The organism is Polaribacter sp. IC073, from assembly GCF_007997075.1.
GTDB lineage: Bacteria > Bacteroidota > Bacteroidia > Flavobacteriales > Flavobacteriaceae > Polaribacter.
On sequence record NZ_VORS01000006.1, the window covers coordinates 173015 to 285307 of the forward strand.

General features: G+C 30.5%; 92 protein-coding genes, 4 tRNA genes and 4 pseudogenes. 55 read left to right on the forward strand and 45 right to left on the reverse strand.

Translation table 11 applies throughout. The annotated features are described in order from the left end of the window. Positions 1 to 28 precede the first annotated feature (28 nt). Positions 29 to 1783: an aspartate--tRNA ligase gene (gene aspS, locus ES045_RS10450; RefSeq protein WP_147116212.1), complete on the reverse strand. Its 1755-nt coding sequence runs from the start codon at positions 1781 to 1783 to the stop codon at positions 29 to 31. A gap of 224 nt (positions 1784 to 2007) precedes the next feature. Here aspS and ES045_RS10455 point away from each other — a divergent pair, with 224 nt between their 5' ends. The 5 genes from ES045_RS10455 to ES045_RS10475 all read left to right on the forward strand — a co-directional run bounded on the left by ES045_RS10455 (position 2008) and on the right by ES045_RS10475 (position 5887). Further along, positions 2008 to 2367, forward strand: coding sequence for a cupin domain-containing protein (locus ES045_RS10455; RefSeq protein ID WP_147116214.1), 360 nt, complete (start codon positions 2008 to 2010; stop codon positions 2365 to 2367). Between the two features lie 6 nt (positions 2368 to 2373). Then, on the forward strand, positions 2374 to 3045 hold the full coding sequence (gene rsmI, locus ES045_RS10460; protein WP_147116216.1) for a 16S rRNA (cytidine(1402)-2'-O)-methyltransferase: 672 nt from the start codon (positions 2374 to 2376) through the stop codon (positions 3043 to 3045). A 25-nt stretch (positions 3046 to 3070) separates the two neighbouring features. Continuing rightward, on the forward strand, positions 3071 to 3412 hold the full coding sequence (locus ES045_RS10465) for a HopJ type III effector protein (protein ID WP_147116218.1): 342 nt from the start codon (positions 3071 to 3073) through the stop codon (positions 3410 to 3412). 200 nt (positions 3413 to 3612) lie between these two features. After that, positions 3613 to 4128 carry a uracil-DNA glycosylase family protein gene (locus tag ES045_RS10470; RefSeq protein ID WP_223267233.1) on the forward strand — a complete coding sequence of 172 codons (516 nt, stop codon included), beginning with the start codon at positions 3613 to 3615 and terminating at the stop codon, positions 4126 to 4128. Positions 4129 to 4162: 34 nt separating this feature from the next. After that, on the forward strand, positions 4163 to 5887 hold the full coding sequence (locus ES045_RS10475; protein ID WP_147116221.1) for a M28 family peptidase: 1725 nt from the start codon (positions 4163 to 4165) through the stop codon (positions 5885 to 5887). Positions 5888 to 5943: 56 nt separating this feature from the next. Here the strand turns inward: ES045_RS10475 and ES045_RS10480 are convergent, their stop codons facing one another. Next, positions 5944 to 6540 (reverse strand): carboxymuconolactone decarboxylase family protein, encoded by a 597-nt coding sequence (locus tag ES045_RS10480; RefSeq protein ID WP_147116223.1) that lies wholly within the window; start codon positions 6538 to 6540, stop codon positions 5944 to 5946. Positions 6541 to 6608: 68 nt separating this feature from the next. On the opposite strand from ES045_RS10480, the gene ES045_RS10485 reads away from it, so the two are divergent. From ES045_RS10485 to ES045_RS10495, 3 genes are read left to right on the forward strand one after another with little or no spacing between them, the layout of a single operon-like run. Beyond that, on the forward strand, positions 6609 to 7619 hold the full coding sequence (locus ES045_RS10485; protein WP_147116225.1) for a dipeptide epimerase: 1011 nt from the start codon (positions 6609 to 6611) through the stop codon (positions 7617 to 7619). A gap of 2 nt (positions 7620 to 7621) precedes the next feature. Next, the gene (locus tag ES045_RS10490; RefSeq protein ID WP_147116227.1) at positions 7622 to 8638 is read left to right on the forward strand and encodes an aminotransferase class I/II-fold pyridoxal phosphate-dependent enzyme; all 1017 of its coding nucleotides are present in this window, start codon (positions 7622 to 7624) and stop codon (positions 8636 to 8638) included. Between the two features lie 18 nt (positions 8639 to 8656). Beyond that, complete coding sequence (locus ES045_RS10495; RefSeq protein ID WP_147116229.1) at positions 8657 to 9316, forward strand: peptidoglycan recognition family protein; 660 nt, start codon at positions 8657 to 8659, stop codon at positions 9314 to 9316. 87 nt (positions 9317 to 9403) lie between these two features. Here the strand turns inward: ES045_RS10495 and ES045_RS10500 are convergent, their stop codons facing one another. The 3 genes from ES045_RS10500 to ES045_RS10510 all read right to left on the reverse strand — a co-directional run bounded on the left by ES045_RS10500 (position 9404) and on the right by ES045_RS10510 (position 16336). Then, positions 9404 to 10915, reverse strand: a complete 1512-nt coding sequence (locus ES045_RS10500) for a SusD/RagB family nutrient-binding outer membrane lipoprotein (RefSeq protein WP_147116231.1) — start codon at positions 10913 to 10915, stop codon at positions 9404 to 9406. A gap of 10 nt (positions 10916 to 10925) precedes the next feature. Next, positions 10926 to 13964 (reverse strand): SusC/RagA family TonB-linked outer membrane protein, encoded by a 3039-nt coding sequence (locus ES045_RS10505; RefSeq protein WP_147116233.1) that lies wholly within the window; start codon positions 13962 to 13964, stop codon positions 10926 to 10928. A 188-nt stretch (positions 13965 to 14152) separates the two neighbouring features. Further along, entirely contained in the window at positions 14153 to 16336 is a 2184-nt protein-coding gene (locus tag ES045_RS10510) for a T9SS type B sorting domain-containing protein (protein ID WP_147116235.1), read from the reverse strand. A gap of 71 nt (positions 16337 to 16407) precedes the next feature. Here ES045_RS10510 and ES045_RS10515 point away from each other — a divergent pair, with 71 nt between their 5' ends. Together ES045_RS10515 and recJ are read left to right on the forward strand one after the other, a co-directional pair. Beyond that, entirely contained in the window at positions 16408 to 16833 is a 426-nt protein-coding gene (locus tag ES045_RS10515; protein ID WP_147116237.1) for an OsmC family protein, read from the forward strand. A 20-nt stretch (positions 16834 to 16853) separates the two neighbouring features. Further along, positions 16854 to 18539, forward strand: a complete 1686-nt coding sequence (gene recJ / locus ES045_RS10520) for a single-stranded-DNA-specific exonuclease RecJ (protein ID WP_147116239.1) — start codon at positions 16854 to 16856, stop codon at positions 18537 to 18539. A gap of 1094 nt (positions 18540 to 19633) precedes the next feature. On the opposite strand, the gene ES045_RS10525 is transcribed toward recJ, so the two are convergent. The 7 genes and pseudogenes from ES045_RS10525 to ES045_RS10555 form a co-directional block, all read right to left on the reverse strand. Further along, positions 19634 to 22039: a helix-turn-helix domain-containing protein gene (locus tag ES045_RS10525; RefSeq protein ID WP_147116241.1), complete on the reverse strand. Its 2406-nt coding sequence runs from the start codon at positions 22037 to 22039 to the stop codon at positions 19634 to 19636. Between the two features lie 103 nt (positions 22040 to 22142). Next, the gene (locus ES045_RS10530; RefSeq protein ID WP_147116243.1) at positions 22143 to 23003 is read right to left on the reverse strand and encodes an alpha/beta hydrolase; all 861 of its coding nucleotides are present in this window, start codon (positions 23001 to 23003) and stop codon (positions 22143 to 22145) included. Positions 23004 to 23046: 43 nt separating this feature from the next. Continuing rightward, positions 23047 to 24423, reverse strand: coding sequence for an aldehyde dehydrogenase (locus ES045_RS10535; RefSeq protein ID WP_147116244.1), 1377 nt, complete (start codon positions 24421 to 24423; stop codon positions 23047 to 23049). A 5-nt stretch (positions 24424 to 24428) separates the two neighbouring features. Further along, a pseudogene (locus ES045_RS10540) lies at positions 24429 to 25222 on the reverse strand (SDR family oxidoreductase). Between the two features lie 95 nt (positions 25223 to 25317). After that, positions 25318 to 25896 carry a Crp/Fnr family transcriptional regulator gene (locus tag ES045_RS10545; protein ID WP_147116246.1) on the reverse strand — a complete coding sequence of 193 codons (579 nt, stop codon included), beginning with the start codon at positions 25894 to 25896 and terminating at the stop codon, positions 25318 to 25320. 150 nt (positions 25897 to 26046) lie between these two features. Beyond that, complete coding sequence (odhB, locus tag ES045_RS10550; RefSeq protein ID WP_147116249.1) at positions 26047 to 27258, reverse strand: 2-oxoglutarate dehydrogenase complex dihydrolipoyllysine-residue succinyltransferase; 1212 nt, start codon at positions 27256 to 27258, stop codon at positions 26047 to 26049. A gap of 257 nt (positions 27259 to 27515) precedes the next feature. Beyond that, positions 27516 to 30251, reverse strand: coding sequence for a 2-oxoglutarate dehydrogenase E1 component (locus ES045_RS10555; RefSeq protein WP_147116251.1), 2736 nt, complete (start codon positions 30249 to 30251; stop codon positions 27516 to 27518). 187 nt (positions 30252 to 30438) lie between these two features. Between ES045_RS10555 and ES045_RS10560 the strand changes: the two genes are divergently transcribed. The 3 genes from ES045_RS10560 (at position 30439) to ES045_RS10570 (ending at position 30715) form a co-directional block, all read left to right on the forward strand. Continuing rightward, positions 30439 to 30512, forward strand: a tRNA-Asn gene (locus tag ES045_RS10560). A 21-nt stretch (positions 30513 to 30533) separates the two neighbouring features. After that, positions 30534 to 30605: transfer RNA gene (locus ES045_RS10565), tRNA-Gly, on the forward strand. Between the two features lie 24 nt (positions 30606 to 30629). Continuing rightward, positions 30630 to 30715 (forward strand) — tRNA-Leu (locus ES045_RS10570). 497 nt (positions 30716 to 31212) lie between these two features. On the opposite strand, the gene ES045_RS10575 is transcribed toward ES045_RS10570, so the two are convergent. From ES045_RS10575 to pdxA, 17 genes and pseudogenes are all read right to left on the reverse strand, one after another. Further along, entirely contained in the window at positions 31213 to 31413 is a 201-nt protein-coding gene (locus ES045_RS10575; RefSeq protein WP_147116252.1) for a hypothetical protein, read from the reverse strand. A gap of 118 nt (positions 31414 to 31531) precedes the next feature. Further along, positions 31532 to 32050 carry a hypothetical protein gene (locus tag ES045_RS10580; RefSeq protein ID WP_147116254.1) on the reverse strand — a complete coding sequence of 173 codons (519 nt, stop codon included), beginning with the start codon at positions 32048 to 32050 and terminating at the stop codon, positions 31532 to 31534. 438 nt (positions 32051 to 32488) lie between these two features. Beyond that, a complete protein-coding gene (locus ES045_RS10585) occupies positions 32489 to 35470 on the reverse strand; it encodes a DEAD/DEAH box helicase (protein ID WP_147116256.1) in 2982 nt (993 codons plus the stop codon). A 4-nt stretch (positions 35471 to 35474) separates the two neighbouring features. Beyond that, positions 35475 to 35885, reverse strand: a complete 411-nt coding sequence (locus ES045_RS10590) for a hypothetical protein (RefSeq protein WP_147116258.1) — start codon at positions 35883 to 35885, stop codon at positions 35475 to 35477. Positions 35886 to 35896: 11 nt separating this feature from the next. Beyond that, positions 35897 to 36169, reverse strand: coding sequence for a helix-turn-helix domain-containing protein (locus ES045_RS10595; protein WP_147116260.1), 273 nt, complete (start codon positions 36167 to 36169; stop codon positions 35897 to 35899). Positions 36170 to 36267: 98 nt separating this feature from the next. After that, positions 36268 to 37248: a hypothetical protein gene (locus ES045_RS10600; RefSeq protein WP_147116261.1), complete on the reverse strand. Its 981-nt coding sequence runs from the start codon at positions 37246 to 37248 to the stop codon at positions 36268 to 36270. Between the two features lie 233 nt (positions 37249 to 37481). Beyond that, positions 37482 to 38549 carry a Fic family protein gene (locus ES045_RS10605; protein WP_147116262.1) on the reverse strand — a complete coding sequence of 356 codons (1068 nt, stop codon included), beginning with the start codon at positions 38547 to 38549 and terminating at the stop codon, positions 37482 to 37484. 1 nt (position 38550) lies between these two features. Further along, positions 38551 to 39879, reverse strand: a complete 1329-nt coding sequence (locus ES045_RS10610; RefSeq protein ID WP_147116263.1) for a tyrosine-type recombinase/integrase — start codon at positions 39877 to 39879, stop codon at positions 38551 to 38553. A gap of 615 nt (positions 39880 to 40494) precedes the next feature. Then, positions 40495 to 41199 carry a LytR/AlgR family response regulator transcription factor gene (locus ES045_RS10615; protein WP_147116264.1) on the reverse strand — a complete coding sequence of 235 codons (705 nt, stop codon included), beginning with the start codon at positions 41197 to 41199 and terminating at the stop codon, positions 40495 to 40497. Positions 41200 to 41213: 14 nt separating this feature from the next. Further along, complete coding sequence (locus tag ES045_RS10620; RefSeq protein ID WP_147116265.1) at positions 41214 to 41531, reverse strand: Hpt domain-containing protein; 318 nt, start codon at positions 41529 to 41531, stop codon at positions 41214 to 41216. A 4-nt stretch (positions 41532 to 41535) separates the two neighbouring features. Continuing rightward, positions 41536 to 41980: pseudogene (locus tag ES045_RS10625) on the reverse strand (Lrp/AsnC ligand binding domain-containing protein). A 92-nt stretch (positions 41981 to 42072) separates the two neighbouring features. After that, positions 42073 to 43410 (reverse strand): acetyl-CoA carboxylase biotin carboxylase subunit, encoded by a 1338-nt coding sequence (gene accC / locus ES045_RS10630; protein WP_147116266.1) that lies wholly within the window; start codon positions 43408 to 43410, stop codon positions 42073 to 42075. 82 nt (positions 43411 to 43492) lie between these two features. Next, positions 43493 to 43972, reverse strand: a complete 480-nt coding sequence (gene accB / locus ES045_RS10635) for an acetyl-CoA carboxylase biotin carboxyl carrier protein (protein WP_147116267.1) — start codon at positions 43970 to 43972, stop codon at positions 43493 to 43495. A gap of 25 nt (positions 43973 to 43997) precedes the next feature. Beyond that, positions 43998 to 44993, reverse strand: a complete 996-nt coding sequence (locus tag ES045_RS10640) for a beta-ketoacyl-ACP synthase III (RefSeq protein ID WP_147116268.1) — start codon at positions 44991 to 44993, stop codon at positions 43998 to 44000. A 153-nt stretch (positions 44994 to 45146) separates the two neighbouring features. Then, the gene (rpmF, locus tag ES045_RS10645) at positions 45147 to 45341 is read right to left on the reverse strand and encodes a 50S ribosomal protein L32 (protein ID WP_100946996.1); all 195 of its coding nucleotides are present in this window, start codon (positions 45339 to 45341) and stop codon (positions 45147 to 45149) included. Position 45342: 1 nt separating this feature from the next. Continuing rightward, positions 45343 to 45879: a YceD family protein gene (locus ES045_RS10650; protein WP_147116269.1), complete on the reverse strand. Its 537-nt coding sequence runs from the start codon at positions 45877 to 45879 to the stop codon at positions 45343 to 45345. 81 nt (positions 45880 to 45960) lie between these two features. Further along, positions 45961 to 47001, reverse strand: coding sequence for a 4-hydroxythreonine-4-phosphate dehydrogenase PdxA (pdxA, locus tag ES045_RS10655; protein WP_147116270.1), 1041 nt, complete (start codon positions 46999 to 47001; stop codon positions 45961 to 45963). Positions 47002 to 47058: 57 nt separating this feature from the next. Between pdxA and ES045_RS10660 the strand changes: the two genes are divergently transcribed. Continuing rightward, the gene (locus ES045_RS10660; RefSeq protein WP_147116271.1) at positions 47059 to 47646 is read left to right on the forward strand and encodes a riboflavin synthase; all 588 of its coding nucleotides are present in this window, start codon (positions 47059 to 47061) and stop codon (positions 47644 to 47646) included. Positions 47647 to 47648: 2 nt separating this feature from the next. Here the strand turns inward: ES045_RS10660 and ES045_RS10665 are convergent, their stop codons facing one another. Beyond that, positions 47649 to 47828: a PID-CTERM protein-sorting domain-containing protein gene (locus tag ES045_RS10665; RefSeq protein ID WP_147116272.1), complete on the reverse strand. Its 180-nt coding sequence runs from the start codon at positions 47826 to 47828 to the stop codon at positions 47649 to 47651. A gap of 491 nt (positions 47829 to 48319) precedes the next feature. Here ES045_RS10665 and ES045_RS10670 point away from each other — a divergent pair, with 491 nt between their 5' ends. After that, positions 48320 to 50431 (forward strand): thioredoxin domain-containing protein, encoded by a 2112-nt coding sequence (locus tag ES045_RS10670; protein WP_147116273.1) that lies wholly within the window; start codon positions 48320 to 48322, stop codon positions 50429 to 50431. 56 nt (positions 50432 to 50487) lie between these two features. Here ES045_RS10670 and ES045_RS16660 read toward each other — a convergent pair. After that, positions 50488 to 51236, reverse strand: a pseudogene (locus ES045_RS16660) (IS3 family transposase); the annotation flags it as partial. A 2789-nt stretch (positions 51237 to 54025) separates the two neighbouring features. On the opposite strand from ES045_RS16660, the gene ES045_RS10685 reads away from it, so the two are divergent. The 24 genes from ES045_RS10685 to ES045_RS10800 all read left to right on the forward strand — a co-directional run bounded on the left by ES045_RS10685 (position 54026) and on the right by ES045_RS10800 (position 80511). After that, positions 54026 to 54556: a UpxY family transcription antiterminator gene (locus ES045_RS10685; protein WP_147116275.1), complete on the forward strand. Its 531-nt coding sequence runs from the start codon at positions 54026 to 54028 to the stop codon at positions 54554 to 54556. 256 nt (positions 54557 to 54812) lie between these two features. Then, entirely contained in the window at positions 54813 to 56129 is a 1317-nt protein-coding gene (locus ES045_RS10690; protein WP_147116276.1) for an OmpA family protein, read from the forward strand. Between the two features lie 728 nt (positions 56130 to 56857). Then, positions 56858 to 57751, forward strand: a complete 894-nt coding sequence (rfbA, locus tag ES045_RS10695; RefSeq protein ID WP_147116277.1) for a glucose-1-phosphate thymidylyltransferase RfbA — start codon at positions 56858 to 56860, stop codon at positions 57749 to 57751. Next, positions 57741 to 58313 carry a dTDP-4-dehydrorhamnose 3,5-epimerase gene (gene rfbC, locus ES045_RS10700; RefSeq protein ID WP_147116278.1) on the forward strand — a complete coding sequence of 191 codons (573 nt, stop codon included), beginning with the start codon at positions 57741 to 57743 and terminating at the stop codon, positions 58311 to 58313. The genes rfbA and rfbC overlap by 11 nt, the downstream gene beginning before the upstream one ends. After that, positions 58306 to 59163 carry a dTDP-4-dehydrorhamnose reductase gene (rfbD, locus tag ES045_RS10705; protein WP_147116279.1) on the forward strand — a complete coding sequence of 286 codons (858 nt, stop codon included), beginning with the start codon at positions 58306 to 58308 and terminating at the stop codon, positions 59161 to 59163. The genes rfbC and rfbD overlap by 8 nt, the downstream gene beginning before the upstream one ends. Before the next feature lie 39 nt (positions 59164 to 59202). Continuing rightward, on the forward strand, positions 59203 to 60246 hold the full coding sequence (rfbB, locus tag ES045_RS10710) for a dTDP-glucose 4,6-dehydratase (protein ID WP_147116280.1): 1044 nt from the start codon (positions 59203 to 59205) through the stop codon (positions 60244 to 60246). Between the two features lie 36 nt (positions 60247 to 60282). Further along, positions 60283 to 61728 (forward strand): lipopolysaccharide biosynthesis protein, encoded by a 1446-nt coding sequence (locus tag ES045_RS10715; protein ID WP_147116281.1) that lies wholly within the window; start codon positions 60283 to 60285, stop codon positions 61726 to 61728. A gap of 5 nt (positions 61729 to 61733) precedes the next feature. After that, a complete protein-coding gene (locus tag ES045_RS10720) occupies positions 61734 to 62816 on the forward strand; it encodes a DegT/DnrJ/EryC1/StrS family aminotransferase (RefSeq protein ID WP_147116282.1) in 1083 nt (360 codons plus the stop codon). A gap of 42 nt (positions 62817 to 62858) precedes the next feature. After that, positions 62859 to 64241: a pyridoxal-phosphate dependent enzyme gene (locus tag ES045_RS10725; RefSeq protein ID WP_147116283.1), complete on the forward strand. Its 1383-nt coding sequence runs from the start codon at positions 62859 to 62861 to the stop codon at positions 64239 to 64241. A gap of 10 nt (positions 64242 to 64251) precedes the next feature. Beyond that, complete coding sequence (locus ES045_RS10730; RefSeq protein WP_147116284.1) at positions 64252 to 65256, forward strand: ATP-grasp domain-containing protein; 1005 nt, start codon at positions 64252 to 64254, stop codon at positions 65254 to 65256. Positions 65257 to 65291: 35 nt separating this feature from the next. Next, positions 65292 to 66146 (forward strand): glycosyltransferase, encoded by an 855-nt coding sequence (locus ES045_RS10735; RefSeq protein ID WP_147116285.1) that lies wholly within the window; start codon positions 65292 to 65294, stop codon positions 66144 to 66146. Further along, on the forward strand, positions 66143 to 67024 hold the full coding sequence (locus ES045_RS10740; RefSeq protein WP_147116286.1) for a glycosyltransferase: 882 nt from the start codon (positions 66143 to 66145) through the stop codon (positions 67022 to 67024). The genes ES045_RS10735 and ES045_RS10740 overlap by 4 nt, the downstream gene beginning before the upstream one ends. After that, positions 67021 to 68220 (forward strand): hypothetical protein, encoded by a 1200-nt coding sequence (locus ES045_RS10745; protein ID WP_147116287.1) that lies wholly within the window; start codon positions 67021 to 67023, stop codon positions 68218 to 68220. Before ES045_RS10740 ends, ES045_RS10745 begins: the two co-directional genes overlap by 4 nt. 214 nt (positions 68221 to 68434) lie before the next feature. Then, positions 68435 to 69214 carry a glycosyltransferase family 32 protein gene (locus ES045_RS10750; protein WP_147116288.1) on the forward strand — a complete coding sequence of 260 codons (780 nt, stop codon included), beginning with the start codon at positions 68435 to 68437 and terminating at the stop codon, positions 69212 to 69214. Between the two features lies 1 nt (position 69215). After that, a complete protein-coding gene (locus tag ES045_RS10755) occupies positions 69216 to 70613 on the forward strand; it encodes a hypothetical protein (protein ID WP_147116289.1) in 1398 nt (465 codons plus the stop codon). A 24-nt stretch (positions 70614 to 70637) separates the two neighbouring features. Beyond that, the gene (locus ES045_RS10760) at positions 70638 to 71225 is read left to right on the forward strand and encodes an acyltransferase (protein ID WP_189663082.1); all 588 of its coding nucleotides are present in this window, start codon (positions 70638 to 70640) and stop codon (positions 71223 to 71225) included. A gap of 2 nt (positions 71226 to 71227) precedes the next feature. Then, positions 71228 to 72469, forward strand: coding sequence for a glycosyltransferase family 4 protein (locus tag ES045_RS10765; protein ID WP_147116291.1), 1242 nt, complete (start codon positions 71228 to 71230; stop codon positions 72467 to 72469). Further along, on the forward strand, positions 72470 to 73531 hold the full coding sequence (locus ES045_RS10770) for a hypothetical protein (RefSeq protein WP_147116292.1): 1062 nt from the start codon (positions 72470 to 72472) through the stop codon (positions 73529 to 73531). Next, on the forward strand, positions 73528 to 74616 hold the full coding sequence (locus tag ES045_RS10775; RefSeq protein WP_147116293.1) for a glycosyltransferase family 4 protein: 1089 nt from the start codon (positions 73528 to 73530) through the stop codon (positions 74614 to 74616). Before ES045_RS10770 ends, ES045_RS10775 begins: the two co-directional genes overlap by 4 nt. Further along, a complete protein-coding gene (locus ES045_RS10780) occupies positions 74606 to 75688 on the forward strand; it encodes a DUF1972 domain-containing protein (protein ID WP_147116294.1) in 1083 nt (360 codons plus the stop codon). The genes ES045_RS10775 and ES045_RS10780 overlap by 11 nt, the downstream gene beginning before the upstream one ends. Before the next feature lie 54 nt (positions 75689 to 75742). Continuing rightward, positions 75743 to 76840, forward strand: a complete 1098-nt coding sequence (locus ES045_RS10785) for an MraY family glycosyltransferase (protein ID WP_147116295.1) — start codon at positions 75743 to 75745, stop codon at positions 76838 to 76840. Between the two features lie 52 nt (positions 76841 to 76892). Then, positions 76893 to 77651, forward strand: a complete 759-nt coding sequence (locus tag ES045_RS10790; protein ID WP_147116296.1) for a polysaccharide biosynthesis/export family protein — start codon at positions 76893 to 76895, stop codon at positions 77649 to 77651. A gap of 3 nt (positions 77652 to 77654) precedes the next feature. Continuing rightward, positions 77655 to 80003: a GumC family protein gene (locus tag ES045_RS10795; protein ID WP_147116297.1), complete on the forward strand. Its 2349-nt coding sequence runs from the start codon at positions 77655 to 77657 to the stop codon at positions 80001 to 80003. Between the two features lie 163 nt (positions 80004 to 80166). Further along, positions 80167 to 80511: a DUF3024 domain-containing protein gene (locus ES045_RS10800; RefSeq protein WP_147116298.1), complete on the forward strand. Its 345-nt coding sequence runs from the start codon at positions 80167 to 80169 to the stop codon at positions 80509 to 80511. Between the two features lie 646 nt (positions 80512 to 81157). Here ES045_RS10800 and ES045_RS10810 read toward each other — a convergent pair. Together ES045_RS10810 and ES045_RS16415 are read right to left on the reverse strand one after the other, a co-directional pair. Next, positions 81158 to 82046 (reverse strand): annotated as a pseudogene (locus ES045_RS10810) (IS1595 family transposase). Continuing rightward, on the reverse strand, positions 82043 to 82273 hold the full coding sequence (locus ES045_RS16415; RefSeq protein WP_189663083.1) for a hypothetical protein: 231 nt from the start codon (positions 82271 to 82273) through the stop codon (positions 82043 to 82045). Before ES045_RS16415 ends, ES045_RS10810 begins: the two are co-directional and overlap by 4 nt. 432 nt (positions 82274 to 82705) lie before the next feature. Between ES045_RS16415 and ES045_RS10815 the strand changes: the two genes are divergently transcribed. Beyond that, positions 82706 to 82903 carry a transposase gene (locus ES045_RS10815; RefSeq protein ID WP_147116299.1) on the forward strand — a complete coding sequence of 66 codons (198 nt, stop codon included), beginning with the start codon at positions 82706 to 82708 and terminating at the stop codon, positions 82901 to 82903. A gap of 400 nt (positions 82904 to 83303) precedes the next feature. Here the strand turns inward: ES045_RS10815 and ES045_RS10820 are convergent, their stop codons facing one another. Both ES045_RS10820 and ES045_RS10825 read right to left on the reverse strand, forming a co-directional pair. Continuing rightward, on the reverse strand, positions 83304 to 83738 hold the full coding sequence (locus ES045_RS10820) for a JAB domain-containing protein (protein WP_147116300.1): 435 nt from the start codon (positions 83736 to 83738) through the stop codon (positions 83304 to 83306). A gap of 55 nt (positions 83739 to 83793) precedes the next feature. After that, positions 83794 to 84186, reverse strand: coding sequence for a hypothetical protein (locus tag ES045_RS10825; protein ID WP_147116301.1), 393 nt, complete (start codon positions 84184 to 84186; stop codon positions 83794 to 83796). 290 nt (positions 84187 to 84476) lie between these two features. Between ES045_RS10825 and ES045_RS10830 the strand changes: the two genes are divergently transcribed. From ES045_RS10830 to ES045_RS10840, 3 genes are all read left to right on the forward strand, one after another. After that, entirely contained in the window at positions 84477 to 87602 is a 3126-nt protein-coding gene (locus ES045_RS10830; RefSeq protein WP_147116302.1) for an Eco57I restriction-modification methylase domain-containing protein, read from the forward strand. 113 nt (positions 87603 to 87715) lie between these two features. Further along, the gene (locus ES045_RS10835; protein ID WP_147116303.1) at positions 87716 to 88048 is read left to right on the forward strand and encodes a type II toxin-antitoxin system RelE/ParE family toxin; all 333 of its coding nucleotides are present in this window, start codon (positions 87716 to 87718) and stop codon (positions 88046 to 88048) included. An 18-nt stretch (positions 88049 to 88066) separates the two neighbouring features. Further along, positions 88067 to 89179 carry an ImmA/IrrE family metallo-endopeptidase gene (locus tag ES045_RS10840; RefSeq protein WP_147116304.1) on the forward strand — a complete coding sequence of 371 codons (1113 nt, stop codon included), beginning with the start codon at positions 88067 to 88069 and terminating at the stop codon, positions 89177 to 89179. Between the two features lie 14 nt (positions 89180 to 89193). On the opposite strand, the gene ES045_RS10845 is transcribed toward ES045_RS10840, so the two are convergent. The 8 genes from ES045_RS10845 to ES045_RS10880 form a co-directional block, all read right to left on the reverse strand. Beyond that, a complete protein-coding gene (locus tag ES045_RS10845; protein ID WP_147116305.1) occupies positions 89194 to 90222 on the reverse strand; it encodes a DUF3871 family protein in 1029 nt (342 codons plus the stop codon). Continuing rightward, positions 90203 to 91069, reverse strand: coding sequence for an AAA family ATPase (locus ES045_RS10850; protein WP_147116306.1), 867 nt, complete (start codon positions 91067 to 91069; stop codon positions 90203 to 90205). Before ES045_RS10850 ends, ES045_RS10845 begins: the two co-directional genes overlap by 20 nt. A gap of 114 nt (positions 91070 to 91183) precedes the next feature. Continuing rightward, positions 91184 to 92416, reverse strand: a complete 1233-nt coding sequence (locus tag ES045_RS10855; protein ID WP_147116307.1) for a site-specific integrase — start codon at positions 92414 to 92416, stop codon at positions 91184 to 91186. 81 nt (positions 92417 to 92497) lie between these two features. After that, a complete protein-coding gene (locus ES045_RS10860; RefSeq protein WP_189663084.1) occupies positions 92498 to 93766 on the reverse strand; it encodes a DUF3987 domain-containing protein in 1269 nt (422 codons plus the stop codon). After that, positions 93747 to 94043, reverse strand: coding sequence for a helix-turn-helix domain-containing protein (locus ES045_RS10865; RefSeq protein ID WP_147116309.1), 297 nt, complete (start codon positions 94041 to 94043; stop codon positions 93747 to 93749). The genes ES045_RS10860 and ES045_RS10865 overlap by 20 nt, the downstream gene beginning before the upstream one ends. Before the next feature lie 127 nt (positions 94044 to 94170). Further along, positions 94171 to 95007 (reverse strand): hypothetical protein, encoded by an 837-nt coding sequence (locus ES045_RS10870; protein ID WP_147116310.1) that lies wholly within the window; start codon positions 95005 to 95007, stop codon positions 94171 to 94173. Positions 95008 to 95095: 88 nt separating this feature from the next. Further along, positions 95096 to 95169, reverse strand: a tRNA-Ile gene (locus ES045_RS10875). A gap of 61 nt (positions 95170 to 95230) precedes the next feature. Further along, positions 95231 to 96202, reverse strand: a complete 972-nt coding sequence (locus tag ES045_RS10880; protein WP_147116311.1) for a polyprenyl synthetase family protein — start codon at positions 96200 to 96202, stop codon at positions 95231 to 95233. A gap of 126 nt (positions 96203 to 96328) precedes the next feature. Between ES045_RS10880 and ES045_RS10885 the strand changes: the two genes are divergently transcribed. From ES045_RS10885 to ES045_RS10905, 5 genes are all read left to right on the forward strand, one after another. After that, positions 96329 to 96928: a TetR/AcrR family transcriptional regulator gene (locus tag ES045_RS10885; protein ID WP_147116312.1), complete on the forward strand. Its 600-nt coding sequence runs from the start codon at positions 96329 to 96331 to the stop codon at positions 96926 to 96928. A 7-nt stretch (positions 96929 to 96935) separates the two neighbouring features. After that, positions 96936 to 98267, forward strand: a complete 1332-nt coding sequence (locus ES045_RS10890; protein WP_147116313.1) for a TolC family protein — start codon at positions 96936 to 96938, stop codon at positions 98265 to 98267. A gap of 10 nt (positions 98268 to 98277) precedes the next feature. Beyond that, positions 98278 to 99450, forward strand: a complete 1173-nt coding sequence (locus tag ES045_RS10895; RefSeq protein ID WP_147116314.1) for an efflux RND transporter periplasmic adaptor subunit — start codon at positions 98278 to 98280, stop codon at positions 99448 to 99450. A gap of 8 nt (positions 99451 to 99458) precedes the next feature. After that, positions 99459 to 102992: an efflux RND transporter permease subunit gene (locus tag ES045_RS10900; RefSeq protein WP_147116315.1), complete on the forward strand. Its 3534-nt coding sequence runs from the start codon at positions 99459 to 99461 to the stop codon at positions 102990 to 102992. Between the two features lie 112 nt (positions 102993 to 103104). Continuing rightward, positions 103105 to 103584, forward strand: coding sequence for a regulatory protein RecX (locus tag ES045_RS10905; RefSeq protein ID WP_147116316.1), 480 nt, complete (start codon positions 103105 to 103107; stop codon positions 103582 to 103584). A 181-nt stretch (positions 103585 to 103765) separates the two neighbouring features. Here ES045_RS10905 and ES045_RS10910 read toward each other — a convergent pair whose 3' ends face one another. Further along, positions 103766 to 104362: a hypothetical protein gene (locus ES045_RS10910; RefSeq protein ID WP_147116317.1), complete on the reverse strand. Its 597-nt coding sequence runs from the start codon at positions 104360 to 104362 to the stop codon at positions 103766 to 103768. A 175-nt stretch (positions 104363 to 104537) separates the two neighbouring features. Between ES045_RS10910 and ES045_RS10915 the strand changes: the two genes are divergently transcribed. The 4 genes from ES045_RS10915 to ES045_RS10930 all read left to right on the forward strand — a co-directional run bounded on the left by ES045_RS10915 (position 104538) and on the right by ES045_RS10930 (position 107879). After that, positions 104538 to 105479 (forward strand): NAD-dependent epimerase/dehydratase family protein, encoded by a 942-nt coding sequence (locus tag ES045_RS10915; protein WP_147116318.1) that lies wholly within the window; start codon positions 104538 to 104540, stop codon positions 105477 to 105479. A gap of 62 nt (positions 105480 to 105541) precedes the next feature. Next, positions 105542 to 106153 (forward strand): thioredoxin family protein, encoded by a 612-nt coding sequence (locus ES045_RS10920; RefSeq protein WP_147116319.1) that lies wholly within the window; start codon positions 105542 to 105544, stop codon positions 106151 to 106153. Positions 106154 to 106239: 86 nt separating this feature from the next. Next, positions 106240 to 106725 (forward strand): ABC transporter ATPase, encoded by a 486-nt coding sequence (locus ES045_RS10925; protein ID WP_147116320.1) that lies wholly within the window; start codon positions 106240 to 106242, stop codon positions 106723 to 106725. 5 nt (positions 106726 to 106730) lie between these two features. Beyond that, entirely contained in the window at positions 106731 to 107879 is a 1149-nt protein-coding gene (locus ES045_RS10930; RefSeq protein WP_147116321.1) for a lycopene cyclase family protein, read from the forward strand. Between the two features lie 445 nt (positions 107880 to 108324). Here the strand turns inward: ES045_RS10930 and ES045_RS10935 are convergent, their stop codons facing one another. After that, entirely contained in the window at positions 108325 to 109017 is a 693-nt protein-coding gene (locus ES045_RS10935) for a hypothetical protein (RefSeq protein WP_147116322.1), read from the reverse strand. A gap of 159 nt (positions 109018 to 109176) precedes the next feature. On the opposite strand from ES045_RS10935, the gene ES045_RS10940 reads away from it, so the two are divergent. From ES045_RS10940 to ES045_RS16425, 3 genes are all read left to right on the forward strand, one after another. Then, on the forward strand, positions 109177 to 110847 hold the full coding sequence (locus ES045_RS10940; RefSeq protein WP_147116323.1) for an RluA family pseudouridine synthase: 1671 nt from the start codon (positions 109177 to 109179) through the stop codon (positions 110845 to 110847). 129 nt (positions 110848 to 110976) lie between these two features. After that, positions 110977 to 111567 carry a site-specific integrase gene (locus ES045_RS16420; protein ID WP_223267234.1) on the forward strand — a complete coding sequence of 197 codons (591 nt, stop codon included), beginning with the start codon at positions 110977 to 110979 and terminating at the stop codon, positions 111565 to 111567. 18 nt (positions 111568 to 111585) lie between these two features. Next, a complete protein-coding gene (locus ES045_RS16425) occupies positions 111586 to 112137 on the forward strand; it encodes a tyrosine-type recombinase/integrase (protein WP_223267236.1) in 552 nt (183 codons plus the stop codon). The last annotated feature ends 156 nt before the right edge of the window (positions 112138 to 112293 follow it).

The window sequence follows — 112293 nt, forward strand, 5'->3', positions numbered from 1 at the left end:
GTGAGGTCTATATATTTTAAAATTATTTTTATTCCTGAATGTCTAATTTCAAGCTTAATTCTTTCAACTGCGTATCATCTATAAATGCAGGCGCATCAATCATTACATCTCTACCAGAATTATTTTTCGGGAATGCAATAAAGTCTCTAATTGTTTCTTGTCCGCCTAAAATAGCAACCAATCTATCCAATCCGAAAGCCAATCCACCGTGAGGCGGCGCACCATATTCAAAAGCATCCATTAAAAACCCAAATTGTGCTTTTGCATCAGCATCAGAAAAACCTAAATGACGCAACATTGTAGCTTGCATTTGTTTGTCGTGAATACGAATAGAACCACCACCAATTTCATTACCGTTTAAAACCAAATCATACGCATTTGCTTTTACGGCTCCAGGATCTGAGTCTAACAATTCCATTTGACCAGGTTTAGGAGAAGTAAACGGGTGATGCATTGCATGATAATGCCCTGTTTCTTCATCCAATTCTAATAATGGGAAATCTATTACCCAAAGCGGTGCAAATACTTTAGGATCTCTCAAGCCCAAACGTGTTGCTAATTCCATTCTTAAAGCAGATAATTGTGCTCTAACTTTATTGGTATCTCCAGATAACACACACACTAAATCACCTGGTTTTGCACCCGTAATTTCTGCCCATTTTGCTAAATCTTCTTGATCGTAGAATTTATCTACAGAAGATTTAAAGGTTCCGTCTTCGTTAACTCTAGCATAAATCATCCCTAAAGCACCAACTTGCGGACGTTTTACCCACTTAATAATATTGTCTATTTCTTTTCTTGTATAAGAATTTCCATCAGGTACAGCAAAACCAACCACCAATTCTGCGTTATTAAAAACAGCAAAATCTTTATGTTGTGTAACTGCATTTAACTCGCCAAACTCCATTCCGAAACGAATATCTGGTTTGTCGTTTCCATACAAACGCATGGCATCGTCATATAACATTCTAGGGAATTTCTCCACCTCCACATTATTCACTTCTTTTAGTAAGTGACGCGTTAATCCTTCAAAAATATTTAAAATATCTTCTTGCTCCACAAACGCCATTTCACAGTCTATTTGTGTAAATTCTGGTTGTCTGTCTGCTCGTAAATCTTCATCTCTAAAGCATTTTACAATCTGAAAATATTTATCCATTCCACCAACCATCAACAATTGTTTAAAGGTTTGTGGAGATTGAGGTAAAGCATAAAACTGACCTTCATTCATTCTCGAAGGCACCACAAAATCTCTAGCACCTTCTGGTGTAGATTTTATTAAATATGGTGTTTCAACTTCAATAAATTCTTGGTCAGATAAATATTTACGAACTTCCATCGACACTTTATGACGGAAAATTAAACTGTCTTTTACCGGATTTCTTCTAATGTCTAAATATCGGTATTTCATTCGAATGTCTTCTCCACCATCCGTTTTATCTTCAATTGTAAAAGGTGGCGTTACAGATGCGTTTAAGATTTCTAATTTAGAAACCAACACTTCTACATCTCCTGTAACCATTTTAGAATTCTTCGATTCTCTGTCAATTACAGTTCCAGTTACTTGAATCACAAATTCTCTTCCTAAAGATTTTGCTTTTTCCATCATTTCTTTTGGCGTACGTTCTTCATCAAAAATTAGCTGCGTAATTCCGTATCTATCACGTAAATCTACCCAAACCATAAAACCTTTATCACGGCTTTTTTGTACCCAACCTGCTAAGGTTACTTCTGTATTTACATGCGATGCTCTTAACTCGCCGCAAGAATGACTTCTATACATTTCTTTATTTTTATATTCTTGTCTACCAATTATTCAAAGGTAGAAGTCTCATTAATTGAAGCTGCAAAATTAATCATTTTCTATTGAATATGAGTTTTTTGGGCGTTCATTTCTAAAGAGAAATGTCCCGCTTTTCGCACTCGCTTTTTTTAAACAAAAAAGAGGGCAAACAAATGCTGCAATCGGTAACGCAGAATCCGTCTAAATCTTTGTAAATTTGCGTTATGAGTATCATTAATATTCAAGAGAAATTCAAGTTATTTCAAGATCATTGGTCGCCAAAGAAAGTAGGTGAATTAAATAATCAGCAAATACTGTTAGCAAAACTAAAAGGAGAATTTGTTTTTCATAAACACGATAATGAAGACGAACTTTTTATGGTTGTAAAAGAGACTTTAGATATTGAGTTACGTGACAAAACAGTCACTCTAAAAGAAGGCGAGTTTTACATTGTACCAAAAGGAGTTGAACATAAACCCATTGCAAAAGAAGAAGTTCATGTTGTATTATTCGAACCTTTAAGCATAAAACATACAGGCGATGTTATTGCAGATATTACTGTAGAAACGTACGAAAGCATTTAAGAAATTATGAGTAAATTATATTTAGTACCCACACCAATAGGTAATTTAGAAGACATGACTTTTAGAGCCATTCGTATTCTAAAAGAAGTAGATTTTATTTTAGCAGAAGACACACGCACAAGTGGTAAACTTTTAAAACATTTTGAAATTGCTACACAAATGCACAGTCATCACATGCATAATGAACATCGGTCTATACAAGGAGTTGTAAATAGAATCAAAAACGGAGAAACCTGCGCTTTAATTTCTGATGCGGGAACGCCTGCAATTTCAGATCCTGGTTTTTTACTAACAAGAGCCTGTGTAGAAAATAACATTGAAGTAGATTGTTTACCTGGCGCAACTGCTTTTGTACCTGCATTGGTTAATTCTGGTTTACCAAACGACAAATTTGTTTTTGAAGGCTTTTTACCTGTAAAAAAAGGAAGACAAACCCGTTTTTTATTATTAGCAGAAGAAACAAGAACCATTATTTTTTACGAATCTCCTCATAAATTAATAAAAACGTTAGGGCATTTTGTAGAATATTTTGGAGCAGACAGACAAGTTTCTGTATCTAGAGAATTAACAAAAATGTTTGAAGAAACTATTAGAGGAACCGCTACCGAAGTTTTAGCACATTATACGAATAAGCCTCCAAAAGGAGAAATTGTAGTAATTGTTGAAGGGAAGAAGTGATTATTAAAAAAATATGATATAACTTATGATCATCCAAGAATTCAAAACAAAATTAAAATCAAATCCAACAGAAATTAACTTTGCAGACACCATGCAAGTAATTGAGGACAACTATCATTTTACGCCAACAACTTTTACAAATGGAGAGCTCAAAAATAGCGCCGGAGAAAATACGGGTTCTTGTAAATTATTTGCATTTGCAAAACATCAAAAATTAACAAAAGAAGAAACCTTATTTTGCTTTGGAAAACATTATAAAAATGTTTTAGAAGATGTAAATGGAACTTCGCATCTAAATATTAGAAACTTTATGAAATCTGGTTTCGATAGTTTGTCTTTTGATGGAGAAGCATTAAAATTGAAATAAGGTATACTGTAAAAAGTTCTAGTGTCATTTCGAAATGAGCTTTTTAGCGATTGAGAAATCTCATTATTATTTAGATCTTATTCAAAAGTGAGAGGTTCCTTGTCGTTCCTCTATTAAAATGACAAAAAACTGTATTTTTAGAGAATGCAAAACTTTTATCAGAAATAAAAAAATGTACAATCTACGAACCATATTTAGATTTGGGTGCAAATCCTGTTGTTACTGGGCATAAAAATTCTAAAATTGTAATTATTGGTCAGGCTCCAGGAATAAAAGTGCATACATCTGAAATTCCTTGGGACGATGCAAGCGGAAAACAATTAAGGAAGTGGTTAAATGTTTCTGATGAAGATTTTTACGATGTAGAAAAGTTCGCCATTGTACCGATGGGTTTTTGCTATCCCAGAAAAGGGAAAAGTGGAGATAAACCTCCTAGAAAAAAATGTGCTCCGCAGTGGCACCAACAATTATTTGAGTTAATGCCAAATCTTCAAATGATTCTTTTAATAGGCATGTACGCACAGAATTACTATTTAAAAGACAACGCTAAAAGAACACTTACCGAAACGGTAGACAATTATCCAGCGTATTTACCCAAGTATTTTATATTGCCGCATCCATCACCTAGAAATCGTTTTTGGCTGACTAAAAATCTGTGGTTTAAGAAAAATATAGTTCCTGAGTTGCAAGAAAGAGTTGCTACTATTATCAATTAAATAAACTATTTTTATGACTTCTAAAACCGAAGTCATGTTCAAAAAAACAATTCCTTTCCTATTTGTTTCCTTCTTTTTAATCAATTGTAAAAAAGAAGCCTCTTTAAAACTTTCATCATCAAATTATGCCGATGTAATTAACAAGAAATTTACAGGAGATTTGGCTTTTGAAACTACCGCTTTTGTTGAAAAATATTGGCGAGTTGTTGGTAACACAGGTTTTAATAAAACAATTTTTAAGATTGCAGAGAAATTAGAAAAAGCAGGATATGTTTTAGAGGAAAATGCTACCGAAAAAGACATTCTAACTTACAGAATAGAAAAGCGTCCGCTTAAAAAACCAACTTGGGAATCTGTTGATGCAACTGTAAAAATTGAAGGAGAAAGCCAACCTTTATTACAACACGCAACCAATAGAAACATGATTGCTTTAAATTCTTACAGCACACCAAAAGAAGGAGTTTCCGCAGAAGTGATTTATATAAAAGACCTAAAAAGTATTTCTAAAATTGATGTGAAAGGTAAAATTGTGTTTGCAGAAATGAGTCCGAATCGTATTTTTAAAGCGGCAATTATAGCAGGAAAAGCAGCAGGAATTATCACCTATAACAATCCTGATTATTTACAACCAAAAAAAAACACTACTTCTATTCAATTTCGTTCAATTCCTTTAGATTCAGTTAACAAATCTTGGGCAATTGCGATGTCTTTTGCTGCAAAAGAGCGTTTAAAAACATCTTTAGAAAAAGGAAAAGTGACTTTGAATGTAAAAGTAGAAACAAATATTTATCCTTCTGAAGAATTAACAATAGTTGCAGATATTAAAGGAAGCGAAAAGCCAAAAGAACGTTTGGTTTTTAGTGCACACATTCAAGAACCTGGTGCAAATGACAATGCAACTGGTGTTGGTGTTGCTTTAGAAATGGCTTCGTTAACGGCAAAATTTATCAATAGAAAAGAATTTCAACCGAAAAGAACTTTAACTTTTTTATGGGGAGATGAAATCATCTCAACTAGAAGGTATGTTCAAGAAGATTCTATTAGAGCTAAAAATATAAAATGGGGAATTTCTTTAGACATGGTTGGTGAAAATACCGAAAAAACGGGTGGTGTTTTTCTAATCGAAAAAATGCCGGATCCTAGTGCAATCTGGACGCGCGGAAATGACAAACACACAGAATGGGGTGGTTCTAAAATGCGATTAGACCAAATGAAACCGCATTATCTAAATGATTTTTTAATTGATAAGTTTAGAACACAAGGCAAAAGAGCAAACTGGTTGGTGAGTACAAATCCGTTTGAAGGCGGAAGTGATCATGTTCCTTTTTTAAGAAATAACATCCCTAGTGTTTTATTTTGGCATTTTACAGATCAGTTTTATCACACAGATAATGACAGAATTGATAAAGTTTCTAAAACTACTTTAAAAAATGTGGGAACCACTGCTTTAATTTCTGCATATACACTGTTAAATTCAGATAAAAAAACAGCAAAATCAATTTTAAGTAATTTAGAAAACGCTGCTGTAAATCGCTTAAACGAAGAATTAAAACAAAGTAAAGTTGCGGTTAATAACGGAGATTCTTTAGCGACACAAATTAAAATAATTTCTGCTTGGAAAGATTGGTATCAAAAATCTTTTAAAACAACTTTAGACATGGTTTCAAATGAAGAATACATGAGCAAAGAGATTGAAAATTCTAGAAAACTAATAGATTCTATTTCAACAACAATTATAAAAGAGCTAGAAAATAATTAATAAAAAAACTCATCAAAATGATGTGTTTTTTTATTAGTTTAATTTATCCGCTAATATTAAGAACCATCGTGTTTTCCTACTTCAAAACCATGTTTTCCTAAAAACTGATTTCCACTATCAATAGCATCTTCTTCTAAAGTAGTTCCCATAGAATCATTCCATCGATTTAAATATCCAAAAAGAGAAATTACACCTAACATTTCTACGATCTCACCTTCATCCCAATATTTGTATAATTCTTTTTTAATCCCTGTATCAACAGCATTTGGCACCATTGAAGCCGCCAAAGAAAAATCTAATGCTGCTCTTTCAGCATCTGAAAAAGCAGCGTGCATTTTATACTCCCAAATATTATCTAATTGTTCTTGTTCTGCGCCATAACGTTCTGCAGCTCTAATTGCATGTGCCTGACAATATCTGCAACCAGTTGCATTGCTAGAAACCCAAGCAATCATTCTTTTTAAGGCTGAAGTAACCCTGCCTTCATTTGCCATAACAGCCTTATTTAAGTTTATAAAAGCTTTAGAAATTGCTGGTCTACGTTGCATTGTTAATACAGAATTAGGGCAAAACCCTAAAGTTTCATTAAAGAATTCTGCTAACTCTTTTGTTTCTAAATCGTATGTTGCTGAAAGAGGTGTTACTAATGCCATATTTTATTTTTTTTTATGTCCGTATCGAAATCTAATTTTATAACTTTACGAAAATATAACTTTTAAAAATGGAAATTAAACTACATTCTTATAGCTTAGAATTAAAACATACATTTACTATTTCTAGAGAGTCTCATGATTTTCAACCTTCGTTAATTGTTGAGTTAATTGATGGTGATTTTAGAGGGTTTGGAGAAGCAACGTCTAATCCGTATTACAACATTACTGTAGAAAACTCAAAAGCAATTATTCAAGAGAACGCCTCTTTTATTAAATCTTTATCTACCGAAGAACCTAGTATCTTTTGGAAAAAACTACAACCTCTTTTTAAGAAAAACATGTTTGCTTTATGTGCTTTAGATATGGCATTTAATGACTTACAGGCTCGTAAACAAGGTAAAAAGTTATATGAAGTTTGGGGATTAAATATTGATAAAAATCCAATGACAGATTACACCATTGGCATCGATTCTATTGATAAAATGATTTCTAAAATGAAAGAACTTCCTTGGCCAATTTATAAAATAAAATTAGGCACAAAAGATGATATAAAAATAGTAACAGAATTAAGAAAACATTCTGATGCTATTTTTAGAATTGATGCAAATTGTGGTTGGACCGCAAAGGAAGCAATTGAAAATTCATTCAAATTAAAAGAACTTGGTGTTGAGTTTTTAGAACAGCCTTTAAAAGCCGATGACATAGAAGGTGCTAAAAAATTATACAAAAATTCTGCATTGCCAATTATTGCTGATGAAAGCTGCATTGTAGAAAGTGATGTAGAAAAATGTGCTGGATTATTTCATGGTGTAAATGTTAAACTTACAAAATGCGGTGGTGTAACTCCCGGTAAAAGAATGTTAGAAAAAGCAAAAGAATTAGGTTTAAAAACCATGGTGGGCTGTATGACAGAATCTACTGTTGGTATTTCTGCAATTGCACATTTATTGCCATTATTAGACTATGTAGATATGGATGGAAGCTTGTTATTAAAGACAGACATAGCAACAGGAATTACCATAAATAATGGTGTAATTTCTTATGCTGATGAAAACGGAACTGGCGTAACTTTACTTTAAAGATGCAGTTAGATAAAGCCCCAAATACTGCTGTACTTATAAACAATATTGAACATTTATATTTTAGCGGAACTTCTTATTTAGGAGTTGCAGCATTGCCCGAATTTCATGAAATTATTATTAAAAACATTAAAAATTGGGGAAGTGCCTTTGGTAGTTCTAGAAATGCAAATGTTAAATTAAGCATCTACAACAAAGCCGAAGAATACCTAACCAATTTTTTTAAAACAGAAGATTGCGTAACTGTTTCATCGGGCACTTTTGCTGGCTTATTAACGCTTTCTACGTTAGAAAACATAGTTGCTTCTTTTTTTTACATGCCAAAAACGCATCCTGCAATTCTGCCTAAAAATGCACTTCCTGTTTTTGAAGATAATCGTTTACATAACCTTCTTCTAAATACTGAAAAAGAAACCATTTGTATTGTTGTTGATGCAATTCCTGCTTTAGAAACCAAACCTTTTAATTTTGATTTTTTACAAAAAATTTCATCAGCAAAAAAAGTGATTCTTTTAGTTGATGAATCTCACAGTTTGGGTGTTCTGGGTGAAAATGGAAACGGCATTTCTTCTAAAATTAAAATAAATGAAAATATCGAAGTTATTCGTGTTTCTTCCTTAGGAAAAGCTTTTGGAGTGAATGGTGGTGTGATTGCTGGAAGTAAAAAACTCATCAATTTAATTAAAGAGAATCCACTTTTTATAGGAAGCGCTCCCATGAATCCTGCATTTTTAGCAAGTTTTTTAAACGCACAAGAATTATATAAGAATCAATTTCTAAAATTACAAGAAAATTGCAAATATGTATACAAGCATCTTAAAAATTCAAAGAAAATTACTATTTCAGAAAACTATCCTGTTTTCTATTTGAATGATGATAAAATTGCTGAATTTTTAGTATCAGAAAAAATTATTATTACTAGTTTTTACTATCCAACATCAACCAAAAAAATTAATAGAATTGTATTGAATGCAAATCATACTAAAAAACAGTTGAATTTGTTGATAAATTCAATTTAATCCTTAAAACCTTTTCTTATGAAAACAACAAAATTTCTTGTATTGTCTTTATTAATTACAGTTTTCTCATGTAATAAAAGCGTTGAAATTATAGATAAACCTATAGAATTTGGTGATTTAAGAAAAAAATTAAGCTTGGAGTATATGAACACTCATTATGGAATTACCCAAGATTCTCCAACGATAGAACCAAAAATAATTGTACTACACTGGACTGCTATTCCTACTTTAGACGCCTCATTTAATGCATTTGTAAATACAGAAATCGGAAGTCATAGAACTAAAATCAACACCGCAAGCAACCTAAACGTATCGGCTCAGTTTCTGGTTGATTTAGATGGAACAATTTATAGGTTAATGCCGGAAAACTTTATGGCAAGACACGTTATTGGACTAAACTACAGTGCCATTGGAATAGAAAATGTTGGAGGAACAGATTCGACTCCTTTAACAGCAAAACAAGTAGCCGCTAACATTTGGCTTGTTACTTACTTAAAAAACAAATATAACATCGATTATCTAATCGGTCATTATGAATATACTAATTTCGAAAATCATGAATTATGGTTAGAAAAAGATAGTGGCTATAGAACTAAAAAAACAGATCCTGGAAAAGAGTTTCTTTTAAAAATTAAAAATGCTACGAAACATTTAAACTTTAAAGAAACGCCAAATTAAACAGCAAATCTTATTTTAGTTGGTAAAAACAAAATCCACTAAGAACTAGTTCTTAGTGGATTTTATTCTATAATTAATTAAAAGATTCTATTCAGCTACATTCCACCAAAGAGGCGTTGTTAGTCTAACATTGGCCGTATTGTCTGGCATATTTTCATAATTTCTATCTTCTTCATTATACTCATACATCATTCCTTGAATCCAATCATTTGCACCAGGAAAAATGGTTAAGTTTACATTTACAGGACGTTCTAAACCTGGATATATCGTATTGCTGTAATCCATTCTTCTCATATCAACCCAGGTTTCTGGATCAAAAAGCAGTGTTATATACTTCTGAACCATAATATGTCCTAGTGTTATGCCAGTAGCACCTATTTCAGCATCCATTTTAGCAATATAACTTGCAGTTTCCATAGAACTTACAGAAGCTTTTTCAAAATCTGCTTGAATACCTGTTTTTAAAGCTGCATATGCACCTGGTTTGTCTCCTTTTCTAAATCTTGCCTCAGCTTCAATATATTTAACCTCACTAAAAGTCATCATATATGTTGGTGCTGTAGCGCTTGTATAATGCCCTCCATTTCCTAAAGAATAATTATCACCTCCTGTAGCGTTATCTGGCAAAGGTCCTTCTCCCGTTCTAACTCCTTGATATCCTCCATTTATAGCTTCTGGCACAATTATTTTAAGACGAGGATCTTCATAAGCAGTTGGCAGGTTCAATGAATTTTTTAATAATTCTACAAAAAAGTGTGAGAAATAATCAACTCTTGAGCTTCCATAACCTCCTGCAGCATAAGGTTGACGATCATTTTCTGCATCGCCACCACCGTAACTTCTAAAGGCATTATCTGCGTTAGATTGAAGTGCTTTCGCACATGCTTCTATAACTGCATCAGCATCATAGGCCATATCTCCAGAACTTTTTTTAGATAAATGATTTAAATAACGTGCCTTTAAAGCGTACGCCAATCTTGTCCATTGCTCTTTATTTCCGTTGTAAAAAACATCTCCTCCATTTGCATTTAACTCAATTTCACTTGGTTGTTTTATTTCTACAATTGCTTCATCTAGCAACTTAATAATACCTTGATAAACCGTTTTTTGATCTTCAAACTTAGGTGTTAAATTTAATGAGGATTCTCCATCATAAGTTTCCTTAAAAACAATTGAACCATATTGATCGGTTGTTGTCCCAAAACCATACGCTCTTAAAATTTTACCTACTGCTGTAAAATTTGGTGAATTGTGTTTTTTACCTAGAACTATTAAATCGGCCGTATTTGGCAATGAATACACGTAAGTATTTTGCCATAAAAAGTAGCGTCCTGTAGTAAAAGAACTACTCCATGTTTCTGAGTAATAATTAGCATTATTTTGAGAACCATTTTGTGTGACTCCTAAAATCTCTCTACTACCTCTGTAAATAATACCCGTAAACATGTTTTCAATAGCACCCTTTATACGATATTGCGGCGCTAATGATTCCGTTGTTGGTGCGGTTACAGAACTATTTACATCAAAATAATCTTCCGAACATGATAAAAATCCGATACTAATAGCTAGTATACAAATAGTATATTTTAAATGTTTCATTTTTTATATTTTAAAAAGTTAATTTAATTCCTAGATCGAAGCCTTTTGTATTGGGTGTCCCAAGATTGTCTACACCTACGGAACCAGCTCCAGGAATACCTCCACCGAAGGCATTTATCTCTGGATCTACGCCGCTATAATTTGTAAAAGTGACTAAGTTTCTTCCTGTTAGAGAAAATTCTAATTTAGAAATAGGCAAACGATTTATAGTGTTTTTACCTAATTGATAATTCAAACTTACATAACGCAAACGAGTATAAGAACCATCTTCAACAAAGTTGTCTGATAGTCTAGAATAGTAATCTTGATAATATACTTGGTCTTTAGTAACAGAGATATTATTAATTGAACCATCTGCTTTTACACCAGGAATAATAGTAGTTTCACCTCTATCTGAAGTATTAGCGCCAACACCGTAAAATGCCAATGCTGAAGCAGTAGCGTTATATACTGTATTTCCTTCTACAATGTCTAATAAAAAAGATAAACCAAAGTTTTTATACCTCATAGAACTTGAAACACCCAATGTAAAATCGGGTTGCCTGTCTACATCTGTATAAGTTTCATCTGCTAAAGTTGGGTATCCATTAGCCTCTATAAGAACTTCACCATCATCATTTTTAAGCGCTCTTTTTCCACGAAGTGAAAATAAAGAAGCGTTTAACACACCTGCACCCGCCGCAGAATTTAGAAAAGTCCATGAGTCTGATAAATAAACTTCTTTAAGCTCTCCTGGTAAATCTACCACTGTGGTTTTATTGCTTCCAAAATTAAAGTTCATAGTCCATTGAAAATCTGAAGTAGAAGGCATCAATTTAACAGATAATAATGCTTCTATTCCTTTATTTTCAATTTCACCTCCGTTTAAAGTAGCATAGAAAGTCCCTGCTGTTGGAGGAACACGTATGTCTGATAAGATTTGATTATCTGAGACACTTTTATAATAAGTGGCATTAAAACTTACTCTATTATTTAAAAAATTAGAATCAAAACCTATTTCCCAACTATTTGTAAATTCTGGTTCTAAAGCTGCATTTCCAACATCTACTCCATTGTAAGCATAACCCGTACTACCAAGTCCGTTTATTTGAGTTACTAAATAACTTTCTAACTGACCTATTGGCGCATCCTTACCTACTTGTGCCCATGTACCTCTAAGTTTTAAATAACTTAAACCATTACCTTCTGATTTAATATTGAATAAATCGGTAAGAACAGCAGAACCACCAACAGAAGGATAAAAGAAAGATCTGCTCTTAGACGGCAGTGTTGATGACCAGTCATTTCTACCAGTTACGTTTAAAAATAATGCTTGTTTGTATCCTAGTTTTATTTCACCAAAAACACCTACATTTCTTTTTCTTGAAATACGTTCTGTTATACTTTGATTTTCTTTTGAAATATTGCTTATATTATAAATACCTGGTGCCAAAAAATCTTTACCTGTTAAATAATCTGTTTTAACATTACTGTCTTCAATAGTATTACCTGCTAGTAAATTCAATTCAAAATTACTTGATATTTGAGTATCATAGGTCGCAATAAAGTTTGAGGTATACTTTTTATAAAGCCTTTCGTATTGTGATATATAACCACCACTTCTAGTGTCATTTAATGAACCATTTGCAGTTATTCTGCGGCTATGTTGATCATAAATATCTGCACCAAATTTATAAGACAGATTCAAATTTTTATTGATGGCATAATCCAAACCTAAAGAACCTATAAATCTATTTAACTCGTTCGTATTAGGGCTATTCTCTAAACTCCAGTAAACATTGTCAAATTCCTGTCCTGTATAAAAACCTTTTTGAGCTCCGTCTGCATCTTCATAGTCTTTTGCATTTACTGTAGATGGGTAGTTTAACAAACTCGTAATACTACCACCTGTTGCATTTCCTTGACGCGTGCTATTAATATTTGTTCTAATATAGTTTCCAGAAATTCCTAAAGTAAGCTTCTCTGAAAGTTTAGAGTTTTGTGTAATTCTAAAAGTTGTTTTATCATAAGACGTTGTTGGAATGACTCCTTCATTCGCTAAATTTCCTATTGAAAAATACGTATTGCTTTTTGCAGCACCTCCAGAATAACTTAAAAAATGATTTTGAGTTACTCCTGTAGTGTAAAAATCTTTTATATGATTGTACGTTTTTGTTCCTGAAGGAATTTGTTCCCCCCATGATAAAGGGCTATCATCATTATAAATAACACCTCCACCTACTTGAGGGATTTGTTCTCCTTTTCCGTAATTTCTTTGAATTGATGGAGTTCCAATAATATTATCAACTGAAAGAGAAGAAGATAAAAATACTTTACTTACACCTTCTCTACCTCTTTTAGTTGTTATAATAACAGCACCTTCCGCAGCCTGTATACCGTATAATGCAGCAGCAGCAGGCCCCTTAAGCACCGTTATGCTCTCTATATCTTCTGGATTTAAATCGGATGCTCTGTTTGTACTTGCAACCTCTAAACTAGAATCTGTAGAATTGTCAATTGGCAAACCATCTACAATCATAAGTGGTTGATTGTTTCCTGTAATAGATGTTCCTCCACGAATCATTATAACAGAAGAAGCCCCAGGCGCACCACCAGAACTGGTTATAGTAACACCAGATACTTTACCCTGTAAAGTATTGACTAAGTTGTTTTGATTTCCTTCTAAGAGTTCTTCTGATTTTAATGCTTGTGCAGCATACCCTAAAGATTTCTTTTGCCTTTTTATACCAAAGGAAGTCACAACAACCTCATCTAGTGCATTAGAGTCTTCTTCTAAAACTACATTTAATAAAGACTTACTTATTATAATTTCTTTGGTTTTGTACCCCATATAAGAAAAAAGTAGTACATCTCCCTTAACAGCTTTTATTGTGTAAACTCCATTAAAATCTGTACTTGTTCCTTTAGTTGTCCCCTTGACTAGGACACTTACCCCTAATAACTCTCCTGAACTATCTGACACTTTACCCTTTACAGTTATCTCTTGTGAATAAAAGTTAACTGTTAGTGTGAAGCATAGAATAGTTAAAATAACTAGCTTTTTTTTCATGAAAACGTTTTTTTATTGATTAATAATTATTTTATAAAAGTATGCAAAAAAACATATTTATATCAAAAAAAAAGCGAAAACAACATAAAGTTAATAGTTATACTTTAAAAACGGCAAAAAAAATGCAACATATCGCAGTATATAAAAAGAAACTATGCTACAAAATAAATAAAGTAATCCTAAAAACGTTACTTTCTAAGTAAACTAAAATATCCTATTTTTTCTATTGAAACTCCATTTATATCTGTTAAAATAGTACTGAACCAATAACTATTAGACGGTAGTTCTTTTCCTTGATAAGTTCCGTCCCAACTTCTATTTTCTTCATCAATAGTAAAAAGCAATACTCCGAATCTATTGTAAATAGAGATACTAGAAGTGGTATAAAAATCTTTATGATAACCATTAATTTCCCAAAAATCGTTTACCCCATCTCCATTGGGACTAAAAAATTTAGGATATTCTAAAATAGAAAAACGGTATTCTGCTATTCCGCAACCTCCTTTATCTGCGACAAATAAAGTATGAATTCCTGGTGATAAGTTTTCAAAAAAAACATCAGTGGTGTAGCTTCCAGATTCCTCGTCAATGGAAAATTCATAAATTCCAATGCCTAAATTTAGCGGTACAATTTGTATTGAATTATTACTAGAGTTTTCAGTAATTATTACATTCTCTTTTGTGATTGTTGCTATTTCAGAATTTCTAACGATAATTATTTTCTCATCAGATTCACAACCAGCTTTAGAAACTGCTTTCACTTTATACCTCCCTACTTCATTTACATTTATTTCGGATGTATTGCTAGATAAAGGCAAAGTATCTTTTGTCCAGTTGTACGTATAATTACCTTCAAAATTGATCGTTTTTAGAGTCACTGAGCCAATATCATTACACAAAACATAGGTTTCTTTTTCTAATTCAAAATAAGGAATTGTAGCATCTACAGTTACAGTTACTTTTGTTCTTTTAGCAGAAATACAACCATCAATATTTGCTTCTGCATAATAACTAGTTGTAGAGGTTAAAGGTAGGGTTGTAAAATTTTCTCCAGTATAAAGAGAAGTCATACTTGTTTCAGAAGCATACCAATTTACTTCTCCTGCAGAAGTTCTTGCCATTAAATCTCCAGAACCCGAACAAATTAAATCGTCTTTGATACTTCTAATAACCGGTCTTTTATTTACAGTAACATTTACTGCCGTTCTTTCTAATGCTGAACAACCGTCTACAGAAACTGCAGCATAATATATTTTTGAAGAGGTTAATAATGGTGTTGTATAACTATTTCCCGAAGAAGGCAACTGCATCCCTCCAGTTTCAGCATCAAACCACAAAATAATTCCTTCACTTGGTGTTGCACTAATTGTGGCAATACCAGACTCACAAATTATAGCCTCTGTTGTTGATGAAATTTGTGGAATGTAAATATTTGTAGTAGCTACAATATTTAAAGGCAAGTCTCCTGGCGTACCATACTCTACGATATATCCTTTAGGAAAATATGGACCACGCGCACCACCTCCATTTGGTAAATCATTCCAAGCACCAGATATTCCAATAGAAGGATCAGTAATATGTGCATAATGTTCATTTTGACCAGCATTATTAGGTTCGTTATTATTCCATTTTGCATATTTTCCTGCAGGAGAAGAACCATTTGCTTTCCCGTTCCAAAATATAGTTCCAGCTTCTGGGCCTGTAACCCATTTCCAAACACCTTCTTCCTCTATATCATTTCCTCCAATCCAACCAGAACCAGATGCTTGTTTCCCTGCAAAATCGGCTTCCTCTTGGCTTGTTAATGTTGCCAAATAACCTTGTCTTCCATAATAAAGCGGTCTGTTTTCTGCTGCATTTTTAGCATCTGTCCAAGTAATTCCTTCTTCTGAAACAAACTCATAAAAATGATCTGTTGATGGCAGATAATTGGCATCATCAATAGTTAAAGAAAATGTCTTTTTCTGTGTAACGTTTGTTGCGGTGGTTGTGAAAAAAACATCTTCTACAGCTTCTTTTAATTCTGAATGTGAAATCTCTGTTCTACCTATTGGGGTTAAAATTAGCTTGCCCTCAAGATCATTCCAAACTTGTTTAATAGAAGCTGAGTAACTTAAAGGAAGTGCTAGTTTATCTGAATTAATTTGATATCCAGAAGAAATCTGAATGTAAAAGACTGCGACTCCTGTGTCATCTAAATCTGAAATTGTAAAATCTGTAACAATGTCTATGGGACTTCCAATACAAAAGGCTTGTTCTCCTACTGCTGTAATTTGTGGAGCACTGTCGGTTTGAGCAGAAAAAAAAGAGATAAAAAACAGACTAAAGAAAACAAGAGTCTTATATTTAGTCTTTATAGATAATTTAATCATTTACTTATAAGGGTTTTCTTATTTTTGTATAACAGCACAATTTAATACTTCATTTTTAAAAAATAGAATTTATGGCTAATAATATCGTTACCACAGTTTGGACAGAAAAATCACAATTTGAAACAGATAATCCAAGTGGAAGTAAACTTACAATGTTTGATAAATCTCAAGACAATGGAGATGTTGTTGGTTTTGCTCCTAAAGCTTTAATGCTTTCTTCTTTGGCGGGTTGCTCTGGTTTAGACGTAGTTTCTTTATTGGAAAAAATGCGTGCAGAAGTTGCCGATTTTAAAATTGAAGTTACTGCAGAATTAACAGATGAACATCCTAAATTTTACAATAAAGTAAAAGTAGATTACCATTTTTCTGACAGTGAATTACAACCAGAAAAAATACAAAAAGCAGTGAACTTATCGGTAACAAAATATTGCGGAGTGATGGAAATGTTTCGTCAGTTTGCAGATGTAGAAATAGAAATTCACTTGCATAAAATTTAAAGTACATCAAAAATAATGCTATGAGATGGACTTTAAAACCAGTACCGAATAAAGAAAAAGTAGAAAAATTAGCCGAAGATTTACAAGTAGATATTGCGATCGCTGAAATTCTTTGTCAGAGAAATATTGAAACTTTTGAAGAAGCTAAAAAATTCTTTAGACCAAGTTTAGAGGAAATTCACGATCCTTTTTTAATGAAGGATATGGATCTTGCTATTGAAAGAATTGAAACTGCCATTGCGAACAACGAAAATATTTTAGTTTTTGGCGATTATGATGTAGATGGAACCACTGCAGTTTCTTTAGTTGCTTCATATTTAAAAACGATTCACCCTAATATTGCAACGTATATTCCTGATAGATACGCAGAAGGTTACGGAGTTTCTTATATGGGAATTGACTTTGCACATGACAACGATTTCTCTTTAATTATTGCGCTAGATTGTGGTATAAAAGCAATTGAAAAAGTAGCCTATGCAAAAGAGAAAAATGTAGATTTTATTATTTGCGACCACCATAAACCAGGGAATGAAATTCCGAAAGCTGTTGCTGTTTTAAATGCTAAAAGAGACGATTGTTTTTATCCGTTTGATGAGCTTTGTGGTTGTGGCGTTGGGTTTAAACTAATTCAGGCTTTAGGTGTTTCTAGAGGTCAAACTATAAAAGATTTTGTACCGTATTTAGATTTGGTTGCCACTGCAATTGCTGCGGATATTGTTCCCATGAATGGCGAAAATAGAGTTTTAGCTTATTATGGTTTGCAAGTAATTAATCAAAGTCCTAGAAACGGAATTAAGGCAATCATTCATCAAACTAAAAAGTCTGAATTAACAATTACCGATGTTGTTTTTACGATTGCACCAAGAATAAATGCTGCAGGAAGAATGAAACATGGTAATTATGCAGTTGAACTTTTAACAGAAATGGATTTTGATTCTGCCGTAGAATTTGCTGCAGCGATAGAAATTTTTAATGCTGATAGAAAAGATTTAGATAAGAAAATTACAAATGAAGCTTTAATTCAAATTATAGATAATGAGGAGGAACAAGGCTTCTCTACAGTAGTGTTTCAAGAAGATTGGCACAAAGGAGTTATTGGTATTGTGGCTTCTAGATTAATAGAAAAACACTACAGACCTACGTTAGTCTTTACAAAAAGCGGTGAGAAGCTGGCTGCTTCTGCACGTTCTGTAAAAGGTTTTGATGTCTATAATGCCTTAGAGGCTTGCAGCGAATTCATAGAACAATTTGGCGGACACAAATATGCTGCGGGTTTAACCTTATTACCAGAAAATTATGAGAATTTTAAAAAGAAGTTCGAGGAAGTTGTAGAAAGAACCATCGATAAAGAATTATTGACTCCAGAAATTTCCGTGGATGCAGAAATACATCTATCTGAAATTACTCCTAAGTTCTTTAGAATTATTCAGTTAATGGCGCCTTTTGGTCCTATGAACATGAAACCTACTTTTAAATCTACTTGTGTTAGAGATAATGGATATGGCAAACAAGTTGGCGCAGATAAAACACATTTAAAACTGAATGTCTTTCAAGGTGATAATAAACAAACGTTTAATTCTATTGGTTTTAATTTAGGCGGTAAAATGGACTTGGTTCAAAATGATTTTGATATTGTCTATGCTTTAGATGAGAACGAATGGAACGGTAGAAAAACGATTCAATTATTGTTGAAGGATTTGAAGTAAAACGAATCTATCTTAAATTCATTTTTCAAACGCTCCTCATTCCGACAGAGAGAAGTATGAACGACGAGGAATCTTGTGAACTATATCTATTTAACTTTGAGATTCCTCAATCGACTAAAAAGTCTCATTTCGGAATGACATTTTGAGTTTTAATTATAATTTAGTAGGATGTTTCCTAACGCTCGTCATTCCGACAGAGAGAAGTGTGAACGACGAAGAATCTTATGAGTTATAATCAATTTAACTTTGAGATTCCTCAATCGACTAAAAAGTCTCATTTCGGAATGACAATTTTGAGTTTTAATTATAATTTAGTAGGATGTTTCCTAACGCTCGTCATTCCGACAGAGAGAAGTGTGAACGACGAGGAATCTTGTGAACTATATCTATTTAACTTTGAGATTCCTCAATCGACTAAAAAGTCTCATTTCGGAATGACATTTTGAGTTTTAATTATAATTTAGTAGGATGTTTCCTAACGCTCGTCATTCCGAAAGAGAGAAGTATGACCGACGAGGAATCTTGTGAACTATATCTATTTAACTTTGAGGTTCCTCAATCGTCTAAAAGTCTCATTTCTGAATGACATTTTGAGTTTTAATTATAATTTAGTAGGATGTTTCCTAACGCTCGTCATTCCAACAGAGAAAAGTATGAACGACGAGGAATCTTATGAATTATAATCAATTTAACTTTGAGATTCCTCAATCGACTAAAAAGTCTCATTTCGGAATGACATTTTGAGTTTTAATTATAATTAATAGAAATTAATTCTATTTAGAATATGCTTAAAATTTAGATTATAACTTTCTCAGAAATAAGAAATAACCAGCAAAAAGTCTAGCCCTGATTGAAACGGCATCCTTTTTTACTGTCAGTTCGAGTGAGTTTTGAAGAATAAAAAAAATTATACCGTGAAAAGATTTAGTGAAAGCAGGAAATAGCTTCAAAAATATTTTTTTGAAATAAAAACCTACTTCTAAATTAGAAGTAGGAAAATTGCTATGAAAAAGATATGACAAGAAGTTTCTTATCATGTTCCCTAAGACGTTCATTTTTAATAAAACTTACACTTTACTGTAAAATACTTTGAATTAACTCTCCCTAGACATTAAAACCATTTTCAACTCCATGTACGTAATGCCTGCATCTACTTTTTCTTTAAGAGCTGTTAAGCCCTTTACGTCACCAGCTTCTTCAATTTCATTTCTAATTTTTTTATAGCGTTTTAACGTTATTAATTCTAAAACATCTATATCGCCAGTGGTAATATAATTTGCTAAGTGATTTTCTATAGTACCTATAGTTAAGCTTCTTTCTTTCGCAATATCTTTTATTGAAAGTCCGGTTTTAAACAACTCATAAGTAATCTGCTTGGTTGGTTTTTTGTCTTCCTTTTTTTGTTCGTTTAATTTATTTATTCCGTTTTCATCACAATATTTATTGATCACTTCTAAAATTTCTTCGCCATATTTAGCAACTCGAACTTTACCCATTCCAACAACTTTTAACAACTCTTTTTCTGTTCTTGGAAGAATATCACACATTGCATACAGCGTTTCTTGTGTAAATATTTGAAAAGCAGGTATACTTTCTGCTACCCTAATTCCGTCTCTTAATTCTCTTAATTTTAAAGCTAAAATTGGATCTCGTTTAGAAATTACTTTCTTCTTTTTTGTAGGTTCAGATTTTTGTAAAACGGCTTTTGCTCGTACTTTTAAGTATTCTTGTACTTTAAAACCATCTGACATTTTCTGAAGTGCAAAAAGTTTTTCTAACAACTTTTCTTGCAACGAATCGAACTGTTTAGAAAAGTCCTTTTTTACAGCTTGATTATCCGTAGAAAATGTAACAGCATTTAAAGGTTTTAGAATATTCCCTTTTGTTTGTGTCACAAAATAAGCTAGCGCTTTAATAAATCTTTCTTGAATTGAAGAACTATTTTCTGGGAGAATAGTATCCTCTGAAATCGCATTTAATTGATTTTTAAATCCGTTAGAAACTTTCATTAAAGCCACTACTCCATCATCTTTAATGGTTTGTAAATGATCTATAACATCTCCTTTTATACTTGTTCTATTTTTGTAATAGATATCTATTAATCGAGATATTGGATATAAAAAGGGTTGATAATCGAACAATTCTGAAATCAAATTCAACTGAAAATTTTTCTCAGATTGGTTTAAAATACGTTCGTCTGGGTGATTTTCTTCAACACTTTCATTAAAAACACTTACGGTTCTATCATTTATAATAGCGCTACTTGTAATTGGTGTTTTTAAAACCAAACCTTCTAAAGAGGTACATCTACTTAAGGCAACATACGTTTGCCCGTGTGCAAAAGACGCTTCTGCATCTATAATTGCTTTTTCGAATGTTAAACCCTGACTTTTATGAATGGTAATTGCCCAAGCCAAACGCAAAGGGATTTGAGAAAATGAACCTGTAATATCTTCGTTTATCTCTTTTGTTTCTTCGTTGATAGAATAATTAATATTCTCCCACTTTTCTTTTTCCGTAACAATTTCATCTATTTCATTACCACATTGCACTGTTACAGAATTGCTAGAAATATTGGTAATAACGCCTATTTTTCCGTTGAAATATCTTTTTTCTGGCGAAGAATCGTTTTTAATAAACATTACTTGCGCACCAACTTTTAATTCTAGTTTTTCTGAATTAGGAAACGCATTTTCATTGAACTTCCCAGAAACTTCCGCTTTAAAGAAAGCACTTTTAGCTTTCAGTTTATTTAGTTCAGAATTGTTAATTAAATTCGCTCTATTATTATGTGTCGTTAAGGTTATATAGCCTTCTTCTTTTGTTGGAGAAAAAGAGGGATTGTAATTTTTATTTAAAATTTTAGCAGATTCATCAGATAACGTATTTGTTCTAATTTCATTTAGAATCTTAATAAATTCTTCATTTTTCTGACGGTAAATATGTTTCAATTCTATAGAAACCACATTTGCTTCCTGGTACGCTTTCGAACTAAAAAAGTACACCGTATTGTAATGTTGTTGTAGTAAACTCCATTCATTTGGTCTTACAACTGGTGCTAATTGTTGTAAATCTCCAATCATTAAAATCTGCGCACCACCAAAAACTTTATCACGATTTTTGTAACGACGCATTACCTGGTCTATTCCGTCTAACAAATCTGCACGAACCATAGAAATTTCATCAATAATTACTAAATCTAACGATTTTATAATATCAATTTTCGTTTTCGAGAATTTACGTTGCTGATTTGTATTCGCAATTTGATCAGGTAAAATAGGACCAAAAGGCATTTGAAAAAATGAATGAATCGTTACTCCTTTTGCATTAATTGCTGCAACACCAGTTGGTGCTACAATAACCATTCTTTTTAACGATTCCTTTTTAATTTGATGTAAAAAAGTAGTTTTTCCTGTACCTGCTTTTCCGGTGATAAAAAGATTTCTATCTGTTTTATCTATAAATTGTAGGGCAAGTTCTAATTCAGGATTTTTAGCCATTTTACTTTTTGACGCAAGATAAATAATTAAATTATACTACATAAAAAATCCCGAGTAAAAGCCCGAGATCTTGATAACTAAAAATCTAAAACTCCAGGTAATTCTATTTATGAATGTCTATAAATTCTAGAATTTCTTTGTAATTTTTATTCCATGGCCAAAAGAATTGACGCATCATTGGAATGTGTTTCTTTGATTGAAAATTGATTTTAACGTTTGGTTGGAATTTATTTAACTTTTCTAGAAAACCTTTATTTTGAGAAATAATTGATGGAAATGTTTTAGTTCCCGTAATCATAAAAATTGGTGGTGTTTTTTCTGATACAAAATAAATAGGAGAAGCATCTTTCCAATTTTCTTCTTTACCTGTCCAAGTTACATCATAATTATGATTTTTAGTTGGGGGATATTTCTTTAGATAAGAATACATGTCTAATCCTGCTGCATCATTTAGAATTATACCTTTTACGATATCTCTATCTTCTAAATATTTAGGATTCGTTCCTACCAATGCAATTAAATGTCCGCCTGCAGAATGTCCCATTAAAAATATTTGATCGGGATTTCCGTTGTACTTTTCAATATTTTCATGCGTCCATTTTATAGCTGCTGCAACTTCCTTTGCCATCGTATTGTAATTCCCATTAGGACTTAACGTATAATTAGGAATTATGGTTACCACATCTTTTTTAGCAAAATTTCTACCTAAAAATCCATAAATACCTTTTCTTCCTTCATTCCAGTAACCACCATGAATAAAAATAACAACAGGGTTGTCTTTAGATTTACGTGTCTGATAAACATTTAACTTTGGAAAAGATGCTACCAAAGCTTTTGACTCTTTTAGATACGAAATATCACTTATTTTTTTAGACGCACAACTACATAAGGAAAAGGCGCAAAAAACAACTGTTATGGTTTTAAAAAATTTATTAATATATATTGATGCTATTAATTTATTCATTCCTTTTATTTTGATAGTGTGTTATCGTATGCTTTAAACAGTCTTAAAGAATTTTCTTAATTAATTTGAAGTACTTAAAAGGCACGTATTTTAATGGTAAATCCATCCATGTTGGTGTTGTTACTACAGCTCTTTTGTTACTAAAGACTAAAAAACTTTCTTGTCCGTGATAATTTCCCATGCCGCTATTTCCGACACCACCAAATGGCAAATGGTGATTGCTTATATGCATTAATGTGTCATTCACACAAGCACCGCCAGATGTCGTTTTTGCTAAAACGTCTTTTGCTTTTTTATTTTTTCCAAAATAATAAAAAGCCAAAGGTTTTTCATTCTTATTAATGTAACTAATTGCTTCATTAATATGATTAAAACTCATTACAGGTAAGATAGGTCCGAATATTTCTTCTTGCATTACCAAAAAATTAGGCTGAACATTATCTATAATAGTAGGTGCTACAAACTTTTCTTTCAGATCAATCTCACCACCAGTGTGTATTTTCCCTTCATTTAACAAACCACTCAAGCGTTCTACAGCTTTTTCATTTACAATACGAGGATAAAAACGACTTTCCTTTACAGTATCACCATACATCAGTTTTATATTCTTGGCAATTTTGTCTAATAACTCTTCTTTAATAGACTCATGAGCAAAAAGATAATCTGGGGCAATGCAAGTTTGACCTGCATTAATTAATTTACCCCAAGTAATTCGTTTAGCAGCTATCTCTATATTTGCATCAGCATCAACAATACACGGACTTTTACCACCCAATTCTAAAACGACAGGTGTTAGATTTTCGGCTGCTGCTTTCATTACTACTTTACCTACTTTAGGGCTTCCTGTAAAGAAAATGATATCAAAATTTTGTGCAAATAATATCGTATTGGTTTCTCTTCCTCCTTGAACTACACTAATATAATCTGATTCAAAATTTTCTGAAATCATGTTTTCCATTACCTTAGCAACGGTTGGCGTATCTGGTGATGGTTTTAGCACACTACAACATCCGGCAGAAATAGCTCCAACAAGAGAGTTAATTAGCAATTGAAACGGGTAATTCCAAGGAGCAACTATTAATGCAGTACCCAAAGGTTCATACAATACTTTACTAGAGGAGGGAAATAAATGAATAGGTGTTGACACTTTTTTGGGTGCTGCCCATCTCTTTAAATGTCTAATATGATTGTCTATTTCACCAGTAACAATACTAATTTCAGTTAAGTATGCTTCTTCCGGAGATTTGTGTAAATCTTCCCATAAAGCATTTTCTATTTTTTCTTGATGTTGAAGAATTGCTTTTTTCAACGTACGAAGTTGCGTTAATCTAAAGTCGATATCTTTCGTATTTTGTGTAGAAAAAAAGGTACGATGACCTGCAATATATTTAATAATTAACTCTTCTGCTGTAGCTATCATAATGCTTACTTTTTACGACCTGTGAAATGTTCCATCGTTTTATAAATTCCTAATACGTTTCCTGCAAACCAATCAAAAATATCAATGGACATAAAACCTTGTCCTAATCTTGTAAATCTGTACAAATAACCAGGAATTGTTACCATTCTTTTCTTTCGTTCTATTGCTTTTACGATGGTAAGTGCGGCAGATTCAGGTTCTAGAATTGGTATTTTCGATTTTACGCCATCAAACATTCCGGTATTGATATAATAAGGCATTATGGTAGTTATGCTAATGTTCTTTTTTAACTGTTTCATCTCGATACGTAAACTATTAAAGACCATTTGCTTGCTGCATACACCGACATTTTAGGGTTTGAAATTAAACCTCCAGAAGAAGCTATATTACAGATATGTCCAGAATTCTGCTCTAGCATACCGCTCAAAAATTCTTTGGTAATAAACATTGGTGCATTCGCATTAATTTCCATTGTTTTTAAAATATCTAACGTGGTGTGTTCATGGAAGTATTTTCCTGCAACAATACCAGCATTATTTATAAGCACATCAACGACCCCTATTTCTTGCTTTACTTTTAAAGCAGTTTCTTTAATTTGATTAATGTCGGAAACATCAATAGTAAACCCTAGAACATCACCTTTGTTCGCTAATTCTAAAATGGTCTCATCAATTTTTGATTGATTGATATCCCAAATAATCACTTTAGCTTCACGTTCTAAAAATAAACGAACCATAATTTTACCTATACCAGACGCACCTCCTGTAATTAAAACTACTTTACCTTTCATTTGTTTCATATCCTAAAAAATTGATGTTCATACTCTTAGACGTAAAAATAGGGAATTGATAAAATTTTAGCGATAACAAATGTTATCACTTTAGATAAGTTGTTTTAATCTGAATTTTTTAAACGACTTAAATGTACAGAACTGATATTTAGATAAGAAGCAATTAAATGTTGTGGTACTCGTTGAAATATCTCAGGAAAACTGGTTGTTAAATTTTTGTATCGTTCTAGTGGAGTTTGCGTATACATGGCCTGAATTTTGTCATTAAACATAAAAAAATAATCTTCAGCTAAGAGTCTTCCAAGTTTTTCGCCATACTTCAACTTATCATAACCAATTTGCACCATCTCAAGCGACATTACTGCAACTTCGGTATCTTCCATTGCCTGAATTGAATAATTTGACGGTACTTCTTTTAAAAAACTCTTATAATCTGTAGCAAATGTGTTTTCTAAGGCAAAATGAAAGGTCTTTTCCTCTCCGTTATTATCAACAAAAAAGATGCGTAACAATCCTTTATTTATAAAAAAAACCTCTCTACAAATATTTCCTTCACTAAGAACAATACGCTTTTTCTTGATTACTTTTAATTGTAACATCGAAGAATAATAAGACCATTCTGCATCGCTAATTTCAATATAACTAGAAATAACTTGATGTATATTCTTGAATTTTGAATTCATTTTCTCGATGATTATTTTAAGATGAATGTAGCTAAGTTATCTTTTTTTAAGTATAGAAGCAAATCTAATCATTAACAAAAAAATCCCAAGCAAAAGCTCGGGATTTATATATCTAAAAATCTAATTGTCTAAAACTGAAACAATCTAAATTTACATTTCTAATGCTTTTGTAGGATTGTTGTCCATCAACAATTCTGTAGGGTTTTCTAGAGCTTCTTTAACAGCAACTAAGAAACCAACAGATTCTCTACCATCTACAATTCTGTGATCATAAGACAACGCAACATACATAATTGGCTGAATTACAACACCACCATTTACGGCCATTGGCCTGTTTACAATATTGTGCATTCCTAAAATTCCACTTTGAGGAGGATTTATAATTGGTGTAGACAACATAGAACCAAACACACCACCATTGGTAATTGTAAAAGTTCCACCCGTCATTTCATCTACTGTAATTTGCCCATCTCTAGCTCTAATTGCCAAGCGTTTTACTTCAGATTCTACACCTCTAAAAGATAAGTTTTCTGCATTTCTAATTACAGGAACCATTAAACCTTTTGGTCCAGAAACTGCTATAGAAATATCTTGAAAATCTTGCTTTATCTGAAAATCTCCATCAATCATAGAATTCACATCCGGATACATTCTTAAAGCCCTAACTACAGCTAAAGTAAAGAAAGACATAAACCCTAAACCAACCCCATGTTTTGCTTTAAAGTCTTCTTTAAATTGTTTACGCAAGTCGAAAATAGGCTGCATATTTACTTCGTTAAAAGTAGTTAACATCGCAGTTTCATTTTTAACTGCAACCAAACGTTCTGCAACTTTTCTGCGCAACATAGACATTTTCTTGCGCTCTGTTCCTCGCGTTCCATTTGCTGGCTGAGTTCCCATAGAAGGCACTGCTTTTACAGCGTCGTCTTTGGTAATTCTACCATCTTTTCCTGTTCCTTTAATAGAAGAAGAGTCCATTCCTTTTTCTGCTAAAACTTTTTTAGCAGCAGGTGAAGCAGTTCCTGTAGCATACGTTGCTGCTTTAGGAGCTTCTTTTACTTCAACTTTCTTTTCTTCTTTTGGAGCTGCTGTTTTTGCCGGCGCATCACCTTCTGGTCTCGCTGCACTAGTATCTATTAAACATACCACAGCACCAACTTCTACAGCATCACCTTCTTCTGCTTTTAAAGTGATAATTCCACTTTCTTCAGCTGGCAATTCTAAAGTTGCTTTGTCTGAGTCTACTTCTGCAATTGGTTGATCTTTCTCAACATAATCCCCATCTTCAACTAACCAAGTTGCAATTTCTACTTCTGTAATCGATTCTCCCGGAGAAGGAACTTTCATTTCTAAAACACTCATGGTTTCTTATTTTACTTGCACTGAACTTGTTTCAGTATCTAAATTTAATTAAAATTTTTATTTTTTAGGCGTTTAAACAGGCTTTTCACTATATCTTTTAACTTTTTGTCATTGCGAAGTTTTCTTTTTTGAAAACTGTGGCAATCTCTTAATCAAAAACAGATTACTTCGTTCCTCGCAATGATGCCTATTTATATAGACAATTAAAAGGTTAAAGCTACAAAAAAGTAGCTGAACGGTGGAAATCCTTAACGCGCTTACTCATTATCATTAAAAACACTATCAATAACGGCTTTATGACGTTTTTTGAATCGTGTACTAGAACCTGCTGCTGGTACTGCGTAATATTTACGAGAACGTACATTTAATTTCACCAAATCGAAACGTTCTAACATAAAGCTCCAAGCCCCCATATTTCTAGGTTCTTCTTGTGCCCAAATGTAATTTTCTACATTCGGATACCTGTCTATAACTTTCTGAATTTTCTCTAAGTGTAAAGGAAATAATTGCTCAATTCTTACCAAAGCAACATCTTCTCTTCCTAAAATTTCTCTTTCTTCTAATAAGTCATAGTAGAATTTCCCCATACAGAAAACTAGTTTCTTTACAGTGTCTGGGTTTAGCGTATCGTCTATAACTTCTTGAAATTCGCCTGTAGCTAATTCTTCTACTGTACTTACTACTTTAGAATGACGCAATAAACTTTTAGGTGTAAATACAATTAATGGTTTTCTGTAATCGCGTTTCATTTGTCTACGCAATAAATGGTAGAAATTGGCTGGCGTAGTACAATTTGCAACCGTCATATTATCGATTGCACACAATTGTAAATAACGTTCTATTCTTGCAGATGAATGTTCAGAACCTTGTCCTTCATATCCATGAGGTAATAAAATTACAATACCGTTTTGTAATTTCCACTTGTCCTCTGCTGCAGAAATATATTGATCAAATATGATCTGAGCTCCGTTTGAGAAATCTCCAAATTGCGCTTCCCAAATAGTTAATGTATTCGGATTTGCCATGGCGTATCCATAATCAAAACCTAAAACACCATATTCAGATAATAAAGAGTTGTAAATAAACATTTTCCCTTTATTCTCGGGGTTTGTGTTTAGTAAATTAATTCTTTCTTCGGTAACTTCATCACGTAGAATAGCATGTCTATGAGAAAAAGTTCCTCTTTCTACATCTTGTCCAGATATACGAACGTTAAATCCTTCTTCCATTAAAGAACCATACGCTAAATTCTCTGCCATTCCCCAATCTAATTTATTGGTTTCGAATGTCATTTTCGCTCTACCTTCTAAAATACGTTCTGCTTTTCTTAAAAATTGAACACCTTCAGGAACCGTAGAAACTACTTTTGCAATATGTTTTAATTGTGCTGCTTTGTAACTAGTATCTACAGGCTCTAGCATCGCTTCGAGGTCTTCTCTTTCAAAACCTTCCCATGTAGATTTCATAAATTCTCTTACTTTAGAAGTTTTATCTTCTTTAGACAAATCGAATTCTCTCTCTAACATTTCCTTAAATTCAGAAGTAATTTCAGCTAAATGATTTTTACCGATACTTCCTTCTTTCAATAACTTTTCAGCATAAATATCTTTTACATTTTGATGTTTAGCTATGGCTTTGTATAATTTTGGTTGGGTAAAACGAGGTTCATCACCTTCATTATGCCCATATTTTCTATATCCTAAAAGATCTATAAAAATATCAGATTTAAACTTCATTCTAAATGCTAGTGCCATTTGCATTGCATGACAGACAGCCTCTGTATCATCTGCATTTACATGTAAAACAGGCGATAAAGTAACTTTACCAACATCTGTACAGTAGGTGCTTGAACGAGCATCTAAATAATTGGTTGTAAAACCAACTTGATTGTTTACCACAATATGAATGGTTCCACCAGTTTTATAACCATTTAGTTTTGCCATTTGAACTATTTCATAAGCAATACCTTGACCAGCAATTGCCGCATCTCCATGAATTATAATCGGTAAAATCTTACTAGAATCTCCGTTGTATTTCCTATCTATCTTGGCTCTTGTAATTCCTTCTGCAACTGCTGCAACCGTTTCTAAGTGAGACGGATTAGGAACTAAGTTCATTTTAATTTCATTACCATCTCTGTAGGTTTTGCTTAACGTTAAACCCAAGTGGTATTTTACATCTCCATCGATATCATCATCTTCAAAATCTTTCCCTTCAAACTCACTAAATAAGTCTCTTACAGGTTTTTTAAAGATGTTTACTAAAGTGTTTAAACGCCCTCTATGTGCCATTCCTAAAACACATTCTTTTACTCCGTAGTTTTCTGCTGCTTCTCTTAAAGCAACACTAATCCCAGGAATTAAAGCTTCACCACCTTCTAATGAAAAACGCTTCTGACCAACATATTTTTTTTGCAAGAAACTTTCGAAAGTTACCGCATGATTTAATTTAGAAAGTATATATTTTTTTGAATCTACAGAATAATTAGGATGATTATCGTTTTCATTCAAACGATTTTGCCACCACTTTAATTTTTCTGGATTACGCATGTACATATATTCTACCCCGATCGAGTCGCAATAAATGCTTTTTAAGTGATTGATTATCACAGAAAGTTTAACCCTACCAAGACCCAAAACATCACCAGCCGAAAACTCTTTTTCTAAATCGTTTTCGGTTAAACCGAAATTATCTAGTTCTAAAGTTGGTTGATATTGCCTCCTATCTCTAACAGGATTTGTTGCTGTGAATAAATGACCACGTGTTCTGTAGCCGTTTATTAAGTCTACCACCAAAAATTCTTTTTTTACTTCCTGCGGAATTTCAGTAGAAACCTCTTCGTCAGAAAAAGAATAATTTTCATTAGCTAAGTCATATCCTTGAAAAAAGCTTCTCCAACTTGGTTCCACCCCATCAGGATTGATTAAGTATTGATCGTATAAATCGGCTATAAAGCCTGTATGTGCCGCGTTTAAGAACGAAAATTTGTCCATATTTTAGTTTGTGCTTTTTATTGTAAGCATATTCTCATAGCAAAAATACAATATTTTGAAATTTAAAGAAGAATTTATTCCCAAATTATTAAAATGAAAAAAAAATAACTTTTTTTTTGAAAAACGTTTGGAGAAGTCAAAAATAGATGTATCTTTGCAGTCGCTAAACACAAATAGTGTAGCAAACTCCTCTTTAGCTCAGTTGGTTAGAGCATCTGACTGTTAATCAGAGGGTCCAAGGTTCGAGTCCTTGAAGAGGAGCTAAGTTCATAAACATTGACTGCGAAAGTAGCTCAGGGGTAGAGCATCACCTTGCCAAGGTGGGGGTCGCGGGTTCAAATCCCGTCTTTCGCTCTAATTATGAAATAGCATACCAATGCTGAAGTGGTGGAATTGGTAGACACGCTGGACTTAAAATCCAGTGGTCAGTAATGGCCGTGCGGGTTCAAGTCCCGCCTTCAGTACAATAACCGTTGTTAATCTTTTGATTTTCAACGGTTTTTTGCTTTTATAAACTTCATCTTGCCAACCATTTTTTAAAATGTAGTTATTTAAACTTATTCTTACATTTGAAAAAGTATTGATTATTCAAAACGATGCACGCGCGCGAACAGATACCAACGAACTTTTTCCTTTAAGGCGTTCAATTCGTATGATTTTATCCATAATGCACCAATAGATAGACAAACCTTACAACTTTCTTTTTATGGTTTCCGAAAACGCCCTTTTTACCGTGCGAAAAAAAATTGCCCCCTCTTTTTTATAGTGTCACTTTTTAGGTTTTAAAAATCAATTATTAATTTTTTATAGGCTTTCAAAATTGCCAGCTTTTTTGTTTTAATTTATTATCATTACAGTAATGATATGTTAAAATATTATTGAACTTTGAACGGTTCTAAAGTTGCCTTTTGATAGCCTTTTTTTTAGCAACTATTTAAAAGATAATATGTTTTAAAAAAAATTAATACGCCCTAAACGCTCCTGTTTTGCCATAAAAAACGGCTAAATAGCAAAATGTAACTATTATAGAAATAATTAAATACCAAACAATAAATTGAATGTTTTTTCTCATTGATTCAAATTTTTTATTATTGTCTTTAGAAATGCTTAAAAGTTCTAATTGTACTTCTTCAGGAGTTAATTTTTTTTCTTCTTTTTCCATAATTTTAAGATTTTTTTTTATAAGCTTTAAATGTAAATTTACATTATTTATATTTTTTCACAAACTTACAATCAATATTTTAATGTTTTTTACGGTTTTCAATAATCTCACTATTCATTTATTTAGATAGTAGCAACCTTTCAATATCATTCGGATCTACCTTGTCAACCTCCTTTAATTTATTTATCAACTTTAAATACCTTTTTGTTGGTTTACCGTTGTAAGATTGTCTAAAATGTTTGCTGTAAAGTTCTGCATAGATTTTATCCTTGTCAAAGTAACTGCCAAAACCCCTTTCTATTTGTCGCCATTTCTTGCTTTTGGTTTGTGTTGAATACATTCCGTTTTTTTGCGCTGTTCTATGTTGAAATCTACCGTTGACTAAATGAAGCTTTCTGCATCTTATACCTGTAAAATTACATTTAAAGTATAAAATTACTCCTTTGTTTAAATTAGATTTTACAGATACTAAATAAATCCTATAATTATAATCTTGTTTATTGCAACTGTAATCAAAATCAATATATTTATTTTCATCACTTATAGTAACCTTAATACTTATACTTCCACTATTTTCGCCCCGCATTGTCCAGTTGATAGTTCCGCCAGTCTTTTTATTTGGTCTGAAGTAATTCATTTTTTTAAATCTGTTACAGATAAACTTTTGCTTTCATCAAATAAATAAGGGAATGTAATTTTTTTTGGCATCGTATTTTTTTTTTAAAACCTAAATATTTAGGGAATTTTGCAATAAATTAAACTTTAGTACTCCTTTTTATAGTGTCCTTTTTATGTTTTGCGAAAATCTAACTATTAGATTATTCAATACAAATCAACTATTGATTTTATTAATTGAAATTAAACTATTAAATTACTATATTTACATTGATAATAATTAACTTATTATTGAACTTTGAACGGTTCTAAGGGTTGCCTTTTGGTAGCCTTTTTTTATGCTGTTTTCACAAAGTTTAGTACTCTTAAAATTTTGTAGCAAATTCCTTTTTATGCCCTTATTTATAAGAGTTAACAGATTCTAACATCTATTTATATTCCTTATAATAACAAAGATGTTTTACGCTGTATTTTTACTTTCAATTTCTTGCCATTCTAACAAATCTATTAGGTTGTAATAACTCGGATTTTTACTGTTGCATCTTAGTTTATTCCATTCTTTAAACAAGGTCGTTTTATTTATTATTTTTAGTTTTTTTGCTTCAGCAAGAAACTTTAGAAGTTTGGTTTTGTTCTTTTCATCTGTTTTTGTTTTAGGGTTCTTTATGGTATCAATATTTTGAAACAATTTAATTTTACGGTTTATAGTTCTTAAATCAATAGGCTTTAATTTGGTTGTATCAATTAAAATACTATCAATATCAGAAACGCCCAAACTTTCTAAATGTTCGCTATTTCTTTGCAAATCTTCAAACATTTTTAAATTGTCGCTTACTAAATTATAAATTTCATCTTTAGGATTTAAACCTAAGTAAGTAATAGATTTTTTCAACTCTAAATTATTTGTAATTTGACGTAACACACTTAAAACCTCGTCTTTATTATTGCGCCAGTTATTAGCAATAAGTATTTTATTTTGTTCGCTTTGGTCTTTGCTTTCGGCTGTATCAAAATCAACGCGAATATGGTTTTTGTTTTCTATGATATTGATGTTATAATTTAATTCTAAAAAATGGATGTATTCCTGTTTTGTCATCATACTAAAAAAGCTTTTTGAAATATCATAAGCAAGGGCATAATCGTTTACAAAACTATTTTCATAGTATAAATATTTAGTACTGGTACTATCTTTTTTGTCTGTATCGTTTACATTAAAGCTTTGGGCATCTACAATTAAATTCTTTTTAGTTTCTAAAAATGAATAGTTAGGATTCCAACTTTTTAACGTTTGGTTTTTAGTTTGCTTATAATAAAAATAGTTTTTGCGGTTTTCGTCTTCATTCCTAAAACGCGCAAAGAATTGCTTTACAGATTCGGGCATTGGATTGTATTCGGTTTCAATAAAAACAACATCTGTAAACCCGCTTTGTTTTATACTTAAACCCTCGTCTATTATTGAAGTTGTAAGTACTAATTTTATTACATTATTAAATTTGCTTTGTGTAGTAAGTTGTTTAAAATCTTCACTTTTTTTAATATGATTATCTGAATTTAAAATAAGAATTTCATTTTTCTTATACCTCTTTGCTTTTAATAATTCTGTTTTTAAAGCGGTTGCAACCTTACGACTGTTTACTCTTACTATACATTTACCTTTTACGTTTTGTAAGTGCTGTAAAGCTATTTTTATAGGTGTTCTATTATCTACTATCAAAGAAACATTAACACGCTTTAAATCTTCTTTTTTTACATTCACTAATTTGTAACCAATAGCCTTAAAAAGTTGGTTTGTAGTTCCTGTAAGTCCTATTACGTTGTAAGTGTTTAAAAGACTTGTTAAGTTCTTTATTGTTTCACGTTTATAACTGTTTGCTATGATTAAATTGTGTACTTCATCAATAACAACATAATCAAATGTATTCGGGTCTTTTAGGTGTTTGTAACCTTGCTCATAAGTAGCCATAACAATTGAAACCTTTTTTGCTTTAATATGGTCGTCTGGTGTGCTATTGCCTGTAAGTGTAGTAATGTTTTTAAATTCGGCTTTTGTTTGCTCTACTATTACGGTTAACGGTGCTAAAATTAAAAGTCTTTTATTTGGTCGGTTTTTTGTAAAATCCATTAAAAAAGCGGTTGTTTTTCCTGTTCCCGTTTCTGCGGTTAAAATGGTTTTATTATGAGTATCTGAATAGTCTAAAATATTTTTTAACTGTTCACTAACATAGCTTTTTATATTTAGAGTTTTATCATATTTAATGGTTAACGGTTTTAACTTCAGATAATCAAAAAACAATAATTTTTCAGTATCATTTTTGGCGTTATCATTGGTAAAATTAACCTTGTCTTTGTAGTTTGCGTTTACTAAATCATAACACGCCGTAAATATTTGTTGCTCCCTGTTTTCTGTTACAGATGCAAGCATCTTTTTAGCCTGTTTAAAGTCTTTTTGTTGCGGTTGATTCTCTGTATATCCTTTTGTTTTTAAGTAGTTTATAAAGCGTTTGTAATCATTTTCATAATGAAGTTTTAAATATAAATCAAAGGGCGTAAATACTTTGTAATTTGAAAAACTACTACTATGATTAAAAAAGATGTTGTCTACTACAACCCCCGTTGTTTTACTGGTTGTACTTGGATGTTTATATCTATTATCATTTACTTGAATACAAACGTTATCTATTAAAGCTGTATGTATTGAAGTACTTGTATTAAATTGTTCTTTAATTGAGCCATAAACCGCCCTATTATCTGTAAATCTATATTGTTTTACGCCAGTATTTGAAACCTTTATTATTTCTTTTACATCGTATTCAAAAACATACGGATTCTTATTTATAAATCGTTTTTCAGTTTGCAAGGCTAAATACCTAACTTGTCTAAATTTATTTTGTGCTTTGTCAAAAGCTACATTTAAAATATTAGTTAAATAATTTGTAATAGCATTACCTATTTTTAAATGTTTGGTGGTATCATTATTTAAAACCTCTGCTAATTGTGGAACGTATAAAACCCCCGAAATTCCTTTTATACTATTTGAACGCCAAACCATAACGGCTATTTTTTGTAATTGCATAAATACATCTGCATTTTGCTTTGCATCCTGTAAACGGGTGTTTTCGTCATCTTTTACGTCAATATCAAAAAATAAGAAAGGCGCGCTTTTATAACAGTATTCGCCACTTGTACCGCCTTTGTATAAACCTTTTAAAATTGCAATACTGTTGCTTTTAGTGGGTTTTGTTTTTATAGTATTTAATCGCTCTAATAAAGTTCTTAAAGTATGATGCTTTTTAACTGGAATACTATTTTTATCCTTATTAGAATAGTAATTGTAAATCTCACTAAATAGCGGTGCATTCGGCACCATTTTAGAACTATTAAAATGATGCTTTACACTTACTTTAAAATCAGTTATAGGAACGACTTTTGTTAAGTCGTTCATAACCTTACTTTATATTATAATTATCTGAAAAGAGTTTTTTATTAGTACTTAAAAAGTTTACATTCTTAGACTTTGTTACTGGGCATCTACCTGAAAATAAAACTTGCAATAAGCCTTTTTTCTCATAGTATGCTTTTGCTTGACAAAGAAACTTTTCGGGTATTTTAGTTTGCTTAAATACGTCTGCGGTTGTAGTGGTTGTATAATATAGATAATTATAAAAACGTTTTCTATACTCATTCGCAAAAACCCCTTTTAAATAAGGTAAATTAAACCGTTTACAGATAATAGGTTGTTCACTTTTTGCTATGTATTCGCTTTGTTCTACAAAAGCAATTAAACGTGCTTTATTTGTTGTGTTTTTGACTTGTCCTTTTTCAAAAGACATACGGCTGTTTGATTTGTTATTGCTCATCATTCAGCCGTTTAAATTTCTACAATTGCGTTATCAATATCACTTTGACGGTAAAGAACGCGCCCACCGATACCGACCGCTTTTAAACGTCCTGTTTTATTCCATTTGTTAAGCGTAACAAAAGAAACGTTTAGCATTTTAGAAACCTCTGCTCTACTTAAGTAGGTCTTTGGTTGCTTTGGCTCAAAGTGAAGTTTTAAGCTTTCTAATTGAGTTTTTACGCCCTCAATAATTGCGTTTTGAAGTTGTTCGGGTGTTACCGAAATAAATTGAATTTGACTCATAATGTAATGCAGTATTTAGTTCTGCATCACAAAAATATCCCTATGTTAACCGCACTTTTAGGTGCATCGGTGCAAAGAAAGTGCAAAGTTTATGCAGTCTATTCTAAACTATCAAAAATGGTTTGATACTCTTTTGTTACATCAATTTTATGGTATTTACAGTATTCAATAATCTTTTTCATTTTACTTTTATAACCTTTTAAATTTAACCTGTCTGTATTATGAGGGTATGCTTTAAAAGTTCCCTCAATATATTGACGAAAAGAAGTTATTTTTAAATCTAAATCCAGTTCTTTTAAAAGTTCTGCTTTTTGAAATGTTTTATTGTTATACATAAAAACTCCCTCTTTTACCTTAGAAAGTTTTCCTTGTGCTATTAAAATTCCTATTTCAAAATAAGCAAACCTTTTAGGGGCGTTATTTTCTTTATTTTTAAGTTGAGGTTTATCAATTTCTTTATCTTTAAATTGTTTATTAAAAATATCTTCAAAAAGAGTGGAGTTGTGCAATATAATCGACCAAGCTTTGTAAAATTCGCCACCCTCAAATCCATTTTTAAAATAAGCCTCTTTTTTTAAGCAACTTAAATCTTTAGTTTGATGAATTTTGTATACTTCTATCATTTCTTTATAGTTTATAAAACTAATAGGAAAACCTCCTACTACTTTTCTAAAGACGCTATTTGGCACGACTTTAGAAAATACTTTATGAATAATTTGGTCATTCTTAATTGTAAATAAAGAGTTTTCTTTTTTTAAACTTTTCTTAAACTCATAAAACCCCTTTTGAAAACCCTTACCATATTCTAAAAGATAGGTATTATAAAAAACATCTATCGTTAATAAATTATAATCTTCATCTAAGATTTTTTCATCATCTATTAATCTCATAATATGCTTTTTTTCACCATAATTATAAAAGAAATTAATATTCTGATTATTGAAAGTAAATTGTGTATTTAAAGGTTTTGAACCAAAAAAATCTTTAGAGCTCCCTAAACTATTAAAATAATCTAAAATAATCTTTGGTGTAGTTTTTAGATTAAGATTATCATATAAACTTTTTACTTTTTCATTCATAATTAATAATCTATTTTTAAACGGTTCTAATAAGGTAGATTGTAAATATACTAAAGCAATCTTAAAAATACTTAATAGGGTTTTAAGTATTTATTGCTTTGATACGGTTTTAATAACTTGTAGTTGAGGTTCTTTATAATGTATGTAGTTTTCCACGTTTTAATAACGTGGTAAATTTTACATCATTTTTTTCCACGTTATTAGAACATGGTAAATATTTGCAATTAATTTCTTTAGGGTTTATTAACTAATACTTCAATTAAACCAGTATTAATATAATAGTTAGATTTCCCTTCTTTTGTTTTTTCTAATAACCCTATTTTAGTAACTGCATCTAAATAATTTAATGCGGTTCTTTTACTTATTTGTAGTTCGGTTACTAAAAAATCTGTTTTAGTATATGGATTTTTAAAGAAAATATTTAAAAGGTCTTGACTATATATTTTTGGTAATTCAGTACGTAATTTCTTTTTGTACGATTGCATTAATTTTTTAATTTCGATAATCAAATCAATAGTTTGCAATGCCGTAACTTCAACCCCTTTTAATACATATAAAACTAAACTTTCCCAATCGTTTTGGCTTCTTACATTTTGCAATACGGCGTAATAGTCTGCTTTGTTTTGAGTAATATATCTACTTAAATATAATATAGGAATATCTAACAACTCCTTTTGTACTAAATAGAGAATATTTATAATACGCCCAGTTCTACCATTTCCGTCATAAAATGGGTGTATGCTTTCAAATTGATAATGAATAACTGCCATTTTAATTAAAGCATCTACATCAGAAAAACTATCATCATTAATATATTTTTCAAGGTTTCCCATTAAATCTAAAATTTCTTTCGGATTCTGTGGAGGCGTATAAACCACTTTGCCAAAACCATCAACTAATTTTGTACCCGCTTGGGTTCTAAAACCTGCATTATTTTCTAATAATTCATTTTGGATTGTTAGAATATGTTTATTTAATAGCAACTTTTCTTTTCGTACTATTTGAAACCCTAAACGCAAACCACGTGCATAATTATAGACTTCTTTAGCATTGCTACTTTTACTTTTAATTAGGATATTTTCTTTATACAAATCATCGTGCGTAGTAACAATGTTCTCTATTTCACTACTATCTTTTGCTTCTTGAAGTGTAAGCGTATCAATTAAAATGTTTTCGTTCGGAATTGTTTTTGCAGTTCCTTTTAGTTCTGCTAAACTTTTATGAGCCTTAACTAATTGTTTAAAAATTTTTGATGTTTCTAAATCTATTTTAGGTGGTAATATTGGTAGGTTAAAATTCATTTTATTGATTTGATGCATTTTTAATAACTTGTAGTTGAGGTTCTTTTTTCTCTTTTAACGCTTGTAAGGTATAAAAATCTGCAATTTGTTGGGCAAAATCTAAACTATCTTTACCAATATAATTAAGTAGCATTTTTTCTGAACTGTGCGCCGATATACTCATTATTAAGGGCGTTGGTAGTATTCCGTATAAGTTTGTACAAAACGACCTCCTACATACGTGGGACGCCATTAGTTCCCATTTAGGATAAATACCGCTAACTTTTCTTTTCTCTTTATTTCCTTTGCCCTTTTCGGTTACTGTTATCTTGCTATCTTTTATCAGTTCGTTAATTTCTGCAATCTTACAAATCTCCTTAATGTGCTTATTTAATTTCTGAATCGATATTTTATAAGGCAACCCACTTTTAATGATATCTTTTGTTTTTTCTAAAACGGGTATTGTTACGTTTTTATCTGTTTTTTGTTGCTTTAGTTCAATTACCTCTAAACCGCTTCTATTTATAAAGTTAGTTTCATCTAACAGCAACAAGTCCCCGCCTCTTTGACCAATGTTGCAACCTAGTAAGAGCCATTTACGTGCGTTCTTAAGTGACTCACTTAATAAAATCACATCTTCTATTTGTTGTAATTCTTTATTGCTTAAATAGAGTATATTTTCATTTTTTGTTTTAGTACTATCAATCTTTTTTAACTGCAAACTTGTTTCAACTCCATAAAATGAAGCATCGTTGCAAACTGTTTTTAAATCTGCTATTTTTTTAAGTGCATAACTTTTTTGATAGTTTTTTGTATTGAGTAGATATTTAAGAAAATCTTTTGCAAATTTTACATCTACATCTTTTACTTTGAAAGTCTTTTGCTTTTGATATACAGTAAGCATATTTTTTAATGAAGTATAAGCATTTACTCTACTTTTAGACAAACCAATACCACCTTTTGAGTTTTTTCTTGTCGGTGCTTCATCAATAATACTTTGTACTGCATCTATTAGTAAATCACTTTGTTTGTCTTCTTCTTCTATTGGGTGTTTGAAGTTATAGATTTGCTCTTTTAGCCAATCATTAGAAATTAAATTAAATTTTGTTTCATCAAATTTATTTATAATGTACTCTCTGATTGGTTTTAAATCTGCATTAATATCTGCTTGTTTATTTATTATTTCTGGACTTCTTGAATTAGTATTGTGTAGTTTCCAATAATTCTTCTCTACCTTGTATTCTGTTTTAGAACTAAAAACAAAGTCTTTGCCTTGTTGTCTATGCAATAGACGTAAAGTTAAAGGTGCTTTTTCTTTTGTTGAACGGTATAAAAAATTGATTGTTGCCATAGTGTGAAGTTTGAACAATACAAATATATTAAAATTGTACGGTTGTTGTACGGTAAATTTCAATCTATTTACATTTTATGCAATTTCATTAAATAACCGAATACTATTACAAACAAAGAACTTTATAGGATTAAAAAGGGATTTCGTAATGTTTAGGGCATTTTTATAAGTGATAAAATAGATAGTTTCAAGTCCCGCCTTAAGTACAATAACCGTTGTTAATCTTTTGATTTTCAACGGTTTTTTGCTTTTAAACCCGTCGTGATCTCCCCATATTTCCTTGATCTACTCAAAATTGAGAGATTGTTTAATGTATAAATCTAAAAATATTATAGGAAAATAATTACTATTTTATACGTTATTCAGTTCTTTTTTCAAAAAAAAAGCATAAAAAAAAGTCAAAAAATTAATCTTGACTTTTTTAAAACAACTCATAAATTCCCCAATCTATTATTGTATTTCACTATAAAACTTTAACTCAACTATCTTTTATGAAAAATCTATCTACTTCTAAATACACTTCAAAGATACTCATGAACGCTCTTTAATTAATAAAAACTCGATAAATGAAGGGTTGTTTTAGTTGAGTGGCACGAATTCTAAGATGAATGATTTCTATAAAAGATTTAATCTCTTAATGAACTCTTGTTTATGAGACCTACTAATAGGAATAACGTACTTTTCAATTAAAACACTATTGTCTTCTATATCTATAATTTCTGAAGTATTTATGATATAAGATCTATGTATTTTTAAAAATAAATCTGATGGGAGTTTCTTTTCAATCTTTTTTAAAGTAGAATGAACTATATAACTTTTTTGTGCTGTTCTAATGCTTATATAATCTCCTTTTGCCTCAATTAGTAAAATTTCTGGAATTTTTATTTTAACTAAACGTTTATCTATACTAACAAAAATAAAGTCTTTATTTTCTATTTCATTGGTGTTTTCATCAACAATTAATTTTGCTGGGGATAGACCAAACAACTTGTCTAAAGATTTATTAAAACGCTCTACTCCAATGGGTTTTACCAAATAATCTACAACACAATCGAACTCAAAAGCTTCTAACGCAAAGTTTTTATCTGATGTTGTAAGAATAACTTTCAGTGGTGTTTTTAAAGTTTTAATAAAATCGAAACCAGAAAAAGTTGGCATGTGAATGTCTAAGAAAGCAACATCTATACTATTCGAATTTAAGTATTTTATAGCCTCTATAGCAGAAGAGAATTCTTCTTTTACAACCAACTCTGTGTTTTTACACAACTGATCAATAATTAATCGTGCAGCTGTATCATCATCTATTATTATACAATTCATGGCCTAATTGGGGACTATTTATTTTTTAAATATACGTTAATTCTCTCTAGAATTAAAACCAAATCTTTGTATTGTTCTGTATTGCCTTTTCTTATATTCTTTTCACATTCAGAAGCTAGATCAACACTATTTAGCATACCTAACATTCCTATCTTATGTTTAATTTTATGAATATCTAAAGCAACCTTATCAAAATTACTATTCTTAAAATTATTACTTAATACAATGTATTCAATAGGAAACTCTAATTTTAAAATAGATAGTAAGCTATTTTCAAAATCTATATCTCCTCCAGAGATTTGTCTTAGGTAATCTAAATTTGGTGTTTCCAAAATTCTAAGTATTAATTTGTCTTTTTATTTGTTGGTCTAAAGAGATAAAAGTTTCTGTTCTCAAAACACTTTTTATTGGTTGAATGCTATCATTTAAAATACACATTAAATTTTCGTTACTTTCACATAACACCTTTATTAAAATCGTATAAATTACCTGTAGTGTAATGTCTTTCTATAACTTCTGGTATTTCTTCTATTCTTTTAACTGTAGAAGATAGTTGGCTAGAAGAATCTAAATAAACTCCTACAGAAGCAGTTGTTGTACCCTAAAGCCTTAGGATTAATAATCATGCTATACCCTTCTATTAGCTTTAATTTTTCTAACTTCTTTAATCTTTGATGAGTTGCAGTACCAGAGATACCAACTTCTCTAGCGATGCTTAAAATTGGAGTTCTTGGGTCTTTTATCAATCTCCAGTTGTTTTATCTATTCCATCAATTTTCATAGTGCAACCTATTTTTAGCCTAAAGGTAAAAAAAATAGAGAATACAAACTGTATTCTCTATTTTTACTTTATTAAAACTAAAATCTAAGGTCTTATTTCATTACAAAATCTTCCATAAACTTTGTTGTATAGTTTCCTGCAATATAATCTGGATGATCCATTAATTGTCTGTGGAAAGGAATCGTTGTTTTGACACCTTCAATTACAAACTCATCTAAAGCACGTTTCATTTTATTAATTGCTTCTTCTCTAGTTTGAGCAGTCGTAATTAATTTCGCAATCATAGAATCGTAATTTGGCGGAATCATATATCCTGCATACACATGTGTATCTATTCTAATTCCGTGACCTCCTGGAGCATGAAAAGTTGTAATTTTTCCTGGAGCAGGTCTAAAATTACTATAAGGATCTTCTGCATTGATTCTACATTCTATAGAATGCATTTTCGGATAGTAGTTTTTACCAGAAATTGGCACACCAGCAGCGACTAAAATTTGCTCTCTAATTAAGTCATAATTTACAACTTCTTCAGTAATTGGGTGTTCTACTTGAATACGCGTGTTCATCTCCATAAAGAAGAAGTTTCTGTGCTTATCTACCAAAAACTCTACAGTACCTGCACCTTCATATTTAATGTATTCTGCAGCTTTAACAGCAGCAGTCCCCATTTGCTCTCTCAATTCATCTGTCATGAAAGGAGAAGGCGTTTCTTCTGTTAATTTTTGATGACGTCTTTGTATAGAGCAATCTCTTTCAGATAAATGACAAGCTTTACCAAAAGAATCTCCTACAATTTGAATTTCTATATGTCTTGGCTCTTCAATAAGCTTCTCCATATACATATCATCATTACCAAAAGCAGCTTTAGATTCATATCTTGCAGAATCCCAAGCATCTAATAAATCTTCTGGTTTCCAAACGGCACGCATTCCTTTACCTCCACCACCAGCAGAAGCTTTTAGCATTACAGGATAACCGGTTTCAATAGCAACTTTTTTGCAATCTTCAAAATCAACAATAACACCCTCACTACCAGGAACACAAGGTACGCCAGCAGCTATCATTGTAGATTTCGCATTTGCTTTGTCTCCCATTTGGTCAATCATTCTACCTGATGCTCCAATAAATTTAATATTATGTTCTTCACATAAATTAGAAAATTTAGCATTTTCAGATAAAAAACCATATCCAGGATGTATGGCATCTGCATTTGTAATTTCTGCTGCAGATATTATATTAGACATTTTTAAATACGATTCTGAACTTGCTGGTGGTCCTATACAAACAGCTTCATCTGCAAATCTAACGTGTAAACTTTCTGCATCTGCAGTAGAATATACTGCTACAGTTTTAATGCCCATTTCTCTACAAGTTCTAATAACACGTAGTGCTATTTCACCTCTATTGGCAATTAATATTTTTTTAAACATAATTTAAGAGTTATAAGTTAAAAGTTATGAGTTATGAGTTAGAAATTCTAAAATCTAAACTCTAAAATCTAAACTCTATCTATTACGATGGGTCTACCAAAAATAAAGGTTGATCGAACTCTACCGGAGAAGAATCATCAACTAAAACTTTAACAATTTTACCTGAAACTTCAGATTCAATTTCATTAAATAATTTCATAGCCTCGATAACACACACAGTATCACCAATATTTACTTCTGTACCAACTTCTGCGAAATTTGGCTTATCAGGAGATGGTTTTCTATAGAAAGTACCAATTATTGGAGACTTAATAGTGATAAATTTAGCATCTTCACTTTCTGTACTCACTGCTGCTGCAGGTTGTTCTGCTACAGGAGCAGCTGCCATTGGCGCGCCCATTTGTGGCATTCCTTGCATAGGTGCAGCTTGAACAATAGTTGTTTCTGTTTTTTCTGAACCTGTTTTTATTGTAATTTTCACATCTTCCATCTCTAACTTTACCTCGCTAGCGCCAGATTTTGCTACAAATTTTATAAGATTTTGAATTTCTTTAATATCCATTTTTCTTATTGTTTAGTTGTTATATTTATGAGTTATAAGCCCATTTTACGTACGCAGCTCCCCATGTGAAACCACCACCAAATGCAGCAAAAATTAAATTATCTCCTTTTTTTAATTGACTTTCATAGTCTGCTAATAACAAAGGCAAAGTAGCCGATGTTGTATTACCATATCTATGAATATTCATCATTACTTTTTCTGCAGAAACCCCTACTCTTTTTGCAGTAGCTTCTATAATTCTTTTATTAGCTTGGTGTGCAACCAACCATTGAATATCTGGTTCTGTTAAATTATTTCTAGTTAACATTTTTTCTGCAACCTCTGCCATATTAGAAACAGCATATTTAAAAACAGTTTTTCCTTCTTGATACACAAAGTGTCTTTTCTCTTCGACTGTTTTCTGCGTTGTTGGCATTTGAGAACCACCGGCTTCAATTCTTAAGAAATCTCTTCCAATACCATCACTTCGTAGGTATTCATCTTGCAAACCTAAACCTTCATAATTTGGCTCAAATAAAGCAGCTCCTGCTCCATCTCCAAAAATAATACAAGTTGCTCTGTCTGAATAATCTACAATAGAAGACATTTTATCTGCCCCAATTAAAAGCACTTTTTTATACCTACCAGATTCTATATAACTAGACGCCGTAGACATCCCGTATAAAAAGCTAGAACATGCAGCTTGCAAATCATAGCCAAATGCATTTGTTGCACCAATTTCTGTAGCCACGTAAGCAGCAGTACAAGCAACTGGTAAATCTGGTGTTGCAGTAGCAACTATTACCAAGTCTATTTCTTTTGGGTCGATATTCGACTTACGAATTAAGTCTTCAGAAGCTTTAATAGCCATGTATGAAGTACCTAAGCCTTCACCTTTTAAAATTCTTCTTTCTTTGATACCTGTTCTAGAAGTTATCCACTCATCATTCGTCTCTACATAGCCTTCTAACTCTTTATTTGTTAGAACGTATTCAGGAACATACTTCCCTACTGCTGATATTGCTGCAGTGATTTTTGTCATAATATTAGTTTATTATCCCAATGTTAAGGAATTTCAAAGTAATGAAAATTATTTTACTTTTTCGGATAAAAGTTATCAAAAACGATGAAATTTCATATAAAAACGCAAAAAAACCCTCAAAATTGAGGGTTTTTCATACAAAATAAATTATTTCTAAGCCTCTACTGTTGCAGATTCTAATACTATTTGACCTCTGTAATAAAGTTTACCTTCATGCCAGTGAGCTCTATGATATAAGTGCGCTTCTCCTGTTGTAGGATCTGTAGCAATCTGTTGATCAGATGCCTTATAATGCGTTCTCCTTTTATCTCTTCTAGTTTTGGATATTTTTCTCTTAGGATGTGCCATTTTATGTCTTTTTTTCTGTTATTAAATTCTTTAATTTATCCCATCTTGGGTCTGTTGTTTCAACAGTTTTTACTTCTTTTATTTCTAATTCTTTTAACTTACTAAATGCTTCAGATTCCATCGTACCATCTAAAACTTTTGGATGTACTCTTTTACTAGGAATTGCTAACACAATCATTTCATAAATAAATTGTGCTACATTAAATTGATATACTTCATGTGGCAAGATTAAAATCTCTTCGTTATCATCGTTATATTCTGGCCCAAACTTTACAATTAATGGTAAAGTTGATGTAATTTCAAGGTCAAAATATTCATTTGTAACATCACAAGGAACATTTACAGTTCCTGAAGCCGTAAAAAGAAGCTCAAACAAAGTGCTTTTTTTTACAAATTCTAAAGTAACATTTATAGAAGATTTTTCAAACTCATTATAATTGTATATCTCAAAGAACGTATTGTCAATAGTATAGTCAAACAAATGCTTTCCTTCCTTTAATCCTACAAACGGTATGTTGAATTGTTTCAAGTCTTTCATTATCAAACATCAAATTGAGCGTGCAAAGATATAAAAAATTGTTTCTATACGCTCTTTTCTTTCAAAAAAAGAATTTTATTTTTAACGCTTCACTAAAAGCGGGTTTTTAGTGAGCTCTTTATATTCATTTCTAGTCTTAAAAATTTGGATTGCTGCAAACAAGGCTTCCTTAAAAGAGGAAGGGTTTGCCTTATTCTTACCAGCAATATCGAAACCAGTACCATGATCTGGCGAAGTTCTAACCTCACTTAAACCTGCTGTGAAATTTACCCCGTTACCAAAAGACAGTGCTTTAAAAGGCGCTAAACCTTGATCGTGATAGGTTGCTAAAACACCATCGAACTGACTATAGGTCTCAGAACCAAAGAAACCATCTGCTGCGTAAGGACCAAAAACTAATTTTCCTGACGCTGCAATTTCATCAATAGTTGGTTTTATAATTTCATCATCTTCATTACCAATTACACCTTTATCTCCACAATGAGGATTCAATCCTAAGACGGCAATTTTAGGTTTTGAAATTCCGAAATCTGTTTTTAAAGAAGCGTACATAGTACTTACTTTCTCTTTTATAATTTCTGGAGTAATCGCTTTAGCAACCTTAGAAATAGGAATATGACCTGTAATTAAACCAATTCTTAACTGGTCTGTCATTAAAATCATTAAACTTTTACCTTCTAAGTTGTCTTCTAAATACTCTGTATGTCCTGGGAAATTAAAATTTTCTGACTGAATTGTCTCCTTATTAATTGGCGCAGTTAATAAAACATCTATTGTTTTCTCCTTTAAATGCTTAACCGCTTCTTCTAATGATTTTGCAGCATATGCCCCCGAAACCTTTGTTGCTTTTCCTAATTCGACTGCAACCTCCTCTTTCCAAATATTTAAAACGTTTATTTTAGAATGATTTACTTGACTTATAGAAGTAATTCCGTGAACGGGAAGTTCTATGTTTAATGCTTTTTTATGATAAGAAATCACTTTTGTATTTCCAAACAAAACTGGCGTACAAAAATCTAACATTCTTTTATCCTCGAATGTTTTTAAGATAACCTCTACTCCTATTCCGTTTAAATCTCCTATTGAAATTCCAACAATTATTTTATCAGTTTTATCCCCCATAACTCTTGTAATATTCTTAATTTTGATATTCTACAAAAGTAACTAAAATTTAGGGAAATGTTTACGGGAATTATTGAGACACTTGGTACAATTACAAACTTAGTTAAAGAGCAAGGAAATCTTCACTTGACAATTAAAAGCAGTATTACTAATGAGTTAAAAATAGACCAAAGTGTTGCGCACAATGGTGTCTGCTTAACTGTTGTTGGTATTAAAAGTGATGAATATACTGTCACAGCAATAAAAGAAACCTTAGACAAAACCAATGTTGGCAGTTTAAAAGTTTCTCAAAAAGTTAATTTAGAACGTGGAATGAAACTTGGTGATCGCTTAGATGGTCATATTGTGCAAGGTCATGTAGATGAAACTGGTATTTGTACACATATAGAAAACCAGAATGGAAGCACTGTTTTTACTTTTAGGTACACTTCAGTAAATGATAATATTACCATAGAAAAAGGATCGATTACAGTAAACGGAGTAAGTTTAACCGTAATAAATTCTGAAGACAGTTCTTTTAGTGTTGCCATTATACCTTATACGTATGCGAACACCTCTTTTAAAAATTTGGCTATAAATGATACCGTAAATTTAGAATTTGATGTCATCGGAAAATACGTAAGTCGATTAACAAAAAAAAAATAACGCTATTTTTTTAATTTTGTAACACCATAGATTAATCCTGAAACTAAAAGAAATACAACTCCACCATCAACAGGAAGACCCGGTGGTGGTGGTGGTGGTGCTGGTGGTGGTGCAATTTGACCAAAAACAGCATTTGTAGTAAGAAGCACTATAAAAAGTACTGTTAGTTTTATATTCTTCATTTTTATCCCCCCAGATTAAAATTTTGAAATTTTATACTTATTTAAAAAATTGAGAACTAAATCAATCTAGAACCAATTGTTTAGCAGATTAAATGACACATAAAGTTACTTACTATATAACTTTTTTATTTAACATCATTATGCCAAAATAGTCATTTAATGCGCCTGCAAATATAAACATATTTCTGTAATTCACTAAAAACAGACTTTATATCTACTTAATATATTTATATTTATAAAAAACACAACTCACTTTATAACACCTTTTTGTCAATTTTCATCATTTAAAAGACTCATAAAACAACCAATTACAAGTACTTTCTTAACCTACTATGCATATTGAAATTACTGTTGTAGATAAATAATAGTTTTTTAGATATATTTGACCTCACTAATTAAAAATTAGAAATTTCGTTTTATAGCTAATAGATGCTAATTTGAATGCTATTTCTTCAAGTAATAACAATAAACTAACTATTTAAAAGCAAATTATGCTAAAATATAATCACATTATTTTTTTATTCTTTTTGATAACTTTTATCAGTTGTACTGAAAATATTAAAAAGGATAAACATCAATTTACAAACGATTTGGTGCATGAAACGAGTCCGTATTTATTACAACACGCTCACAATCCTGTAAACTGGAAAGCGTGGAATGAAAAATCGTTAGCAACAGCAAAAAAAGAAAATAAGTTAATTGTAATTAGTGTTGGTTATGCTGCTTGCCATTGGTGCCATGTCATGGAAGAGGAAAGTTTTGAGGATTCTATTGTGGCTAAAATTATGAACAAAAACTTTATGAACATTAAAGTTGACAGAGAAGAAAGACCAGATGTAGATAAAGTGTACATGAAAGCGGTACAATTAATGACTGGAAGTGGTGGTTGGCCTTTAAACATAATTGCTTTACCCGATGGAAGACCCATTTTTGGTGGAACGTATTTTCCTAGAGAACAATGGTTAAAAATCTTAGAACAAACTGCTGAAGGTTTTAAAAACAGGCCTGAAGATTTTTATGCTTTTGCCGATAAATTAGAAGCAGGAATTAAAGATTTAGATTTAATTCATTTGAATACAGCTAAACCTGTTTTCACAAAACCTTATATAGAAAAAGAAGTAGAAAAATGGCGTGCTTCTTTTGATACTAATTTTGGAGGAACCAACAATCCCCCGAAATTTATGATGCCAAATAGTTATCAGTTTTTAATGCGTTATGCCCATCAAAATGATGATAAAAAATTGATGCAACACGTAGAAAATACGCTTCATAAAATGGCTTTCGGCGGAATTTTTGATCAAATAAATGGTGGTTTTTCGAGGTATTCTGTTGATAAAAAATGGCACATTCCTCATTTTGAAAAAATGCTGTATGACAATGCTCAGTTAGTAAGTTTATATTCTAGTGCCTATCAACTTACCAAAGATGAAACTTATAAGGAAATCGTTTTTGAGACCTTAGATTTTATTAAAAAAGAACTGACATCTCCAGAAGGAATGTTTTACTCTTCCTTAGATGCCGATAGCTATAATCATAACAATATTTTAGAAGAAGGTGCGTATTACTATTGGACAAAGGCAACATTAAAAACCCTGTTAAAAAATAATTTTAACTTATTTTCTAAATACTATAACATCAACGATTTTGGTTTCTGGGAAGAAAATAAGTTTGTACTTATAAAAACTGTTGATGATGTTACTTTTTCTAAAGAAAATAACATTTCAATTTCTAAATTAAAAGAATATAAAATCAACTGGAAAAAAATATTGAGAGAGGAACAAGAAAAGCGTAAAAAACCTAGGTTAGATAATAAAAGTTTAACTTCATGGAACGCGTTAATGATCAAAGGATATGTAGATGCATACACTGTTTTTAATGAAAAATCGTTTTTAGATGCAGCGCTTAAAAACGCTCGTTTTATTATAAAAAATCAATTATTAGAAGATGGTAAATTATACCATAACTACAAAGAAGGAAAAAGCACTATTAATGGCTATTTAGAAGATTACGCCGCTTTAATAGAAGCTTTTATTGAATTACACCAAGTAACTTCAGACGAAATTTGGCTACAAAAAGCGAAAAAATTAACGACGTATGCTATTGATCATTTTTATGATGAAACATCTAAAATGTTTTATTTTACTTCTAAAAAAGATGCTCCATTAGTTGCTAAAACTGTAGAATATCAAGACAATGTAATTGCTTCGAGTAACTCTATAATGGCAAAAAATCTATTTGCGCTTTCGCATCATTTAAGCGATAAAAAATATTTAGAAATGGCAACCTCAATGCTTAATAACATGAAGCCCAAAATAGTAGACCATGCTGCTTCTTTTTCTAATTGGTTGGCTGTAATGTTAAATTATACAAACCCGTATTACGAAGTAGTAATTGTTGGTAAAGACGCAAAACAAAAGTTAGCGGCATTGCATAAAAACTACATACCAAATATCTTAATTTCACACAGTGATAAAGCGTCTAAATTACCACTATTAGAGAATCGATTTATAGACAATGAAACTTACATATATGTCTGTGTAAATAGTTCTTGTAAACTTCCTGTAACAACTATTTTTGAAACCTTAAAGTTCATGGAGAAATAACAGAAAAATTATAAAATAAAAAAGCCTCTACATTGCTGTAAAGGCTTTAAAATAAAGTGGTCCCAATCGTTATTAACTCGATTATAAGTGATCTTAACCCATTCCCCTCCTAATTTCTAACTATAAAAATCTCTATTAAATTTATTTTCAGCAATTAAATATTGATGATTAGAATCTGTTGTAACTACAATTCTTCTTTTTAAAACACTTCTCAAACCCATTTCTTTGATCGATAATTCGATGTAAGAACAGGAGTTAATTAAGCCTTCTCGTTCTAGCTTTTTTTTGATTCCTACAGCTACCATAAATTTTTTCACTCTCTTTAAAAATAATTGTAATCTTTACTTTTAAATATGTTTTTGTGTTTTTTAAAATACAATGTTCTTGTTGTTAAACCAATGATAGTCAACATTTTTACTAACCTTCATAGATTTACACGTCTTTTCAACTGGATACATATTGATATTATCTAAAATGAATTGATATCTTATAAGTCGCTCCTGAAGATTTGATATTAAAAGAAGAAAATATCGTTTTCGGGTTGTTTACTCACCGTCATTTTTAAAATTTCACGTTCCATAGTTACATTCTTTAATTCTTTCTTTAGTGCTTTGAGCTCTTGATTTTCAAGAGATATTTCTTTCTTTTATGAAAAATATCCAGATTTTAACTTGTATTAGCGTTTCCATCGTCCAACCATACTCAGGCTTAAGTCATACAGCTCACTAACTTGTTTTGTCTTAATACCAAAATTTAATAGAGCTATTATCATCACTTTAAAATTATTATAATACTTTTTTACTATAAGTCAAATATAAATTTATAACCTCATAAAAATGGTCACGTCAAAGGTAGACACTCCAGATTTTTAAAAGGAATAAACACATCAATTTACAAGTGAGTATTTATTGAGTTAATTTCCATTTTCAGGAAGCTATCAAGCTTTTAACCAAAGAATAAATAGACTTTCTAATGTTATGAATACTTTTTTAGGTATGCTTTTAACCCAATTTACCTCTAAGGAATGCTAGACAAAATTTAGTTACTTTCGATACCTATTGTGACTTGCTTTGGAAAACGAACAGCTAAAATTGCTCCCAAAATTACAGACGAAGGATATTGCTACACAAGAAGCATACACTATTATGGAATAAAAATACACACTTTAGGGCTTTGTAATCCAACTAAATTACTACATCCAGAACAAATGATATTTACTGCGGCTTCTGTAAACGACTTTCCACTATTTAAAGAAGCTTGGTCAGAAAAAGAAAATCGAATCTTTTCGGGGATAAAATAGATCACTCTAAAAGTTTTTTTTTTACAGATATGAATCCTAATTTTAACTCAGAAATATTAACACCAGTAAAGGCTGTAAAAGAGATGCCTAATATTTTAAAAAGTTTAATCGAGCTGCAAGCGATTTATATTCAAGAGCTGTATCTAAAGTTAGACAACCAATTGAAGCGCTTTTTACTTAGCTTGTTGAAAAATCAGATATACAGAAAGCTAGCAAAGTAAAATCTACTAAAGGGTTAAATCTACATGTTTGTGGACGACTTGCAGCAGTATTATTTAGCTATTGATTCGCACTACTAATATATTTCAAGCCGAAATTTGTTTTCATTCTGCTATAGAGAATAAAACACATTACCCTCTTAATATTGCTTTCTCTGAAAAGTCTTCTAGAAAAAGTAGTTAAAATACTATAAGAAAAGATTGTAAACTATTAAAAATAGCATAAAATTATTCAAAAACAATAAATAAATAAAACATCAAAAGTCTAAGACTAAAATCGGGCTAAAATAATCAATACTAATTGAAGGGATTAAAATAAAAAAGCGTGAATTTATGTGGCATATATCATTTAAAAAGTATTATATTTACATGTCATTAAGAATAACCCCTTTTATAAGTAACGTTATTTTTATAAATAATGACTATTAAACTCTAAAATAAGGCACTATAAATGTGACTTACAAGGGCGAAGCCACGAAAGGTTTGCAAATAATCCAGACACATTGGTTCAAACATAAAACTTGGTAAAAAACTACATATTCGCCAAGAATAGATTAAAAATTGCATCATAGAATTAGCTCGTTATATACTGTCCGATAAATTCTAGAACATTTCAAACAATTAGCCCTCAATTATTTAAAAAATTAAGACATTTAGTGGGAGAGTAATATAACTAAAAAAAAATAGCGCACTCCTGAGTTATTCCTCATAAATAACGGTTGAATGCCCCTAAGATGTAAATCTGTATTACATCAAATAAAACGCAGGAGCTAGATTCTTGTTCATTCAGAGAGATTATAGGAAGATCTTAAATTTATCTTTTAAAAAAGAAAAAATAGATATTAACTACTAATTACCAGTTACTTAAACACTACTACAACACCGTTTGTAGACATGCACTTCTGTTTTACGATAAAAATATTCGAGTAATTTTAATGATTTGCTACCAAAAAAACCTGCAAGGTATAGGTTAATCTATGCTAAAATATTTAAAATTAAACGAAAAATATTTGTCTGATTGTATATTTATAACATCTTAACAGACAGAAATGAGCATGATAAATAAAGAAATATTATAGTTACAGTAAGAAAAGAATAGACCTAATGAAATCATTAACATATTTGAGCCCCCCCCTCTAGAAAAAAAGAAATTTGGAAGAAAAACCTACCCTAAATATAACAGGTCATATAAACTTAAACTAAAAAAAAAAGCCCCACTAAAACCTAAATAATTACCTACAGATTTGATCTTCAAAAACCAGCCTCAGGGGTGGTACAAGGTGAGCGTATTCGATTAGGTTGGGAAGCATTAAAACTTAAAAGTAGTGCTATTCTAAAAATCATAAAAACACATTCACCCCCTAACCTTTATCGAGGAGATACACTTAAATAGCTAAAAGCGGCTATTTATTGTTCAGATCAAAAAAGATAGAAAAATAAGACAACCAATAAAGGTTGATGTTCTATTCAACCTATACCTCAAATTGAAAAAGCCTCCAATTTATCTCAAAGACTGAATTATGTCTTTGAAAAAATAGGAATAAAAAGGTCGCGTAATTAAACCAACATCTTGAAAATTCTGAATTTAAATCATCTAATACCATTGCTAGGTTTATACAAATGTCTTATACCCCAGTATTAAATTATTACTCAATTGATTGTCACCCGTAATTCTTCAGAAGTTATTATTTAACATGCTGAAGAACTTAATAGTTGCCTAAAAGCAATCGGTAATTAACTGTACCTATACTATGCATTCCTAAAATAATCATATTATCGAATCAAATCAAAAATAAATTAATCCTGTTTTTTAAAATAAACAAGTTACATCCATATTCATGAGTAAATTAGCCACATTGGAACTAGTGTCAATTAGAACAAAACAAATAACACAACCATTAAAACGTTTTAATGAGGTTGTAAGTAATAGCGTTGGTTTTACAATCTTCTGTATAATCCTTATTGCAACTGGAGTTATTGTGTGGGCTCATTTTTCTTAGATGACCTTCTCATAATACTTTAAAAGGGATAAGAAGATTCTGTTATTTATAAAAAAACTATAATAAATCAGACCTTATGCATACCTCACAAAATAGGTTCGGCAAAAAACAACAGTGGTTCGCAGTATATACGCGCCCTAAAGCTGAAGTAAAAGTAGACACGAGACTTTCTCTCGCTGGCTTTAATAGTTTCTTGCCGCTACAAACAGTCATAAAGCAATGGAGTGACCGTAAGAAAAAGGTTCAAGTTCCTTTAATTAATTCCTATGTTTTTGTGCAGTCAAAAAGCATAGACCTAAATAAAATATATAAAATACCAGGAGTAATTAATATTTTAAAACATTCAGGGAAGTATGCTTCAATTAAAGATATTGAAATTGAAAATTTAAAAATTTTAACGACCAATGGATTTCCTATGAAGGCATACAGGAAGTCTAAAGATTTATTAAAAGGAACAAAAGTAATGATTAGCAAAGGGCCGTTGAAAGGGCTCTCTGCAAACTATTTGATGAAGGCAGGAAAACACAAGGTAATTGTTGAGCTTGAAACCTTAAATTGCATTGTTGAAGTAACAGTGTCTTTATGCGACATAAAAGAAATTTCATAAAAGAAATTAAGTTCATTAGATTAAAGCAATTAGTCTCTTTCCTTTTTCTAACACAGTCAGGATTCTCTAATTAAAAATAGAATTTAGTAGGAACTTATTCTAAAGTCAAAAAAAAAAACCCAATTGCATTACTCAATCAACTTGTTTTCAAGCTAATTCTTACTGTATTGGCAAATGAATCTTTGATAGAAAAGATATTGGCAAACATTAAACTAATAAACATTAAACAGATATACAATTGAATACTAAAAAGTTAATGACTTTCATAGTCCTATTCGGTCTAAGTTGTACAATGCTACACGCACAAAATACCGCTACAAATAATGATTGGTTACTCCATTTGGGAGCAAATGCGGTAGATGATGGGGGAGACACTAAACTATCAACTCTCTTTAGAGGAGATAACCTTAACTTTACAAGCCCTTTTATTTTTGGAATTGAGTATGTTAACAATAGTAAATTTAGTTTTACTAGTAATGTTTCATTTAATAAATATACCGCTGGAAAAAATATTGATAACCGTATCATTTTACAAGAGGAAGCAGCAAGTTACTTAGCGGTAGATATGGCTACAAAGTATAAATTTGTCCAACCCCTAACAAGCAATACTTTTGAACCTTATGTTTTTTTAGGTTTAGGGTATACTAAGATAGGCAAGTACATAATTGCTACAAACACTGTTCCTTCGGTGGGCAGATTAACAATTAATTCTGGTGTTGGTGCCAATTACTGGCTTTCAGATTCTTTTGGTTTAAACCTAGATTTAGCAGGTAAATTTGGAATCAAGTCTGGAAAACACAAAGAATATATATCAAATCAAACACAAGTATCTTTTGGTGTTTTTTATTCTTTTAAATTGAAAAGAGAGAGAAATAGTAAGAACGATGATAAAAAAGTACAGTTAGTTCCTTTAGTTCCTATAAAGTGTTTCAAAACGATACATGTAACCATTATAGATGAGGAAACAAAGAAACCAATTCCAAACCCAAGTATAGCAATTTTTAAAAATGATGTATTAATTGAAACGTTAAAAACAACTACCGCCGCAGCGTACAGTTTTAAAATAGATTGCAACAATTATTATAGCATTCAATCTTCGGTAGCGAATTACGAGAATGCGAGTATCGTTATTAAATCCTCAAAGTTACCAAACCAATCTACTACTGTAGTAATCCGTTTAAAACCAATTGTAGACATTGTTACAACTAGCGACAAAAAAATGATTCATACCGACCCTATTTATTTTGACCTAAATTCTTCTATTGTAGAATATAAAGCAAAAATAGAACTGGATAAAGTAGTTCAAATCATGAAAAAATATCCTGCTATTGTTGTTGAAATTGGGTCTCATACAGATTCTAGGGCAAGTGCTAAATATAATATTTGGTTATCTGATAGAAGAGCGGCATCAACTATTAAATATATTGTAACTCAAGGAATTTCTGCTAGTAGATTATCGGGCAAAGGTTATGGAGAAACCCAATTAATTAATAAATGCTCAAATGGTGTTAAATGTACTGAAGACCAACATAAATTAAATAGACGCACCGAATTTATAATCAAAGATGAGTAGTCTGATATGAGCTGAAGTTCATTTTGATGATTTTAATATGAAAAAGAGTAAAAAATGCTTTTGTGTTTTTAAAAAATTGTAGCGATAATTAACAGCTTAGAGCATACACCATTATTTGAAGATAAAAATCTCTCTATTATTAACGCTTGCATCGAAATCGATAATAATTGGGTGGTAAATTTAAAGAAATAGTGCACCGGAATTTAATAAAAATAGTTCCTTTTGACACATATTAGATTCCTGATTTTGTGTGTTACCATAAAATAATTATTAAAATAAAATATATTAGTGCGCTAAAATAATAAGAGGCAAAACAAACTGTTATTTTTTAGAACCGACCAATTTAGAGAGTCTATTTAAAAAAAAACAAATCATACTCGCGTTACACTTAGCACCTGTTCCTAAAATCAGTCTAATATCCGTAGAAAATAAAATAAATAAACACGCTACACCTTAGTTCATTGCCCCTTATCTAATTACATATTGAGTAGTGCTTTGACGAATTGTAAAATGAATAACACGTTTTTATTGCATTTAGGTTAACCTAAATACAATTCAAAACCATATGTTATGAAACCACAGTACAATAAATATTACTTTTTTAAGTAGCATTTTAGGTACGAAACAATGAGTCTCCCCCCAAAAAGCTTTTAGCTACTCAAGCTTAGCCTTATTAGAATCTTCTAATAAGGCTATTTTTAAGTTAAAATTGAAAAAAATAAACAACCATGAAAGGAATCATATTAGCAGGAGGATCTGGAACAAGATTATACCCTTTAACCAAAGGAACATCAAAACAACTATTACCTATCAACGATAAGCCGATGATCTATTATCCATTATCAGTTTTAATGTTAGCAGGAATTAAAGAGGTTTTAATTATTTCGACTCCTATTGACTTGCCTAGGTTTGAACAGTTATTGGGAGATGGAAGCGATATTGGTATGCAATTTACATATAAAGTGCAACCTTCACCAGATGGATTGGCGCAGGCTTTTATTATTGGTGAAGAATTTATAGGAGATGATGATGTGTGTTTGGTACTAGGAGATAATATTTTTTATGGACATGGACTTACTGAGTTGCTTGCTAAATCTGTAAAAAAAGTTAAAGAAAAAGAGAAAGCCATTGTTTTTGGTTATTATGTTCAAGATCCGGAACGGTATGGGGTGGTAGCATTTGACAAGAAAGGAAGTGCTTTAAGTATTGAAGAAAAACCTGAGAAACCAAAAAGTAATTATGCTGTTGTTGGGTTGTATTTTTATCCAAATAGTGTCATTAAAATTGCGAAAAATGTAAAACCAAGTCATCGTGGAGAGTTAGAAATAACAACTGTTAACGAGGAATATTTAAAACAAAAAAAATTAAAAGTTGAATTGATGGGAAGAGGTTATGCTTGGCTAGATACAGGTACTCATGAAAGTTTGTTAGAAGCTTCAAACTATATTCAGGCTATCGAAAATCGCCAGGGACTAAAGGTTGCTTGCATTGAAGAAATCGCTTTTGAAAAAGGGTATATTTCAAAAGAACAATTACTAAGATTAGCTGAACCATTGAAAAAAAATGGGTACGGACAATATTTATTCGGAATAGCAAAAGAAAAAGAAGCTTATGAACTTTAAAAGAACAGCCATACATGATGTGGTTATTTGTGAACCAGACGTAAAAGGAGATGAGCGAGGGTATTTTGCGGAGACTTTTCGACAAGATAAATTAGAAAATTTTCTAGGCTTTGACATTCATTTTTGTCAAGACAACGAATCTAAATCATCCTACGGTGTTTTAAGAGGTTTACATTATCAATTACCCCCTTTTGCGCAAACCAAATTAGTACGTGTAATTAAGGGCAAGGTGCTAGACATTGCAGTCGATATTAGAAAAGGATCTGAAACTTTTGGGCAGCATGTTGCTGTTGAGTTGACAGAAGAAAATAAAAAACAATTATTAGTGCCAAGAGGTTTTGCGCACGGCTTTGTAGTACTAAGTGAAGAAGCTACTTTTGCTTATAAGGTAGATAATTATTACAACCCAGAATGTGATCGCGGGATCGCCTTTGATGATGCCTCATTAGATATTGACTGGAAAATATCACTAGAAAAAATGCAATTATCGCCAAAAGACACTAAACAACCTTTCTTTAAAGATGCGTTACATTTTGAAGAATTAATAGCATTGTATGCATAATATATTAGTAACAGGTTCTAACGGACAATTAGGCTCTGAGATCAAAGCGTTAGCTCAAACGCATCCAACCTATAATTTTCATTTTACAGGTTCTAAAGAATTAGATATTACAAATCATACCGCTGTTAATGCGTTTGTAAAAGCAGCTAATGTCTCAGTCATTATAAATTGTGCAGCACATACAGCTGTTGATATAGCAGAGAATGAATTAACATTGTCAACGCAATTAAATCATTTGGCTGTTGAAAATTTTGCAAAAATAGCAAAGGCAAACAACATTCAATTACTTCATATTTCAACGGACTATGTTTTTGATGGAACGAGTCATATCTCATATAAGGAAAATGATAGACGAAATACACAAAGCGTATACGGTAGCACAAAATTAGCAGGTGAAGAAGCTATGCAGCGAATTAACCCCGCAAATTCAATGATAATTAGAACCTCTTGGGTGTATTCTAGTTTCGGAAACAACTTTGTAAAAACAATGATCCGTTTAGCGAATCAAAAAAAAGAATTAGGGGTCATTGTAGATCAAATAGGCACACCAACCTATGCCAGAGATTTGGCAAAAGCACTTTTAGAAATCATTCCGAAATTAAAGAATGAAAAGGTGGCAGTGTATCATTACTCAAATGAAGGCGTTTGTAGTTGGTACGATTTTGCAAAAGCTATTTTTGAAATTAAAGCGATAGCTATCAAAGTAAACGCTATTGAAACTTCCCAATACCCCACAGCAGCCAAGAGACCTTTTTTTAGTGTGTTGAACAAGAACAAAATAAAGAATGAGTTTCAATTAGAGATCCCTTATTGGAGAGATTCCTTAAAAGATTGTTTGAAAGAATTATAAAATGTTATTCTCTTAAGAATAAACTAAGCTCAAAAAAAAATGGAAAAGAAAAACATATTAGTTACCGGTGGTGCAGGCTTTATAGGCTCTCATCTCTTGCGTTTATTGGTAAATAAGTATCCCGAGTACAAGATCATCAACATGGATGTACTAACGTATGCCGGGAATTTAGAGAATTTAAAAGATGTTGAAAACAACAAAAATTACACATTTATAAAATGTGATATTTGCGATCACGAAAAAGTAAAAGAGGTGTTTATTAAGTACAACATAGACAGTGTCATTCATTTGGCAGCAGAATCGCACGTAGATCGCTCCATTATAGATCCATTTTCATTTGCACAAACCAATATTATGGGAACGTTGAGTTTGTTGCAAGCAGCAAAGTTTGCTTGGAAAGGTGATTTCGAAAATAAGTTATTTTACCATGTATCTACAGATGAAGTATATGGTTCTTTAGGAGACGAAGGTTTCTTTTTAGAAACTACCGCCTACGACCCGCACTCTCCCTATTCAGCATCCAAAGCATCTTCCGATCATTTTGTAAGAGCTTTTCATGACACCTATGGTCTACCAACCGTTATTTCTAACTGCTCTAATAACTACGGATCCTATCAGTTTCCAGAAAAATTAATCCCCCTTTTTATCAACAATATCTGCAATAACAAACCCTTGCCAGTATACGGAAAAGGAGAAAATATACGTGACTGGCTCTTTGTAAACGACCATGCGCGTGCAATAGACATTATTTTTCACAAAGGAAAACTAGGAGATACTTATAATATTGGTGGTTTTAACGAATGGAAAAATATTGATTTGATAAAAGTGTTGATTGAAACCACGGATCGCTTATTGGAAAGAGAAAAAGGGACTTCCGAAAAATTAATTACTTATGTAACAGACCGTGCAGGGCATGACGTACGATACGCTATTGATGCGACCAAATTAAAAAACGAGTTAGGCTGGGAACCCTCTTTACAATTTGAAGAAGGCATTGAAAAAACAGTACAATGGTATTTAGACAATAAACAGTGGATGGACAATATTACTTCTGGTACTTATGAAGAGTATTATAAGGATTAAGGTAATATTTAAAGCGGAAATGAAAGAATTTAATTAATGCACAATCTTAAACAAAAAGCAATAAAAGGAGTAAGCTGGAGCTTTATTGATAATATTGCTAATTCAGGAATTACTTTTTTGGTTGGGATTGTATTAGCACGCCTACTTTCTCCTGAAGAATTTGGGATTTTAGGAATGATAGCCGTATTTATAGCGGTATCAAATTCTATTGTAGATAGTGGTTTTTCAAGTGCCTTAATACGGAAAGTTGACATAAAAAACAGAGACTATAACACCGTGTTTTATTTTAACATGGTGTTAGGTGTTATCCTGTATATATTGCTATATTTTTCAGCACCATTAATTAGTCGGTTTTTTAACGAGCCTATTTTAATTGCTGTAACTAGGGTAATGGGGCTTCTTTTAATAATAAATTCTTTTGGAATTGTACAACGTACATTATTAATAAAAGAAGTAGATTTTAAAACACAAACTAAAGTTTCATTAATAGCTTCAATTTCAAGTGGTGTTATTGGTATAGGAATGGCTGTAGCTGGTTATGGTGTTTGGAGTTTGGTAGCGCAACAAGTAATTCGCCAACTACTAAACTCAATTTTTTTATGGGTTTTTAATACATGGCGACCAGTTTTTGAATTTTCAAAAGCGAGCTTTAAAGAATTGTTTGGCTTTGGTTCTAAATTATTAGTTTCAGGTATAATTGATACTTTATACAGTAATATCTATTATGTTGTTATTGGTAAATACTTCTCTGCAAATGAGTTAGGTTTGTTTACACGGGCAAAACAATTTAGTTTATTTATATCGGGTAATTTGACATCTATAGTGCAAAAGGTTAGTTACCCATTACTGTGTAATATACAAAATGAAAGTAATGACGAATTATTAAAAAAGACATACCAGCGTATTATTAAAGCAACCATGCTGGTCACTTTTTCATGTATGTTAGGATTGGCGGCAGTAGCAAAACCACTTATCTTACTATTAATAGGAGAAAAATGGTTGCCTTCAATTATTTTTTTACAAATATTATGTTTTGCAGCCATGTTATATCCCCTACATGCCATTAACTTAAACATGTTAATGGTAAAAGGGCGTTCTGATTTATTTTTAAAACTAGAAATTATAAAAAAAATTATAGGAATAGCTCCTGTTGTAATTGGTATATTTTATGGAATTGAAATAATGTTAATTGGTAGTGTCATCGTATCTATTATAGCCTATTTTTTAAATAGTTTTTATTCCTCTAATTTAATTAATTATGCTGCTTTTGACCAAATTAAAGATGTTTTACCTACTTTTTTAGTTGCTCTAACTGTTTCATTTATAGTGTGGACTATAACATTATTAAAATATTCTAACGGAATTACCTTGAGCTTTCAGTTTTTAACTGGGGGGATTTTAAGTCTTAGTTTTTACGAACTATTAAAACTACCAGAGTATATCGAATTAAAACAAATTATTTTATCCTTTATAAAAAAATAAAAATTATGGTTCCAGTTACAAAGCCCTTTTTACCCCCAAAAGAAGATTACGATTTATTGTTGCATGGTATTTGGAAACGACATTGGTTAACAAATATGGGACCTTTGGCAAGTGATTTAGAAATGAAACTAAAAGAACATCTAAATGTAAAACATTTATTGTTTGTTACCAATGGTACTGTTGCATTGCAATTGGCTATAAAAGCATTGGGGTTAACAGGTGAAATAATAACAACACCGTTTACTTATGTTGCCACTACAAGTAGTATTGTATGGGAAGGATGCGAACCTGTATTTGTAGATATTGACAAGCACTCCTTAAATATTGATCCTACAAAAATTGAAGCTGCCATTACGGAAAAAACAACAGCAATAGTAGCAACGCATGTATATGGAAACCCTTGTGATGTGGAAGCAATCCAAAAAATAGCAGATAAGCACAAGCTAAAAGTAATATATGATGCAGCACACGCATTTGGGGTAAAGGTAAACGGAACGTCTATATTTAATTATGGAGATATCTCCACATGTAGCACACACGCAACTAAATTATACCATACCTGCGAAGGTGGACTTGTAGTGACTAAAAATGCGGACACCCTAAAAACCTTAGCCTATATGCGTAATTTTGGACATAGTGGGCCTGAAAGTTTTCAAGGAATAGGTATTAATGGTAAAAACTCTGAATTTCATGCCGCAATGGGCTTGGCTAATTTACCTTGTATGGATGCTATTCATGCACAACGACAAAAATTATCGGAACGGTACACCTTAAAACTGAAAAACTTTAAAGCAGTACAACCTGTATGGCATAAAAAATCGGCATCTAATTATGCGTACTATCCAATAGTTTTTGAAAGTGAAGCGTTGTTATTAAAATGTATAGATGTATTAAAAGCAAATGAAATTTTTGGGAGACGTTATTTTTACCCATCATTGGCAACGAGCCTTCCATATACTAAAAATGTGCCTTTAGAAAATACAGATAACATAGCGAAACGTATTTTTTGTTTGCCTTTGTATTACGATTTAACAATTGAAGAGGTAGATTTAATTTGTAGGTTATTATTGAGAACTCAAAATAATTAGAGAGATAAATTTTCATGTTGTAAATTAATTTAATAAGAACTTATGAAATATACAGATGTTTGTCAATTAGAAGATTTAATGATTTTTTTAGAGGAGATAGATTCTTATTTTAAACCAAAATTATCTTCAAGAGTTAATTTAGATGAGTATGCTATTAAGCTTCTTTTGAAAGCTAATTTTTTAAATATTTATGAGAACACTAAACTAGTATCTTCAGTTATTTATTATTTAAATGAATCGAAGAGTGAAGCATATATACCTATTATTGCTACTTTAAAAAATTATAGAGGTAAAGGTTATTTTTCTTATATGTTAGATGAATTGGATAAAATAATGATACTAAGGAAAATAACCTTTTTAAGGTTAGAAACTTGGGAAGGGAATAAAGCATTGAATTTGTATTTAAAAAAATCATTTGTTATAGAAGAAAGAATACAAGATAGGTCTGATGGTAATTTTAGTATTAAATTAGTAAAGACTTATAATGATGTATCAGGTTTTAAATTTAGTCCAACACCATTAGATGTAAATGAAAGATTAAATAGCGAAGTAAATGTTTCAGTTTATATTAAAAGAGATGATTTGTTTCCAATTATAGGAGGAGGAAGTAAAGGCAGAAAACTTAAATATATTTTAAAAAAAGCGATTGAAGAGGGCTGTACATCAGTTGTTACAGCAGGAAGTTGTAGTTCCAATCATTTAAGAGCTACAGCCGTATTATGTGCTGAATTAGGATTGAAGCTAACAGCTTGCATACATGATGAAAAACCAGCTTATTTTGAAGGCAATATAAAATTAACAAAATTATATTCAAATAAAATTACTTTTTGTAAGATGGCAGAGATTAAGGAAGTTATGGATTTAGAAATGAATAAACTCATAGCTTTAGGAGAAAAACCTTTTTATATATGGGGTGGTGGACATTGTAATGAAGGAACGTATGCATATTATTTAGCAGTCAAGGAATTAAAAGAACAACTTAAAGGTGTAAAACCAGATTATATATTTATAGCTAGTGGTACTGGAGGTACCCAAGCAGGTATAGAATTGGGAGTACAAGATTTTTTGCCAGAATGTAAAGTTATTGGTGTTTCCATCGCAAGAGAATTTGTAAGAGGTGATGTAGAAGTTAAAAAAAGCATCAAAAGTTTTATAGATAGGTTTAATATAGGGTATGAGTCATCAAATATAATTTTTGATGATAGCTATCTTTGCGGGGGATATGGTAAAGTTAATGATGATTATATAGCATTTTTGAAATATTACAGCAAAAAATTCGGTTTAACACTGGATCCAACATATAGTGGTAAAGCATTTTACGCTATGATTGATTATATTAAAAAGAATAAAATAAAAGAAAAATCGAAAGTGGTTTTTTGGAATACGGGAGGAATTTTAAATATTTCTTCTTCAGTTAATTTTTAAATTAAAAATTATGAATTTATTAATTACATCAACAGGTAGAAGAGGCTATATGGTAGATTATTTTAAATCTGCTATTGGTAATAAAGGAAAAGTTTTTGCAGCTAACAGTGAATATACATTAGCGCTTAATAAGGCAGATGAATTTATTATTACACCAAATATTTTTAATGCAAGTTATATTGACTTTTTATTAGATTATTGTCGAGAAAAAAAGATAAATGCCATTATTAGTTTGTTTGATATTGATCTGCCTGTATTATCAAAAAATAAAAAAATATTTAAGGATAATGGTATTGTTTTGTTAATATCTGATGTCGAATTTACAACTTTGTGCAATGATAAGTGGCTGACATATAATTTTCTTTTAAATAATAATTTTAAAACGGCAAAATCTTATATTTCCCTTGAAGATTTTCATAATGATTTTAAATGTAATAAGATAGAATTTCCTGTTTTTTTAAAACCTCGTTGGGGAATGGGATCTATAGGAGTTTTTGAAGCTCAAAATGAGGAGGAACTAAATGTTTTTTATAAGAAAGTAAAAAAGGAAATTCTAAACTCATATTTAAAATATGAGTCAAATTATGATATTGAGCATGCAATAATTATTCAAGAGAAAATAAAAGGACAAGAGCATGGTTTAGATATTTTGAATGATTTAAATGGTAATTATATCTGTTCTGTTCCTAAAATAAAAATAGCAATGAGAGCTGGAGAAACAGATATTGCAGAAACAATAATAAATGATAAACTTGAAAAATTAGCAAAAATGCTAGCAGATAAAACGAAACATCTTTTAAATTTAGATGTGGATTGTTTTATTGAGGGAAATACTATTTCAATTTTAGAAATGAACGCAAGATTTGGAGGACAATATCCATTCTCTCATATTTCTGGAGTTAACTTCCCTAAAGTTATTATTAATTTATTAGAGGGGAAATCAATAAATAAGGAGGATATTACTTTTCAGCCAACAGTCGCTTTTAAAGAGTTATACATTAGAAAAAAAAAATAGTAATAATATAAAAATATAAAACAATTTTTAATACTATGAATAATCCAGTTTTGGTTTCTATCTGTAGTATGGCATACAATCATGAAAAATATATAGTTGAATGTTTAGAAGGTTTTTTAATACAAAAAACAAACTTTAAATTTGAAATATTAATTCATGATGATGCCTCAACAGATGATACTGCAAAAATTATAAGGGACTATGAAAAAAAGTATCCAGATATTATAAAACCCATTTATCAAACAGAAAATCAATATTCTAAAGGTATAAAACCCACAACTAACTTTTTGTATCCTAAAGCAAAAGGCAAATATATTGCATTTTGTGAAGGTGACGACTATTGGACAGACCCATACAAATTACAAAAACAAGTAGATTTTTTGGAGGCGAATGAGGATTATGTAATTACGTATGGAGATATGGAAGCCTTTGATGAAAAGGGTGTGTTGGGTAATATTATTGGTGGTGCTAAAAAAGATTTAAGCAAATCAGATTTAATGCAATGTACGCCTGTCAATACATTAACAGCTTGTTTTAGAAATGTAATTAGAGAATTTCCTTCAGAAATGAGCTGCGCAAGAATAGGAGATTTATTTTTATGGTCACTTTTAGGCGCTTATGGGAAAGGCAAGTACCTTAAACCTATTAAACCATCTAGGTATAGGGTACATGATGGAGGAGTTTTTTCTAAACAGTCAAAAGAGAGAAAAAATGAGATGTGGGTGATTACAAGTGGTGCATTATTAGCATATTATAGCCGTATTGGAAATGAAGAAATGAAGAAATTTTTTCTTCGAAAAAATTTGGTAGCTTCCCTTGGTTTGTTTGGGGTAGTTCCCTTTATAAAGTATGTATTTGTGAAATTTTTTAAACTTTATATAAAAAAATGATAGGCATCATACTCCTCAACTACAATTCATACCAAGACACAATAAATCTTGTAGCTGAACTGCAGCTGCAAACTCTAGCTAAAGAGTTACAAATTATTATAGTAGATAACGCATCACCTAATAATTCGTATGAGCAACTAAAACCCTTAGAAAAACAATATCAAAATGTAGTTGTATTGCAGACAGGAGCAAATTTAGGCTATGCTAAAGGAAATAATTTTGGATTGGATTATTTAGACAAACATATTAAACCAACGTATGTTGCTATTTTAAATAATGATATTATTTTACCCTATAATTGTTTTGAAAAGTTAGTAGAAAAATATACTATTTTAGACAAACCTGCTATTATAGCACCAAAACAATTAGATGTTAATAATAGGGAATTTTTACCTTATAAAATAAATACCTTTTTAGATGATTGCTTAAACCTCTTTTATATATTTAAATTATTTCATAAACGAAATGCCCTTCCATACACCGATACTTCTGGGCAAAGAGCCATGAAAGTAGAAATGATTCCAGGTAGTTTTATGTTTGCTTCTTTTGAACGTTTTAAGAAAATGGGCTTTTTTTACCCAAATACCTTTTTATTTGTGGAAGAGCGTTTTATAGCTGTAAAGGCAGCAGAATTGGGTTTCAATAATTATATACTGTTAGATGAAACGTATGTTCATGCACATTCAAAAACCATTAATACGGTATTTAATCCAGTTAAAAAGTTCCAGTTATTGTATGTCGGTTGGTTAGAATTTACTAAGGTTTGCAGAACTCACGGTAATTTAAAAAGCGTTATACTTAAACCTTTAATGCAATTATCATTATTAGAGATGCAAATAGTTTACAGAATTAAAAAAATATGTCAAGCTAAGAAATGATTGCCAAAAACTATCCAATATTATTTGTCGTTATTATCCTCGTTTCAACAGCTATTGCACCGAGCTTTGCTTTAGGAGAAGGAAATCGGAACCTATTGTTGATTGGAGTCATGTCAATTTCTCCAATTATAGTAATAATGTATGAAAAGTTAGATAATGACGATTTTTTATTACTGATGTTTATGGCAAGTATCATCCTATTTCCACTTGTCTTTCATCCAGAGAGTATGCGATGGTCTACAATATTGTATTCTTGTATGTTTTGTTTAACATTTATAGCTTATAAGAGATTATTATATGATAGCAATTTTACAGTTTCTGATTTCCAGAAGTTATTAAAGTTTTTAATCTTTGCTTATTTTTTTGTGTTAGTAATACAACAATTTTGTGTCTTAACAGGGTTACCTATTTTTAATATAAGTAATTACGACCCAAAAACTCCTTGGAAATTAAATGCATTGGCGGCAGAACCATCTCACAGTGCACGAATTTTACCTTTATTAATGTATTGCTATTTAGTTGCAGTTGAAATACGCTCAGGTCAGAAATACAATTTGAAAAATGGAATTAAAAAGGATAAGTGGGTCTGGGGAGCTTTTGTTTGGTCTATGATCACTATGGGAAGTGGTGCGGCATTTTTGTTTCTAGGTCTTTTTTTTTTAAAAATCATTAAATTTCGAAATTTAATACCAGTTATAGGATTTATGGTTGCTTTACTTGTAGTAAGTTCTTTTCTAGAAATAAAAGCTCTGGATCGTACTTATAAAACAATAGAGGCTACTTTAACATTTAATGATGCTGCCATTTTAAAAGCAGACCACAGTGCTGCAATGAGAATAGTTCCATTTATGATTTTATCAAAGATGGTAGGTATTAGTTCTATGAATGATTGGTTTGGTAACGGAATAGATTTCACATCAACTATTCTTAGTAATAGAATTCCAGGCGTACCTAAAGGAGCTACAGGAGGAGGAAGCTTACAAATTTGGTTGGAGTATGGAATAATATCATTTAGTCTTTTTATTTTTTTTAGTTTAATTACTTCAATAAGAAAAGAAAAGTTTATTGGGTTTTTATTTTGGTGTCTTCTTGTTTTAATTGTAGGAGTTAACAATCAAATAGTTTGGTTATTTCTTCTGTTATTTATAACAAATGAATACTTTAAAAATACAATTAATAAAAAAAATATTTTGTAAAAATATGTCATATAACTCATGGCAGGGTTAATTCTGATGGTGAAAATGGAATTACTAGAACGGTATACAATTTTAATTGAATATTTAATTGTTTATTTAATTAATGCAAAAGCGAAATTCCTACTAGGAAAATAGAATTTCACCAAAGAAAGATAATTTACAATTACAAACTAACGCTTAGATTAAATATATAATTATTAACAAATAAAAAAACATGAATGCAATACCTAAAATTATTCACTATTGTTGGTTTGGTCCAAAACCAATTCCTGAATTGGAATTGAAGTGTATAGAATCATGGAAAAAATACCTTCCAGATTATCAACTAATGTTTTGGGATGAAAAAACCTTTGATGTTAATTCTCACATATTTTCTATGCAAGCATACGAAACTAAACATTATGCCTTTGTGAGTGATTTTGTAAGAGCTTTTGCCTTAAAGAAATATGGCGGTGTTTATTTAGATACAGATTTAGAAGTACTTTCTAATTTTTCTTCAATTTTAGAAGGGAAGGAAGTGGTTTTAGGTTTTGAAAATAAAACATTTGTAGGTACAGCATTTATGGCTTCAGTAAAAGATCATTTTATTTTTAATCAATTTTATCTTTACTATACAAACTTATCTTTTGTAAATTCTGATGGAGGAGTGGAAATAGTTGCTAACCCTTCAATATTGGCTGGGATATTAAAAGAAATTAAAATAGAATTGAATGGTCAAGATCAATTTATTAATGGTATCCATATAATGAAAAGAGAGCTATTTTTTCCAAAGAAAATTTCTAAAGGTAATTTTAGAGTTACTGATGAAACACTAACTATCCATCATTTTGAAGGAAGTTGGTTAACTGAAAGACAAAAACGTAGAGGTGTAAATATTTTTTGGATTGAAGTGTGTAGACCAATATTGAAAAAATGTAAATCATTGGCAGGGATTGTGTTAGGTGGAAATAAGACGAAAGAGATAGAAATGAAAATTAGAAATTGGTTGAAGTAATATGAAAGTGCTAACTGACAATAAATTAGACTATGAAATTATCTGGAAGAAAATACATTCAGATATTTTCTCAAAATATATATTAAAATTAAATGAAAGTAAAATACGTTATTTTATTCTAAGGAATTTTGAAACCTTACCAGATAAAAACACATCTAAAGATGTAGATATTATTATCGAGCCTAAATCGTATAAAGAAGCATTTACTATTTTATTGGATGTTTTAAAAGAATATAAAATATCAAATTATCGTGTTGTAAAATATGAAAGAGTCCATTGTTGTTTTGGAATTTCTATTGAAAAGAATTTCTCAATTCATATTGATTTGATAGAAGGGTATTTATCAAAAGGGTTTGAAGTATTTTCATTTGATATGCTTTATGAGCAAACTATAGAGTATAAAAATTTTAAGGTTTTAAATGAAACTTATGATGCAATAATGTTACTGTATTATAAGGTAATTGGTACTAAGCAACTAAAACAACAATACCAAGATAAAATTAATTTTACGTATAAAATATATAATAAGGAGATCAATAAAGTATTAGCAGCTACTTTAGGTAATAAAATGAGTCGCCTAATTATTAAAGCTTTGTCTAATCAAGATTTTGCTACAATAATCAAAAATGCGAATGTGCTTTCAAAGGTTTCAAAACAAAGAGTTCTTATAAGAAAACCTTTTAAAACAACTAATAGAATAGTACAATTTTTATGTGAGAAAATATATAGGATATTATATTGCCCAAGAAAATATCAAAATTTTATTTCAGTACAAGGTGCGGATGGCACAGGAAAATCTACATTTATTGATGGTTTGGTAAAGGCTATTGCTTTTTATAATGTATCTGAAGAATCGAAATCTCATATTTATCATCATCGTCCAAAACTTTTACCAAATCTGGGTGCAGCAGGAGAAAAAGCAGGTGTTATGAAAGAGGATACAGATTTTACAAATCCGCATAGGGCTAAACCAGCAGGTTTTATAAGTTCATTTATTAGAATGACTTATTATTGGTTAGACTATGTGATAGGTGTTCCTATAAAACTTAGAAAAGACGTGCAATTTGATAGATTCACAATTTATGATCGGTATATCTATGATTTTTTAGTAGACCCCTATAGGTCACGGATCAATTTGCCATATTGGTTGCGTAAATTATTTACGAAATTGGTGATACAACCCCGAATTGTTTTTGTTTTATTGACAGATGCTGAAACAATTTATAAAAGAAAACAGGAATTAACCATTGATGAAATTAATCGACAGTTAGGAGAATTTAAAAAATTAGCAGAAACAAATAAACGCTTCGTAATAATTGATGCGTCCAAAAAACCTGAAGAAATAGTAGAAGATGCTATGAAAATTCTGATTGATAAATTTACTTTACAAATAAAATAGAATATTTATTATGAAAAAAAAATATTGGTTTTCATAACATCATTAGTTAGATTGTTAAGAGGAGAGGTGAGCACTAAATCTCTGGTTAAAAGAGGGTTAGTAATTGGTGATAATTTTTCAAGACAAGGTGGAGTTAGAATTGATACTTCATATAGTTTTTTAATTGAAATAGGTAATAATGTAGGTCTTGCGCCTAATGTGGTTATTTTAGCACATGATAATTCAACAAAAAGATTTATAGGTGTAGCCAAGTTAGGTAAAGTAAGAATTGGTAATAATGTATTTATTGGAGCAAATGCTATAATACTTCCAAATGTAACAATTGGTAATAATGTAATTATAGGGGCAGGGAGTGTTGTAAATAAAAGTATTTCTGATGATACAGTAGCAGCAGGTAATCCTGTAAAAGTAATTCAGTCAATATCAGATTTTAAAAAGAAAAATATTAATCTTTTAAAGTCAAGACCCCTTTTTGATACTTCATTTGGAGCGATTATTATTAATGAAGAGAAGAAACAGTTAATGAAACAAAAATTATATGATGGGTATGGATTTTATCAATGCGATAATTATTCTAAAATGGAAGAATCTAGAAATACTTCTGAAAATTAATTATGAGAACTATTTTAGTAAGCGCTTATGCTTGTGAACCTTTAAAAGGTTCTGAGCAAGGAGTTGGTTGGAATTGGGTGTTACAAATGGCGAAGCATAATTACTTACATGTAGTTACTCGAGCCAATAACCGAGAGTTTATTGAAGCACACTTGCCGAAGGCTCTAGCAGGAAATATAACGTTCCATTATTATGATACCAATAAGCATATTAAGAGTTTAAAGAACAAAGCCAAAGGCTTGTATTTTTACTATTTATGTTGGCAATTAGGAATAATTTCAGTAGTGAAAAAATTAAAGAAAGAGCATCAATTTGATTATGCGATGCATTTAACCATGGGAAGTTTATGGATGCCGACTTTTTTGCCTTTTTTTAATATGCCTTTTATATGGGGGCCTGTTGGAGGTGGTGATGGAGAACCGAATTCATTTTTAAAAGAATTGCCTTTTAAGCAGCGTATGTTACAGTATGTTCGTATAGTTATGAATGCTTTAGCTTTTATACATCCGTCAATATTAATTCCTTGTTTTAAAGCTAAAGTAATATTGGCACGTACACAAAATTCTGCAAATGTAATTCCGAAATTGTTTAAATCAAAAGTTCGTGTTATGTTGGAAACAGCGATGGAGCCAGATATATTTGAATATCAGCATAGTGCTAATCCAGAATTAATAAAACAAGATATTCGTTTAATAACAACAGGAAGATTGATGCCTTCAAAGAATATTATAGCAGCAGTCAGATGTATTTCATATATTCCAGCTTCCTACAATATTGTATTTACAATTATAGGTTCAGGAATTGAAAAAGAGAAAATTGAAAAAGAAATAGTAAGAACCAATCAAGAAAATAGAATAAAAATAATTTCTGAAATTCCTAGAACAGAAGTTTTAAAAGAATTATCGAATTCAGATATTTATCTTTTCCCAAGTCTGCGAGAAGGAGGGTGTTGGGCATTAATGGAAGCTATGGCAATAGGCTTGCCTGTTGTTTGTTTAAATTGGTCTGGTATGGAAATTATTACAGATGACACATCTGCTATTAGACTTCCTGTTACAAACCCAAAGCAAATGCCTAAAGATATAGCCAATGCAATCTGTAAACTTATTGATAACCCTGAATTAAGACTAAAAATGGGTAACGCAGGACGAGAACGTATTAAAAATGTTTTTAATTGGGATGCGAAAGGAACTTTTATGGAAAATTTATTAAATGAATTGGATAATTCTGAATATAAAAGTTAGATGAACAAGTTTTTTTTTATACTAAAAGGAAATAATGGTGCTACTTATATTTTAAACACCAAGAACTGGAAAGCCATTTCTAATTCTTTAAAATTTTACAGGGCTCATTCCTTAAAATCGAAAATCTTAAAATGGGGATTAAGGATTGCTTTGTTCGTATTAGGAAAGTTAAAGTCTCCGAAATTAAAGACAATACAAAACACCAATAATTTTATCTGTGAAATAGTAGGTTTTAATGGGAGTTTTGAATTAAATACCAATTGCTCGGTTTTAATTTCGCCAACGCAAGACAAAGTAATTATAAACCATCACAATCAGTATTTTCAAAAATTTGCTTTTGGAGAAAGTTATGGAAACGTAAAAAAAGAGGCTGAAATTTATAAATTATTCAAATCGGGTACGCAAAACTTTCAGGTATCTCACTTTTATGATGAACAAATAGTAAAAGATACCTGCTGTTCATTTAAATTATCAAATGAAAAATTAATTACCTCGAAAAAAGAAAAGAAGCGTGATGTAGCGGTAGTAGCTGCACTTACAGCTCTTTTTAACCATAGTGAAAAAAATAAGATAACGGTAGTGCATCATTTAGAGACATTAATGGGTAAAATACAATTAACAGGTATTTCTCTTGATAAGGCTCAATTTCAAATGATAAAAGAATTGAACAAGGAGTTTGGTACAATTTGTTTTCCTTTAGGATTGGTACATCGCGATTTTAAACCTTGGAATGTGTTAAATTTTGACAAACTACTAATTTATGATTTTGAAGAAGCCATCTTAGCGGGGCCACCTTTAGAGGATTTGCTTAATTACTATGTAGATCCGATAATTAGATATAAAAATACCGAAGCTATTGCAGAACTTATTTATTCAAAGGAAATGAATCTAAAATATTCAGAATATTTAGACAAATTGAAGGTACCTACAAGCTTTAAACCATTTTTAGTAATTTATGTATTGGAACGCATCCTTTTTTGGCATGAAGCGAAAGAATTTGATACTTCAGAGAAGTATCTGGCACTCTTAAATAAGATGACAAATAGGGAAAGAAATTCATGAAAAAAATAATATTTATCCATTTATTAAATGATTTTAGTGGCAGTCCGAAAGTATTATCTCAGGTAATTAATAATTGTAAAAAAGAAGGGTATCCTGTTGAATTATACACAGGAAAAAGTAGCCAAGGCTTTTTGTCTGGATTAACGGAAAAGCATCATTATTATTTTTACAAACGATTTGAAAATAAATATGCAACCTTGTTTTCATTCCTGTTTTCTCAATTGCTCTTATTTTTAAAACTGCTAAAATACTATAATAAAGATGTGGTATTCTATGCAAATACGCTATTGCCTTTTGCAACAGGATTGGCTGGTAAAGTACTGAGGAAAACAGTTATTTACCATGTGCATGAAACATCTATTAGTCCTAAATTATTTAAAGGTTTTTTACGTTTTGTAGTTCAACTAACAGCTAGTAAAGTCATTTTTGTATCCAATTCTCTAAGAAAAACAGAATCTTTTCATACTAAGAGTGAAACCGTTATTTTTAACTCTTTGCCTAAGACCTTTACAAACAAAACCCTTCGGCATGCATACAACCCAATAGATCAGACTTTTTTTACTGTATACATGATTTGTTCTTTAAAAGATTATAAAGGAGTACAAGAATTTATTAAAATAGCAAAACTAAGCGAGCCACATAAAAAAATACATTTTACGTTGATCTTAAATGTTCCGCAAAAAGACATTACTAATTATTTTTTGAATAAAATAGTACCAGATAATATTAAAATACTGCCTACCCAAAAGAAATTAGAGGATTTTTATAAAAAAGCAAGTTTAGTCTTGAATTTATCTAGAGTTGATGAATGGGTAGAAACCTTTGGCTTAACCATTATAGAAGCGATGGCTTTTGGTATTCCAGTAATAGTGCCCCCTGTGGGTGGTCCTGCTGAAATTGTTACAAATGATAAAGAAGGATATTTAATTTCTTCTTATGAGGTGGAAAAAATTGCACAAAAGATACTAGAACTATCTATTAATAAGAAGAAATGTTTAGAACTCTCTCGAAATGCTTACAAACGTTCTTTAGATTTTAACGAAGAAATATTTAATGCACAAATTATAAAAACCATTGAAGCTTAAAAAAATTGCAATTATTGGAACGGTAGGACTGCCTGCCAAATATGGTGGTTTTGAAACCTTAGCTGAATATTTAACAAAACAATTGGCTACAGATTTTGAACTATCTGTTTTTTGTAGTTCAAAATCCTATAAAAATAAACAGAAAACACATAATGGAGCACAATTAAAATACATTCCGTTACAAGCCAATGGGGTACAAAGTATTCCATATGATATTATTTCCATTTTTAAGGCTATGTTTTATGCAGATGTACTACTAATTTTAGGAGTATCGGGTTGTATTATTTTGCCATTTGTACACTTATTTTCAAGAAAAAAAATAGTGGTAAATATTGATGGATTGGAATGGAAACGTGCCAAATGGGGAAAGTATGCGAAATGGTTTTTAAAATTTTCTGAAAAATTAGCCGTAAAATATGCCCATACAGTGGTTTCAGATAATAAGGTAATAAAAGAGTATGTTTTGAAGCACTACCATATTAAGAGTCATTTGATAGCCTATGGTGCTGACCACTGTAAACATGAAAAGCTATCAAAAGAAGTACTGTTAAAATTTCCTTTTTTAGCTAAAAACTATGCATTTAAAGTGTGTAGAATTGAACCAGAGAATAATCTTGAAATGATCTTGGAAGCTTTTTCAGTTTTTACCGAATTAAATATCGTTCTAATTGGCAATTGGGGCAACAGTACTTTCGGGAGGCGTATGAAAGAAAAGTTTACGCCGTTTAAAAACATACATCTGTTAGATCCTATTTACAATCAAAATATATTAAATCAAATAAGAAGTAATTGTTATGTGTACATACATGGGCATAGTGCAGGTGGAACAAATCCATCTTTAGTAGAAGCTATGTACTTGCAATTACCGATACTCGCCTACGGAGTACAATACAATAAAGAAACTACGCAATATAAAGCTGTTTATTTTCAAGATAAGCAGGAATTGATACAGGTACTTTCTACATTAAATACAACCGAATTAACCGTTATGGCTAAAAACTTAAAAGAGGTAGCACTTAATAGATATACGTGGTCAATAGTAGCGAAACAATATGCTCTATTACTAAGGTAAAATCTCTTTTAATTTTCATTCAATTATATAAAAAACTGCTAAAACAATAACCGTATGTTAAAAATTTATATCGTAACGCCATTACTTATTATAGGTGCGTTTCTGGTCACGTTTATCATCATTCCTAAAATTACATGGATTGTAAAAAAGTTAAAATTAACAGACAAGGCAGATACTAGGAGTTCTCATAAAAATGCGATACCTACCATGGGAGGTTTTTCTTTTTTTATCGCGATAATTTTAATTGTATTTTTTATTAAGAGATGGGATACCGAATTAATTGCAATAAATTTTATTACATCTATCACCATTATTTTTATGATTGGGTTTAAAGATGACTTGGTATTATCTTCTCCCAAAGCCAAAGCTATAGGGCAGTTAGTAGCTATTTTATTTCTATTTTTAAGTGGCCTATTTAAGAATATTAGCTTAGATGGTTTTTTGGGTATTTACGAAGTACCAATGGTACTATCATTCTTATTTTTAACTTTTATAATGTTAGCTATTATTAATTCCTTTAATTTAATTGATGGTGTAGATGGTTTGGCAGGTACTGTTGGAATTGTAATATTTATAGTATATGCAGTAATTTTTTTTGCTACAGGTTTCTATTTTTATGGGTTGTTGAGTAGTAGTTTGGTAGGAGTTTTAACAGCCTATTTAGTGTATAATTTTTCGGAAAGCAAAAAAATATTTATGGGAGATACAGGTTCTTTACTAATTGGATTTTGCATCAGTTTTTTTACTTTAAAATTTATATCTATGGATGCTTCTTATTTTTGGTATACTAATTTTCATGCACATGATAAATTATTGATCGCCTTTGTAATCTTATCCATTCCACTTTTTGATACATCACGTGTTATTGTAATTCGTTTATTACAAAAAAAGAGCCCATTTTACCCAGATAGAAACCATATTCATCATGTGTTAATTGATGCCGGCTTAAGTCATAAAAAAACAAGTTTGATTTTAGGGATTTTAAATTTAATTATTGTTGGGGTCTTTTTGCATCTGTCTACACGTTTAGACAATAGCTTTCAATTATTATTTATTTTAATAGGCAGCTATTTACTGCTTTTAGTCCCATTTTATATCTTAAAGCAAAAAACTAGCAATAAAAAACCTTTTAAGTATCAGCTTAAAAAGTAAAGAATATCATTTAATATGGTTAAATAAAAATATAAATAGCAAAAAAAAAGTAATGAAAAAACAGTATTATAAGATCTTTGTAACAACAGGGTTATTTTTCTTTTTAACTTCCTGTGTGTCCTCTAAAAAAGTCCTTTATTTTCAAGATAATGAGACACCAATAAGTAAAGAAAATTTTCAAATTTTTGAGCCTAGTATAGGTCCAGATGATTTATTAACCATAAATATTGCCACAATTGATACAGAAGCAGCTTTGCCTTTTAATTTGTATGAAGGTATGCAGGGTGCTGGAAGTTTAAAACCGTTGCCTTATCTGGTAAATAAAAGAGGGGAAATAGATTTTCCTGTAATAGGAACTATAAAAGTTGCAGGTTTTACAACCGATGAGTTAAGTGAGAGAATAAAAACGCTACTTAAGGATTACCTTATAAAACCAACCGTAAATGTTAAACTGGTGAATTTTAAGGTGACTGTAATGGGCGCTGTAAAAAAACCAGGTTCTTATACCATATCAAGTGAACGCATTACAATTATTGAAGCGTTGGGTTTAGCAGGTGATTTAGAACTACAAGGTAATAGAAAAACGGTACTATTAGTTCGCGAAAAAGAAGGAGAACGGATCTATGTAACAATCGATTTAACCAATAAAAAACTATTTAGTTCCCCTTACTATTATTTAGCACAAAATGATGTGTTGTATGTAGCACCAAACAAGGTGAAAATTAATTCGTCTGGGGTTGGTTCTAATACAGGGGTGGTTATTTCATCTATTTCAATATTAATTACTTTAGTAGCTTTATTAATAAAATAAAATATGATAAACGATAATAATAAAGCCATCTATGAGGATGCCAATACTATTAATTTTAGAGAATTTTTTGAAAAGTTTGCATTTCATTGGAAATGGTTTTCTTTAGGGATAATAACCATGTTAGTACTTGCCTTTTTATATTTAAGGTATACGCCAAGACAGTATAAAGTATCTGCAACTATTTTGGTGAATGATAAGAATTCTGGAGAGCTACAATCAGAGCTTTCTGCATTTCAGGATTTAGGAATTATGAGCGATGTGAAATCTTCCTTTAATAATGAACTAGGAATTCTTAAATCTAGAACTTTGGCAATGCAAGTTGCGAAAGATTTAAAACTCAACATTAGCTTTTATCGAAAAGATTTTATGAAAGTAAATGAAGTTTATAAAGATAAATTACCATTTAAAATAAAGTTTTTAACAAATGATACTATTTTAAATGTAACATCTCTTTCATTTTATATCCATCCAATTTCTGAAACTCAATTTTTATTAGGAAATGCAGAAGAAGAATCTTTAGGCAAATTCACTTATGGAGAAACTGTTGCTATGGGTTCAATTGATTTTATTGTGACACCAAGCATATCTGGTATACCAATTAGTGATGAGCACTATAAGGTTGTTATTCTACCCATTGAATTCGTTGCGAACCAATTTAAAAATATGATTAAGATTGCACCAGTCGATGAAAAATCGAGTTTAATAGATTTAAGTATTGAGTATGGCGTGAAACAAAAGGCTGAACATATTCTCAATAATTTGGTGAAAATTTATAATCAAAATGCAATAATTGATAAAAGTACCATCGCTATAAAGACAAATGATTTTATAGGAGAGCGATTGGTTGTTATTTCAAAAGATCTTTCTCTTCTAGATAAAAGTGTTGAAGCTTTTAAGACAAACAATAAAATTACAGATGTTAAAACAGAAACTGGAATCATTTTGTCTTCTAGTTCTGAGATAAATGAAAGCATTATAGCATTAAATACACAATTAAAATTAGTAGACTTTGTCGGTTTGTATATCAACGATAATTCAGAGGATTTAATTCCTGTGAATTTAGGTTTATCTGATATTTCCTTCAGTGAATCTACAGGAATCTATAATGAAATATTATTGGAACGAAAAAGAATTTCAAAAAGTTCAAGTACTAAAAACCCAGTACTCATGAATTTAGATGAACAGTTAAAAAATAGAAGGGCAAGTATATCAAAGAGTTTGGTAAATCTAAAGTCTACGTTGAACATTTCTTTACAGGATTTAAAAGCGAGAGAAAAACGGATTGATTCAGAAATACAATCTGCACCTAAGCAAGAGCGAGAATTTGTAGAAATGAAACGTCAACAGCAAATTATAGAGACTTTGTATTTATATTTGTTAGAAAAAAGAGAAGAAAATTCTATTACTTTAGCGGTAACTATTCCGAATTCAAAAATTATAGATAGTGCATTTGGTAGTAATATGCCAATCTTCCCTGTACCTAGAAAGGTCTATTTTTTAGCAATCCTAATAGGAATGGGTATTCCTTTTGGTGTTATATTTCTTATCGGTTTATTTGACAATAAGGTACACACATATGAAGATTTGGAGCGGGAACTAAAAATACCAATAATTGGAGACATACCTATAATTAAATCGGGAGAAAGGCTTGTTTTTGAAGAAAATGAAAGAAACTTATATGCAGAAGCATTTCACCTCTTACGCACCAATATAAACTTTATGTTGGCTGGAATAAAAAGTACTTCTAAAACAATTTTTGTAACATCTACTATAAGTGGAGAAGGAAAGACATTCACAGCCATTAATTTGGCTGCTTCATTAACCTTGTCAAACAAAAAAGTGTTGCTAGTAGGGGCCGATATTAGAAATCCAAAATTAGCAGCGTATTTAAATGTGCCGTTGGAAAAAGGATTAACTCATTTTTTAATGGATACTGAATTGCACATAGAAAGTGTGATACAACATATAAAATCGACTAATTTTGACATGATACAATCAGGTCTCAATGCTCCAAACCCATCTGCACTATTAATGAATGACCGTTTTAAGGAGGTAATGGCTTATGGAAAAAAACACTATGATTTTGTTATTTTTGATACACCTCCTGTACACGTAGTGGCAGACACTTTATTATTAAGTGAAAACAATGCTGATTTGGTTATTTATGTGGTACGTGCCAATTATTTAGACAAACGATTATTGAAAGTTCCAAAGAAAATGTCCGATGAAAAACGCTTGCCAAATATGGCACTAGTTATCAATGGTACAGCGCCAAAAAATGGTTATGGCTATGGTTATTATGGTTACCTTCAAGACGACAAATCAAAAAGACCTTGGCATAGAAAAATATAGAGTTCTGTAGCTTGTTTTTAACGTAAATAAATATATTAAAACACGAAAATAGTAAACAAGACGAAATTAAAAAAAAGGGGAACGAATTGCATAATTAAAGTTTGTAAAGGATTTTCTGTAAACCATAATTTCAGTTGTGCGCAAGCTAAAAAAATGAAACATAATGAAAAACACTACGATTGACATAAACGATTCTACTATTAAAGAGTATGTAGAATCTTTACGACCTGAAAACATTGAAGTTCGTAAACAAGTGGATATCGGGTATTCATATGGCGGAAAAGTTATAATTCTATTTGAAATCAGACCTGAATGGGACAACCCAAAAAAAATGGAACAAATTGATTTTGCAAAAATTAGACATTATAAATCCAAAAAAAAATGGAATTTATATTGGATGAGAGCTAGCGGAAAATGGGAAATATACAAACCTTTTCCTGAATCTACTCATTTAGGGGAAATCATAGAAATCATAAAAAAAGATGAACATGGATGTTTTTATGGATAATTCAAAACAAAGTATAGTTAAAGAAATTACGCAAGAATTAGATTGCGGAAATGAATATACTACAATTTGAAAACGAACGAAATTATAGCAATTCCCAATTTTTCACAAATTTAAGACGGAGAAAAATTTAAAGAGACTTTCCAAAGGGATTTAGAAAAAAGAAGAATTTATAAAAATTGAGATACTAGAAAGTTTCGAATCATTTAAAATAATAGAACGATTTATCAAGCAGTTAAATGACCAAAATTAAAAGTTCTCTTACAGCAGAAAAAACTTTTCAAAATTTTAAGTAAAAAATAGACCATTCAAATTTTCGATAATCTTGGTTTGTCTTTAAACAAAATGAATTGGAAAAAATAGTAAAAAATCAATTAAAATAGGAAAACCACATGCAAAACAACATTTATTAAAAATTATTATATTTAGCTAAACTAAAAAGATCGGTGCGTTTTTGTATACTGTTAGTTTTCCGTAGGAAACCCTCACAAACAAAACGGCAATATTCAATACACAAACATGATATAGATATCACTACTGGAGTCGACTTATCAAAAAAAGTAGTTGCCCGAAACATTGAAAAAAGATCATAATGTATAAAATAGTTCGCCTTTTACGTTTTATTTTTCATGTGGACAAAATGGTTGGGTTATTTTCTCGTAACTTTATTGTGATGCACTTTATATTGTAAAGCCATTTTACTTATTAAGCTATTGAGTATTGTTGCTTTAATTTGTGAGCAATTTATTCTGAAACAAAATTCATTAAAATAGCTGTTTTTATTAAAGTCACTTTCCAAAGAATAGGTTATTCTTATCCAAAATTTCAATTGATGGATCATCGTAAGAAGCGCTTTAAAGTTCATACCTACATTACTTTCAATGTGTTTAATATCATAGGCATTAGCAATGGGTCTGTTCCCCTCCAATTATCAGTTATTACTTTAAACTTCTAGACTTATATGGTTCATAAAATAGACTGTAAAGAACTCTCTGAAAAATCTTCACCTCTCATCCCATACATTCTTATTACTTTTCCTTCTTCAGTAAGTTCAACCGCAGTGATAGCCTGATTTTATTTGTATTATAAATTCTACTACCTTATCTTTTTCTCGTCCTCCAATAACAAATTCGTCAATATGAATAATACTAGTCATAGGATTATTTCCGCTACTTCTCATAGCTTTTCTAGTTTTAAGTATGCATAAACGAGCTGTTTTTTCTGTCATATCAAAACAAACAACAGCATAGCTTGCTGAAAGGCTTTTGGTACTTGTACTCACTTGAAAAACGATAAAAAAGCTTTTCTAACACCAAACTTAACCATGTGAAAAGAGTCTTTGAAGTAGCCGATTCTTAATGAGAATAAATATTACATGTTCTTGAAGAATATTTCCTTATTTGAGACTTCTTATGCGCATATTTAACACATTGAAAGCCATCTTTCCGTTTAATATCCGCCAAGTATTTCTTACAATTATCATCCGTTGTAAACCAATCAGAAAACTCTAGAAAGTTTTGTCCTTTAGAAAAATTCATAATAACTTTATTTTTCTTTCTTTAATTAATACATCATCATTTCTAAGTATGTCTTTTAAATCATAAAAAGAACCATCAATTATGTTCTTTGTGTTTAAAATATTTAATTCATAATTATCATACCATGTAAGTAGCAGCGTGATATTTGTATTAAGCCTTCTATATGCGCTTCTAAGCCGCATATAAATAAAGAACTTTACGTATTTAAAGATTGATAATTCGCTCATTAAAAAGCTTCTCCTCTTAATAAACCACCTCTTTAATATCCCTTCAAATAATTCTTTAGCAGTGTTTTTTAGCATAATTACATACATCTTCAAATCAATGGAAGTATGCCCTTTTTTATTTATAGTTACACCTCGTCTTATTGAAAAAACTTAATGAAATTGACAAAATTGAACAAGGAAATCATTAAAATATGCTCCAAAACTATTTAAAACACAGATAAATTAAAACAATTATTAGCCTGGAGTAGATTTTTTCTCCGTAAATACAGCTGTGAATGGACTGAAAATCAAACTTAAAAGGGCTAAAATACTATCCGAACGATATCTAAGTTTAGAAAAAACTACAAACTATGCCAAAATTTATCTTGTATCTATACTCATACAGAAGATAAAAACTCTGGTTTAAGTAAGACCGTAAAGTAGTCTCAAAAAGTGAGGCAAACGCAGTTTAAAAGCTTCAATAGCATATCTAGAAGAATATATCTAAACATCCTCAACTATTTTGGCAATGGAGGTACAGATACTTCTGCTGAATATTTTAACGCAAAAATGAAAGCTTTTAAAGTACAATTTAGAGGTGTTAAGAACATAGAGTTCTTCCTTTTTAGGCTTACAAATGTGTTTGCATAATTATATTACAAATTTTAGACTTGATTATTGATGACTATATTATTTGATAAAATACAGAAAGATTACATTCTCGTTTAAGACATCTCTCACCTCTAGAAATAAAAAAAAATGAGAAGATTTTTTAAAAAAGTACCTTAAGAAAATAGTCACAAATTTACTAGGTGGTCCAAGATAATAATTAACCTTTAAAAGTGGCTGTTTTTAGTTAGCTGTGCATCTTCATTATTAAAACTTAAAAAAGATAAATTATCCAAAAACTACTGCAAAACCTTATATAGTTTTACAGTAAAAAATGGATTTTTAAGACCTAGAGAAAAAACTATCCTAATATATAGTGAGTAGAATTAAAAACAGATTTAATACAGGTTTCTATTTAGAAATTATTGCTACAGGTATAATACTACAATTCACAATTATCAGAAAAGCTATAATAACCTCCACTTGTTACAATAATATGATCTAATAACTTTACATCTAAATATTCTCCTGCCGTTTTTAATTTTTTAGTTAACGATTTATCAGCTTGACTTGGTTTTAAATTATTACTTGGATGATTATGGGCAATTATAATACTTGCAGCGTTACATTTTAATGCAACAGAAAATACAAGTTTAGCATCTACAATAGTTGCAGAGGTACTACCTTTAGATAAAGAATAAATTCCTAAAACCTGATTACTTCTGCTTAAAAGTAAGATTTTAAATTCTTCCTGTAACTCAATAATATCTTTATCCCAAGAATCTAAAAAAGCTTCATAAGAAGTCTGACTGCTTGTTATTTTAAAATTGTTTTTATTATCGTTGGTATAAGAAACTTTAATTTCTGAAATCTTCATAATTTTAAATTTAAAAAAGAGATGTTACTTAAAAAGCAACATCTCTATAATTTAATTACTCTGCATGTTCTAATATGCCATTTTGAGAAAACACATTTGCATTAGCAATTACATTATGTTCTTGCTTTACAGGTGCTTTTTGCTTTACAACCTCATCTGTGGTGTAAACCCATCTATGATTTAAAGTTACTTCTTCACCTGTTTCTTTGATAGTATATGTAAAGTCTTCACAAGTTTCTTTAATAATTCTACCATCCATTTCTGTTCCTATTAATGCTGAACACACCTCTTCAGTAAATGTTGAGGGTATGTATGCTTTCTTGGCTGTTGCATAGAAATTGCCTGTTTCTTTGGACTTAACCATTTCAATGCCACCTTGAAGTTCCAGAACAAAAAATGCTGTTCCGTCTTCTTTGTTTCTTTCTTTGTAACCAATAATTCTAACCATTGTTTTAAGTTTTTGAATTTATAAAATAACCACACAAAAAATAAATTATCTACAGAATATAAATCTCAACTATCACCTTGAATTTATTATTTCTGCCTGAAAAATTTACTTGTATATAAGTGGTGGGGCGGAGTTTCCTTTCCCAGGCATATGTGAGGGTTTTTATATAGGTAATCAGAGAACTCACAACCTTTTGAAAATTTTTTATTATAATTTTTTTTACCAAAAAATTTTGAAACCATTTTCTTACATTTGAGAAAAAAGCTATTCTATTAAATTTACTTCAAACCATGTCCTTATTTCAAAATACAGTTATTACTAAATACTTAAAGTCTCAAAATAAAGAGGAAATTTCTATAAAATGGAATCTCTTTAAAAATCATTTTCAGAATCCTACTATTCAAGAGAATATTAGAAATAGTAAAGAAGAACAATATCAAGGTGGTTTTATAATTGACCTTTTTGTAAATGTATTGGGTTATACTAAAAATCCAACTCCAAATTTTAATATTACTACTGAATACAAGAATGTAAAGGATAGTAAAAAGGCAGATGGGGCAATTGTTGTAAATGATGAGGTAAAGGCTGTAATTGAGCTAAAAGGGACAAATACTACAGATTTAGGCAAAATAGAAGTGCAAGCTTTTGGATACAAAAATAATCAACCAAAATGTACTTATGTAATCACTTCTAATTTTGAGAAAATAAGATTTTATATAGATAATGCTATAGAGCATATTGAGTTTAACCTATTTACTTTAACTGAAAAGGATTTTGAGCTTTTATATCTCTGTTTAGGATATGAAAATTTGAGTAAAGACGTTGCAAATAAAATTAAAAAAGACTCTTTAAGCGAAGAAGATGTAATTACCAAAAGCCTATATAAAGATTACTCTTTGTTTAAAAGAGAATTGCATCAAAATTTAATACAATTAAATCCACAATATGACAGCTTAACTTTATTTAAGGAATCTCAAACTTTATTAGACAGATTCTTGTTTTTATTCTTTGCAGAAGACAGACAATTGTTACCTCCAAATTCTGTACGTTTAATTTTAACGCAATGGAAAAAATTACAGGAATTAGATGCCTATACTCCTTTATTTGATCGGTTTAAAAAGTACTTCGGATATTTAAATACTGGTTTTAAAGGAAAACAATATGATGTTTATGCCTATAATGGGGGTTTATTTAAACCAAATATCGTTTTAGATACTGTTATCATTGATGATGATTTATTATACAAACACACTTTAAAATTATCTGATTATGATTTTGATAGTGAGGTTGATGTTAATATTTTAGGACATATTTTTGAAAATTCATTAAATGAATTGGATGAGGTTAAAGCCGAATTAGAAGGACAAGTAGTTGACAAATCTAAATCTAAAAGAAAAAAAGATGGTGTTTTTTACACGCCTAAATACATCACAAAATACATTGTAGAAAATACAGTAGGTAAATTGTGTGTTGAAAAGAAAGTTGAACTTCAATTAATTGATGAAGATTATAGTACAGATAAGAAAAGACAAAAGAAAACTATTAAGGGTTTAGTTGATAAATTAACTACCTATAGAAATTGGTTATTGCAAGTAACAATCTGTGACCCAGCTTGTGGTTCCGGAGCATTTTTAAACCAAGCTTTAGATTTTTTAATAAGTGAACATAGCTATATAGATGAGTTACAAGCCAAATTATTTGGTGATGCAATGGTATTAAGTGATGTTGAAAAAAGCATCTTAGAAAACAACTTATTTGGTGTTGATTTAAATGATGAATCTGTAGAAATAGCAAAACTTTCTTTATGGTTAAGAACCGCGCAATCTAATAGAAAACTGAATGATTTAAACAATAATCTTAAATGTGGAAATAGTTTAATTGATGACCCTGAAATTGCAGGAGATAAAGCGTTTAATTGGCAACAAGAGTTTCCACATATATTTGAGAAAGGTGGCTTTGATGTTGTAATTGGGAATCCTCCTTATGTAAGACAAGAATTATTTAAAGAGATAAAACCATATTTAGAGAAAAATTATAAGTGCTATAATAGTGTAGCAGATTTATATACCTATTTTATTGAAAAAGGGATTAATTTAATGAATGAAAAAGGATTGTTTTCTTTTATTCTACCTAATAAATTTTTAAAAGCAACTTATGGAAAAGAAATCAGAAAGGTTATTAAAGAAGAGGGAAATTTAGAATTAATTTATGACTTTGATGACTACTCTGTTTTTGATGATGCTACTACATACCCAATTATATATGTGTTAAATAAGAATACTGAACATAAAGCGGACTCATTTTTATATTCAGAAATAAATAAAAGAGAGAATACTCATGACCCTATCAATAGATTAAAAGAAAAAGAAGTAAAAGTAAAATATTCTTCTTTAGGTGATGAATATTGGCAATTTCAAAATATTAAAAGTGCTGAATTACTTCAGAAATTATATACTGATACTAAATCATTAAAGGAAATTGTTAGTGATAAAATATTTAGAGGAGTTTCAACTGGTAAAAATGAAGTTTTTATTATAGAAAAAGAAACTTATGAAAAGCTTATTAATGATAAGAATAAAGAATTTATTAGAAAAATTGTAACTGGTAAAGAAGTTAAAAGAAACTCATTAATATTCAGTGACTTATACCTTTTGTTTATCCCTTGGGAATATGATTTAGAATTTGATGACAATATTAAAAATTATCTTATTAAAAATAAAGAGATTTTATCTAAAAGACCAGAAGTAAAACAAGGAAGGTTTAATTGGTGGTGTTTGAGCAGATATGGTAGTAAAAATGCTGATTACTTATTTAAACCTAAAATAATTTATCCAAGAATTAACAATCAATGTAATTTTTATTTTGATTCATCTGGAGAGTTTTCATTATCAGACAATAACTTCTTTATATCTACTGATGATAAATTTCTTATACCAATATTGAACTCTAAAGTTGTGTTTTTTTATTTAAAGTCTAAAGCATCTACGTTACAAGGAGGGTATTTAGACTTTAGAAGACCTTACATAGAAACAATTCCGATAAAAATTCCAAGTTTTCAGCAACCCTTTATAGAGAAAGCGGATTTAATGCTTTTATTAAACAAAAATTTGCAAGAAATATCCTCAAAATTCCAAAGAACATTACAAAGAGAATTTGAGCAAATAGATAAGCTATCTAAAAAACTAGAATCTTGGTATGAGTTGAATTATGCAGATTTTTTAAAAGAACTTAAAAAGAAAAAAGTAGCACTTTCACTTTCTCAAAAAGCAGAATGGGAAGATTACTTTTTAAAAGAACAACAAAAAGCAATAGAACTCAAAACTAAAATAGATACCACAGATAATGAAATTGATGCAATGGTTTATGATTTGTATGGTTTAACACAAGAAGAAATTGAAATAGTAGAGAATAGTTAATAAAGTAAGTTATTTAAAATAACCTCAACAATTAAAATAGAAGTAAAATTTAATAAATAATAAATCTTAATTTTTTATTAACACTTAATGTTAATAAAAATATATATATTTGCATGAAAATTGAATTCAATACTAATAAACTAAAAAAATATGCCAATGATGATAGCTTGGCTGTTAAAAAGCTTGGAAAAAGACAATCTGAACTTTACAAACAAAGGCTTGATGATTTAACAGCAGCAGAAACTCTTGAAGATGTTAGGTACTTACCAGGCAAATATCATGAGTTAGTTAAAAATAGAAAAGGGCAATGGGCTTGTAATTTAGTTCATCCTTACAGATTAATTTTTGTACCACTGGAAAACCCAATTCCTTCTAATGATGATGGACAGTATATTTGGATAGAAATTAAAGGAATTGAAATTATTGAAATTGAAGACTATCATTAACTCCCAAAAAAAAATAATATGGCAACATTAACGCAATATTACCCTCAATCAGTATCCCACCCAGGTACAACCTTATCAGAGATTTTACTTGAAAATAATATGGGTCCTAAAGAGTTTGCTATTAGAACAGGTAAACCAGAAAAAACTATTTCAGATGTATTAAATGGCAAGAGTAATATAACTTCTGAAATGGCAATATTATTTGAACAGGTTTTAAAAATTCCTGCACATTTTTGGGTGAATAGACAAAGAAATTATGACGAGTATTTAGCAAGAATAGCTTATCAAAAAACCATTGAAGAAGGAATTGAATGGTCTAAAAATTTTCCATATGCAAAAATGGCTTCATTTGGCTGGGTTGAACCAACATTAAAAAAAGAAGCTAAAGTTATAAACTTATTTGATTACTTTGAAGTATCTAGCACTAAAGGGTATTATGATTTTTACTTTAATCAGAAGCTTTTAGTTAATTTTAGAATCTCCTTAAAAAACAATGAAAATGCTGGAGCAATAGCTGCTTGGTTAAGACAAGGTGAAATTCAAGCTAAAAACCTGGTTGTTGGAGAGTTTAATAAAAGTAAATTGATTAAAATAATTCCAGAATTAAAGGAAATAATGGCTAAACAACCAGTTGATTTCTTTTCTAAAATTCAAAAATTATGTATTAGTATTGGATTAAAAGTAGTTCATACACCTTGTTTGCCAAAGGCACCTATTCATGGTTCAACTAGATGGTTAGGTAATACCCCATTGATTCAGTTAAGTGGCAGGTTCAGAAGGAATGATATTTTTTGGTTTACTTTTTTCCATGAAATTGGTCATATTTTATTACATGGTAAAAAATATATATCTATAGAAAATATTGAATATGATGGGGAAAATCAAGCTTATGAAAATGAGGCAAATGAATTTTCTGCTAATGTACTTTTAACCAAAGATGAAGAAACAGAAATTTTAAAAAACAAGCCATTAACTGAATCAGATGTTGTTTACTATGCTAATAAATTTAAAACACATCCTGCTGTTATAATTGGTAGATTACAGCATTTAAAATTAGTGCCTTTTGGTTTAGGTAATAATCTTTGTAAACCTATTAATTTTAATATAAATAAAAAAACACCCTGTAATTAAACAGGGTGCATCACTCAACTCAAAAACCAATGGTGGTTAGAATCTCCATTGATAGCTTTCCCCAATCCTTTTGTAAAATCAAAAGCATTGACGTTTCTTGACAGAAAAGAGTCTATATAGGAGCTCTTATTAGCTCCTGTAAAAAGATTATAAACATTCCACAAGTTAATATCTCCATTGTCATTTCTACAAAAGCTATTATCTAAATAATAGTCTTTAGCTACTGTAGAAATTTGTCCATCATTCAATAATAATTCTGGAATTAGAGATTTCTCTTGTTTAGGTAAATAATTATATAATCTTGTTCTACCAATAAGTTGAGCAAATTGTTTTTCAGATAAATTCTTTTCGGATAACTGCTTCATTTCTTGTAAATGATTTTGAGCATTATATCCTTGAATTAATTCTAAAATTTTAGACTGTAACTCTAAATAATTGCCAACTCTCATTTCGTCTTGATAACCATCTGTAGAAATACACATATTACAGCATACCATATTCTGGAAGCCAATGAAGAACTTAAATTTCTCAAATGTTTTTCTATTGTAGAGGTTTTCTTGGTTATAGCTTCTAACACCACCAACAGTTAATGCAACATCATTTCCGTTGATGTTTTCTGTAATAGATGGTATTCTAATAATAAACGCCATTCTTTCAAAATACTGTGTCTTTTCATGGTCTAAAAGTTCTTTTACTGGTTTATAAATAGCATCAGCAGTTCTTCCCTTGATCTGATGTGAAACCCTAACTTCTGGAGCATCAATAATATGATTAGAAAACACTTTACTTACACAGTTTTGAGCTATTTCTATAAATTCTTGATGTGCCAAAGTTTTTTCATTATCCTTGCTAAAAACTGGTATTATACAGTCATTTTTTAAAGTAGAAAGATTAATACTTTTAGTATTAGCTTCTATAAAAGGATTGTGTTTATACTCCTTATTTGATGATAATACCTGTAAGCCAAAATCTTCATATATACTATTTGAAGATTTTTTTACTACAGGTTTATTGCTTTCTTTATTAACTTGTACTAACTCCATTGCTACTAAAATTTTGAGGTTTAACTAATTGTTCTAACTGGTCTTTTTTACTTCTAAACTGAGGTTCTAATGGTTTCTGAAAAGAAGGGTTTTCATTATACAGTTTTGTTAATGCAGATATAGATAATGAGGAATTTATCTTTTCTAAAACTTCTTTAATTGTAATAGGTTCTGCATTGCACCATTTTAACAATCTCTCTCCTGTTTTTGAAGTGACTATAAATTCAGGTTTATTCATGAAAAGTCCTGTTCTGTCTTTACTTGCCTTGATTAGGTGTTGGTCATTTATTAATTCAAAGTTCACAGTCAACTCATACTCAAAACCTTCACGAGTAATTTCTTTAGTTCCATGCTTAATAACTTGAGTTCTTCCATTGCCAACAACATCTAAAGAGTAATCTGTTTTTCTTCTAGTTGTGGTAATAACATGGCAAGAAGATTGTAAGATTTTATCTATAAAATTTTGATGAAGAGGTGTTACATTAGCCCAATCCTGAAATCTACCTCCAAGTTTAGAATGAATATCTAAACAACCTCCTGTACCATTCCACTCATGGGTTATTGAATCGATAATAATTACCTCTATATCTGCTTTTTCACACAGCTCTATTGCTTCAATATATCTAGCTGGGCTATAAGGAGATTCTAAGTCTAATACGTTATAACTACCTAAATGGCTATAGAGAGAGCTACTTGAATTTTCAGTATCGATAATTGCTATTTTATTCCAATCTTGTGTCATTCCATAAGCAAGTAATAGTGCTGAATAACTCTTACCAAAACCCGAGGCACCAGAGATTCCTAATCTTAATTTTACATTTTGTCTTTTACTCTTTTTTAATTCCATAATCTTAAATTTTTAAAGGTTAATTTTTAATTGAATTATTTTTAAATTTTTTGTTTACCGTTACACTCAATAATGAAAAAGACCCTCAAATTAATGAGAGTCTTTTTAAGAATTTTATGAAGCATATTTTAGTCTGGGTTCTTCCAATAATTTACTCATTGCATCGTCTATAACCTCATCATCAAACTCTTTAAGGTAGGCTTGTGTAATACTCACATTAGCGTGTCCCATAGAACTACCAATTAAATCTGTAGAGATTCCTGCAAACTTTAAATTAGTGGCGAAACTATGTCTAATTACGTAAGAAGTGACATTTTGCGCTACTCCTTGAGTCTTGGCAATCTCTTTGAGTTGTTTATTGAATTTACTCAAGGTTTTGTGCTTTCTATTCTCAATCTGCATAGGAGTCAAATTATCTTTTAATAAGATTGGAAACACATAATCTGTTCCATTATTTTGAGTCTTGTAATAAGCTATTATTTTTTTTACAGGTGATAACATTTTTACTGAAAATCTGCCTTTAGTTTTACTACGGATATATAAAATTCTATCTCCTTGTATGTTCTCCCATTTTAACTTCATAACATCAACAAAGTTCATTCCGCCCATATAATAACTAAACAACATGTAGTTTTTAGCATCAATTAAATGTGGGTTTTCAGCAGTGCTAATGGCTTCCATTAACTTCATTTCATTTCTTGTCAAAGCTTTCTTAATACCTTTTCCTTTTAACTTAGAAACTTTATAAATCTTAAATGGATAGTACTTCTCATCTACAACATCTTTCTTAATCGCATCATTAAATAAGGCTCTTAATTCTCGCATTTTTACACCTATACCACCATCAGTATTATTATTACTTCTTAAATAAGTTTCATATTTATCCAATAAAGTAGGTGTAATTTCTCTAAACACTAAATTCTTATTTTCATGGAATTTAAAGAACGAATTATAAACGTCTTTATAGGCTCTTGCATTTCCTGTTCTTCCTGCACTATTTAAATCTGAAATTTTTTCCTTCCAGAATTCAGATACTGTTATTTTAGAAGATTTCTTACCTCTAAATTTTGTTTCAAATTGATTGAGTGTAAAATCTATATCTTCTAATTGAAATGATCTTATAATCTCAAAAGCCTTTACTTTTAGTTTCAAAAGCATTTCGTTTTCTACCTGATAACTTGGGTGGTGTTTTGTAAATGATTCATTTATAAAATGCTCTTTTTTACAACAGAGACCTAAGCTAATCTTCTTTCCTTTTCTATCTTTTAATATTCTTAAATAAAGTGCATATTTACCATTAGCCATCGGTTTCCCATCTAGCATTAACTTAATTGTTGCTCTTATCATATGTTTTGTTTTAAATTTTGAAATAAACTGCCCCAGAATAGAGGCAGTTATTACATTAGTTGCAGTAATTACATCGTTACATTATAGCTTTTTGTATTTACCTACGCTTTGCTTAAAAATAAGTCTTCTTTTTTGCCATTGTACCAATTTATCATCTATTGTTCTTTTAGGTACGCCATGTTTTGCACCAATTTCAACAGCTCTTTGTCTTGTAAAAATAGTGGTTAAATCATCTAAAATAGTTTCATCTTGAATTGACAAACCTCCTCCACTTTCAACTGAGTTAAAAATAAATTGACAGTGCCTTAATAAATTTTTCATTAATCTTGTCGCAATTATAAAATCTAAGTTAGAACAATACAGTTTTTCTCCTTTATTCATATCTGATTTATTTCTTAAAACAGTTAATATCATTGCAATCCTAAAAAGAATTAATCCATGTCTATGTAAATTAGATATAAATGACTGTGAGTGATTATCTATAATGTCATCTCTTATAGGTCTAATCATGTCTAAAAAGCTCTTTTTTTGACTATCAGTAAAACAAAATTCTATTTGTTTTTTTAGGTCTACTAATTCTCCATATAGCTTAAATATTTCATCTCCAATCTTTTTAAATACTACTTTAGTATTATTGTTTTTTGTGGCAAATACATCTTTAAAACTTGTGATTTCATCAAAGCTATAAATCATGAACCTTGAGAAAAGTCCATTTTCTCTAGACTTCATTAATGGCATTAACTGGTCTGGTGTTCCAGAAATTACCATCGCTAACTTTGGTTCTTTAATATCTACAAATACTTTCTCTGACTTTCTACTAATTGAAATTGGCTCGTGGTGAAATGCTTTGCGCAAAACGTCTGAATAATTACTCCAATCGTTTTTTAGCATATTACTTAATGTATCGGCTTCAGATTCCATAATCAGCATGCCATATTCACTAGATTCTAAAAAAGAATGCATTTCTGCACTACTAATATTAGCGGGTAAAATCTTAGCTTTTATATCTGGACATTTTTCAGTATCGTTTTTCTTTTTAGCTTCTTCACAAACCAAATATTCAATCTTACTTTCGTTAAATACCTTATCATGAATCTGGTCGATTAATAATCTGGAATAATTCATTACGCCTTTCCCAGAAGCAGCAGGTGCAATTACCATTAAATATAGATGCGGATATATAGTATCTCCATCATATAAACCATAAATATTAGGCAAACAATTACTCAATACACCAAGGCTTGAAAGTAGAACTATATCTTTTTCTCTATTTTCAAAAGGTTCCGTTAGTTTTTGTAATGTTTCTGGTAGATTTCTATAAATTTTTTCTTCAATTTGTTCTCTTCTCATTACCATTTTTGTTTAAGTGATTGAAAACGCTTTCTTCTAAAGCTCTTGCACTAGTTGTTTTAACCTGTAGCATCCAATTGTCCAAATCTGACTTTTTGAAATAGATTTTACCTCCGTTTGGTTTAGTAAACTCAATTGCTTTCTTTGAAGTCAATTTGTATAAAAAGGATTGGCTGACGTCTAAATAAATTAGTGCTTCTTTAAAACTTAGTATTTCCTTTTGTGCAATTAATTGCATCACCTGAGAAAATTCAAGTTGTTCAACATTTTTTTTCATTTGTTTAAATTTAATGATGTCTTGCGCGCATAAAATTTAGACATCTGTTATGCCGCAAAACTAAATGTTAAAAAATGTAGAATGTTAAAAGTGTAATTAAGGTGTGAGAAAAAGTGTGAGATTAATTCTAAAAATTATTCTTAAAAAAATGTTTAACCTTTTTAATATTAAGAGTAAGTTCTGGCTTTTTAGCCCTATTTAAACTAGATTGATAATTATTAACTGTTATAATTTTACTAGCTTTTTTTGCTCCAGGTTTAGTTAAAAATCTTGCTGACTCTTCAATTCTTTTTCTTGTTAAGTCTGTAAAAAGTAGTTTCACATTATCAAGAATATTAACTATTACTGGTGTTTCACAGTTAAATACTAAAGTTTGATTTGTTTTTTCTTCAAAAAAAACTGAAACAAAATCATCAAAGGAATAAATTTCATCATCTAAAAATAACTCTTCAGTAATAAAAGTATAAATCTTTTTTAAATCGATTTTTGTGTATTTAGGCTTTATAGTAAAAAAAGATACCCCTTCAAATAGAGACAAAGAATCGTACTGATATTTATTTTGGAGATACTCTATTATTGTTTCTTGAGGTTTGTAGCAAACTGGAAACAAATCAAAAACAGTTGTATTTCTAGTCTTAATGTAATCAAACGAAATTGAGATAGATTGCCAGTATTTTGTTTTCTCTTTATTATTTAATAGAGCGTTAGATAAATCTATTTCAGATTTTATGTTATTAGTAATGCTCCATAATTCTTCTTTTAAAAAGTCTTCAAATTTTGTAGAAACTAAATCATTTTTATAACTGTCATAATGATATAATATTCCTTTTTCATAATCAATATTTTCAGGTTTATCTTCATTACAAAAATTTCTTTTTATAAAATTAGTTTTTAACCTTTCAATGTTTTTATCAATGAGAAAGTTTTCTAGTTCAATAATTGCTACAGGATTAAATTTGTCCATTATGTAAAATTAGTGAATTGTTGCCGATATGTTGCAGGCAAAATAAAAAAGCACCTACAATAAAATTGTAAGTGCTTGGTTTTAAATGTGGTCCCACTTGGGCTCGAACCAAGGACCACCTGATTATGAGTCAGGTGCTCTAACCAACTGAGCTATGGGACCAAAATTATTGGGTGCAAATGTACTATTTAATTTAATAATCTTATAATAAAAATTAAAAAAATTAGACAGATCTATTCATTAACCACAAACCAAAATCTTTAAGTCCCTGTTTATCTGAGTCTTTAATGCTCATTTTAGACAACGTATTAAATGCTTTTTCTGTATAATTGGTTATTTCTTCTTTTATTAAAAAAGGAATATCATTTAATTGAAAAACCCTTCTTACATCTGCTATTTTAACCGTATTTTCATTTAATTTCTTTCTGTAGAAATACTTCAACTTTCCTTTGTCTTCTTCGCTTGCAACCTCTAAGGCCTTTAAATAAAGATATGTTTTCTTATTTTCTATAATGTCTCCTCCCACTTGTTTTCCGAAGGTTTCTGGGTCACCAAAAGTATCTAAATAATCATCCTGTAGTTGAAAAGCCAATCCTAGATTTAAACCAAAATCGTAAATTAAATTTGCGTTTTCGTCATTTGTTTCAGCAACAATTGCTCCCATTTTTAAAGCTGCGGCAACCAAAACAGATGTTTTTAGACGAATCATATTAATATATTCATCAATAGTAACATCATTTCTAGTTTCAAAATCGACATCTAACTGCTGTCCGTCGCAAACCTCTAAAGCTGTTTTACCAAAAAGCACTGCTAATTTTTGAAAAATTATGGGATCATAGTTCTCAAAATATTGGTATGCAAGAATCAACATAGCATCTCCAGACAGAATTCCTGTATTCAGATCCCATTTTTCATGAACCGTTGCTTTTCCTCTTCTTAAAGGTGCATCGTCCATAATATCATCATGAACTAGTGTGAAATTATGAAAAACCTCAACCGCTAAAGCTGCCGGTAATGCTTTTTTAAAATCTCCAGAAAAAATATCTGAAGCCATTAAAGTTAACACCGGTCTAATTCTCTTTCCTCCTAGTTTTAAAATATAATCTATCGGTTCATATAAGTTTTTAGGCTCATGAATCCAGTTTTTTGATTCTAAATAAAAAAGAAATTCCTTTTGATAATGTAAAATGTCCAAATCTGTAATTTTTTGTAAAAATAATGTAAAGAAATTCTTCTTTCAACATCTAACGTTAAAAATAAATAAAACTTTGGAAACTATTTTTGTTTCTAAAGTTTCCTTTTGTACATTTGCACTCAAATTATGAGAGAAAAGATAATAGAAAAATCGAATGAACTCTTCTTGAACCTAGGTTTTAAAAGTGTTACTATGGATGAGATTGCGAGTTCACTTGGAGTTTCAAAAAAAACAATTTATAAGTATTTTAAAAATAAAACAGCGCTTGTAGACGCAGTAACACATCAAATGTTTGATACAATTTGTTTTGGAATTGATGGTATCTGTGAACTAAAATTAGATGCTATAGACGAGCTTTTTTCAATAAAAAGGTTGGTGATGCAGCATTTAAAGGACGAAAAATCTTCACCACAATATCAACTTCAAAAATATTACCCTAAGATTTATGCATCTTTAAAGCAGCAACAGTTTCATGTTATGCAAGATTGCGTAGTAAATAATCTTAAAAAAGGAATCGCAACTAAATTGTATAGAGAAAATATAGATTTAGAGTTTATTTCTAGAATTTATTTTAACGGCATGATTGGTATTAAGGATAAAGATTTATTTCCATTAACAAATTATTCTATGAATAGTTTAATGAGCACCTATTTAGATTATCATCTAAGAGCAATAAGTACACAAAAAGGATTACAACAATTAGAAAACCAATTAAAACTGAAATAAAAAACACATGAAAAAATTAATTTTGGCATGCATAAGTACCTGTTTTTTCTTACTTTCAAATGCACAAGAAAAAACACAACAACTTACTCTTAAAGAAGCAATAAAGTTTGCTATAGAACACAGTTACAATACAAAAGTATCGCAAAACGACATTCTTTCTGCTCAAAGAAAGGTTTGGGAAACCACTACAATTGGTCTTCCTCAAATAGACGGAAAAGTAGATTATCAAAATTTTATAAAGCAACCGATAACACTTGCAGATTTTGATCAAGATGGTACCAATGAAGAATTTATTTTTGGGACCCAACAAAACATGAATGCCACAGTAACTTTAAAACAGTTGCTGTTTGATGGTTCTTATTTGGTAGGTTTACAAGCTTCAAAAACGTATTTAAAAATTTCTGAACAGGCCAACGAAAAAACAGAAATGTTAACCAAAGAGGCTGTTATTAATGCGTATGGTAATGTTTTGGTTACAGAAAATAGCATTACTATTTTAGAAAGTAATATAAAAATTCTTCAAAAAAATTATAATGATGCTAAAAAAATCTACGAAAATGGCTTCAATGAAGAAGAAGATGTAGAGCAATTAGAAATTACATTGGGTAATTTGAAAAATCAATTAAACAGTGTTCTAAGAATGAAAGGTATTGCCTACCAAATGCTAAATCTTTCTATAGGAAACCCTATTGAAACAAAATTAATTTTAACAGACTCTTTAGATTCTTTAGCAGAAAGCAATATTAGTTTAGCGCTGGTTGCAAAAACTTTTAATGTTAATAACCACATCGATTTTAAAATTTCTGAGAACGATAGAGAAACAAAAAGATTGATGATGAAATTAGAGCAAAGTAAAGCTTTGCCTACATTAAGTGCTTTTTTAAATTATGGTACTCAAGCAAATTCAGGTTCTTTTTCGTTTTTAAAAAGCAACCAACGTTGGTTTGATTCTTCTCTTTTAGGGGTTAGTCTAAATGTACCAATCTTTAGTAGTTTTGGTAGAAAAGCAAAAACTGCTCAAGCAAAAATTGCTTTAGAAAATGCAGACATAAGATTAGAGGAAATAAAACAAAGACTTTCTTTAGAGGCTCAAAAGGCAAAAAATGATTATCAAATAAGTATTGATAACTATCAAACTTCAAAGAAAAATGTTGGTTTAGCAGAACGAATAGAAAAAAAACAACGTATTAAATTTTTTGAAGGAATTTCTTCTAGTTTCGATTTGTTACAAGCACAAAATCAATTGTACACACAACAACAAAATTACATTCAATCTATGTTAGATGTAATTGCTAAAAAAGCAACTTTAGAAAACGCATTAAACTTACCAACAATTTAATTAAACTATTATGAAAAACATATATTTAACACTCTTAACTGCGCTAATCTTAATTTCTTGCGGAGACAAAAAAGCAGTTTCTGTAGCAGGTGTATTAGCTACAAATGATGTCGCTCAAATAAAATCTAAAAAAGCAGCATTAGATGCGAAACAACAAGAACTATCTGCTGAGCTAAAACAGATAAATGATCGATTAGATGATTTAAACGAAGATAAAAACATTCCTTTAATAACAACTTTTAAAGTAAAAGAAGAAGTATTTACACACTTTATAGAATTACAAGGAAATGTGCAGACAAAACAAAATGTTCTAATATATCCTGAAATGCCAGGTATTTTAAGAAGTGTTTTTGTCAAAGAAGGTCAGAAGGTTACAAAAGGGCAAGTTTTAGCTAGAATTGATGATGGCGGGATGTCGCAACAATTAGCGCAATTGAACACAAATGCACAATTGGCAAAAACTACGTTTGAACGTCAGAAAAGATTATGGGATCAAAAAATTGGATCAGAAATTCAATTTTTACAAGCAAAAACATCTTATGAAGCACAAAGCAGTGCCGTAAATCAGCTGAAAAGTCAGTTGAATAAATCTACCATTAGAGCTCCTTTTTCTGGAATTATAGACAATATTTTTAAAGAAAGAGGAACTGTTGTTGCACCGGGTCAAGGTTCAGAAATTTTTAGAATCCTAAACCTTTCTAATATGTATATCGAAACAGAAGTACCAGAAACCTATATTGGTAGCATTACAAAAGATAGGTCTGTAGAAGTAAATTTTCCTGTACTAGGTGAAACATTAGATTCTAAAATTAGACAAGTTGGTAATTTCATCAACCCTAATAATAGGTCTTTTAAAATAGAAATTGGTGTACCTAATTTAAAAGGAACAGTGAAACCAAACTTAACTGCAAGATTAAAGTTAAATGATTACACAAATGCAAATGCCGTCTTAATACCACAAAGTATTATTTCTGAAAACTCTAAAGGAGAGCAGTTTATCTACATCATAAAAAATAAAACAAAGAATAATGAAGCGGTTGCAGAAAGGTTAATTATTGAAACAGGAAGAACACAAGGAGACTTTATTGAAGTAACTAAAAATCTTGCTGCAGATGCTGAAGTAATAATGGAAGGCGCAAGAAGTGTAAATAACGGACAGGTTGTAAAGGTGATTAATAAATAGTAGAAAAAATGGCGAATAAAAACAAACAAGTAGATAAAGAATTTAAACTTTCTTCTTGGGCAATAAATAACAAGACTACTATTTACGTATCGATGTTTTTAATTCTTTATTTAGGAATTTCTGCATACTTTTCAATGCCTAGAGAAAATTTTCCTGAAATAAATGAAACAAAGATTTATATCAGTTCTGTATATCCTGGGAACACAGCAGAAGATATAGAGAAATTAATTACAAACCCATTAGAAGACAAGTTAAAATCTGTTAGTAATGTCATAGAAATTACCTCAACTTCACAAGAAGACTATTCTATTATTACGGTAGAATTTGATGAAAGTATTTCTGTTGACAAAGCAAAACAGAAAGTAAAAGATGAAATAGATCAAGAAACTGCGGGCGAGGATTGGCCAACATTTAATGGTGCAAAAGTTACACCTAATGTTTTTGAACTAAGCATTTCGGAAGAAGTACCAATTCTAAATATTAATATTTCTGGAAATTACCCAGTTTATAAATTAAAAGAATACGGAGAATATTTACAAGACGAAATTGAAGATTTAACCGAAATTAAGAAAGTAGACATTCGTGGTGCACAAGATAAAGAAGTAGAAGTTGCTGTAGACATTTACAAAATGATGGCTGCAAAAGTTAGTTTTGACGATATTACAAATGCTATAAACCGTGGTAATGTAACCATGTCTGCAGGTAATTTTATTACCAGCCAGCAAAGAAGAACTGTTAGAATTGTTGGTGAAATAGACAAACCATCTGATTTGGAAGAATTTGTAATCAAAGCTGAAAACGGAAACCCTATATACTTAAGAGACGTTGCAGAAATATCTTTTAAAGACAAAGATAAAACTACCTACGCAAGAGAAAGTGGCGCCGCAGTTGTAATGCTAGATGTTAAGAAAAGATCTGGAGAAAACATGGTTGCTGCCGCCGACAAAATTGGGGTTATTGTAGAAAATGCGAAAGCAGATCATTTTCCGCAAGACTTAAAAGTAACGATTGCCAATGATCAATCTCCAAAAACAATTGGTCAAGTAGATGATTTGGTTAACAACATTATTTTCGGAGTAATTTTAGTGGTGATTGTTTTAATGTTTTTTCTTGGTTTTAAGAATGCAATATTCGTTGGTTTTGCAATACCAATGTCTATGTTTATGTCTTTAATGATTTTAGGCGCCTTGGGGTATACCTTAAATACAATGGTTCTTTTTGGTCTAATTATGGGACTAGGTATGTTGGTAGATAACGGTATTGTAGTTGTTGAAAACGTATATCGTTTAATGGACGAGGAAGGAATGACAAGAATAGAAGCTGCCAAAAAAGGTATTGGAGAAATTGCGTTTCCTATTATAATTTCTACTGCAACAACAGTAGCCGCTTTTATTCCTTTAGGTCTGTGGCCAGGAGTTATGGGGCAATTTATGGTGATTTTACCAATTACACTTTCCGTAGTTTTAGGATCTTCTTTATTTGTAGCAATTTTCTTTAACTCGGTTTTGGTTTCTCAATTTATGAGCATAGAGGACAAAGATATGCCAATAAAAAACATCATTAAACTAACAAGTATTATGGCTGTTGTTGGCTTGTTAATCTTCTTCTTTGGCGGAGAATATAATGCTTTAGGAACTTTAATTTTATTTACAGCAGTGATGTTGTGGGTGTATCGATTAATTTTGAGAAAAGCAGCAAACTACTTTCAGAAAAACACGTTAGTTTCTTTAGAAAACTGGTATGAAAAACAATTGAAAACAGCACTTTCTGGCTGGACTCCTTATGTTTTAGTTGCCGGTACTTTTGTACTTCTATTTATAGCTTTTGCTGGTTTTGGTTGGTCTGTAGGTGAACAAAGAACAAAAATTGAATTTTTCCCAGACAATAAGCCAAATCAGATTATTGTTTATATAGAATATCCAGAAGGTACAGATATTGAGAAAACAAATCAAATTACAAAAGAAGTAGAACAAAAAGTATACGGTGTTTTAAATCAAGAGATGTACACCGATGGCGATTATAATTTTATGGTAGAAAGCACCATTTCTCAAGTTGGTGAAGGTGCTGGAAATCCGCAAACAGACGGAGGTTCTTCCGCAGAAATGCCACACAAAGGGAAAATTACTGCATCTATGCGTGAGTATAAATTCAGAAAAGGAGAAGACAGTGAGGTGCTAAGACAAAAGGTACAAGCTGCTTTGGTTGGTATTTATCCTGGGGTTTTAATTTCGGTGGAAAAAGATGCCAATGGCCCACCAGCAGGTTCACCTATTAATATTGAATTAAATGGTGAAGATTACGAAGAGTTGATTTTTACAGCAGAAAGAATGCGAGATTATTTAAATACACAAAGTATTACTGGTGTAGATGAACTAAAGATTGATGTAAATAAATCTAAACCAGGAATGCAGGTTTTGGTTGACCGTAAAAAAGCAGGAGAATTAGGGGTTTCTACAGGGCAAGTAGGGCAACAATTAAGGTCTGCTATTTTTGGAAACAAAGCGGGTATTTACAAAGAAGATGGTGAAGATTATGATATTTACGTGCGTTTTAACAAGGAAGACCGCTACAATAAAAGTGCTGTTTTTAATCAGAAAATAACGTTTAGAGATGCTGCATCTGGTAAAATTAAAGAAATACCTGTTTCTGCAGTAGCAACACAGAGCAATAGTTCTGGCTTTAGTGCGATAAAACACAAAGATGTTAAAAGAGTAGTAACCGTGTATTCTGCATTATCTCCAGGAGAAACGGATGCAGGTGCTGTGGTGGCAAAAATACAGAATTCTATGAAGAATTTTAAAGATTTGCCTAGAGGAATTAAAATTGATTATACAGGTCAAATTGAAGAGCAAAATAAACAAATGACCTTTTTAATTGGCGCTTTTCTTACCGGTTTAATGCTCATTTTCTTTATTCTTATTTTCCAATTTAACTCGGTTTCTAAACCAGGTATTATTATGTTGGCTATCTTTTTAAGTTTTATTGGTGTCTTTGGTGGCTTGGTTATTTCTGGTGCTCCGTTTGTAATTATGATGACCATGGTTGGTATTATTTCTTTGGCAGGAATTGTAGTAAATAATGGTGTGGTTTTACTAGATTATGCAGAGCTATTAATTAGTAGAAGAAAAATACAGGACGATATTTCTGAAGATGATTATTTACCATTAGACAGCTTATATGAAACGGTTGTAAAGGCGGGTAAAGCGCGTTTAAGACCCGTTTTATTAACTGCAATTACTACTATTTTAGGATTAATTCCGTTGGCAATTGGATTAAATATTAACTTCTTTACTCTATTTAGCGAGTTTGATGCAAATATTTATATGGGTGGAGATAACGTTGTTTTCTGGGGACCTTTAGCAAAAACCGTTATTTATGGTTTGTTCATTGCAACTTTCTTAACGTTAATAGTTGTACCTATCTTATTCTTTTTGGTTACGAAGCTTAAAATGAGAATTAAAGGGTTGTTGCCACATCAATTAGAGGAAAGAGAACTTACTTATAATGAAGACCAGAGAATTGATGAGAAAAATCAACTTTAATAATTTTCTTACAAATGTTTTAAAACCTTGTAAGTTTATACTGTATTTTATTTCATAGAAAAAAAGGGTTGAAATTATAATAATTTCAACCCCTTTTTGTATTTTCGAGATAATGTTTGAAAAAAAGAAAAAATCTTTTACTGTTAATGAATTGAAACGTAAGTTAGAAAACTATTGCGTGTATCAAGATCGCTGTCATAAAGAGGTAGAACAAAAAATGCGCGAGTACAATTTGATTCCTGAAGCTAGAGAATTGATTCTTTTAAGTTTAATGAAAGATAATTTTTTAAATGAAGAGCGGTTTGCTAAAAGTTTTGCCAGAGGAAAATTTAGAATTAAAAGTTGGGGAAAACAGCGTATTGTTAGAGAATTGAAGTTTAGAGATATTTCTCCCTATAATTTAAAAACGGCACTAAAAGAAATTGATCCACAAGAATATATTGCCACTATTTATAGAATTACAGAAAATAGAAATGAAGTAATTTCTGAGCCTAATATTTACAAGAGAAAGAAAAAACTCATTGATTTTTTAATGCGAAAAGGTTTTGAGAATGAATTGATTTATAAAGTAGTGAACGAGGTTGTTTCCTAAACATCTGACTTTAAACACAAGTATTTGTACCAGTTTACTAATAAAGTATTGACTTCCCTTTTTGTATAATTTTCATCTACTTTTGCAGTTTTAAAACTTACACAATCATACAATAAAGTAATACATAAAATAAAACAATTGTTTTTTTATATGCATTTATTGGTATTATGGCTATTTTGCCTTAATCATTTCTATACTTTACCTGTTCTTTAAGCCTTAAATCGATGGCTCTTTTAGAGATACTGTCTATTCTTGTAGTATCTAAACCAATAAATTTAACGTCGATATCAATTTCATTTTCGAAATTATTTTTTGTTAAGATTGTATTTATTTTTGTATTCACATCAGAAAAGGCACTCATTGTTTTGTCTACTTGCGTATTTACTTCTTCTGCTTTTATAGCTCCTATTTCTGTTAAATCTGCTAACCTTAGTACTTCACTATACAAAATATTAATTCTTGCCTCTAAAGACAGCATCCTAAATTTCTTAGGCTTTACGCTATCTTTTAAACGCTTAATTAAATCTTTTAATTCGATGGCGTTGCTTAATGCTTCATTAGGAGAAATTTTTCGAAACTTCACAAAAAAAGAATCTATGGCCTTTAGTTCTGTCCAGTTTTCTACATCTTTTAAAAAAGGATGGTTTACATTTTCTGTTGTACTATGAGTCTTCACCAAACTCATTAAAGGTTTTGGCTTTTCTTCGCTTTCTTTTTCTTGTTTATTTCCACAAGAAATAACAAAAATACTTAGTAATAAAAGATATATATATTTCACAATTTAGTTTAAAAGGTAAAAATACATAAATTAATAGTTCTAATTTCTCTTTTGTGAAAACGATCACAAAGCCCGTAAAACTTACTTAAAATTATTGAATAATTATTCAATCAAAAAATAATTAAGGATACTTAAATTAAGTACCTTTGCCGCTGATTTTAATTCAATTTTAGTGATGAGTGAAACCATTTTAATTTTAGGCGCTAGTGGCCAAATTGGGAATGAACTAACGCAAGAACTGCGTTCTATCTATGGTAACAGTAGTGTTATAGCTTCTGATATTAAAGAAGGAAATGAAGAAATGATGTCTTCTGGCCCTTTTGAAATTATAGATGCAACCGACAAAGAAACCATTTTAAAAATGGTTAAAAAGTATAAGGTTTCTCAAGTATATTTACTTGCTGCAATGTTGTCTGCTACGGCAGAGAAGTTTCCGCAAAAAGCTTGGGACTTGAATATGAGTTCTCTTTTAGGAGTTTTAGAATTGGCAAAAGACAAACACATAAAACAAGTCTATTGGCCAAGTTCTATTGCGGTATTTGGCCCAACAACGCCAAAAGAAAATACACCACAAAAAACCATTATAGAACCTAGTACCGTTTACGGAATTAGCAAACTCTCTGGAGAATTTTGGTGCAATTATTATCATGAAAAATATGGCGTAGACGTAAGAAGTTTGCGTTACCCAGGTGTTATTTCTTGGAAAGTAAAACCAGGAGGTGGTACTACAGATTATGCTGTAGATATTTATTTTAAAGCCGTAGAAGAAGGTAATTATGAGTGTTTTGTCTCTAAAGAAACCCGTTTACCAATGATGTATATGAATGATGCTGTAGCGGCAACAATTCAATTAATGCAAGCAAAACCAGAAGATGTAAAAATTAGAACTTCTTATAATTTAGCAGCAATGGATTTTACACCAGAAGAAATGGCGGTAGAAATTAGAAAACATATTCCGAATTTTAAGGTTTCTTACAAACCAGATTCTAGACAGGAAATTGCCGATAGTTGGCCTTCTTCTATAGATGATTCTGAAGCTAGAAAAGATTGGAATTGGCAACATAAATTTAACCTAACATCTATGACTTCTGATATTCTTAAAAATATACAAAACTAAAAAAGCTCCTTGTAAGTTTTTAAAGAATCTTCGTCTAAAATTTTAAATTCAGTATTTTTATTATGAAAGAAATTATAGAAAATAGCTTAGAAAAAACAATTTCATACACAGATTATAGAACATTAGTACATACATTATTAGCAGCAGGTAAATCTACTGGCCCTGAGCAATCTAAAGACTTAACAAATTATAGTTTGTTAAATGACAAAAGAATGAAACGCTTAGATAAAACCATAAAAATTTCTGAAGCAACTATTAACGCACTTCAGGAAATTGATGGGCCTCAAACGTGGTTAGTAATTACAGAAGGTTGGTGTGGCGATGCTGCACAAAACCTGCCCGTTCTTAATAAAATTGCAGCAATTTCAGATAAAATCGATTTAAAAATAGTACTAAGAGATGAACATCTAGCGCTAATGGATTTATTTCTAACAAATGGTGGTAGGAGTATTCCTAAATTAATTGCTTTAGACAAGGCTAACAATGTAATTTATTCTTGGGGACCAAGACCAACTGTAGCCACAAAAATGGTGGCAGATTATAAAGCAGCACATGGTAGTTTAGATGCTCAATTTAAAGAAGATTTACAAGTTTGGTATAATAAAGACAAAGGCCAAAGTGTGCAAGAAGATATTGTAACCTTAGCAACTAAGCTTTCTGTTAAAGAAGCTTAGCCTTTTTAAAATTTATAAAAAACCGCAAACTGATTTTCAGTTTGCGGTTTTTCTTTTGGCTATCTTTGCATCGTAAATAAAAAACAATGTTTGTAGATTTTAAAGAAATACCAGAAGACGCTAAAGTTTGGGTGTACCCTTCTAGCAGAAAATTTTATCCGAATGAAATTGAAGCCATAGAAGAAAAAGTAAAAACCTTTGTAGAGAACTGGAAATCTGATGATGATAGCTTTAAAGCTTCGTATCAATTTTTATACAACAGATTTATTATTTTAACGGCAGATGATGTTGCCACAGAACTTTCTAATAGCGATATTGATGCTTCTGTTTCCTTAATTCTAGGTCTGCAAGAAACCTATGAAGTGGCACTTTTAGATCGCATGAATGTTTGTTTTAAACAAGGTGAACACGTACAATACAAAGATCTAAAAGACTTTAAAAAACTACTTAAAAACAAAGCCTTAACGGGCAAAACGATCATTTTTGATAACCTAATTACTACAAAACAAGATTTTGAGAATTTCTGGGAAATACCTATCGAAGAAAGTTGGTATAATCGTTTTATAAAATAAGAATTATGAAATACGATTTTATTATTGCAGGTGCTGGTTGTGCTGGTTTAAGTTTGTTGTACAAGATATTACAAGAACCTACTTTGCAAAAAAAATCGATTTTAATGATTGATAAAGACACCAAAAAAAACAACGATAGAACTTGGTGTTTTTGGGAAAAAAATGCAGGTTCGTTTGAGTCTATTGTACATGCAAAATGGAATACCTTAGAATTTCTTTCCACAGATTTTGAAAAAAAATTAGCCTTGGGTTCTTATACGTATAAAATGATTCAAGGGATAGATTTCTATAACTTTGTACTTAATTATGCAAAGAAATTTACCAATGTTACTTTTTTACAAGAAAATATTGTAGCCATTACTTCGGATGCTTTTTCGGCCACGGTAAAAACAACAGATAATTTACACACAGCAAAAACTGTTTTTAATTCTACAAATCTCTTCAACCCAAAAATGAACGAAGAGAACTCGCTATTACAACATTTTAAAGGTTGGGTCATAAAAACAGCGCAACCTAAATTTAATCCAGAAATTGGAAGATTGATGGATTTTAGAGTTTCGCAAGAACATGGCGCTACTTTTGTGTATGTTTTACCAACTTCTACTACAGAAGCTTTGGTAGAATATACGCTCTTTACTCCTACTATTCTAGAAAAAGAAATGTATGCTTCTGCCTTAAAAAAATACATTAAAGAAGAATTAAAAATTAAAGACTACAGTATTTCGCACGAAGAATTCGGAGTAATACCAATGTCTTTGGCGAAGTTTGAAAAAAATCCGAAGAAAAATATTATCAATATTGGTACCTCTGGCGGTTTTACAAAAGCAAGCAGTGGTTATACGTTTCAGTTTATACAAAAGGATGTTACAGAAATAGTAGAAAACTTAAAATTAGGTAAGAATCTTAACTTAGCCCCATCTTATAAAGACAAATTATACAATTGGTATGATCGTACTTTAATTGACGTCTTATTATCTAAAAAACTAACCGGAAGAGCTGTTTTTTCTAGAATATTTAAGAAAAATTCTCCTGAAAAAATATTGGCTTTTTTAGGAAATGAAAGCACGCTCTTAGAAGATATTGCAATTATGAAAACATTGCCATTAAAACCATTTTTAGTTTCCGGCATCAAACAACTTCAGAATAAAAACTAAGTTTAAGACAAAAAAAAGGATAGACTTTAAAATCTATCCTTTTAGGTATAAACCATAATCCCCCAATTATAATTTATACTTTGCTTTTGTTTCATTTAATTCTATGCGTAAATCATCAAACTTTTTATTTAACTCCTCTAAGTTTTACTTAACATTATTTGCTGGTTTATTGCTTTCTATTTCTGTTCTTTATCACAAGAAATAAATAGTACACTTGTAATTGCTAAAATAGTCATCATTTTCATTGTCATCTTCCTCTTTTTAACTTTTAAGTTCACAACAAAACTACAAGAATAAAAGGCGATATATTAGCGCAATTACAAACCACATTGCCTCATATAAGAATTATTTAAAGCTAAACACCTATCCATATAAATATAAGCATAAAAAATAAGATAGCTTTTAAAAGCTGTCCTATTCTTAAAAATTGTTAAAAAAAGATAAATTATTTATCCTTCTGCAACATCTCGTCTAACTTTTTAATCTCTTCATTGTATTCTTTAAGAGCAGCATCTATTTTACCTTTATTAATTTCCTCATTAAATTCTTCAATAGCATCTTCATTAATTTTGGTATATTCTTTTACTGCTTCATCTAACTCTTCTTTTAAATCATCAAATTTTTCAGAAAGTTCTTCTAAATTTTCTTTCATTTCATTTTCAGATGCGTTCGGATCTTCAATTAACTCTAAATATTCTTTTTGAACATCTGCAACGTCTTCCATTACTTCTTCTGTCTTTAACCAAGCCGGAACTGTGTTTGCCAAATTAGCCATTCTAAAGTTCATGTTTTTTATACGCTGAGAAGTCGTTACAAATTTAGATTTTCTCATTTGGGCTAATTCAGAATTTACAATCGTAAAATTAGACCAATCATCAAAACCAGCAATTCCTTTCGCATCTAAATTGTAAACAATGGCAGTACCATCTTTCATTTTATAGGTACGCGTTTTTACGTCCTCTTCCATTTTCATTTCAGTTTCAGCTGCCTCTTTATTTATATCATCTTTAATCTCTAGAATTTCTTTTGTAACATTTGTTTTTTCCTTTTTATTATTGTCACAAGAAACTAACATAAAACTAGAAACGGTTAATGCGGTTGCAAATAATTTAATCGAATTCATTTTTATACTTTTCATACTATTGTTTTTAGTTCGCCACAAAACTAAAGTATAGTTAAACCAAGAATTAACGCATACAAAATTTATTTTAACGCTTTTAACAATTGCCAATCTAAACGCACTTTCTTTATTTTTTATTGATAAACTAACTATCTTTGACATTAATTCTAATTTATATTGAAACACTTTCTACCTTTTAAAACTACTATTTCAAACATAGAACTTCCTAAGAAATTTACATTTCCGTTTTATTATGAACCGCATCTCTTAGCAAAAATTGCGACTACAGAATTGCAAGAATATTTAAAGAATCAGACCGATTTTAAACATAATTTCGGACTGTTGGAAAGTTCAGATACTCTTGCTATTGGAAAAATGTTTGGCGTTTTAGTGGTAAAAAACAACCAAAACGAAATTGGTTATTTGGCTGCTTTTTCAGGAAAATTGGCAGATAAAAGCTTGCCCGAAAAATTTGTTCCGCCTGTTTTTAACATGCGTACAGAAGGTAGTTTCTATATAAAAGGTGAATTAGAAATTGATGCCATTAATACACAATTAAGTGTTCTAAAGAAGAATGAAGATTATATAGCCTTAAAAAAATCAGTAAAAAAAATTACTAAAGAAATTGATGAGGATTTGGCTTTTCAAAGAAAGCGGATGAAGCTTTTTAGAGCTGATAGAAAAGTACAAAAAAAGAAAGCAGTTGCGACTCTAAATGACTTAGAGTTTAAAAAATTGACAAAAAAACTAACTCAAGAAAGTTTTAATAATCAGTTTTTTATCAAAGAATTACAAGAATATTATTTGGTTAAAATTGAACGAGTAAGTAAAGAGTTTATCATTCTTGAAGCCAAAATTGCATCCCTTAAAAAAGAACGAAAAGAAAAATCTAATTATTTACAACAGACATTATTTAGTAAATATGCTTTTTTGAATCAAGAAAAAGAGTTAAAAAATTTATTAGCTATTTTTGATAATCCTGCAATTAAACCACCTGCGGGTTCTGGTGAATGTTCTGCACCTAAGCTTTTACAATATGCATTTGCCAACGATTTAACGCCAATTACAATGGCAGAATTTTGGTGGGGAATTTCGCCAAATTCAGCCGTTAGGCAGCATAAAAATTATTATCCTGCTTGCCAAGGCAGATGCAAACCAATTTTAACGCATATGTTGGCTGGTGTACAAATGGATGACAATTTGTTGTTAGAAAATTTATCAGAAAAAAAAGCCTTAGAAATTATTTATGAAGATGCCGTTTTAATTGTAGTAAACAAGCCTGCAGAGTTATTATCTGTTCCTGGTAAAGAAATTAAAGATTCTGTGTATGCTAGAATAAAAGAGAAATATCCCGCGGCAACCGGTCCGTTAATTGTGCACAGATTAGACATGTCTACTTCCGGAATTTTATTGCTCACAAAATCAAAAGAAGCAAATAAAGTTTTACAAAGTCAGTTTATAAACAGAACCGTTAAAAAAAGGTATGTGGCTTTATTAGAGGGTGTTTTAACTGCAGATAACGGAAAAATAAAGTTGCCTTTGCGTGTAGATTTAGATGACAGACCAAAACAATTGGTAGATTTCACCCACGGAAAACCCGCGGAAACAGATTGGAAAATCATTCATATTAAAAACGGAAAAACTCGTGTTTATTTTTATCCTATTACAGGTAGAACCCATCAATTAAGGGTACATGCTGCTCATAAAAACGGATTAAACACGCCTATTGTTGGTGATGATTTGTATGGAAAAAAAGAAAAAAGGCTGCATTTACACGCTCAATTTATCGAGTTTTTTCATCCTTCAACAAATAAAAAAATGAGTTTTACGGTGGAATCAGATTTTTAAAACAGGTTCTTAAAATTATAAAAAAAATACTTTTAAAAAACAATAACGTCTGTCTTTTTTAAATACTTCTTTAAAAAAAAATCTATTTTCTGAGAAATTAGTCTTATTTTTAAGGAATTGCTAAAGAAAATGGAAAAGCTAACTACACTTTTTTTGGAAGAAAGAATTCATAGAAAATCTTCCAAAATACTTATTAAATTTAATTTTAATAAAAAATTACTTGCCTTTATTAGGTCTATAAAAGGGATGTATTGGAGTGCCACATTAACAGCATGGTACATCGAAAAATCTCCTGAAAATTTAGAATTAATTTACAGTAGTTTTAAAGGATTGGCAATTATTAATAACGATAAATTAAATAATAATACAAAACAGCAGCGCAACTTTAATGAAGGGCAGAAACAACTTTTAAATGGTTACTTTAAATACTTAAAAGGAAAAAGATACAGTGAAAGCACTATTAAAACCTACACTTTTTTTGTTGCAGATTTTATAGATTTTCATGCTACAAAAGAATTAGTTGCACTTACAAATAGAAGTGTGGAAGAGTTTTTAGAAGTTGTTTTTATAAAAAGAAACTATTCTGTAAGTAGCCAAAGACAATTTATTAGTGCTTTAAAGATTTTTATTAATTATTGCCCAGAAACTAATATTAATGATTTGGTGTTAGAAAGGCCTAAAAAATCTAGAAAGCTACCAAGTGTTTTATCTCAAGAATAGGTTGTAAAAATCTTACAAATCACAAAAAACTTAAAGCACAGAGCTGTTTTGGCGTTAATATATTCTTGCGGATTGCGGATTAGTGAGTTGATAAATTTAAGGTTGAAAGACATTAATTTAGAAAGAAAACAACTTTTTGTTTCTGAAGGAAAAGGAAGAAAAGATAGATATGTTAGTTTGGCAGACAGTTTTTTACCATTATTTTCTAACTATTTTAATTCTTATAAACCAATTTATTATTTTGTAGAGGGGAGAACTAATAAAAAATACTCGGCAGAAAGTGTGCGACAATTTTTAAAAAAGAGTTGTAGAGAGGCCTCTATAAATAAAAATGTTACACCACACACATTAAGACATAGTTATGCTACACATTTATTAGAAAACGGGGTAGATATAAGGTACATACAAACGTTGCTTGGTCACGCAAGACCAGAGACAACGATGATTTATACGCATGTTAAGCGAAAGGATTTAATGCAAATTAATAATCCGTTAGATGTGGCATTACAGAAGATAAAAAATGCTGAGCAATCAAACAAAAACATTCTGTTATCCCGTAATAGTATATGAAAAAAACATATATTAGCTTGGATATAACCAGTTGGCAGTAATATTAGGCGACATCGAAATTCGAGAAAGTTTGTCCTTTTAACTCGATACAGTCAACTTTAGTTTTCTTAAAAGCAACGCTATGATTTTTAGAAACATAGCTTATTATAATGTCTA

Bases quoted from the DNA above. Each gene is read 5' to 3' on its own strand.
- ES045_RS10925 (WP_147116320.1), top strand. From the start codon at position 106,240: ATGTTTGTAGATTTTAAAGAAATACCAGAAGACGCTAAAGTTTGGGTG.
- ES045_RS16415 (WP_189663083.1), bottom strand. From the start codon at position 82,273: ATGAGCGAATTATCAATCTTTAAATACGTAAAGTTCTTTATTTATATG.
- ES045_RS10535 (WP_147116244.1), bottom strand. From the start codon at position 24,423: ATGATAGCTACAGCAGAAGAGTTAATTATTAAATATATTGCAGGTCAT.
- ES045_RS10465 (WP_147116218.1), top strand. From the start codon at position 3,071: ATGATCATCCAAGAATTCAAAACAAAATTAAAATCAAATCCAACAGAA.
- ES045_RS10500 (WP_147116231.1), bottom strand. From the start codon at position 10,915: ATGAAACATTTAAAATATACTATTTGTATACTAGCTATTAGTATCGGA.
- ES045_RS10490 (WP_147116227.1), top strand. From the start codon at position 7,622: ATGCAGTTAGATAAAGCCCCAAATACTGCTGTACTTATAAACAATATT.
- ES045_RS10515 (WP_147116237.1), top strand. From the start codon at position 16,408: ATGGCTAATAATATCGTTACCACAGTTTGGACAGAAAAATCACAATTT.
- ES045_RS10750 (WP_147116288.1), top strand. From the start codon at position 68,435: ATGAATGCAATACCTAAAATTATTCACTATTGTTGGTTTGGTCCAAAA.
- ES045_RS10685 (WP_147116275.1), top strand. From the start codon at position 54,026: ATGCATACCTCACAAAATAGGTTCGGCAAAAAACAACAGTGGTTCGCA.
- ES045_RS10545 (WP_147116246.1), bottom strand. From the start codon at position 25,896: ATGAATTCAAAATTCAAGAATATACATCAAGTTATTTCTAGTTATATT.
- ES045_RS10475 (WP_147116221.1), top strand. From the start codon at position 4,163: ATGTTCAAAAAAACAATTCCTTTCCTATTTGTTTCCTTCTTTTTAATC.
- ES045_RS10785 (WP_147116295.1), top strand. From the start codon at position 75,743: ATGTTAAAAATTTATATCGTAACGCCATTACTTATTATAGGTGCGTTT.
- ES045_RS10935 (WP_147116322.1), bottom strand. From the start codon at position 109,017: ATGAAAAGTATAAAAATGAATTCGATTAAATTATTTGCAACCGCATTA.
- ES045_RS10765 (WP_147116291.1), top strand. From the start codon at position 71,228: ATGAGAACTATTTTAGTAAGCGCTTATGCTTGTGAACCTTTAAAAGGT.
- ES045_RS10525 (WP_147116241.1), bottom strand. From the start codon at position 22,039: ATGGCTAAAAATCCTGAATTAGAACTTGCCCTACAATTTATAGATAAA.
- ES045_RS10510 (WP_147116235.1), bottom strand. From the start codon at position 16,336: ATGATTAAATTATCTATAAAGACTAAATATAAGACTCTTGTTTTCTTT.
- rsmI (WP_147116216.1), top strand. From the start codon at position 2,374: ATGAGTAAATTATATTTAGTACCCACACCAATAGGTAATTTAGAAGAC.
- rfbC (WP_147116278.1), top strand. From the start codon at position 57,741: ATGAACTTTAAAAGAACAGCCATACATGATGTGGTTATTTGTGAACCA.
- ES045_RS10870 (WP_147116310.1), bottom strand. From the start codon at position 95,007: ATGGACAAATTTAATCCTGTAGCAATTATTGAACTAGAAAACTTTCTC.
- ES045_RS10790 (WP_147116296.1), top strand. From the start codon at position 76,893: ATGAAAAAACAGTATTATAAGATCTTTGTAACAACAGGGTTATTTTTC.
- ES045_RS10915 (WP_147116318.1), top strand. From the start codon at position 104,538: ATGAGTGAAACCATTTTAATTTTAGGCGCTAGTGGCCAAATTGGGAAT.
- ES045_RS10895 (WP_147116314.1), top strand. From the start codon at position 98,278: ATGAAAAACATATATTTAACACTCTTAACTGCGCTAATCTTAATTTCT.
- odhB (WP_147116249.1), bottom strand. From the start codon at position 27,258: ATGAGTGTTTTAGAAATGAAAGTTCCTTCTCCGGGAGAATCGATTACA.
- ES045_RS10605 (WP_147116262.1), bottom strand. From the start codon at position 38,549: ATGAATTTTAACCTACCAATATTACCACCTAAAATAGATTTAGAAACA.
- ES045_RS10650 (WP_147116269.1), bottom strand. From the start codon at position 45,879: ATGAAAGACTTGAAACAATTCAACATACCGTTTGTAGGATTAAAGGAA.
- ES045_RS10640 (WP_147116268.1), bottom strand. From the start codon at position 44,993: ATGACAAAAATCACTGCAGCAATATCAGCAGTAGGGAAGTATGTTCCT.
- ES045_RS10555 (WP_147116251.1), bottom strand. From the start codon at position 30,251: ATGGACAAATTTTCGTTCTTAAACGCGGCACATACAGGCTTTATAGCC.
- ES045_RS10775 (WP_147116293.1), top strand. From the start codon at position 73,528: ATGAAAAAAATAATATTTATCCATTTATTAAATGATTTTAGTGGCAGT.
- pdxA (WP_147116270.1), bottom strand. From the start codon at position 47,001: ATGGGGGATAAAACTGATAAAATAATTGTTGGAATTTCAATAGGAGAT.
- ES045_RS10860 (WP_189663084.1), bottom strand. From the start codon at position 93,766: ATGAGAAGAGAACAAATTGAAGAAAAAATTTATAGAAATCTACCAGAA.
- ES045_RS10795 (WP_147116297.1), top strand. From the start codon at position 77,655: ATGATAAACGATAATAATAAAGCCATCTATGAGGATGCCAATACTATT.
- ES045_RS10930 (WP_147116321.1), top strand. From the start codon at position 106,731: ATGAAATACGATTTTATTATTGCAGGTGCTGGTTGTGCTGGTTTAAGT.
- ES045_RS10820 (WP_147116300.1), bottom strand. From the start codon at position 83,738: ATGAAGATTTCAGAAATTAAAGTTTCTTATACCAACGATAATAAAAAC.
- ES045_RS10745 (WP_147116287.1), top strand. From the start codon at position 67,021: ATGATTGCCAAAAACTATCCAATATTATTTGTCGTTATTATCCTCGTT.
- ES045_RS10735 (WP_147116285.1), top strand. From the start codon at position 65,292: ATGAATAATCCAGTTTTGGTTTCTATCTGTAGTATGGCATACAATCAT.
- ES045_RS16420 (WP_223267234.1), top strand. From the start codon at position 110,977: ATGGAAAAGCTAACTACACTTTTTTTGGAAGAAAGAATTCATAGAAAA.
- ES045_RS10715 (WP_147116281.1), top strand. From the start codon at position 60,283: ATGCACAATCTTAAACAAAAAGCAATAAAAGGAGTAAGCTGGAGCTTT.
- rfbA (WP_147116277.1), top strand. From the start codon at position 56,858: ATGAAAGGAATCATATTAGCAGGAGGATCTGGAACAAGATTATACCCT.
- recJ (WP_147116239.1), top strand. From the start codon at position 16,854: ATGAGATGGACTTTAAAACCAGTACCGAATAAAGAAAAAGTAGAAAAA.
- ES045_RS10840 (WP_147116304.1), top strand. From the start codon at position 88,067: ATGGCAACATTAACGCAATATTACCCTCAATCAGTATCCCACCCAGGT.
- ES045_RS10825 (WP_147116301.1), bottom strand. From the start codon at position 84,186: ATGGTTAGAATTATTGGTTACAAAGAAAGAAACAAAGAAGACGGAACA.
- rpmF (WP_100946996.1), bottom strand. From the start codon at position 45,341: ATGGCACATCCTAAGAGAAAAATATCCAAAACTAGAAGAGATAAAAGG.
- ES045_RS10905 (WP_147116316.1), top strand. From the start codon at position 103,105: ATGTTTGAAAAAAAGAAAAAATCTTTTACTGTTAATGAATTGAAACGT.
- ES045_RS10885 (WP_147116312.1), top strand. From the start codon at position 96,329: ATGAGAGAAAAGATAATAGAAAAATCGAATGAACTCTTCTTGAACCTA.
- ES045_RS10725 (WP_147116283.1), top strand. From the start codon at position 62,859: ATGAAATATACAGATGTTTGTCAATTAGAAGATTTAATGATTTTTTTA.
- ES045_RS10800 (WP_147116298.1), top strand. From the start codon at position 80,167: ATGAAAAACACTACGATTGACATAAACGATTCTACTATTAAAGAGTAT.
- accC (WP_147116266.1), bottom strand. From the start codon at position 43,410: ATGTTTAAAAAAATATTAATTGCCAATAGAGGTGAAATAGCACTACGT.
- ES045_RS10495 (WP_147116229.1), top strand. From the start codon at position 8,657: ATGAAAACAACAAAATTTCTTGTATTGTCTTTATTAATTACAGTTTTC.
- ES045_RS10480 (WP_147116223.1), bottom strand. From the start codon at position 6,540: ATGGCATTAGTAACACCTCTTTCAGCAACATACGATTTAGAAACAAAA.
- accB (WP_147116267.1), bottom strand. From the start codon at position 43,972: ATGGATATTAAAGAAATTCAAAATCTTATAAAATTTGTAGCAAAATCT.
- ES045_RS10855 (WP_147116307.1), bottom strand. From the start codon at position 92,416: ATGATAAGAGCAACAATTAAGTTAATGCTAGATGGGAAACCGATGGCT.
- aspS (WP_147116212.1), bottom strand. From the start codon at position 1,783: ATGTATAGAAGTCATTCTTGCGGCGAGTTAAGAGCATCGCATGTAAAT.
- ES045_RS10670 (WP_147116273.1), top strand. From the start codon at position 48,320: ATGCTAAAATATAATCACATTATTTTTTTATTCTTTTTGATAACTTTT.
- ES045_RS10595 (WP_147116260.1), bottom strand. From the start codon at position 36,169: ATGAGTCAAATTCAATTTATTTCGGTAACACCCGAACAACTTCAAAAC.
- ES045_RS10740 (WP_147116286.1), top strand. From the start codon at position 66,143: ATGATAGGCATCATACTCCTCAACTACAATTCATACCAAGACACAATA.
- ES045_RS10610 (WP_147116263.1), bottom strand. From the start codon at position 39,879: ATGGCAACAATCAATTTTTTATACCGTTCAACAAAAGAAAAAGCACCT.
- ES045_RS10830 (WP_147116302.1), top strand. From the start codon at position 84,477: ATGTCCTTATTTCAAAATACAGTTATTACTAAATACTTAAAGTCTCAA.
- ES045_RS10580 (WP_147116254.1), bottom strand. From the start codon at position 32,050: ATGAATTACTTCAGACCAAATAAAAAGACTGGCGGAACTATCAACTGG.
- ES045_RS10455 (WP_147116214.1), top strand. From the start codon at position 2,008: ATGAGTATCATTAATATTCAAGAGAAATTCAAGTTATTTCAAGATCAT.
- ES045_RS10530 (WP_147116243.1), bottom strand. From the start codon at position 23,003: ATGAATAAATTAATAGCATCAATATATATTAATAAATTTTTTAAAACC.
- ES045_RS10890 (WP_147116313.1), top strand. From the start codon at position 96,936: ATGAAAAAATTAATTTTGGCATGCATAAGTACCTGTTTTTTCTTACTT.
- ES045_RS10485 (WP_147116225.1), top strand. From the start codon at position 6,609: ATGGAAATTAAACTACATTCTTATAGCTTAGAATTAAAACATACATTT.
- ES045_RS10660 (WP_147116271.1), top strand. From the start codon at position 47,059: ATGTTTACGGGAATTATTGAGACACTTGGTACAATTACAAACTTAGTT.
- ES045_RS10690 (WP_147116276.1), top strand. From the start codon at position 54,813: ATGACTTTCATAGTCCTATTCGGTCTAAGTTGTACAATGCTACACGCA.
- ES045_RS10590 (WP_147116258.1), bottom strand. From the start codon at position 35,885: ATGAGCAATAACAAATCAAACAGCCGTATGTCTTTTGAAAAAGGACAA.
- rfbB (WP_147116280.1), top strand. From the start codon at position 59,203: ATGGAAAAGAAAAACATATTAGTTACCGGTGGTGCAGGCTTTATAGGC.
- ES045_RS10900 (WP_147116315.1), top strand. From the start codon at position 99,459: ATGGCGAATAAAAACAAACAAGTAGATAAAGAATTTAAACTTTCTTCT.
- ES045_RS10850 (WP_147116306.1), bottom strand. From the start codon at position 91,069: ATGGAATTAAAAAAGAGTAAAAGACAAAATGTAAAATTAAGATTAGGA.
- ES045_RS10845 (WP_147116305.1), bottom strand. From the start codon at position 90,222: ATGGAGTTAGTACAAGTTAATAAAGAAAGCAATAAACCTGTAGTAAAA.
- ES045_RS10835 (WP_147116303.1), top strand. From the start codon at position 87,716: ATGAAAATTGAATTCAATACTAATAAACTAAAAAAATATGCCAATGAT.
- rfbD (WP_147116279.1), top strand. From the start codon at position 58,306: ATGCATAATATATTAGTAACAGGTTCTAACGGACAATTAGGCTCTGAG.
- ES045_RS10770 (WP_147116292.1), top strand. From the start codon at position 72,470: ATGAACAAGTTTTTTTTTATACTAAAAGGAAATAATGGTGCTACTTAT.
- ES045_RS10865 (WP_147116309.1), bottom strand. From the start codon at position 94,043: ATGAAAAAAAATGTTGAACAACTTGAATTTTCTCAGGTGATGCAATTA.
- ES045_RS10665 (WP_147116272.1), bottom strand. From the start codon at position 47,828: ATGAAGAATATAAAACTAACAGTACTTTTTATAGTGCTTCTTACTACA.
- ES045_RS10600 (WP_147116261.1), bottom strand. From the start codon at position 37,248: ATGAATGAAAAAGTAAAAAGTTTATATGATAATCTTAATCTAAAAACT.
- ES045_RS10730 (WP_147116284.1), top strand. From the start codon at position 64,252: ATGAATTTATTAATTACATCAACAGGTAGAAGAGGCTATATGGTAGAT.
- ES045_RS10505 (WP_147116233.1), bottom strand. From the start codon at position 13,964: ATGAAAAAAAAGCTAGTTATTTTAACTATTCTATGCTTCACACTAACA.
- ES045_RS10585 (WP_147116256.1), bottom strand. From the start codon at position 35,470: ATGAACGACTTAACAAAAGTCGTTCCTATAACTGATTTTAAAGTAAGT.
- ES045_RS10920 (WP_147116319.1), top strand. From the start codon at position 105,542: ATGAAAGAAATTATAGAAAATAGCTTAGAAAAAACAATTTCATACACA.
- ES045_RS10615 (WP_147116264.1), bottom strand. From the start codon at position 41,199: ATGAATTGTATAATAATAGATGATGATACAGCTGCACGATTAATTATT.
- ES045_RS10755 (WP_147116289.1), top strand. From the start codon at position 69,216: ATGAAAGTGCTAACTGACAATAAATTAGACTATGAAATTATCTGGAAG.
- ES045_RS10575 (WP_147116252.1), bottom strand. From the start codon at position 31,413: ATGGAAAAAGAAGAAAAAAAATTAACTCCTGAAGAAGTACAATTAGAA.
- ES045_RS10720 (WP_147116282.1), top strand. From the start codon at position 61,734: ATGGTTCCAGTTACAAAGCCCTTTTTACCCCCAAAAGAAGATTACGAT.